The following is a 111,630-nucleotide window of genomic DNA, read 5'->3' as shown; positions in this document are numbered from 1 at the left end:
CGCAATGGCGGAGGATGGTGGGTCACCTGCCGATGATCACCCCGATCACGTTCGGCGCCGCCAGATATTTTTCCTCGATCGCCGCGCGCGCGGCAGCGCGGTTTTCCTGAGTCAGCAGGCCGCGCTTCTCTGCCAAAATCATCCAGCAGAACCCCCACCAGTCGGTGAGCATGCCCGTCTCATCGACGAGATCGTAGCCCTGCTCTGCCGCAAAGATGCGCGCTTGCGCTTCGTCCAGCGTGTCGAGGAACAGATGGTCTTCGGCCGCGAACAGATCGTCGCTGATGTCGTCGATGGTGTAGCCCCAGATCGACTGGCACACCGCGTTGAACTCGCGGTCGAACTGGTCGTCATCGACGGCATGGCGCCGCGCCGCCTGATGCAGCCGCGACAACGACCGCGCGAAATCGGCGATCCTGGTAAGGGCAAACTGATCGAAGGCAATGGTGGACATGTAGTCCTCGCGAAGTCTGACAGACCCTAGATATTGTGTCGGCAACGCGCCGAATCACAATGATATATCAAAGACTTGCTAAAGTGTTCTTAATTTGTTCCGATGAACTGGTGACTCTCGCCTCTCAGTAGAGGCAAGGGACAGGAGATCGAGGAATGAGACTGCAAGATGCGATCCGGAAGGCGATCGAGCTTGGTCATCGGACAGGAGCCGTAACCTTTGATCAGCTCAACGAATTGTTGCCGTCAGCGACGACTGAGCCTGAGGACATCGAAGTCGTAATGCAGGCATTGAGCGATGAAGGCATAAACCTCATTGAGGACGATCAATCGTAGCAAGGCAACTGCGCGGATCCGACAGCCCGTCGTCGCGTCGCCAATTTGGCGCGACCTTTCCCTCAATTCACTGCCGACATCAGCCTATCTCCGCACGCGCTCGCATAAAACTTCCCACCGCACTGGCGCTTGATGGCGGCGCAGCGCGCGGCGGGAGATGCATTTTGCGGGACGGCAAAGCCGCAGCTCAGGCCGTCGGCGCTGCGGCCCTGCTTGCCGGCGGCTAAGGCAGCGCTGGGGGCGGCGATGCAGACGACGAGCAGGGCCGCGGCGGCGATTTCGATCGGCAGTCGCATCAGAAGTCTCATGGGGCGTCTCCTCCACACTGATGGCTGAATTTGCCGCTAATCTAGCAGCAAATCCTCGTTTCTCCGTGCTCCTCCGGGTTCCCAAATCGGCCCGTTCCTTGCATAATTTTACGCCAGCGCAGTGCACGGCCGCATCAGCGATGGTTCCGGGGCACGGCCAAGATGCGTAAGGTGAGTAGTAGTCTTCGACCAGGAAGTGACGGCTTTGCAAGATTCATCGTTCCAGCCCAATTTCCCCGCCCCCGGGCAGCCCATCGACGAACTCGCGTTGGCTGAGATCAAGGGCGCGATCCTGGCGAAGCTCCGCCTTGCCATCGGCAAGGACGCGGGCATGGCGACCAAGCACGACTGGTACCAGGCCGCAGCGCTGGCACTGCGCGACCGCATCGTGCATCGCTGGCTGTCCGCGGAGAAGCGCAGCTACGATGCCGGACGCAAGCGCGTCTACTACCTCTCGCTTGAATTCCTGATCGGCCGTCTCTTCACCGACGCGCTGAACAACATGGGGCTCCTGAAGATATTCGAGGTCGCGCTCGGCGATCTCGGCGTGTCGCTCCCTGAGCTGCGCAAATGCGAGCCGGATGCGGCGCTCGGCAATGGCGGCCTCGGGCGGCTTGCCGCCTGCTTCATGGAAAGCATGGCGACGCTGTCGATCCCCGCGATCGGCTACGGCATCCGCTACGATTTCGGCCTGTTTCGCCAGATCATCAATCAGGGCTGGCAGCAGGAATATCCGGACGAATGGCTCGGCTTCGGCAACCCCTGGGAATTGCAGCGGCCGGAAGTCATCTACGACATCAATTTCGGCGGCGGCGTCGAGCATGTCGACGACAAGGGCCGCGACCGCGCGATCTGGCATCCGGCCGAGACCGTGCAGGCGCTCGCCTATGACACGCCGATCGTCGGCTGGCGCGGCCAGCACGTCAACGCGCTCCGGCTTTGGTCGGCGCGCTCGCCCGATCCCTTGAAGCTCGACGCCTTCAACAAGGGCGACTATGTCAGCGCCAGCGCCGAGCAGTCGCGCGCCGAAGCGATCTGCAAATTCCTCTATCCGAACGATGAGAGCCCCGCTGGGCGCGAGCTGCGGCTGCGCCAGGAATATTTCTTCGTCTCCGCTTCGCTTCAGGATCTGATCAAGCGGCATTTGTCCTCCGACGGCCAGCTCCGCAGCCTGTCGTCGAAGGTCGCAGTGCAGCTCAACGACACGCATCCGAGTCTTGCCGTCACCGAGCTGATGCGGATTCTGATCGACCTGCACAATTTCCGCTGGGACGAGGCCTGGAAGATCACGGTCGCCACGCTGTCCTACACCAACCACACGCTGCTGCCCGAGGCGCTGGAGACCTGGCCGGTCGAGCTGTTCGAGCGGCTGCTGCCGCGGCATCTCGAGATCATCTACCGCATCAACGTGCAGCATCTGGCGCTGGCCGAAGCGCGCGCGCCCGGCGACATCGACTTCCGCGCCTCGGTCTCGCTGATCGACGAGAGAAGCGGACGCCGCGTACGCATGGGCCAGCTCGCCTTCGTCGGCTCGCACCGCATCAACGGCGTTTCCGCCATGCATTCCGACCTGATGCGCGAGACTGTGTTCCACGATCTCAACCATCTCTATCCCGGCCGCATCACCAACAAGACCAATGGCATCACCTTCCGCCGCTGGCTGATGCTGGCCAACCCGAAGCTGACCGATTTGTTGCGCGAGACCTGCGGCGACGCCGTGCTCGACGATCCGACCCAGCTCAGCCTGATCGAGGCGCGTGCCAGCGACGTCGAATTCCAGAAGAAGTTCCGCAGCGTCAAGCTTCACAACAAGACAGCACTCGCGCGCCTGATCGGCGAACGGCTCGGCATCAAGGTCGATCCGAGCGCGCTGTTCGACGTGCAGATCAAGCGCATCCACGAATACAAGCGGCAGCTCCTCAACGTCATCGAGACGGTCGCGCTGTACCAGGGGATCAAGGACGACCCCAACGGCAATTGGGTGCCGCGGGTGAAGATCTTCGCCGGCAAGGCGGCGGCGAGCTACCGCTACGCCAAGCTGATCATCAAGCTGATCAACGACGTCGCGGAAGTCGTCAACAACGATCCCGCGATCGGCGGCAAGCTCAAGGTCGTGTTCCTGCCCGACTACAATGTCAGCCTTGCCGAAATCATCATTCCCGCAGCCGATCTGTCCGAGCAGATCTCGACGGCCGGCATGGAAGCCTCCGGCACCGGCAACATGAAGCTGTCGCTGAACGGCGCCCTCACCATCGGCACGCTCGACGGCGCCAACATCGAGATCCGCGACCATGTCGGCGCAGAGAACATCGCGATCTTCGGCATGGAAGCCGGCGACGTGATGATCCGGCGCAAGCAGGGGCTGGATGCCTCCGACACGATCCGCAATTCGCCGAAGCTCCAGCGCGCCATCAATGCGATCGGCGCCGGCGAGTTCTCGCCCGGCGATCCCGGCCGCTTCGAATCCATCGCGCATGCGCTGCGCTATCTCGACCACTACATGGTCAGCGCCGATTTCGATTCCTATTACGACGCGCAGCGCAATGTCGATGCGCGCTGGCAGGTGCCGCCGGCCTGGACGCGCGCCTCCATCCTCAACGTCGCGCGCATGGCGTGGTTCTCCTCCGACCGCACAATTCGCGAATATGCCGAGGAGATCTGGAACGTGCCGGTCAATCCGACCACGCCGTTGCTGCCCGATCTGCGCGACATCGCGGGCTGAATTTCCGCGGCGTGAAACCGGTTACCCCAGAGGTAATTGCACAAGCCGGCGCCGGACGTGATATGACGTCCGTCATTGGAAGCCGGATGGAAAAATGCACGCCGAGCTCCCGCACCCTTTCGACGACGCCACCCGCGTCACCGCCGGTGACTCCAGCTGGCAGGGGCACACCAGCGACGACTACTGGGCCTTTGTCGGCCCGTTCGGCGGCGCCACCGCCGCGACCATTTTGCGCGCGCTGATCGACCATCCGCAAGCCGCCGGCGATCCGCTGGCCGTGACCGTCAACTACTGCGCGCCGATCGCCAAGGGCCCGTTCGATCTCGACGTGCGGCTGGTGAAGGCCAACCGCTCCAGCCAGCACTGGAGCGTCGAACTGTCGCAGGGCGGCGGCGAGGTCGCGACGCTCGCCACCGCGGTGTTCGCCGAGCGCCGGCCATCCTGGGAGCACAGGGTCGCGCGATATCCGGATACAAAGCCGTTCGAAGAGACGCTGCCGTTCCCCAAGATTTCTGCGTCCTGGGCCAACCAGTATGAATTCCGCTTCGTCGAGGGCGAGATGCGGATCGGTCCGCCGCAGGCCGAGCTCGCCAGCACCTATTCGAAAATCTGGATCAGCGACCGCACGCCGCGCAAGCTCGACATACTGTCGCTGATGTCGATGTCGGACGCCTTCTTCGGCCGCATCTTCCACGCCCGCCGCGAGCTGGTGCCGTTCGGCACGGTGTCACTGACGACGTATTTCCACACCGACGCCGAAGAGCTCGCCGCCGAGGACATCACGCGCGTGCTCGCGACCGCCGATTCGAAGATCATGCACAAGAGCTACGCCGACCAGAACGCAGAGCTGTGGTCGCCAAACGGAAGGCTGCTCGCGACGAGCACGCAGATCGCGTATTTCAAGGCCTGAGTGCTTCCACAAACTCGTCATTGCGAGCGCAGCGAAGCAATCCAGGCTGTCACTGCGAAGGGATTCTGGATTGCTTCGCTGCGCTCGCAATGACGGCGGAAAGATATCGCAAGAAACAAAAAGGGCAGCCTTTCGGCCGCCCTTTCGCATTTCAAGCAGCGCGACCTTACTCAGCGGCGAGCTTCACGTCCGGCGCGGCGGCGCGGACCTCGGCGTCGACCTGGGCTTCGAACTTGGCAAAGTTCTTCTGGAACATGCCGACCAGCGCGCGGGCGGTCTTGTCGAACTCGTCCTTGTCCTTCCAGGTGTTGACCGGGTTGAGGATCTCGGAGGGAACGCCCGGCAGGGCGGTCGGAACCGCGAAGCCGAAATATTTGTCGGTGCGGAATTCGACGTTGCGCAAGGAGCCATCGAGCGCGGCGGTGAGCAGAGCGCGCGTCACCTTGATCGGCATGCGCGAGCCGGTGCCATACTTGCCGCCGGTCCAACCGGTGTTGACCAACCAGCAGTCGACATTGTGCTGGGCGATCAGGTCGCGCAGCATGTTGCCGTAGACGGATGGATCGAGGGGGAGGAACGGCGAGCCGAAGCAGGTGGAAAATTCCGGCTGCGGCTCGTTGCCGAGGCCGCGCTCCGTGCCCGCGACCTTGGCGGTGTAACCGGAGAGGAAGTGGTACATCGCCTGCGCAGGCGACAGTTTGGCGATCGGCGGCAGCACGCCGAAGGCGTCCGCGGCGAGCATCACCACGTTCTTCGGCTGCGGCGCGCGGCCGGTGCGCGAAGCGTTCGGGATGAAGTCGAGCGGGTAGGCCGAGCGGGTGTTCTCGGTCTTGGAGCCGTCGTCGAAGTCCACCACGCGGGTGTCCTCGTCGAGTACGCAGTTCTCGAGCACCGCGCCGAAGCGGGTCGATGCCGCATAGATCTCGGGCTCGGCTTCCTGCGACAGCTTGATGCACTTGGCATAGCAGCCGCCTTCGAAGTTGAAGACGCCGTTCGGGCCCCAGCCGTGCTCGTCGTCACCGATCAGCGTGCGGTTCGGATCGGCCGACAGCGTGGTCTTGCCGGTGCCTGAAAGCCCGAAGAAGATCGCGGCATCGCCCTTGGCGCCGACATTGGCCGAGCAGTGCATCGGCATCACGCCGCGCTCGGGCAGATAGTAGTTCAGCGTGGTGAAGACCGACTTCTTCATCTCGCCGGCATAATAGGAGCCGCCGATCAACACGATCTTGCGGGCGAAGTCGATCGCAACGACGTTCTCCGACTTGCAGCCATGGCGCTTCGGATCGGCGCGGAAGCTCGGCATGTCGATGATGGTGAGCTCGGGCGTGAAGGTCGACAGCTCGATCGCCTCGGGGCGGATCAAAAGCGTGCGGATGAACAGCGAGTGCCAGGCGAGCTCGGTGAAGACGCGGGTCTTGATCCGGTAGGCCGGATCGGCGCCGCCATACAGGTCCTGCGCGAACAGCGACTTGCCTTCGGCGTGCTTGAGGAAGTCCTGGTACAGCGTCTCGAACTGCTCAGCGGTGATCGATTGGTTGCCGGCCCACCACATCTTCTTGTCGGTGGTGGCGTCGCGGACCGTGAACTTGTCCTTCGGGCTACGGCCGGTGAATTCACCGGTGTCCGCGCAGAGCGCGCCGTCGGCCGAGAGCACCGCCTCGCCCGCGGAGAGCGAATATTGGTAAAGCTGCGGTGCGCCGAGGTTCCAGTGAACCTGTTTGAGATTCTTTAAGCCGAATTTGTCGGCACCGAAGGCACCGTTGCGCACGCCCGTCTCTTGCACGAAAAATCCTCCTAGAACCCGCGACACTCAGCGCGATCATGCTTTGGCGCCGCCGCGGTCACCGTGAATAGTAGGCCGCCCGGCCTCGGTTGGACGACCTAATACTGATGAACGCTTGCGTTGCCAAGCTGATCCCGCAGGATTTGGTTTATTCAAGGACCGCGCCAAACGTCGCGCATGACAGCTCTGAGCAGGCGCATCAAAAAATTGCGAATGGTCGCGCAACCAAACGCTTGTTTCGGCGTTTCCGAGGGTTATTGCGACGCACAATCGGAGACTAATGCCGGGCCGTTCTATCGTACCTCGCCCTCGCCGATGAGCGCGAACGGCCCCCACATCGCGGGATAGGCGTTGCGCGGCGACGATGCGTCATCAACATACGTCAACATCGCGCGGCGCAAGGCTTCGGCACGGCCGACTTTTGGTTCGTTTTTGAGCAGCTCGAAAGTCGACGTGGTCAAGCGGGTGGCAGCTTCCGAATCCACTGCCCAATGCGAGACCAGGAGTGCGCGGGCGCCGGCATAGAAGAATGAGCGCGCCAGTCCCGACAGGGCCTCGGCGCCGGGCTTGTCGCCTGCGATGGTGTTGCAGGCCGACAGCACAACCCAATCCGCATTGAGCTTGAGCTGGGCGACTTCGCTCGCGGTCAGCAGACCGTCGTCGAGCTCCGTGGGTTGATCGGGAATGGAGAGCGCGAGCGAGGGCTCGCCCAATCCCTTGACATCGCCGGCAACGAGGCCGTGGGTGGCGAAGTAGATGATGCTGTATTGAGCAAGCGCTGCACGCTTGAGTGTCGTTTCGCTGGCGTCGCGGCCGAGATGGATGTCGGCCTCGGCCGCGCCGACGTCCCTCGCCACCGCGTTCAGCTCGTCGGCGGTGTCAGGCAGTTGCGGCAGCGCCTGGGCCAGCCGCGCGCGGTCGACGCCGGCACCGCGCCAGAAATCGGTATAGGCAATCGTCGCGACGCTGCGCGCAGCGACCTTGCCGCTCGCCGCACGACGGTCGGCGGGCGCTTCGAGCGCAGGGTTGAAGACCGGATCGCCAAAGCCGGTCATCGGCTTTATACTCTGGTCCTTGCGCGCAAACGCGCGCAGCGATTTCAGGCTGGCCACCGACGGCAGCACCGAGACGGCCTGACGCCGCAACAGCCAGGCGGCGCCGCGATAGCCTTCGAGCGTGTCCGGGATCGCAGCCTGCGGCGTCTCCGTGACCAGCAGATGAAACGGCAATGCGGTCAGCGCAGCCGAGGGCACCACCAGCAGGCTGCGCTTGTCCTTGATCAACGCCTCGACCGGACCGAGCAGCGCGACATAGAGCTCGTGGGCGAGCCCGAGATCGAACAATCCGGATTTGCCGGACGCATCACGCGCCTTGCCGACGTCGAGTCCCTTGCGGAATGAAGTCACCTTCTGCGTCAGAGCATCCGCGCCGAGTGGAATCGCCTTCCAGTCGACGCCCTCGCGCGTGATCGCCATGACATAGCTCTGCTTGTCCACGACGGCGTAGAGCACCATCGCCTCGTCGGCCGACAGCAGAGGCTGAACCTCCTTTACCGTGAGCGGCAGGGGATTGGACAGCGAGGCGTAATCGGGAAACTCAACCGCGAGCCTCTTCTGCAAGCCCGCGCGCTCGTTCGCGATCGCCGCAATGCGCGCGCGGTTGCGCTGCTCCGATGCGACGTCGCGTTGGGCCGATTGCTTCGAAACCGCGGTCATGATCGCCTTGTCGAGCGCCTCGGACTCGGCCGCGAGATCCTGGTCCCGGCGCACCAGCTCCGCGAGAAGGTCACTGCCGGCAGCGAGGCGCACCGCAAGCTTGTTGACGGCGGAAGCGGCGGAGGATTGCGTGCCGCGCTGGATCGCGGCGAGGGCCTCGTCAAGCGCCGTGTCGCCGGCCAGGAGCGATTGCTGCCGCGCTGCGAACAGGACCGGCAACACGACGCGCAACTGCGCGCGATCCCCCCGAAGCGTCTTTTCCGCTAGCGGCAGCGCGTCCGCGTTCCGCCCGGAGACGTGGAGAAAATAGGCCAGATTGCTGGTCGAGGTCGCGACGTCGGGATGATCGGGACCGAGTGCACGCTCGCGGATGACGAGCGCGCGGCGATAAAGCGGCTCGGCATCGGCGTAGCGCTGCTGATGCTCGTAAAGGCCGGCGAGATTGTTCAGCGAGCGCGCGACGTCGGGATGATCCGGTCCCAGCACCTTCTCGCGGATTGCGAGCGAGCGCCTGATCGGCGCCTCGGCGTCCGCATCGCGGTTGAGGTCGCGATAGACCTGGCCGACGTTGTTCAGGACGGTTGCCACCGCCGGATGCTCGGGGCCAGCGGCCTTTTGGTAGATCGCGAGCGCCCGCTGAAACAGCGGCTCGGCGTCCGCATAGTGCTGCTGTTTCACATAGAGCGTGGCGAGATTGTTGAGGGACTGGCCGACATCGGGATGTTCGCGCGACAGCCCCTTCTCGCGAACGGCGAGCGCGCGCTTGAACAGCGGCTCGGCTTCGGCATAACGACTCTGCCGCTGATCGAGCGCGGCGAGATTCGTCAGCAGGGGCGCGATCTCGACGCTATCGAGACCTGTCCCCTTCTCCATCAGCGCAATGGCGCGCTTGTAGAGCGGTTCGGCTTGGTCGTCGCGTCCCTGATCTGCGTGGATCTGCCCGAGATTGTTGAGCGCGGCCGCGAGATCGCGGATGTTGCTGGTCTTCTCCACGCTCGCGACCATGGCCTGCGCCAGCGGTAGCGCCTCCGAATATTTGCCGGCACTTCTCAGCGCGTTGATCCGCGCGCTCTGCGTGGACAGATCGCCCTTCTGGGCATAGCCTGGCGTGGCCAGCGATGCAGCGATCGCGAGCGCCAAACCCGCAATCAGCGTCAAACGACGGCGTGTCATGAACCCCCTCGCTGCCGACCTCGAACCATTACGGATTTGGGTCGCGGCGATGGGCGGGAGCGTTCAAATTATCGCTAGCCTGTCTTGGCGCGCGCCTCGCCGGCGAGGCGGACCAGCATTTTGCGCAGCGCCGTGCCATCAGTCACCCGCTCCGGGAAGTCCAGCCGCAATGCGGTCTGGCCGTCCTGCATGTCGAGGCCTTCGGGGTCACACCCGGTGCAGCGCCAGTCGCCTTCGGCCGCGCCGAGCAGTTTTGTGGCATAGAGGCCCATGGCGTCGCGGTGATCGGCATTCATGTGCGCGACCGCCCCCTCCTCTGCCGCCAGCAGGTCCTCGGCGCCGGTGAGGTCCGTGAGGAACTGCTCCGGCTTGAGATCGACGATGCGGCCGAAGCCGGCGACCAGATGGGTTCCCGTCGGCCGGATCCGGAAGAATGAGAAATCTTTAAAGGAAACAAAGGCTTCCGCCGACGGATGGGCACTGAGATACCGTCGCTGGAGCAGATCCTTGTCGGCATCGGCCTGCTCGGCGTGGCCGGACAGCATGATCCGGGCACCTTCAAGGGGATCGCCCGCCGCCCGTTCGTCCAGCATCAGGGAGACCCGGCTGTCGGCGAGGATGTTCCTGGTGTGCACGGCCAATCCCGAGATCAGCAGGATGGGCGAGCCGTCCGGATGGCTCGCCAGATTGACCAGGGAACAATAGGGATCACCACTGGCCACCATCAACGTTGCGAGAGCGCCCTGCCGCGACCGCCTGAGCAGCGATCTGGCGAGCTTTCCGGGGTCGAAATCGGGGGTTGGTTGCATCGGCTTTCTCGGGTCAGGTGGTTGCAAGGAGGGCCTTTTTTCGAGTAAACCGGGGCCCGGTTATGGGTCGAGATGCGGCGAATCTGCCGCCTTTCGTGGAACTTCGTCACACTTCAGCCCAGCTTGCATTGCTCGGTGACAAGGTTCGAAGGCCAATTCGGCACCCATGTATGCGGCGCATCAGTGGATTGCTCGCCGTTCAAGCCACGACCCAAACGGAAAGCAGAAAGCAGAGGCTCATGCCCACAATCGCTTTGGTCGACGACGACCGCAACATTCTCACATCCGTCTCGATCGCGCTGGAGGCCGAAGGCTATCGCATCATGACCTACACCGACGGCGCCTCCGCGCTTGACGGTTTCCGCACCACCCAACCCGATCTCGCCATCCTCGACATCAAGATGCCGCGCATGGACGGCATGGAGACGCTGCGCCGTCTGCGGCAGAAATCCGACCTGCCGGTGATCTTCCTGACCTCCAAGGACGAAGAGATCGACGAGCTGTTCGGCCTCAAGATGGGCGCCGACGACTTCATCCGCAAACCGTTCTCGCAGCGCCTGCTGGTCGAACGCGTCAAGGCGGTGCTGCGCCGCTCGGCGCCGAAGGACCCGACCGTCACGCCGAAGGAGAACGACGCCAAGGCGCTCGACCGCGGCCTGCTGCGCATGGATCCGGAACGGCATACCTGCACCTGGAAGAACGAGCCGGTGACGCTGACCGTCACCGAATTCCTGATCCTGCAGGCGCTCGCGACCCGGCCCGGCGTGGTGAAGAGCCGCAACGCGCTGATGGACGCCGCCTATGACGACCAGGTCTATGTCGACGACCGCACCATCGACAGCCACATCAAGCGGCTGCGCAAGAAGTTCAAGGTGGTCGACAACGAGTTCGAGATGATCGAGACGCTCTACGGCGTCGGCTACCGCTTCAAGGAAGCCTGAGGCGCGACGCGCCTTCACGAACGTCGAGAGCGTCTCCGGTTCTCGTTCCATCGGGACCGGGATAGCTCTAGGATGCGGGGACCTTCGCACGAGCTGTCCTAACGCGGGCATGAGCATTGCTTGACCGAACGCAGCCTGACGAGAACCAGAACGCCGGGGATGTCGCATCCGACGGCGTTTCGGAGCACGTCGCCGAAGACAAGCCGCAAGGCTGGCGCCCACTGAACTGGCTGAAGCGCGCCGGGCAATTCTTCTTCGCGCTGTCTTTCTCGAGCCTGACCCGCCGTATCGTCTCGCTCAACCTCGCCGGCCTCGTCGCGCTGGTCGCGAGCATCCTTTATCTGTCGCAGTTCCGCGCCGGCCTGATCGACGCGCGCGCGCAGAGCCTCTTGGTGCAGGCCGAGATCATCGCCGGCGCGATCGCGGCCTCCGCGACGGTGCAGACCAACGCCATCACGATCGATCCCGACCGGCTGCTCGACCTCAAGCCGGGCGAGACCTATGGCGGGTCGGACGACTATTCGCCGCTGGATTTTCCTATCAATCCGGAGCGCGTCGCGCCGGTCCTGCGCACGCTGATCTCGCCGACCAAGACGCGCGCCCGCATCTACGATCCGAACGGCAGCCTGCTGCTCGACAGCCGCAACCTCGAGAACGTGTTGCGGTTCCCGCTTCCACCCCTGTCCGCCGAGAAGCCCGGCGTGGTCGAGCGCGGCATGGTCGCGGTGCGCACCTGGCTGAACCGCGGCGACCTGCCGCTCTACCGCGAGCTCGGGCCCGAAAACGGCAATGGCTATGCTGAAGTGAGCGATGCGCTGCAGGGCCAGAAACGCTCGATGGTCCGCGTCAATGCGCGCGGCGAGGTGATCGTCTCGGTCGCGGTCCCCGTGCTGCGCTCGCGCGCCATCCACGGCGCGCTGATGCTGTCGACGCAGGGCGACGACATCGACCAGATGGTCACCGCCGAGCGCCTCGCCATCCTCAAAGTGGGCGGCGTCGCCGCCGCGGTCATGATCATGCTGTCGCTGTTGCTGGCCAGCACGATCGCGGGCCCCGTGCGCCGGCTGGCCGACAGCGCCGAGAGCGTCCGCCGCCGCATCAAGGCCCGCATAGAGATTCCCGACTTCACGCGCCGCCGCGACGAGATCGGGCATCTTTCCGGCGCGCTGCGCGACATGACCAGCGCGCTCTACAGCCGCATCGAGGCGATCGAGATGTTCGCCGCCGATGTGGCGCACGAATTGAAGAACCCGCTGACCTCGCTGCGCTCCGCGGTCGAGACGTTGCCGCTGGCGCGCAACGAGACCAGCCGCGCGCGCCTGCTCGAGGTGATCGAGCACGATGTCAAGCGGCTCGACCGGCTGATCTCGGACATCTCCGACGCCAGCCGTCTCGATGCCGAGTTGCAGCGTCAGGATGCGATCGCGGTCGACCTGCGCCGCCTGCTGACGACGCTCGTCTCCGTCGCCAATGAAACCAAGCTCGGCCATGACGTCGCGGTCGAGACGCGCTTCGAGGGCCGCAGCCCGACCGACGCCTTCGCCGTGACCGGCCACGATTCGCGGCTTGGGCAGGTGGTCTCGAACTTGCTCTCCAACGCACAGTCGTTCTCCGAGCCCGGCAGCAAGGTCCGCCTCACCTGCCGCCGCGTCCGCTCGGAGATCGAGATCGTCGTCGACGACGACGGACCCGGCATCCGCGACGACGCGCTGGAGCGCATCTTCGAGCGCTTCTACACCGACCGTCCACATCAGGGCTTTGGCCAGAATTCGGGCCTCGGGCTGTCGATCTCCAAGCAGATCGTCGACGCCCATGGCGGACGCATCTGGGCCGAGAACCGCGCCGGCCCGGCGGACGAGGACGGAGCGCCTACCGTCGTCGGCGCGCGCTTCGTGGTGAGGCTGCCGGCGCTATGAGCGACGGCGGCCCCAGCGTTCATGCCTCCGCGGTCAGGGTCGGGACTTTGGCGGTGCTGATCCGCGGGCCCTCCGGCTCCGGCAAGTCGCGCCTTGCCTTCGATTTGATCATGGCGGGACGCACCGGCGTGGTCGAAAGGGCCGTTCTGGTCGGTGATGACCGTGTCCATCTGGCGACAGTCGGCCGCGAAATTGAAGTCCGCCCCGCACCGATACTGGCCGGCCTGATCGAGATACGGGGACTGGGAATCCGCAGCTGCGACTTCGTGGAGCATGCGACCGTCGGCCTCGTGGTCGATCTGGACGCGGCGGACGCGGAGCGGCTGCCGCCGGCCGAATCCCTGAAAACAAGCATTTTAGGTGTCGAAATACCGCGAATCCCGGTCGGCCGCGACTATTCGCCCCTCCCACTGGTTGTTGCGGCCTTGACCACTACCAAGAGTTCATCTTCGGTTAACCCCTCAGGCGATTGTTTGAAGGGAAATGGTAACCATATGAACCCCACTATCGCGACCGAATAGACCGGCGCAGCTCCCCTCATCCATCCGTCTAGATTCAGGGAGATACGCAACATCCCCTCTTGCGCAGGGGCTCTGGATGGTCAAAGTGGCGCGTTCGTGCGGTGCACCAAAAGCGCCCGCGAGGAGTTTTCCGATGATAGGTCTAGTACTTGTGACCCACGGGCGCCTTGCCGACGAATTCAAGGCAGCGCTTGAGCATGTCATGGGCCCACAAAAGCAAATCGAAGCGATCACGATCGGCGCCGAAGATGATTCCGATCTGTGCCGAAGCGACATCATCGAGGCGGTCAACCGCGTCGATTCCGGCGACGGCGTCGCGATCCTCACCGACATGTTCGGCGGCACGCCATCCAACCTGGCAATATCCTGCATGAGCCGGCCGAAGGTCGAAGTCCTCGCGGGCATCAACCTTCCCATGCTCGTGAAGCTTGCCAAGGTGCGCGAGGAGCGTCCGCTGCCCGACGCGATCGCAATGGCGCAGGAAGCGGGCCGTAAATACGTCACCATCGCCAGCCGCGTGCTCGCCGGCAAATGAGCGAGGAGGCGCCGCAAGCCGGGACGGGCGTGCCCGCGGGCGCGATCTCCAAAGAGCTCCTGATCATCAACAAGCGCGGCCTTCATGCCCGCGCCTCGGCGAAGTTCGTTCAGATGGTCGAGCGCTTCAATGCGCAGATCTGGGTGACGCGCGGCGGCGAGACCGTCGGCGGCACCTCGATCATGGGCCTGATGATGCTCGCGGCCGGTCCCGGCACGACGATCACGGTCGCGGCTGCGGGCGATGATGCTGACGCTGCGCTCGCGGCGATCACCGAGCTCATTGAAAGCAAGTTCAACGAGGAAGGGATTTAGCGCTTCGCAGCGCTCGCTCACTTCCCCGGCGCAGCGATGTAGATGTTCCAGCTCATCGACGGGCCGGGCCTGCCGTGGGTGAAGCGGCGCGTCGTCATCACGACGCGCTCGGCGTTCGGTGCGACCTCGGCCACCCATTTCTCGAACGCAGGCAAACGGCCGTCGGTCGGATCGAACACGCCGATGAAGCCGTATCGCTTGACGTCCTCGCGCGAGGTCAGTCCGGAATCCCAGGCTTCGATCGGCACCAGCGCGGCCGGATGATCCGGGCTGTAGAACACCATCGGCTGGATCGATTCCATGGTGCCGGCGACGACCGCCCAGCGCGAGGCAAAACGCGCGTGCCAGACCTGCGTCAGTTCGCGCGCCAGCTCCGAGCGCGCGCCATAGGTCGCCGTGTTGCCGGCATTGGCCGCCATCTCGCGCGCGGCGATCCAGGGCGAGGCCATGAGCGTCGCGACGCTGAGCACGAGCCAGATCGCCGCGATGTTGAACAGGGCCGCACTCTGCACCCGCAACGCGGGGATCGCGACCAGCACCAAAGGCACTAGGAAGAACAGCGAGATGCCCCAATCCGTCTTCATGTAGATGCTGAAGATCAGCGCACCGAGCGGCGGTCCGACCGCGACGATGATCTGGATCATCCAGACGTTCAGCGCCTGCGAAACATTGACGCCCGGATTGGGACCACGCGCCCAGGCGCGCGTGACGAGGCGCAAGGGGGCGCGCGTGAGCAGCGGCAGCCAATGCGGCACCAGCGCCATTGCGAGCGCGGCCAGCGCCACCGGCAGCGCCAGCAGCGCAACATTATGCAGGACATAGCCGGCCACGAGTTCATGCACCTGGCCGCTGTCCTCGAGGCTGTAGGTATCGCCCGCATAGGTCAGCGGCATGAAATGCGCCTGCGCCAGCCAGACGACGTGCGGGATCATCGCAACGATCATCGTCGCGATCGCCGCCCACGGCGCCGGCGACAGCAGGAATCTCATCCGCTCCGGATGGATCAGCGCGGCGAGGCCGATGGCGCCGATCATGGTCAGCACCCAATATTTGGTCATCAGCGCCAGCGCGCCGGCAAGGCCAAGCAGGATTCCGGACTGCCAGCTCCGCTTCTCGAACGCGTTGAGATAAGCGAGCACGACGAGCGGCAGCGTGACCAGCTGGAGCAGGTCGGGGTTGTATTTGAAACCCTTGAAATTGAAGATCGGGTAGAGCGCGATCATCACCACGACCAGGAACGCGCGCCGTGCGTCCACCACGCGCAAGGCAACCAGCCAGCAGATCACCATGCCGACGCCGACGGTCGCCATCGCCAGCGCATAGGTCGCCCAGTCCGTCGCCGGGAATGCCATGAACCAGACCCCGGCCACCCAGCCCGACAGCGGCGGATGCTTGCCATAGCCGAGCAGGAATTTCTGGCCCCAGCCCCAGGCTTCTGCGACGTCCATGTGAACGTCCTGCGCCGCCTTCAGATTGATCAGGATGAAGGTCCAGAGCACCGCATGCAGGATGGCGAACTGGATCACCAGCCACAGGCGGGCCTCCGGGCGGGTCGCGCAGGCGACCAGCCAGGCCCGGAAGCGGCCAAAGCTCACCCGGGTTTTCGCGCGCGCCCTGGCGGACGGGATTGAGGTCGTGGACATCAGGCGTTGCGTAGCGCGTTTTGGACCCGCGTGGAATCAGCTTGGCGTGAAGAAAGCCCCTGAAAATACAGCAATATGGTTGCCGCACGGGGATGTGAGTGGTATCCCGCGCCCATGACGACCGTCCCCATTTCCAACATCCGCAATTTCTCCATCGTCGCCCATATCGACCATGGCAAATCGACGCTGGCCGACCGCCTGATCCAGATGACCGGCGGGCTCACCGACCGCGAAATGGCCGGCAAGGAGCAGGTGCTCGATTCCATGGACATCGAGCGCGAGCGCGGCATCACCATCAAGGCGCAGACGGTGCGGCTCGCCTACCACGCCAAGGACGGCAAGGACTACATCTTCAACCTGATGGACACGCCCGGCCATGTCGACTTCGCCTACGAAGTCTCGCGGTCGCTGGCGGCCTGCGAGGGTTCCCTGCTCGTGGTCGACGCCAGCCAGGGCGTCGAAGCGCAGACGCTCGCCAACGTCTACCACGCGCTCGACGCGGGTCATGAGATCGTTCCGGTCCTGAACAAGGTCGACCTTCCTGCGGCCGAACCCGAGAAGGTGAAGCAGCAGATCGAGGACGTCATCGGCATCGACGCGTCAGACGCCGTGATGATCTCGGCCAAGACCGGCCTCGGCGTTCCCGACGTGCTCGAGGCCATCGTCACCCGCCTGCCGCCGCCGAAGGGCGATCGCGACGCGACGCTGAAGGCGCTGCTGGTCGACAGCTGGTACGACGTCTATCTCGGCGTCGTCGTGCTGATCCGCGTCGTCGACGGCGTCATGAAGAAGGGCAGCCGGGTCCGCATGATGGGCACGGGCGCGGCCTATGACATCGAGCGCGTGGGTTTCTTCACGCCGAAGATGACCCAGGTCGACGAGCTCGGTCCCGGCGAGATCGGCTTCATTACCGCCGCAATCAAGGAAGTCGCCGACACCCGCGTCGGCGACACCATCACCGACGACAGGAAGCCTGTCACCGAGATGCTGCCGGGCTTCAAGCCGGCCATCCCCGTGGTGTTCTGCGGCCTGTTCCCTGCCGACGCCGATGACTTCGAGACCTTGCGCGCGGCGATGGGCAAGCTGCGCCTGAACGATGCCAGCTTCTCCTACGAGATGGAAACGTCGGCCGCACTCGGCTTCGGCTTCCGCTGCGGCTTCCTCGGGCTGCTGCATCTGGAGATCATCCAGGAACGTCTGTCGCGCGAGTTCGATCTCAACCTGATCGCGACCGCGCCCAGCGTGATCTACAAGATGAGCCTGACCGACGGTCAGGAAATTTCGATTCACAACCCCGTCGACATGCCCGACGTGGTCAAGATCGCGGAGATCCAGGAGCCCTGGATCGAGGCGACGATCCTCACCCCCGACGAATATCTCGGCAGCGTACTGAAGCTGTGCCAGGACCGCCGCGGCGTGCAGAAAGAGCTGACCTATGTCGGCTCCCGCGCCATGGTGAAATACGATCTGCCGCTCAACGAAGTGGTGTTCGACTTCTACGACCGCCTGAAATCGGTCTCCAAGGGCTACGCCTCGTTCGACTATCATCTGACCGACTACAAGCCGGCGGATCTAGTCAAGATGCAGATCCTGGTCAACAACGAGCCGGTCGACGCGCTCTCGATGCTGGTGCATCGGACCCGCGCCGAAGGCCGCGGCCGCGCCATGGTCGAGAAGATGAAGGACCTGATCCCGCCGCACATGTTCCAGATCCCGATCCAGGCGGCGATCGGCGGCAAGGTGATCGCACGCGAAACCGTCCGCGCGCTGCGCAAGGACGTCACCGCAAAGTGCTACGGCGGCGACATCACACGTAAGCGCAAACTTCTGGAGAAGCAGAAGGAAGGCAAGAAGAAAATGCGGCAGTTCGGCAAGGTCGACATCCCGCAGGAAGCCTTCATTGCCGCGCTGAAGGTGGATAGCTGAGGCATCACCGCGAGCCTCGCTCCGGCCGCGCAGGCCTCGGCTCGAACAAGAAATGCGAAAACAACCCCATGCACAGTAGCGAGGGGCTTGTCCGCATTACGTTTTTCGATTTTACGAAATCGCACTTGAAGCGTCGGGCAAAACACTGGCATAGTGGCATCATGGCAGCGGTCGGCAGGCGGCGATGAAAACCACCCCAGTCACGCTCGTGCTCATCCCCCGAATCCCCGCAGAGGGTGTCGCGGACTTTCGCGCCTACGAGGATGCGGTTCTGCCGCTCTTGCCCGAGTTCAACGGATATCTGGAGCGGCGGCTTCGAAATCTCGACGGCACCATCGAGATGCATATCGTCAGCTTCGCATCCGATGCGGACTTTCAAAGCTATCGGAATGATCCTCGGCGTGCGGCGCACGCCGGGCTGCTGGAAAAATCATCCGCGAAGCTGGAGCTGCTTCCGATGGCGGACGCTCCCAAGAGCGACTGAGATCTTGCAGTGCCGCAGCATGCCGCACGGGTTCTAAATGCCGCGACGCGCAACCCCGCCGCCGGCAGCCTTGCCCTCTGCCGGCAGATGGGTCACCATCCCCGCGCGCACCATCAACAATACAAAAAGCGCTGAGGAAACGCATGAGCAAGCCATCAGGCTTCGACTATGGCTGGGTCGTTGTCGCCGCGGGCGCGCTGATGACCTGTGTCGGCTTCGGCACCATGCTGTCGCTTGCGGTCTTCCTGCAGCCGATCTCGGAATCGATGGGCTGGTCGCGCGCCGGCGTGTCCGCGGCGGCGACGCTGGATTTCCTCTGCATGGGCATTGCCGCGTTCTTCTGGGGCACGCTGTCGGACCGGTACGGCACCCGCATCGTGGTCCTTGCTGGAAGTATTTTGCTGGGCCTTGGTATCGTGGCCGCGAGCCAGGCGGCAAGCTTGTGGCAGTTCCAGCTTTTCTTTGGCACGCTGATAGGGATTGCCGCCGGCAGCTTCTACGCGCCGATGATGGCGCTCGCGAGCGCGTGGATCGAGAAGAACCGCAGTCTCGCAGTGGCACTTGTCTCCGCCGGCATGGGCGTGTCGCCGGTGACGATCGCCCCAACCGCAAGCTGGCTGATCACGGCCTATGACTGGCGCACCGCGATGCTGGTGATCGGCGTCGCCGCATGGGCGCTGCTGATCCCGGCCTGCTTCCTGGTGCGTCCGGCGCCCGCCACGGCCGGCCCCGCAACTGCGGACACGGCACCGGACGTCGAGTTGACCGCGGCGCAGGCGCTGCGCACGCCGCAGTTCATCACGCTCGCGGCGGCGCATTTCGCCTGCTGCGCCGCGCATTCCGGCCCGATCTTCCACATGGTGTCCTATGCGATGGTGTGCGGCATCGCTCCGCTCACGGCGGTGACGGTCTACAGCGTCGCCGGCGTCGCCGGCCTCGGCGGGCGCCTGCTGCTGGGCGCTGCTGCCGACCGCATCGGCGCAAAACCGGTACTGGTCGGCGGCCTGTTCGTGCAGGCGATGTGCATCGCGACCTATCTCGCCGTGGCCCAGCTCGGGGAATTCTACGCGCTCTCGGTCGTCTTCGGCCTCGCCTATGGCGGGGTGATGCCGCTCTATGCGGTGCTGGTCCGCGAATTCTTCGGTGCACGCATCATGGGCACCGTGTTCGGCGCTGTGTCAGCCTTTGCCAGCCTCGGCATGGCGTTCGGGCCATGGGCCGGTGGACTCGTGTTCGACAATTTCCAGCGCTACACATGGCTGCACGCCGGCTCCTTCGCGATCGGACTTGCCGCCGTCGCTGTGGCGCTGAGCTTCCCGACCAAACGCGGGCAATCGCTCGACCTGGGCCGCGCCGCGGTCTGACGGGGCAAAACACCGGCATGATGTCATCATCGCGGGGCGTGACCGGTCGGTCGTTTCCGTATCTATCGAACCAACTGCAATCAGGCCTCTCCGGGCTGGCTCGGCATGAGTTGCTTTGGGCCGGTCAGGATAGGCAGATCGAGCAGGAAACGAGTCCCCTTTCGATCTCTTGAAAGCGTGAGGTGGCCCTGAAGCTGCTTCACCATGCCCGTGACCACCTTGAAACCCAGGCTTGCCCGCGGCTGATCGATATCGAACGCTTCCGGAAGGCCAACACCATGGTCGGAGACTTCGACGTGTAAATATCCATTTATGTCCCGGGCCGAGACTTCGATGTCGCCGCCTCCTTCCGGATAAGCGTATTTGACCGCGTTGGTGACCAGTTCGTTGATTAAAAGCCCCAGGGGAATTGCGTGATCGGCCGCGAGCAGCATTGGATCGGCGTGGCAGTGCAGCGTGTGCCTTTCGATGTTGCCCCGCAGCTTCTTGCAGAGTTCGGTCATGAAGTCCGCAAGTTCGACATAGCCGATGTGCGAACTGCGCCAAAGATGATCGTGCACCTCGGCTATGGTGGAGACCCGCAAGCTGGCATCTTCGAGCGCATTTTTGACGTCCTTGGATGGCGCGCTGCGCGCCTGGACTCGGAGCAGGCCCACGACTGACGTGAGGCTGTTCTTGACACGGTGGCTCATCTCCCGGGTCAGCAAAGCCTGGTGCTTGAGCGCCTCTTGAAGTCTGGCGTCGGCCTGCTGACGTTCGATTGCGATGCCGAGCAGGCCGGCAAAGCCGGCAAGAAAATTGGCGTCGTCCTGATCGAACTGGCCGGGATCCGCACTATCGACTTCGAGCACGCCGAAGAAGGCGTTACCTTCTCCGCCCTTTTCTATCAGTACGTTGATGGCGCGCCTGATGCCGTGGTCCGCCAACAGCCGGGGCGTGCGGAAGCGGGCATCTGATTCCAGTTGGTTCGAAATGACGGTCATTCCGGTCTGGTAGGCGTAGCCCGCCGGCGATCCAACGTCGGCGGCGAGTGAGACGGCACCGATGGTGCCCGGCGCCCAGCCGACCCCCGCGCGCACCATCAGACGCTTTTCATCCGGTTCATATTCCAGAACCTTGGCGAACGGAGACTGCAATCCGATTGCGCACAGTTCGGTGGCGCGTTGCAGGATTTCCCGGAAGTCGCGGGTCTGCATGGCGGTGCGACCGAATTCGCCGAGCAGCGACTGTTGCCGCAGCCGATAGCCAAGTTCGTCCCGGCTGAGCCGGGAAGGAGTTTCAATCGGCTCCGGGACCGATATGAAAACCTCATGCATAACGGATGCTCCGAACACGGTCGCGCCCGGCAATGAAGCCAGAAGCCCGCAATGCGCTCCGGTGGAACTGTGGCCGCTTTTCTTCGGAGAAGCTGAGCAAAATTGCTCACCTGCCGGGTTCCAATCGGTCCTTGCCCGTACGGCTTGGGCTCTGTGGTCTGGACCACCGACAACGGCAACATCGGCGTGCGACCACTCACCTCCGGTTTCGGAGGTCGATGCACACCATGCCTGATTCGGAAAACGATAGTAAATTGGAGCTTGAGTGCCTGCGCCTGGCTTCGGACCTCATGCAACTCGCCAAGGAAACACTCGACCCGGATTTGAAGGAACTTTGCCTGCGGATGGCGAAGCATTGGTCTGGCGAGGTGGATGAGCCAGCCACGGACGATACCGGGGTCGATGACGCTTCAGATCAATGACGAGCATCATCACGGCCTGTCGTCCTTGTCGTTGAGGATGAACCGGATGGTCGACCCATCTCAATCGAGCGCGGTGATCCAACACCGGCAAGTGAGCGCTTTTGCTCAGACTCACCCGCAGAATGAGTACAAAAGTGATGATCCCGATCCTACCCGCTCCCATCGACATGCCCGTTGTCCGGATTGCGCAGGAAGCGGAACCGGAACGACATGCTGTCATGGCGAAGGTGCAGACGGACCGTGATCTGCGGAGCAATCGGCTGCTGGGCGCGTTGGAGCCCGCCAGCCGCAGGCGGTTAGATCCTCATCTGGAACCCGTCGATTTCAAGCTTGGCGACATGGTCTGCGACGCGGGAGGCCTGCTCAAGCACGCCTATTTTCCCCGAGGCTCCGTGCTGTCGTTGTTGACCGTGCTGGAAAATGGCGCGGCGATCGAGACCGCGAATATCGGCCGCGAAGGCGCGTTCGGTCTGTTCGCCGCCATGTATAGTCGTGTCTCCTTCAACCGTTGCATCGTTCAACTCGAGGGGCATACGGTCCGCTGTCCCATCCAGCTGTTGCAGCATGAATTCAAGAGCAGCGAGCACGTGCGCGATCTGTTCGTGAGCTATTCGGAAACGCTGCTGTCGCAGGTCCAGCAGACCGTCGCATGCAACGCGATGCATTCGACGGAAGAGCGGATGTGCCGCTGGCTCCTGATGATGCACGACAGGGCCGAGGGAGAAGCTCTTCCCTACACCCACGAATTTCTATCTCAGATCCTCGGTGCCAACCGGAAATCCGTGACGCTTGCCGCGCAGTCGATGCAGGCCGCGGGTCTTATCAGCTATCGGCGGGGAACGATTCAGGTGCTGGATCGTCCAGGCCTGGAGAAGGCGTCGTGCGAATGCTACGCGATCGTGCAAGAACGCTTCGACGCGTTTCTCACGCCGCCGTCGACCGCGGTCCCGGGCCACAACAGAAGCCGAAGCGACCAGTACGAAAAGGACTGAGTATGCCTGCCCTGTTCGGCACGATGCATTCCGCATGGTCCCCATCAACAGCTATGCCCCCATTCGAAGTGTTTGCGAGCCCCGCGAGAATTTACTTCTCTCGAACGGCGATCGAGACCGGTCCGTGCCGACATGGTCGTGTCGTGAATGTCCAGAAAAAGCAAACCCGTCACACTGAAGAGCGAGCAAATTTGCGGTCATGAGGTCCAAGGCATTGTCAGATCATTTCCCGAGCTGTTCCAGCACGGCGGACCACAACGCAAGCGGCTCCCTGAGGGCTCCCGGTTCGGACGGCTTCTGGCGAACGGCGGTGTGCACCATGACGAGCTTCGAGGCCGGATCGACCAGGATGACCTGACCGCGGATGCCGAGCAGGGCAAATCTGCGCTGCTCGCCAGGGAGGAGCCACACCTGATAGCCGTAGCCGAAATAGGGTGTTGCCACTCGCGGAGCGAGATGACTATCGCCTGGTCTGACGGTCGTGGCATCCAACAGCCATTGCCGGGGGATCAACTGACGACCTTCCCAGGCGCCGTCATGTGCGAGCAGCCGTGCGAGGCGGGCATAGTCGCGCAAGACTGCGTTGAAGCAGCAAAAGGCAATCTCCTGCCCGCTGCCGTCGATCGCCCATGAGGCATCCGCTTCGGTGCCGATAGCATCCCAGATCCGGTCGTGGAGATAGTCGGCAACCGGCGTGCCCGTCGCGGAGCGCAGGACCAGGCCCAGGATCTCGGTTTCCACACTGGCATAGTGCCATCGGGTCCCCGACGGTGCGGTTCTTGTATTGAATTGTGCGACGACGACGGCGGGATCTTTCGGCTCTTCAACGAACAAGGCTCGCCCAAGCCGGGCTATGTCGTCGTGCCCGTCATAGACCTCGGAAAATTCGACGCCCGACGACATGTTCAGCAGGGCCCGGATGGAGGTGTTTCCATATTCCGTTCCCGCAAGGCCGGAAACGTAGGTCGAGACCGGGTCGTCGATCGACTTGATCCGTCGCTCCGAGACCGCGATCCCGACCAGCATGGCCACCAGCGTCTTGGCCATGGACTGCGAGAGAAAGCGGTCGTGGTCGGTCCGCGCGTATTGATAGTGCTCGTACAGGATCGTGTCGTCCCTGGCGATCAGGAGTCCCGTCACCGGGTTGCGTTTGAGGTAATCCGCGATGCTCAACCGTTCCGTACCGAAACTGTAGGCGATCGCCGGCTCCGGCGCGCGCTTGAAGTGCCAGGACGTCGTCGCCCGACCGATCGGGCGCGAGGGAAAGATCTCGCCGAAATGGCTGTAGACCCCGACGAGCTTGTCGAGCTGGGTGGTGGTCCCCCGCGTGCCGACCGGATAGCCGGACGCCGCGCCGTAGAGCTCGGCATTGGGGCCGCTCTCCGAAAAGACCGGTCCTGCCTCGCTGGGCGAGCTTCGGACGTCCTGTGCGCAGGCCAGGGACGTCCAGAGTGCGGAGACAAGAAGGACAGGCAAGAAAAGTCCCCGGCAACCGCGGGGCTTGCTGAGAGCTCCCCAATTCATTGCACCTGCCTCCTCTCACGCTCTGGCGGGTGCTTTTATGAGAACAATCCCGCAAGGCGCTAATGAGAGGAATGCTATCATTACGGGTAGAGGGTGTCAGCATGTGGCCGATCGCCGACGTCGGCCGAATTCCGCGCTTCAGATGACGGACCTCTCGCGCCACCGAGACATCCATCATCCGATCGCGAAATCAGCCGCCGTCTCGGCGTGGATCGCAGTCGTGTCGAACGTCTCGACTGTCGTGTCGCCCTGCCCGACCAGCATCGTGATCTCGGTGCAGCCGAGGATGATGCACTCGGCGCCGGCGACGACGAGGGCAGCCATCACGTCCCGATAGCGGCCACGGGAGGAAGCGGAGACGATTCCGAGGCACAGCTCGTCGTAGATGATGCGATTCACGTCGGTCCGCGGCTCGGCGGGAGGAACCAGGACGTCGAGATCATGCGCGCGCAGCCGGTCGATGTAGAAGTCTTCCTCCATCGTGAACCTGGTCCCAAGGAGCCCGACCCGCCGATAGCCTTTCGACCGAATGCGCTCTGCCGTTGCGTCGCCGATGTGAATGAAGGGAACGGTGACGTTCGCCATGATGGCGGGTGCCAGTTTGTGCATCGTGTTCGTGCACAGCACGATCGCACGCGCGCCGGCGCCTTCAAGACGCCGCGCGATCTCCGACAGGCTGGCCGCCGCCTCGTCCCAGCGGCCGCCATATTGCATCTCCTTGATCTCCTGAAAGTCGTAGGAATACATCAACAACGGAGCCGAATGCAGCTTGCCCATGCGGTCGCGGACGCGCTCGTTGATGAGCTTGTAGTAGAGCGCGGTGCTCTCCCAGCTCATGCCCCCAATCAGGCCAATCGTCTGCATCGCGTCGCTCCACGGATAGCTCGACCGGATCGTAGACGAAGACATCGAGGCTTGCCATCACGATGCGGAACGAATGGCTTGAGAAGCATCGTTGCTGCGATTGAACCAACGGCAAACCCGGCTACACCAAACCAGGTCGCGCCAATGCAATGGCCGTCGTATCGCGCCGACAGATACGCGCTACGACGAAACGGATGCCTACATGCGGTTTTTCCTTTGCGAGGTCGTCGCCCGAATCGTCGCGATCTATCTGTGCGTCGACTGCGGCCGCATGCTGTGGGATGGCTACAACGAGAGGAAAATCAGGGCCTTCAGCCCTGACATCGTGGTCTGGCTGCTGGACTGGTCGAGGCAGGTTTTTCAGCGGGACACTGCGCCGGTCCGGTACTGGATGGAAATGGGCCATCAGGCCATCTGCCTGGTGGCGTGCCTCGCCGTTGCGATATTCGGATGGTGGCTGCCGAACGGCTGAGCATTCGGCGATGGCGCTCCGGACCTTGCCATGGACCTGCAAGCGAGCTATCGCGCCAGCTGCAAGAGATCCCAGCGATTTCCATAGAGATCGTCAAAGACCGCAACGGTTCCGTACGGCTCAACGCGCGGCTCCTCCCGAAACACCACGCCTCTTGAGCGGTAGGCTTCGTAGTCGCGCCAGAAATCGTCTGTGTGCAGGAAGAGGAACACCCGCCCGCCGGTTTGATCGCCGATGCGTTGCGTTTGCTCCACCGTGACCGCTTTCGCCAGGAGGATACGGGTCTCCAGGGAGCCCGATGGAGCAACCAGGACCCACCTTTTGCCGTTGCCGAGTTCTGTGTCCTCAACCAACTCAAAGCCCAGCCGCCCGATGAAATAGGCGATGGCTTCATCGTAGTCGCGGACCAGAAGAGAAAGGTATCCAATGTGCTGCGGCATGGCGGGGTCAGTCTACGCCGCCGGTTTTGGTCTGCAACGGGTTGCGGCGCGAGATTCCGCGTTTCGACACTGACGCCTCGCCCCGCAATGACGACCGCCCCACCTTGATCCTGTCCACCAAATAGATCACCATTGCTTCTCTTACCGCTCACACCAAGAATGAGCGAGGAAACGCGCATGAACGCAACTCCAGCAGTTGGCCTGGTCGAACGTGCCGGCGCACTGGCACCGCTGATTGCGGGCGAGGCGGATGAGATCGAGCGAAGCCGGCGGCTGACGCCGGCCGTCGTCTCTGCGCTGATCGACAACGGGCTCTACCGGGCGCTGCTGCCGCAGAGCCTGGGCGGCGCCGAGGCCCCCATCGAAATCTTCATGCAGATGCAAGAGGAGATCGCGAAGGCCGATGCGTCGACCGCCTGGTGTCTCGGCCAAAACAGCGTCTGCGCCATGATCGCGGCTTCACTCGACCACGACACTGCGAATGAAATCTTCAACGCAGCCCCCGGCATCCTCTCCTGGGGCGCGGTGGCGCACGAGGCGCGTGCGGTCGAGGGCGGCTATCGCGTCACGGCGCGCTGGGATTTCGCCTCGGGCTCGCGGCAGGCGAGCTGGCTCGGGGCGCATGTCCGCATCGTCGGTTCCGACGGAGCGCCGCGCAAGAATGCGGACGGATCGCCGGAGCTGCGCACCATCCTGTTTCCGGTCGCGAGCGCGACCCTGCATGACGTCTGGCAGGCGATCGGGCTCGCCGGGACCGGCACCGATTCCTACGAGGTGAGCGACCTCTTCGTCCCCGAACGCTTCACAACATTTCGTGACGTGCCGTCCGCGCTGCGCGAGAAGGGGCCGCTCTACAAAATCGGCACCGGCTCGACCTTCAGCCTCGGCTTTGCCGCGGTATCGCTCGGCGTCGCGCGCGCCACGCTGGACGCCGCGATTGCACTGGCGCGTGGAAAGCATCAGTCGCTGGCGGCAGGCGCCATGCGCGACAACCAGGCGGTTCAGGGCATGATCGGCCGCACCGAAGGCGATCTGCGCGCTGCGCGCGCGTATCTCTATGCGACCGCAAGCGCGATGTGGCGAGACCTGTCTGCGACCGGCGCGTTCAGCGCGGTGCATCGCAGCGCTGTCAGGCTCGCCGCGACCTGGACCATCCACCAATCAGCGCGCGTGGTCGACACCGCCTATCGCATGGCCGGCGCGACCGCGGTATTCCGCAGCAATCCGTTCGAGCGGCGCTTTCGCGACATGCACGCCATCGCCCAGCAGATCCAGGCGCGCGACACGCATTACGAGGACGTCGGCAGGATGATCCTTTCAGGGGACCGCTGACGTCGACCCGTTGCGAAAGTGCATCCACGCTGACCTATGTCGAGTTCGCCATCCGGCGCCTCCGTCGATGAACCATCTTGGCTTTTCCCGGACCAATTTCTATAGTCACCGGAACGACAGCTTTTCCGCTGTCAACCGAGCCGACCATAGTGAATTGATCGTTCAAAATTGTTTTTAGCGCGCTGCATGCGCGCAAGAGAGGTCCGTTATGGGCCGAACGGCTGGCGAGAAAGTCAGTTGCGATGCCGTGCGGCGTCATTCGCCGGGATGGCACCATGGTGGCACTCTCATTATTGTGATGCTCTGCACCGCATGCACGCTCCTGTTCGCGAGCGAAGCCCTGGCTCAATGCTCGGCGCGAGATGTCCTGCGGAATCACCTGACGCTCAAGCAAGCTCCCTCTGACAGGCCGCAAATCCCAATCAGATTCGCCGTCGATGTCCCCGCGTGGAAGACGGTCAAAATCGGGACGTTCGCAAATTTCTTCGCTCTCAGTAACGCATTGGATGCGGCAGGTTGCAGCATCGGAAACTCGGCTGGGGAAATTCTCGCGCGACCGACCTTTACCCTTAGCGCCACGAAAACAAGCGTCGAGCTCTTTGCGGTGTCGGCGGCCGAACTTGGCTTTCAGACCGATACAGCGTTGCTGGCGGACATTTATGCGCGCGCCAAGCAGCTGGGTTTCGGCCTGGCGGCGGCTGAAGTCGGACCACAACTGAGGCTTCAATATTTTGACCAGCCGGTCGGCGAATTTCTCATCATCGGAATGGAGCCGATCAGGACCTGGCAGGGCGCCCCCGTCATCCTGAACGTGGCCAATGGCGGAGCGGGACTCATTCTCATCGGCCAGGATGGCAGCGCCGACGCACAGATCCCCGTGGCATCCCGGTTTGTATTCGTGCGGTCCAATGAAACCGCTGCTGCCGAGGGGCATAAGGCCGTATCGCTTGTCCGTCACTGAACTTTCGACCGTGCGCAACTCAAGACGCAAGCCGACATCCGCGCGCCCTAGGCCACCAGCGCGTCATCCTCGTCGTCCCCGTCGATGCCACGCTGCGCCGCCAGCAGGCTGATGATCTCGGCATTGGGCCGGGCCTTGCTGAACAGGAAGCCCTGGCCCTCGTCGCAGCCTTCGGCGCGCAGGCAGCTCAGCTCAGACTCGGTCTCGACGCCCTCGGCGGTGATGGTGACGCCTAGCCCTTTGCCGAGGCTGACGATGGAGCGGATGATCGCCTGGGCCTCGCGGTTGGCGCCGAGATCGCGCACGAAGGACTGGTCGATCTTGATCTTGTCGAACGGGAAGCTGCGCAGATAGGAGAGGCTGGAATATCCGGTGCCGAAATCGTCCATGGAGACGCGCACGCCGAGCGCGCGCAGCGCATGCAGCGTCGCCAGCACCTGCGCGCTCTTCTCCAGGAGCAGCGTCTCGGTGATCTCGAGCTCGAGCCGCCGGGCCGGCAGGCCGGCATGCTTCAGCGCGTCCGTCACCACCGAAAGCAGATTGCCGCTGCGGAACTGAAGCGGCGACAGATTGACGGCGACGCGGACGTCGTCCGGCCAGGTCGCGGCGTCGAGGCAGGCCCGGCGCAGCATCAGGCCGCCGAGCGGGTTGATCAGCCCGGTGTCTTCGGCGACCGGGATGAACTCGGCCGGCGAGACCATGCCGCGCTCGGCATGCGGCCAGCGCACCAGCGCCTCGAAGCCGGTGATGCGGCCGCTGGAAAGATCGACCAGCGGCTGGTAGTAGGGCCGCAGCACGTCGTTCTGGATCGCGTCGCGCAGCTCGACCTCGATCTTGCGGCGGCTCTGCGCCTTGGCATCGAGCGCGGCCTCGAAGAACGCAAACGTGCCGCGCGCATCCAGCTTGGCGCGCGACAGCGCCATGTCGGCGCTCTTGAGCAGCTTTTCGGAATCATCGCCGTCGCCGGGCGCCATCGCGATGCCGATGGAGGCGCCGATCACCACGGAATGGCCGTCGAGCAGATAGGGATCGGCAATCGCCTCCAGCAGGCGCTTTGCCAGCAACACCGCGTCCTCGGGACGCGTCAGACCGCTCTGCACGATGGCGAATTCATCGGAATTGAGCCGCGCCAGCGCGTCGTCCTCGCGCAGGGTCGAACGCAGCCGCTTGGCGACGCCGCGCAGCAGCTTGTCGCCGACCGCATGTCCGAGCGTGTCGTTGACCGCCTTGAAATTGTCGAGCCCGAGCATCAGCAGCGCAACCCTGTCGGAGCTGCGCCTCGTGTGCAGCAGCATCTCGTCGACCTGCTGGCGCAGGAGGTTGCGGTTGGGCAGGCCGGTGAGCCCGTCGTGCTGGGCCATGAAGGCGAGCCGCGCCTCGGCGCGCTTGCGCTCGGTGATGTCCATCAGCGCCAGCAGCACCGCGGGCCGCTCGGCATAGGTCAGCTCGCGCGAATAGATCGCAAGGTCGATCAGCGCGCCGTCGGCCTTGACGTGCTTCCAGGTACGCCCGGCCTGCTCCTCGCCGGTCGGATCGGTCGTCCAGGGCGGCTCGCTGTCGAAGGCCTGCAGCGAGCGGATCTTCAGCTTCTCGAACTCGGCGCGGCTGTAGCCGTAATGCGCGATCGCGGCGTCGTTGACGCCGAGGATGCGCTCGTCGTCGAGGGCGCAGACGATCATGGGGACGGGATTGCCGTCGAACAGCAGGCGGAACGAGGCCTCGCGCTGCTTCAATTCGGTGATGTCGACGCGCAGGCCGACCACGCCGCCGTCGTCGGTGAGCCGCTCGTCGATCAGGATGACGCGGCCGTCCGCCAGCTTCTGCTCGTGGCGCGCGCCGGGCTGATAGAGCTTTTGCAGCCGCTCGGCGATCCATTCTTCCTCGTGGCCGGCAGCCTCCGGATAGTCGCCGCGGGCGACACCGATGCGCAGCGTGTCTTCGAGACGCGCGCCTTCTTCGAACAGATCGGCGGTCTTGCTGTAGATCTCGGAATATTGCTTGTTCCAGAGGACGTAGCGGCCCTCGGCATCGAGAAACACGATGCCTTGCGGCAGGATCTCGATGGCCTGGCGCAGGCGCTCATGGGCCTTGCGCGCTTCCGCGATCGCGGCTTCCGCCTCGGCGCGGCTGCGCAGAACTTCGTCGCGTTCGGACAGAAGATGAGGCGCGCGCGCGAAGCGCGGCTTGCGTGGCCGTTGGCCGGCCCTGGCAAACACGCTGTGCTTTCGCTTTTTTGGTTTTCGAGACCCCAAACTCAACTTCACTCGTCCCAGTCGCGCCCGGCGGCCGCAAGTTTTGGAGCAAGTGTCTGAAAAAAAAGTAATCCTGGTGCCGCCGCGGCCGGGCGCAACGTCCTCAACACGGGCCTTTTTGCCTTTTTACGAGGCGCGGCCGGCATCCGCGGGCGCGCCGAGACCATCCCGTCGTCGCAATCGAAGAGGAATGTGGCGCGAAATTGCGCGTGCTTTTGAATCGTTTCCGAATTCACCAGGGATTGCATGCCGGCCGTCCGCATTACTCACTGCGCGCACGAATTTTGGTCAACGCGGAACAGGGTTATCGCGCACTTAAAGACCGGCCGGCAGGGATGCGACTTTGGGATGACGAGATGGACATCGACATGGAAATGGGGATGGTCGCATGGGGACTCGCATAGCCTTGGCATTGCCGAGGGCCGGATCCTTAACCCTGACGCGGGGTTGGGCTATAAGGATGTCAGCATGAGTCCCCGCCGCCTTGTCTCTCTGCTGCTCGTCATGACGCTCCTGGCCGCCGGCGACGCGCTGGCCCAGGACAAGGGCAGCATGAATCCGAAGCCGCTGCCGCCGCTTGCCAATCCCAACGATCCCACCATCGGCGCCAAGGAGCTGTTCGCGCGAAAGCTGCTGCCCTCGAAGGGACCGGCGCATGTCATCGGCTCCTACACCAGGGGCTGCATCGGCGGCGCCGATCAGATGCCGGTCAACGGCGACAATTGGCAGGTGATGCGGCTGTCGCGCAATCGCAGCTACGGCCACCCCCAGATGATCGCGCTGATCAAGCGGCTCGCGGCCAGGGCGCACAAGGACGCGGGATGGCCGGGCATCCTGGTCGGCGACATCGCCCAGCCGCGCGGCGGCCCGGCGCTGTCCGGCCATGCCAGCCACCAGATCGGCCTCGATGCCGACATCTGGCTGACGCCGATGCCGGACCATCGGCTCTCGCGCGAGGAACGCGAGGAGATGTCGGCGGTTATGATGGTGCGGCAGGACCGGCTCGACATCGATCCGAAAGTTTTCACGCCGGGCCATGTGCTGGTGCTGCGCGACGCGGCGCAGGAGCCCGCGGTGCAGCGCATCTTCGTCAATGCCGCGATCAAGAAGGCACTGTGCCGCGAGGCCAGGGGCGACCGCTCCTGGCTGTCGAAGATCCGGCCTTGGTGGGGCCACGACTATCACTTCCACATCCGCATGCGCTGCCCGGCGGGCGCCGGCGAATGCGAGGGCCAGCCGTCGCAATCCGCGGACGAAGGCTGCAAGCCTGCCGATCTTGCCTATTGGTTCTCCGACGCGGTGCTGCATCCCAAGCCGCCGCCGGAGCCGCCAAAACCCAAGCCGCCGATGACGCTGGCGCAGATGCCCGCGGCCTGCAAGGTGGTGCTGCGCGCGGGCGATGCGAAGCCGTAAACATTGTCGTCCCGGCAGAGGCCTTCTCTTGAGTGTTGCACTCGTTTGTGAACTCAGGGGACCTATTGCTCCAGGGAGCAGTTGTTGGGCGAAGTGGTAGCTCCGCGTCTTCGCCAAACACAACCCTGTGGTTATGGGTCCTGGATCAGCGCTTCGCGTGTCCAGGACGACGCTTGTGCGTAAGGCGACGGCTGGTTCGCACCCCCAAATGCGCTAGGATTGCCTGCCGCCGCCGGGCCGTAAGCCGCGCGGCATCCCGGGATCTCGATCGCGATCCTGCCCAGCGAGTAGACCGGGCGGGACCAAAGGTCAGCTTTGACCTCAAAGGTCAGCTTTGACCTGTTCCGCCAGCCTGTTATGGTCTCCCCGGCGATATCCCGACGGACCGTAAGTCGGTCGGGCTTGTCGGAACAGCGCTTCCGCCGGTCGCAATCCTTACTCAACCAACGCCGTCTTGCGTGCGCCATTGGCGCGCGTATGCGCGCATGGAGCGCTCCCGATGTCCCGCCTTTCCGTGCTTTTTTCCGCCGTCATCGTCTTGCTCGCGGCCCTTTCGCCTGCCGCAGCCGAGGACAAGACCATCACCGTGTTCGCGGCCGCCTCGATGAAGAACGCGCTCGACGAGGTCGACGCCGCCTACACCGCCAAGACCGGCGTCAAGTTCAGCGTCAGCTATGCCGCAAGCTCCGTGCTCGCCAAGCAGATCGAGCAGGGCGCGCCGGCCGACGTGTTCGTCTCCGCCGACACCGACTGGATGGACTATGCGACCTCCAAGAAGACCATCGACGAGCCGAGCCGCGTCAACCTGCTCGGCAACAGCATCGTGCTGATCGCGCCGAAGGATTCAGGGATCGACAACGTCGCCATCGCGCAAGGTTTCGACCTCGCAAAACTCGCCGGCGACGGCAGGATCGCGACCGGCGACGTCAAGTCCGTTCCCGTTGGGAAATACGCCAAGGCCGCGCTGGAGAAGCTCGGTGCCTGGCAGGCCGCCGAGCCGAAATTCGCCATGGCCGAGAGCGTGCGCGCCGCGCTGACACTGGTGGCCCGCGGCGAGGCGGCGCTCGGCATCGTCTATTCCACCGACGCCAAGGTCGAGCCCGGCGTTAAGATCGTCGGCACCTTCCCGGCGGATTCCCACCCCGCGATCATCTATCCGGTCGCCGCGACCACCACCGCGAAGGGCGAGACCAGCGACTATCTCGCCTTCCTGCGCTCGACCGCGGCCAAGACCATTCTGGAAAAATATGGTTTCAAATTCCTCGTCAGTCCGACAATCTGATTTTTGCGACCTGATGTTCACGACTTGATGCTCGACATCTCTCCCGCCGAATGGACGGCGATCCTGCTCTCGCTCAGGGTCGCCGTCATCGCGACGCTGGTGGCAACGCCGTTCGGCATTGCGCTGGCATGGCTGCTTGCGCGCCGCGATTTCTGGGGCAAGCCGGTGCTCGACGCACTGGTGCATCTGCCGCTGGTGCTGCCGCCGGTCGTGACCGGTTATCTGCTGCTGTTGACGTTTGGCCGCCGCGGCCTCGTCGGCGCTTTCCTCGCCGATCATCTCGGCATCGTCTTCGCATTCCGCTGGACCGGCGCGGCGCTGGCCTGCGGCGTGATGTCGTTTCCGCTGCTGGTCCGCCCGATGCGGCTGTCGATCGAGGCGGTCGACCGCCGGCTCGAGCAGGCTGCCGAGACGCTTGGCGCGGCTCCTTTCAAGGTGTTCTTCACGGTAACACTGCCGCTGGCGCTGCCCGGCGTGCTCGCCGGCATGGTGCTCGGCTTTGCGAAAGCGATCGGCGAGTTCGGCGCGACCATCACCTTCGTCTCCAACATTCCCGGCGAGACCCAGACGATCTCCTCGGCAATCTATTCGCTGATCCAGACCCCGGATGGCGACGCCGCCGCGGGCCGGCTCGTGATCGTCTCGGTGATCCTGGCGCTGGGCGCGCTGATTGCCGCCGAATGGTTCGCCCGCCGCGCGACGCAGCGCCTGCACGGGAACTGACCATGCTGCGCGTCGACATCGAAAAGCAGCTCGGCGAATTCTCGCTGTCCGCGTCCTTCGCCAGCGAAGGCCGTGTCATCGGCCTGTTCGGCGCTTCGGGCGCCGGCAAGAGCTCGCTGGTCAACATGATCGCCGGCCTGCTGCGGCCCGACCGCGGCACCATCGTGATCGACGGCGAGACCGTGGACGATACGGCGGCCGGCATCCACGTCCCGACCTGGCGCCGCCGCATCGGCTACGTGTTCCAGGATGCGCGGCTGTTTCCGCACCTCAACGTCGCGCAGAATCTCGACTATGGAAGGCGGATGAACCGCCTGGCGCCCGATCCAGCGCAGCACAAGCGCGTCATCGACCTGCTCGACATCGGTGCGCTGCAGGGCCGCCGCCCCGGAAAACTTTCCGGCGGCGAACGCCAGCGCGTCGCGCTCGGCCGCGCGCTGCTGTCGAAACCGCGCCTCTTGCTCCTCGACGAGCCGCTCGGCGCGCTCGACGAAGGCCGCAAGCTCGAGATCCTGCCCTATCTGGTGCGGCTGCGGGACGAGGCCAACGTCCCCATGGTCTATGTCAGCCACGACGTCGCCGAGCTGCGCCAGCTCGCAACGCAGATCGTGATGCTGAAGCAGGGCCGCGTGACGTCGTTCGGCGGGGTCAAGGTGCTGACGTGAGAAGGTCCGTAGCCCATCCTCGCCATTGGAAGCGCAGTGAAGCAATCCAGAGTCTTTCCGCGGCGGCAGACTGGATTGCTTCGCTGCGATCGCAATGACGTGTGGAGAGTTCAGCGCTTCCGCCGCTTCGGCTTAACTGCACTGAATACGCTTTCCAAATCCTCGCTCGCCGGCGCCGCATCGTCGTCGAGATGCAGCCGGCTCTCCACATGCAAAAAATGCTCGCGCGACACCGCGATGGCGCGGGCCACATCGCGGGCGCGCAGCGCTTCGACGATGGCGCCGTGCTCGTCCACCGCGCAGATCGAATCGGTGGCGGGCTCATAGACCGAGACCATCACCGAGGAGCGGCTGAGCAGGTCGGCGAGGAAGCGCGTGAGCTCGGCATTGCCGAGCGCCTCGACCAGATGGACGTGGAATGCGCCCGACAGCCGCACCGAGGCAGCGCGGTCGCCGCGCGTGGCGGCGGCGCGTTCCTCGGCAAGATGTGCGGTCAGCCTGTCGATCAAGGCGTCGTCGATATGGCGCACGAGCTGCGTCAGCACGCCGGCTTCGAGCACGCGGTGCGCCTCGTAGACGCTGCGGACGTCGTCGAGCGTCGGGCGTGGCACGCGGGCGCCGCGATTGGGGATCATCTCCAGCCGCCGCTCCGCACCCAGCCGGTGCAGCACCTTGCGGATGCGCTCACGCGAGACGCCAAAAATGTCGGCAAGCGGCGGCTCGGCGAGCTTCACGCCCGCCTTCAGCTTGCCCTCCAGGAGCGCGTGCAGGATAGCCTGATAGACCGCCTCGTCCTCGGCCGGATTGGCCTTGCCGTTTGCCTTGCCGTCTCGCCTGCGCTGCGTCGCCATGGCGATAGCTAGGCCCAAAGGATGCGCAGCGTCACCTCCAAAAAATGTGCACATTTGTCGCGCCGCTGTGCAGGCGGCAATCCATGCCTGGATTCAGACCATTGATTTCATTATAGAACTCAAAAATGTGCACATTTGGCATGGTGCTTGCTGCTGTCTCGGAGCAAGCTTTACGCACAACAAACGGGACATGCCCATGCACACCCCCTCCCGACGCAGTGTTTTGAAGTCCGGCGCGGCCCTTGCCGCGATCATCGCAGCTCCAGCGCGGCTGCGCGCCGCGCCCAAGGAAATCGTCATCGGCGGCCCCGCAGGCGCCGCAAAGTATTTCAACGCCGATCTGTTTCCGGTGCTGGAGAAGAAGCTCGACTGCAAGGTGCTCTACGAGGGCACCAACTCGCTGACCAATCTCCAGAAGATGCAGGCCGACAAGGCCGCGCCGAAAATCTCCGTGGTCATCATGGACGATCCGGTGATGCTGCCGGCAGCCAGCGACGGCCTGATCACGAAGATGTCGGCCTCGTCCATCGCCAATCTCGGCAAGCTCGTGGACGGCTCGGTGCATCAGGACGGCATGTGGGCGAACTACCAGCGGCCCTGGGCCGGCATCGCCTACTCGACCAAGCGCATGAAGACGGCGCCCGCCAAATGGTCGGACCTGTGGGACGCGAAATATGCCTCGAGGGTGATCGTGCCGTCGCTGTCGAACACCGAAGGGTTCTGGACTCTGCTCGCGGCCGCGCGCCTTGAAACCGGCAAGCCCTACAAGGACGCGCAATACGAGATCGACGCCGCCTTCAAGAAGGTGAAGGAGCTGAAGGCGAACCTGCTCAACGTCTATACCAACGCGCCGCAGGCCATCAATCTGATGGAGCAGGGCGAGGCCTGGATGATCGGCGGACAGTTTTCCGCCTACACACTGATCCGTAAGGCGGAAGGCTCGCCGGTCGATCTCGCCGTGCCACAGGATGGCGGCTTTGCCATGCCCTCAGGCATTGCCAAGGTGGCTGGCGCACCGGCCGGCGATCTCGCCGATGCCGTGATCGACTTCTTCCTGAGCCCGGAGGCACAGACCATCCTCGCCGACAAGGCCTTCGTCGCGCCAACCAACAAGGGCACGCCGACGCCGGCCGGCTTCCCGGATCCCGCCTCGCTGTTCGCGCCTGACTGGGCGTTCGTCGCCAAGAACCGCGCCGCGTGGGTCGACCGCTGGAGCAAGGAGATGACATGAGCGAGAGCAGCCCGCATCTCGTCGTCCGCGGCGTCTCCAAGCGCTACGGGCCGACGACGGTTCTGGACCACATCGACCTCACCATCCGGCGCGGCGAGCTGGTGACGCTGCTCGGCCCCTCCGGCTGCGGCAAGACCACGCTGCTGCGCGCTATCGCCGGCCTCGTACAGCCCGACACCGGCAAGGTCGAGCTCGCCGGGCGAGACATCACCAACGTGCCGCCGCACAAGCGCAATGTCGGCGTGGTGTTCCAGAGTTACGCGCTGTTTCCGCATCTCACCGTCGCCGGCAATGTCGCGTTCGGATTGAAAGTGCGCGGCATGGCCAGGCGCGAGATCGACATCGCGGTCGAGCGCGCGCTGGCGCTGGTCAAGCTCGGCCATCTCGCCGGACGGCGCATCTCGGCGCTGTCGGGCGGGCAGCAGCAGCGCGTGGCGCTGGCGCGCGCCATCGCGGTCGAGCCTGATGTGCTGCTGTTCGACGAGGCACTCTCCGCGCTCGATCGCAAGCTGCGCGAGGAAATGCAGGTCGAGCTGCGCCGCCTGCTCCAGGACGTGAAGGCAACCGCGATCTTCGTGACCCACGACCAGGACGAGGCGCTGACCATGTCCGACCGCGTCGCCGTCATGAACAAGGGGCGGATCGAGCAGCTCGCCGAGCCGCGCGAACTGTATTTGCGGCCCGCGAGCCTGTTCGCGCTCAACTTCGTCGGGCTGTCGACGCGGATTGCGGGCACCGTCCTGGCGGCAGGCAACGGCAAAGTCGATGTCGAGACCAGGGTCGGCCGCCTGTCGGCGCTCGGCAATTTCCAGGCAGGCTCCCCCGTCATCGTCGCTGCGCGCCCCGAGCAGCTTCGCTTGGGCGAACAGGGCGAAGCCAACTCCGCGGCGGGGCGCGTTCGCTCCGTGGTGTTCCAGGGCTCGCGTACGCTGGTCGAGGTCGATGCCGGCGCCGGCGAAAGCCTGCTTGCCGAGCTCTCGGGGCGTGACGGCGCGATCCCGCGCCTGCATGACGAGATTCGCCTGAGCTGGCCTGTGGCCGAGACCTTCGCGTTTCCGATGGAGGCGCAGGCATGACCGAGGCGGCCCTTCCCGCGCCGGTGTCGGCGCCCGCGGTTGACCGCGAGCGGCTCGCCGCAGTTGGATTCGTGCTGCCGTCCTTCGTCATCATCGCCGGCGTGTTCGCGCTGCCGCTGGTGCTGCTGCTGGGCGTCAGCATCGTCGACGCCAACGGGCTGACATTTGCGCATTACAAGCGCCTGCTCGGCACGCCCTATTATCTCGGCGTGATCTGGAATTCGTTGCGGCTCGGCCTTTTGACCACGCTGATCGCCTTCCTGATCAGCTACCCCGCCGCCTTCGCGCTGGCGCGCGCCCGCGGGCCTTTGCGCTCGGTGCTGCTGGCGACGCTGTTCCTGCCGCTCGCGGCCAGCGTCATCGTCAAGGCCTTTGCCTGGACGATCCTGCTGCGCAGCGACGGCATCGTCAACGAGACGCTGATGGCGCTCGGCATCATCGAAGACCCGATCCGGATGATCTTCACCGAAACCGCGCTGATCGTCGGCGCCGTCAACATCTTCCTGCCCTTCATGATCCTGCCGATCTACGCGATCGTCGCACAGCTCGATCCGCGTTATGCGGAAGCAGCCTCCACGCTCGGCGCCTCGCCGGTCGTGACGTTCTTTCGCGTGATCCTGCCGCTGACCTTGCCCGGCATCATCGCGGGCGTGGCGCTGGTGTTCTCGCTCTCGGTCTCCGCCTATGTGGTGCCGACGCTGCTGATCGGCGAGAAATACCCGACGCTCGCGACCACGATCGCAAAAGCCTATCTGCTGGCGCGTGAACCCGGCTTCGGCGCTGCGGCGGGCGTCGTGCTGCTGGCGATCGCGATCGCAATCGTCGCGCTGAGCGCGCGCCTGTCGCGGGAGCCGAAATGATGACGCGAACCGCAATCATCGTCTGCTGGGTGATGGCGATCGGGCTGGCGCTGTTCCTGGTCGTCCCGCTGCTGGTCATCGCCGCCGCGAGCTTCTCGCCGACGCCGGTATTTGATTTGCCGCTGACGGGCGCATCGACGCGATGGTATGGTCGGATCGCGCGGCTCGACGGCTTCTGGCCGTCGCTGCTGCTGTCGCTGCAGATCGCGCTGTTCTCGACGGCGATCTCGCTGGTCTGCGGCACGCTCGCGGCGATCGCGATCGCACGGGGAAAGCTGCCGGGCGCCGGCATCTTCGCGACCGCGCTGGTGTCGCCGCTGATGATGCCGGGCCTCGTGCTCGGCATCGCGCTGCTGCAGGGCTTTCGCGCCGTCGGGTTCACCGCACCCTGGGCGACGCTGCTGGTGGCTCATCTCGTCATCACGCTGCCTTACGTCGCTCGCACCATGATCGCGGGGCTTGCGCGGTTCGACTTCACGCTGATCGAGGCGGCGCGCACGCTCGGCTGCACCTATCCCGGCAGCGTGCTGCGGGTGATGGTGCCGGCGCTGGCGCCGTCATTCCTGATCGCGGGAATCTTCTCTTTCCTGGCCTCGTTCGACAACTATCCGGTGTCGATCTTCCTCGCCGACGTCCGCACCAAGACGCTGCCGATCCGGATGCTGCAATATATCGAGGAGGCGCCCGACCCGACGCTGGCGGCGCTGTCCACCCTCATCCTCGCGGGCACGGTGATCCTGCTGGTCGTCAGCGACCGCGTCGTCGGCCTGCACCGCATGGCCGGAACCTCGGACTGATGCCATGAGCGAAGCAGAGCATCCTCTCTCACGACGCGACTTCGCCGGATACCGCGGCACGCCGCCGAATCCGCGCTGGCCGAACGGCGCGCGCGTCGCGGTGTCGCTGGTGGTGAATTTCGAGGAGGGATCGGAGTTCTCCGTCAACGACGGCGACGCCGGCAACGAGGCGATCTACGAGGTCGTGCATCGGCTCGACGGCCCGGATTCCTGCATCGACAGCCATTTCGAATACGGCACGCGTGCCGCGTGGTGGCGCATCATGGACCTGTTCGACGCGCACGGGGTCAAGGTCACCGTGAGCTCCTGCGGCCGTGCGGTCGAGCGCTTGCCGGAGCTGGCGCGCGACGCCGTCGCGCGCGGCCACGAAGTCTCCGCGCATGGCTGGCGCTGGCAGAGCCACGCCGGGATGGATGAAGCGGACGAACGCGAAGTCATTGCGAGGACGGTCGCGACGATCGAACGCGTCACCGGACAACGCCCGGTCGGCTGGCACACGCGCTCGGCGACCTCGCCGAACACGCGCCGCCTGCTGGTCGAGGATGGCGGCTTCCTCTACGACAGCGACGCCTATAATGACGACCTGCCCTATTACAAAGAGATCTCCGGCAAGCAGCACCTCGTGCTGCCCTACGCCTTCGACACCAACGACATGCAGTATTACAACGCCTCGCGCTTCAACGGCGCGGATTTCGCCGATTACGTCATCGACGCCTTCGAATGGCTTCGCCGCGAGGGCGAGACGGCGCCAAAGATGATGTCGATCGGCCTGCATCTGCGCATGATCGGCCGCCCCGGCCGTATCGGCGCGCTGGAGCGGATTCTCACGCATATCACCGGAAGCGGCGCAGCGTGGATCGCGCCGCGCGCGGCGATCGCGCGGCATTGGAAGGAAGTGGTGCCGGCTGGGGTGTGAGTCGTGCCGCATTGGCGGCTCTTACCCTCCCCGGAGGGGGAGGGTGAAGACGGCGCTAAACCCCCGCCACCGAGGTCCACAAATCCGCCAGCTTGCGCCGCAGGGCCTGCGTGCGAGTCAGCGGCGCCGGCGTCTCTTCTTCCTCCGGCAGGCGGAGGCCGACGACGCTGACGCGGCCGCCGGAGATGCTGCGCGCGACCAGCACGATCTCGTCCAGCGCAAGCTCAGCGCCCTCTTTCGGCGCGCGGTCGAGATGGACGTCGAAATAGTCGGCGAGCGTCAGCTTGCCGTCGTCCTCGCCGACTTTCACGCCGTAGATTTCGGCAAGCTCGGCGAGCGTGTGCTCGCCGGAGACCATGAAGTCGCCGAGCAGATGCGGATCGGGTGTCGAGCTCGGCTGCATATCGACGAAGAAGCGGTCGAGCGACTCGGCCTTTTCCGGCGGCGCCAGCAGATAGATGTAGTCTCCGGGCGCGATCGGATCGGCCTCCAGCGGCGTCAGGATGTTTTCGTTGCGGATTACCAGCGTCGGCTTGGACCAGGATGGGATCAGGCCGCGGCGGAAATACAGGCTCTTGGGCCGGACCGGATAGCCGACGAGCTGCTGCTCGAGCTGGCCGGGCAAGTCCAATTCGACACGCCGCGGGCCGCGCTCGGCGCGCGGCAAGGCGACGTGCAGCTTGCGCGCGGCGGGCGCCAGCGTCCAGCCCTGCAGCAACAGTGAGATGATGACGACGACGAAGGCCACGTCGAAATAGAGATAGGCTTTCGACAGGCCGACCAGCATCGGGATCGACGCCAGGAAGATCGCGACGGCGCCGCGCAGGCCGGTCCAGGCGATGAAGATCTTTTCACGCCAGTTGAAGCGGAACGGCGAAAGGCACACGAACACCGCGATCGGCCGCGCCACCAGCATCAGCACGAATGCGACACCGACCGCCGGCAGCACGCTGGTGCCGAGCCGGCTCGGCGACACCAGCAGGCCGAGCAGCACGAACATCACGATCTGCGCCAGCCAGGTCGCCGCATCCAGGAAAGCCACCACCGAATTATGCGCGCGCGTCGGCCGGTTGCCGATGATGATGCCGGCGAGATAGACCGCGAGGAATCCCGAGGCGTGCATGATCTGCGAGCCGCCGAAGATCACGAGCGCGGCCGTGGTCACGAACGGCGCATGCAGGCCTTGCGGCAGCGCGACCTTGTTGAGCGCGATGACGACGAGACGTCCGCCGAGAAAGCCGACGATGGCGCCCAGCACCGCCTCCTGGATGAACTCCATCGCCACATGCCCGGCCGAGCTCGACCCCAGCGAGATGTATTCGACCAGCATGAGCGTGAGGAAGATCGCGAAGGGGTCGTTGGTGCCGGATTCAGCCTCCAGCGTCGCGCCGACGCGCGGGCGCAGGCGCAGGCCCTGGGTGTGCACCAGCAGGAACACGGCGGCAGCATCGGTCGAGGCCACCACGGCACCGACCAGCAGCGACTCGGTCCAATTGAGGTCGAGCGCGTATTTCGCGAACGGGGCCGTGATCAGCGCGGTCAGGAGCACGCCGACCGTCGCCAGCACCACGGACGGCGCGAGCACGGTGCGGATGCTGGCAAAGCGTGTCCGCAGGCCGCCGTCGAACAGGATCAGGGCGAGCGCCACCGAGCCGACCAGATAGGTGGTGCGGACGTCGTCGAACTGGACCTGCCCGGGACCGGAATCACCGGCGAGCATGCCGATCGCAAGGAAGACGAGCAGCAAGGGCGCGCCGAAGCGCAGTGCAAGCAGGCTCGACAGGATGCCCGCCATGACGAGGACGGCGCCGAGCAATATGGCGATGCTGACGGAGTCGAGGGAAGCCATCCACCTTCCGGGTAAAAATCGCTGGAATTGCATCCTTATCGTCGCCACACCGGCGCGCCAACCCATTTTCTCCCGCGCGCGGCAATCTGCCCGTATTTTGCGGCCTTAACGCACTTCACTTAGCGGTGTATCGGTGGCCGGGCCGCCGCCTTTGTGGGATTCTGCGGCTCCCTCGAATCAATTCCTTCCGCCCGCTTCCCCGACGAGACCGATGGACATGGACCTCAAAGACTTCATGGAGTTCGTGCAGACCACCGCGCGCAGCGTCGGCGCCGAAATCTCCTCACCCTGGTTCTACCTGCAATTCGGCCTCATTCTGGCCGCGGTCGGCATCGCCTATGCCACGGAAGCCGCCGTTCGCAGCCGCCTCGACACGACGTCGCTGGCCATGCGCTGGCCGCTGCCGCTCCGGCACTTCGTCCGGGTGATGGTCTCCAGCGCCTCGACCGCGGTGTTCACCCTGCTCGTGATCGTCTCGCGCGTGGTGATGTACCACGCGACCTGGCCGAGCCGGAGCTATCTCCTGATGGTCGCCGCCAAGCTCGGCTTCGCCTGGCTCGCGATCCGGCTGCTGACCTCGGTGCTGCGCAACGCCTTCATCGTCAAGCTGGTGTCGATCACCGCGTGGTTCATCGCGGCGCTCTCCATCGTCGGCCAGCTCGATGCGACGGTCGACCTGCTCGATTCCGTCGCGATCGTGCTCGGCGGCCTGCGGCTGACGCCCCTGCTCGTGATCAAGGCCGGCGCGCTGCTGCTCATCGCACTCTGGCTCACCAACATCGCCAGCAATTTCGCCGAGAGCCGGATCAATTCGACCACCGATCTGACGCCGTCGGTGCAGGTGCTGCTGGTCAAGATCATCCGCATCGGACTTCTGGCCATCGCGATTGTCATTGCGCTCGGCGCGGTCGGCATCGACCTGTCGGCACTCGCGGTGTTCTCCGGCGCGGTCGGCGTCGGCATCGGCATCGGCCTGCAGAAGATCGTCGCCAATTTCATCTCGGGGATCATCCTGCTCGCCGACAAATCGGTGAAGCCGGGCGACCTCGTCACCATCGGCGACAATACCGGGCGGATCAGCGCGATGAAGACGCGTTATATTTCCGTCGCCGCCGGCGACGGCCGCGAATTCCTGGTGCCGAACGAGGATCTGGTGACGCAGAAGGTCGTCAACTGGACCTATACCGACAAGAACACGCTGGTGAAGATCGCCTTCGGCACCAATTACGATGCCGACCCCAGACTGGTCTGCAAGCTCGCCGCAGAGACCGCCGCCGCCCATCCGCGCGCGCAGAAGGGCAAGCCGCCGAATTCCATCCTGACCGAGTTCGCGGAAGCCGGGATGAAGTTCTCGCTGACCTTCTGGATCGCCGATCCCGACGGCATGGACGGCGTCAAGAGCGACGTCATGCTGGCGCTGTGGGACGCCTTCAAGCGCGAGGGCATCCGGGTTCCCTATCCCGTCCGCGAAATCCGCATCCGCGGCGGCGCACTGCCGGTGGAAACCACCGTAGAAGTCCCGAATTGAGCCCGCTTTCGGGCACAGGGCGGCGAACCTTGGCTTGCGCGAAAGCCCGCAATCATTAGATTGGGGCCTGAATTCAAGCCTTTCCGCCGACATCGAGACCAGCCCCGCATGAGCTACGTCGAAGCCTCCGATACCTCCCTGCGCAAGACCGGACAGATCAAGCTGCATGGGCCGAGCGCCTTTGCCGGCATGCGCAAGGCCGGCGCGCTAGTGGCGAAGTGCCTCGACGAGCTCACCGACATCGTCGGGCCCGGCGTGCCGACCGAGCGCATCGACCAGTTCGTCCGCGACTTCGCCTTCAGCCACAATGCCTATCCGGCGACGTTGATGTATCGCGGCTACCGCTACTCCACCTGCACCTCGCTCAACCACGTGGTCTGCCACGGCATGCCCGGCGACCGTCCACTGAAGGAGGGCGACATCGTCAATATCGACGTCACCTTCATCGTCGACGGCTGGTATGGCGATTCCAGCCGGATGTATGCGATCGGCCCGATCGCGCGCAAGGCCGAGCGGCTGATCGAAGTCACGTATGAAGCGATGATGCGCGGCATCGCCGCGGTGAAGCCCGGCGCCACCACCGGCGACATCGGCCACGCCATCCAGAGTTTTGTCGAGCCGCAGGGCATGAGCGTGGTGCGCGATTTTTGCGGCCACGGCCTCGGCCGCATGTTCCACGACGAGCCGAACATCATCCATATCGGCCGGCCCGGCGAAGGCGTGCAGCTCAAGCCCGGCATGTTCTTCACCATCGAGCCGATGATCAATCTCGGCAAGCCGCATGTGAAGATCCTGTCCGACGGCTGGACCGCGGTGACCCGCGACCGCTCGCTGTCGGCGCAGTTCGAGCATTCGGTGGGCGTGACCGCCACCGGCGTCGAGATCTTCACGCTGTCGGAACGGCACGGCGAGAAACAGATCGGGTGAGCCTGCAAAGGCTCGCCGGCGGGACGTGAACCAGACTTGCCCCCCGCAATTGACGGTTGCAAAAACGATAGTCCCCGGCAATGCTGGCGGCCGATGCCCGCCAAAACCGACCACGACAAGAGCAAGCCTGAGGACGCGCCGCACTATCTCGGCCATCGCGAGCGGCTGCGCGAGCGCTTCTACAGCGCCGGTGCGGACGCGCTCAGCGACTACGAATTGCTGGAGATGGCGTTGTTTCCGGCCCTGCCGCGGCGCGACACCAAGCCGCTGGCGAAGATGCTGATCAAGACCTTCGGCTCCTTCGCGGAAGTCGTTCATGCGCCGGTCGCGCGCTTGCGCGAGGTTGACGGCATCGGCGAATCCGCGATCCACCAGCTCAAGCTGATCGCCGCGGCGGCGCACCGCGTCGCCAAGGGCGAGGTCAACAGCCGCAACGCGCTGTCGTCCTGGAACGAGGTGATCGACTATTGCCGCTCCAGCATGGCGTTCGCCGACAAGGAGCAGTTTCGCCTGCTCTTCCTCGACAAGCGCAACCAGCTCATCGCCGACGAGGTGCAGCAGACCGGCACGGTCGACCACACCCCGGTCTATCCGCGCGAGGTGATCAAGCGCGCGCTCGAGCTTTCGGCAACCGCGCTGATCCTGGTGCACAACCACCCCTCAGGCGATCCTTCGCCCTCGCAGGCCGACATCCAGATGACCAAGGCCATCATCGACATCGCCAAGCCGCTGGGGATTGCCGTGCATGACCATATCATCGTCGGCAGAAGCGGCCACGCCAGCTTGCGCGGGATGCGGTTGATCTAGATCGTCGAATCACATGACAAGAACAGCATGAGCGACTGGCTGCACAATCTGCCGCTGCCGTTGATGGCGCTGGTCATCTTCGGCTTCACCTATCTTCTGGGCGCGGCCATCTTCGCAGCCGTCGCGCTGGCCGCGACGGGTGAGCGCGCGACATCGCTGAAAGCGATATCGCCGGGCATGCTGCCGGTGCTCGGTATCATCTTCGGCCTGTTCGTCGCCTTTACCGCCGCGCAGGTCTGGGGCGACGGTGACCGCGCCGGCGCCGCGGTCAGCCGCGAGGCCAGCGCCCTGCGAGGCACCGTGCTGCTGGCCGCCGGCCTGCCGGCGGAGCAGGAAACGAAGCTGCGCGGCCTGGTGCGCGCCTATGTCGAACAGGCCGTCGCGCTGGAATGGCCGATGATGGCGCATCAGGAGGTGTCGCTGAAGGTGACGCCGCCGCCGCTCGCCGAAGCCCTGCAGCTCGTCGTCACGATGACGCCGCAGGGTACGGGTCAGGCGAATGTGCAGCGCGAGCTCATCGCCACGCTGGAGCAGGCGCTGGATGCGCGGCGGCAGCGGATCATCGTCAGCCTCGCCGCCGTGAATCCGGTCAAATGGTGGTGCCTGTATCTCCAGGCGGCCTGCGCGCTGCTGGTGATCGGCCTCGTTCATTGCGACAACCGCCTGGGATCGGCGATTGCGATGGGCCTGTTCGCGACCGGCGTCGCCACCTCGGTCCTGCTGATCGCCGCGCATGACCGGCCGTTCGCCGGCCAGATTTCGATCCGGCCGGAGCCGCTGCTCCAGATCATGCCGGAGCCGGCGGCGAAAAGCTGAAGCGCGCGCGCCTCGTCCGGGCCTCAGTAGCAATACCGCGGATCGACCGGGACATAGCGGCCGTCGGGACGCTGCATGTAGCAGCCGCGCTGATAGGCGTAATAGCCGGAGCGGCGGCGCTCGCCCTCGGAGGCGATTGCCGCGCCCGTGCCGGCACCGACGACGGCACCGATTGCGGCGCCGCGGCCGCCGCCCAGCACGCCGCCGACGATCGCTCCGCCGACACCGCCGATGATGGCGCCGCCCACGGCATCCTGGGCGACCGCCTCATGCACCGGCATCGCCATCGCTACCGCCAGGCATGCCGCGATTCCAGATCCTCGAAGCATCCGCAACCCTCCTGTCCACCGCGGCCACCATAGCCGCGGCGGATCAGGCGAACCAGAACAATCGCCGATGGCCGGCGGAGCCGCCCCTGCCCGACGGAAGATGCCCGCTAGCCGCCTCGGGTCAGATGCTGCTGCAACGCCCTCATGTAGCGGATGGCGAGGCTGCGCGCGTGCGCGATCTCCACGACGAAGCCTCGATCCCGGCAGGCGGCCTTGTCGTTCATCAGATCGACAAGCTCGGGACAGCGAAAGACCGCTTCGGCGTACCAGGGGAAGAACTCGGAATTTGCAAGCTGATCGGCTTCGGCCAGGCCAAGCGTCCGGGCGTGATTTCGCGCCGTATTGGCGGCATAGGCAAAGCAGCATTCGGCGAAGTTGGCGTCATCCTGCGTGACGACGAAGGATCTGGTTTGCAGGCCGGGCAGCAGCCATTCCGTCATCGTCACGGAGCCGGCCTCGATCGCCGCGCATCGCTCGCGCAGGCCCTTGGGGCCGGTGACGAACTCGGCAAGCGTCGGTTGTGACGGTGCCATGCGGGCCAAACGTCCCGGCTCGCGCTCGCAGATGTATTTTCGCCACGCCCAGCGCTTGAGCGGCGGCGCGGCGAGATAGAGCTGCTCGGTGAAGACGCCGAGATGAACCACGACGACCGGCCGGTGCAGAACAGCGACCGGCGGCTTGTAGGGTCCTTCGACGATGCGCAGCTCGAAATCAATCCCTCGCGCGTTGCAGATGCCGGTCCATTGCTCACGCAGCCCGGCCAGGGGTTGGCCGGCAGCGTCATTCATCGCCGCGACGAAAACAAAAGCGTCGAAATCCACCATCAATCCGGGCGTCGATGGATATTGCCCGCTGGTGTTTCCGATGAAGGCGACGTCGACGCAGGCGGGGTGGATGGAATAGGCGCGAAACCAGTCCTTGAGATCGGCGATGATGCTCGCAAGATCGCTCCGCGCCGGCTCGGACATCACCATCTCCGCTGGTCGGCAACGCCGTCGTCATCGCCGGCGCGACGTCCCTCGCTGCCGATCGAGACCGCGATCAGATCCTCGATCTGATCGACGAGGGTGGTGTCGACATAGGCCGGCAATGCCCCGGGCGCGACCGCATCGAGCTCCTCGTTGACCTTTCGGACCAGGCTGGCGACCTTCGGATCGGAATACGTCACTCCGAGGTTGCCCATCATCTCCGCTTTACGCCGCGCGGCGCTTCCACCGGCCTGCTTGAGAATGACGACTGGGATCGACCGGTCCAATGCCATGTTGATCTCGGTCTCCGTCCCGGATGGTTTTCCCTCGCGCGACGGCCCGCCCATGACGACGAGCACGTCGAGCTCGCTGACGAATCGTTCCCGCATGCGACCGAACTCTCCGTCGGGACGACCGGCATCTCCGTCAGACACCACCACCGCCGGCGCGGTGCGACTGAACTGGCTGCTGCCGCGTTTGCGCAGGTAGAATCGCGCGGCGCTCGGGTTTTCCTCGAAGGCCGCCTCGACCACGGGAATGCCCACGCCGGGGCCATGGCCGGACGTCACCCGGAAGTCGCGCCGCACCAGGGCGCGTCCCATCCGTTCACAGAGCGTCCCGATGTCGGACGTCGTGATGGTCCCGCCATCGAGGACACCATCCGGCACCAGCACACCGTCCTCCTGCTTGGCGGTGCCGCCGAATCCGGCGATCGGCCTGTTCGCGATCACGGCGATCTGCCGCACCCAGCGTTCGATGTCGGAATACTCCTTGAAAAGGTGCGTCTCGATTCGCATGCGTCTCAAATTCTCGACATACATGGCCTCGACGATCCGGTCGGCAGGATGCTCGGCCGCCTTCACCAGAAGGTGGTGCCAGAAACGGGTACGGGGCACCGCCTTGGCGGCGCTGGACAAAAGCCGGCGCAGGGCCGGGTCGGTGAAGGAGGTGCCGACGAACACCATGCAGCTGCTGCGGTAATCGTCCTCGAACAGGCGCCATATCTCCCGGCGGTGGCGTTCGGCCAGATCGAACTGCTCCTCCAGGAAAACGAGATCCCAGTCGAGATTGTTGGCGTACCGGGAGTGCTCGAAGTCTCCGTTCATCTTGACGATCAGATGGCTGTTGGCAAAATTCTCCAGCAGCGTGCCGTCGTCCGTCACGACGGAGTGCGGGAAATTGCCGCTCGCCAATGCGGCTTCGAACAACTGATCATAATTGGTGGTCCAGATCCGCGACGCACCAGACCGCATCATCGCGTAATGATAGGCGTTCGGCCGCTTTTGCTTGCGGTTCGCAAAGCTCTGCTTGAAGCGCTCGTAAACGTCTTGCGAGCGCGCCGATTCGGCGGCGACCAGTTGCAGCAATTGCGGCAGGCTGTACGTCGTTTGCCCCGCCCACAGGCTCATTTTCAACTGTTGCAGGATCGGAAAGTAGTGGTCATTCCAGCCGCCGATGCCGGATTGGACGGAAACTCCGGCGCCGGCATAGAACACCAGGCGATCGACCCGGATGGCGCCCTTCAGGGTCGAGGGCATGTTCCGGTGCGACCCGAGCTGTGGGGCGGGCGTGTCGCGCAGAACAGCTTCGAGATCAGCGACGTTGCGTAGCAAGGCACGACAGCCGGTGTAGGCGCGACTGCTCGGCTCGCCGGTCCAGGCGGCATGGTAGTAAGCGACGCCGGTGCCTTGGGTGACGTCGTAGTCGCGATCGGAATCGCCGATGTAGACCAGTTCATTCGGCGCGATGTTCATTTTTCCGGCCAGGGCCCGAACCACCACGGGGTTTGGCTTGGCGCCCGACGGCGCATCTTTTCCCCAGATCTCGTCGATGACGCCGTGGAGACCGAAATGGGTCACCAGATCGACCAGCTCGGCCGTCTCGCGCGACGAGAGTATCGCGCACTTGATGTCACGCCCCTTGAGATCCTGAAGAAGCGTCTGAACCCCGCTGACGATCTTGCCCTGACGTTCGCAGGCTTTGACCGTTTTGCGATAGAAGTCGCAGATTTCCGTAAGTTTCGCGGCAGCTGCGGGAATATCTGCGTAGGCAAGCGCGATCAATGCATTGGGACCGTAAAGCGGCAACGTATTGACCGCGATGTCGGGCCGTCCGACCGTCGGCTCATACAGATCGAAAGTTGTTGTCAGCGCCTTCTGGCTGGCGGCGCGGCCGTCGAAGACCGGTCCGTCGAAATCAAGGATGACGCCCCGCAGCGATGCTGGCATGAGACACCCGACCTTCGCGGAATGACCGTACGCAAAATGCGATGGCTCGTCACGCCAAGGTCATGCCTGGATGACACTGGCCAGAAGTTGCCCGACGACCGCATTTGTGACGTTGTTGTGAGCGTCAGTTTGGTTGGTCTTGAGGATATATGCGTCGGCCAGGAACGTGTTGACCTTGCCTCGCTTGGGCGCGAACACTTGGGTGATGTTGTCGGGCTCGCTTGCGCCCGGCTCGAGTTTCTGGGGCCCGTTTGCACCCATCGCGCCGAACTCGTCGCTCGCATCTCCGACGCCTTGGGTGGTGTCACGCGAAAAACGCGATGCGATCGCATAAGCGAGCGTACACGCAAGGTCGTTGTGGGTGTGCGTGATCGCGATTGGCCCGGTCGGCTTGCCGACCACGTTCGGAAACGCTCCCGCGACCTGATGAGACATGGCATTGTGGGAATAGGCGCCCTGCAGGATCGTGAGCGAAAACAGCTCCAGATTCGGCACCGCAGCCCAGCGATTGGCGGCCGCCGTGACCAATCGCCCACCAAAGCTGTGGCCGACCAGATGCACCCTGATCGGATGCGAAGGCGTGAGCTTTCCAAGAACCTTGTCGATCAGGCTGACACCGATGACGCCGGCACGCTTTTTCATCTCGTAGTAGGTGAGCTGGTTGAGGAAGCGGCCGACAGCAGCGCGCGCGCCGGTGAAAAAGCCATGCACGGCACTGCTGAGACCCATGGCACCGCCGACCTTCGGCGCGAGCTTCAGCACGGGTGGCGTGGTAAGGCTGCCGAGCAGAAACTGTGCCTCGGTACGATCGGCGGCGGCGCGCGCTATACGGGTGGCATCGCCCCGAAGTTCCTTGTCGGGCGAGTGTGCATCTACCCCGGCCGCTGCTGCGGCTTGCTTGGCAAGATCGTGCGAGGCGTCGGGGTTCAAGTGCTGGGCAGCGGTGCGCGCGGCGGCGATGGTCTGCGCCGCGGACGGCCCCATGAAACGGGCGAAGTCCGCCAATAACGCGTCGAACTCCTGCTGAGGCAGGTCTGAAGCCGAAGTGCCTCCGGAAGCGGAAAGCGTGCCTGGCGTGCCGACATCCGTGATCGCAGCGGCATCGAAGTCGGTCTGAAACGCCTTGGCGGGCCACAGCACGCCGGCGACGACGATCTTGTCCGCGCGGCCAGCCGGCAGATTGCCGGCGGCGTTCGCCCAGAGGGTCCCGTACAGCTTCGTCGCATCGTTCTTGTCGTTCTTCCAGCCGTGGGACATCACCACCAGGTCCTCGATTCCCGGCTTGCCGAGCAATGCCGTGAGCTGCGCTGCGATGCCCGCGTCGATTGCACCATTCTCGTCAAACTCCAGCCAAATCGACGGAACATTGCTCATGGGCGTCCTCCCTAGACGGATTGCAAAGCGCGCAGCAGATCGAGCAGGCCGGCCCCCTGGAATTCGGGCCGGCGCTTTATATTGGTCGCAGCCGCGACGAAGATGTCCTTCACCTGTTCGGGCTGCCCGAGGAACTCGTTGCGGACCGACAGAAAGGCCGCGATCGCGCCCGAAACGTGGGGGGCGGCCATGCTGGTCCCGGAATCCTCTCGAAACAATGCCTCGTTCGCGGCAGCGCCTTTCATCAAAGCGCAGGAGACGATGCGCTCGCCCGGCGCGACCAGATCGGGCTTCATCCGGCCGTCCGAGGTCGGGCCCTTGGCCGAGAAGAACGAAACACCGAACGTGTGGGGCATGTCGCGATGGGTCGATCCCACCGTGATCGCAAGGCTCGCATTGCCGGGATCCGCGATCGTCCCCATGTGCGCCGCGCGCTCGGCCGCCCCGTAATAGCCGCTGACGACACCGTATCCACCATTGCCGGCCGCGACGACCACGCAGACCCCCGAGTGCACAAGGCGGTCGACCTCGACGCAAAGAGGGCTCTGCCCGGCCGCAAACCATTCGGGATCGAACGGATAGCCGAGGCTGAGATTCACGCCGTGAATCTTCAGGCTCCGTCCGTTGTCGTTGCAGCGCTGAATATAGCCGAGCGCGGCCAGCAGGTTGCTGAGATCGCCCGACTCACCATCGGCAAGCACTTTCAGACTGACGAGCTTGCAGTCGCGCGCCAATCCCGCGATCGGCTTCTTATGCTCGACATTGACCTTGCTGACATTCCCCTTGCTGTCCCGGACCTCCGTCCTGATGCTTATTGTCGCGATTGCCGTCTCGATCCCGGGCAGGTTGTCCTGCTTGCGGCATGTCAGCCCGGCGATGATGCCGGCGACATGTGTGCCATGCCCGTCCTGATCGGTCAGAGCTGCGGCCTGGGACGCATCGGGATCATTCGGATGCGGCTCCGTAAAATCCTTGTGCAGGAGCCCATCCGGAAGCTTGGTGGTTTCGAGCGACTGGAAGTGCGGATGAGTTGCGTCGATGCCGGTATCGGCGACCGCCCAGACAATCCCCTTTCCGCCTGCTTGAAAGGTATTGAACGCCGCGTCGCACTTGATCGTTCGCACCGACTCATAGACGCAACGCTTGATCTCGTGATCTCGCCAGATCTTGTAGATCAGCGCGATCGGCTTCTCAGCCGCTGCCGACGATTGGGAACTGCTCACATCCGCCGGCTTGCAATCCGAGAGAGTGCCGATCGTCTTGCTGGTCAGCCTTGCGAAAACGTAATTATCCGTCCACATCGACTTCTCGATGTCGATATCGTCGGACGGATCGAACATGGCCATCAGCGACGGATCGAAGCGGGATGCGGCGGGCCCGAACGCGGGAAGAAGCTTCATCTGGACCGCCGGGTCCGCCAGCCCGCGCGCCTTGCTGTAGGCCCACAGCAAGACAAGCCGTGCGCCGCCGATTCCCCCCGGAAAACTCCGGTTGAATTCGATGATCACCTTGAACGTAGGCTCCGCGGCAGCGGCTCTTGCTGCGGTCTTCCTCTTCGGGCCGCCATCCATGACGGCGAGCAGATCGGGCGCGATCGAGGTCTTGGTCAGGACTCGCCTGACATCGCCCGCATTAGCCTTTGTCTCGCCAGCCCTTGTGTCGCTAGCACTCGTGTCGCTAGCCTTTTCGCTCGCCGGCTTCTTGCGCACCATACGGAAACTACTCCCGCATCCAGACACGTGCTCGCATCACATGCGGAGCGCGCGCTTTTTGAAATTCATCAGGCTTCCGGCGCTTCGGCGACCGAAAGCAAAAACCGCTTATGTCAATTCGGATGTCGCGACGCTCAATATCCCGTCGTGATACACGCTACAATTGCACGGACGCCAAGTCGTTTCAATCCTGTTTTCGGGAACCAACGCTGTCGCTGCAAGGATGTGAATGCCGTGCTCCATCACGTGTAGATCCAGCGCTGCACGGCTTCGGCGGTGTCGGCGGGCGTGGTGTTGAAGCAGATCGCCGCATTCGGCGCCAGGCGATGGACGAGGTTGAGCACCTTCTCGAATAGCAGCAGGCGCTCCCTCGGCTCACGCAGACCCGCGCCGATCAGGATGCAGCCGAAGCTCTCGTCGCGCAGCGCCGCCGTGACTCCGGCTTCCGCCGTGGCGTCGAGATCGATCAGGCAACTCGTGACCTCGTAGCCGAGATCGCGCAGGCGCAGCAATTGCGCATCGATGTAGGTGCGCACTAGCTCGGGCGTGACTTGCGGGAACGCGCTGTAGTCCGCATTGCCCGGTTCGATGCCGATCGCGAGGACGCGCCTGCTCATGCAAAACTCCTTGCCGGACTTCCCGCATCGCTAACGGAAGGAGCCTTCCTCCCGGTTCCCTCGCGCGCGGTCGCCCTGCGGTCCCGATCCTGCCCTGATTTTCCTGCCGACGCTGTAACCCACTTCACATGTGCCGAGCCGACGACGTAACCTGCGGCCATCCTTCGAGACGCCCGCCTCCGGCGGGGCCCTCAGGATGAGGTCGCGTTTCGCGGCGAGATATCAGACCCTCATGGTGAGGAGCCCGCCAAAGCGCGCGTCTCCGGACGATGCTCTGCATTGCCGGGCGAACCGTAGCAGGCCGAGCACGCTCGCGGCGCCTACTGACGCAGCATGATCAGGGGATCGGCGGTGTCGGGGACGCGCCGCCACTGCGCGTTGTCGTCGGCCTCGAACTGCCAGACATCGCCGGACTTCGACAGCAGGATGATCTGGCCGCGTTCGAGCCGCCATTGCGTCGGATTGAACTGTGCGATGGCCGCATCGCATTTCGGCTTGAGGAAGACCTGGAAATTGTCCTGGCCGGCTTCCGTGTTGGTCAGCGTCAGCCCGCACACCGGCTGGCCGTTGCCGCGCACCATCGCCCAGTCCCCGATCATCTGGTCCATCGACTTGGCCATCGACCGTGCGGCGGCAAGATCCTGCAGGATGTAGACGCCCTCGCCCTGGCGCAGGCCTTCGAAGATGCCGGCCTCGACCTCGGTGAAGTCGATCACGGCTTCACCGGTTGCATCCTGCAAACGGACGATGTCGAGACCCCTGACGCTCCAGGCGACGATGTCCTTGGTGAAAGGCAGCGTGGCCTTGCAGGCTGGCTCCAGTTCGAGCTTGAAGCCTTGTGCGGCGGCGTCAGCCTTGAGCGTGACGACACAGGTCTTGCTGCGCTCGGTGGTCGAGAGCTCCCACTGCCCGGGCATCTCCTTCTTCAGGGTCGTCGTATCCTGCGCCAATGCAGGGCTCGTCCGAGCAAGGCTGATCGCGGCAATACATGCCGCGATGGCCAGTGCGACGACCCGAAGAACTCTCATCAGCGTCCCTTGAACGGCGTTTCCGCCACCGGCGTCAACGGCGCCTTGCCGCCGAACCAGGCCTTGAGGTTGTCGACCACGAGCTGGTCCATCGCGTTGCGCGTCACCACCGAGGCCGAGCCGATATGCGGCAGCAGCACGACGTTCTGCATGGACTTGAGCTCGTCCGGCACGGTCGGCTCGGCCGCGAACACGTCGAGACCGGCGGCGAGAATGGTGCCGGACTTCAGTGCCTGGACCAGCGCCGCCTCGTCGACCACAGAGCCGCGCGCCACGTTGACCAGCACGCCGCGCGGGCCGAGCGCCTTGAGCACCTCGGCGTTGATCATCTTTTCGGTCGCGGCGCCGCCGGGCACGATCACCATCAGCGTGTCCACCGCCTTCGCCATCTCGATCAAATCGGGGTAGTGCTTGTAGGAGACGTCCTTCGACGGATTGCGGGAGTGATAGACCACCGGCACCAGCGAGGCATCGAGCCGGCGCGCGATGGCCTGGCCGATCCGGCCCATGCCGACGATGCCGACCTTGCGGTCGCGCAGCGAGCCGACGCTGAGCGGATAGTTCTGGGTCTGCCAGAGGCCTGAACGCACGTAACGGTCGGCCTTGATGAACTCACGCACGGTGGAGATCAGAAGGCCCATCGCAACGTCGGCGACCTCCTCGGTCAGCACGTCGGGCGTGTTGGTGACGATGATGCTGTGCTCGGCCGCGTATTTGGCGTCGATGTGGTCGTAGCCGACACCGAAGCTCGCCACCATCTCGATCTTCGGCAATTGCGACAGCGAATCCTTGTCGGCGCGCACCGTGTGATAGGTCACTGCCACGCCGCGGATCTTTTCGCGGATCGCCGGCGTCAGCCGCTCGAGGTCACCGCGCGTCTCGGCCTTGTGCACGACGAAATGATCGGAAAACCCGTTCTCGAGGATCGGCCGCACCGGCCCATAGATCAAAAGGTCGATCTTTTCGGACGAAATCGAACCGGTGGTCATCAGTTTTCCTTTCCAAGCGCGCTCTCATGCCAGCACCGTAAAACGAGGTGGGAAACTAGCGCCAGCACCCCATAGATGACAATCCCGGCCAGCGATAACAGCAGCAGCGCCGCGAACATGCGGGGTATGTTCAATCGATAGCCGGATTCGGCGATCCTGTAGGCGAGCCCGGAGCCCGCGCCGGCCGTTCCCGCCGCGATCTCGGCCACGACCGCGCCGATCAGCGACAGGCCGCCGGCAATGCGCAGGCCGCCGAGAATGTAGGGCAGCGCCGCCGGCAGCTTGAGAAAGCGCAGGGTCTGCTGTGGCGAGGCGCCATAGAGCTGGAACAGGCCGGCGAGATTGCGGTCGACCGAATTGAGCCCGAGCGTGGTGTTGGACAGCACCGGGAAGAAGGCGACGATGAAGGCGCAGACGACGACCGCGGTCTGCTGCTCCAGATAAATCAGGAGCAGCGGCGCGATCGCGATCACCGGTGTCACCTGGAGAACAACGGCATAGGGGAATAGCGAATATTCCACCCATTTCGACTGGTTGAACAGCAGCGCCAGCGCGACGCCGCCGATGCTGGCAGCGACGAAACCCTCAAGCGTGGTCAGGAGCGTGGCGCCGAGCGATTGTGACAACACCGCCCAGTCCTTGATCAGCGTCAGGAAGATGATCGAGGGCGCCGGCAGCACGTAAGGCGGGATCTCCTTGATGCGGACCACGAGTTCCCAGGCAAGAAGCCCCGCCGCGAACACCATGACGGGGAGCACGAAGCGGATCGCGCGTCGTGCGCCGGGCGGTTTCGGGGTGACGGTCGCTTGCGCGTTCATAGCACCAGTTGCCCCGAATAGGACGGCGCCAGCGCGGCCGACACCCGCCGGCAATAGTCGGAATAGGCGGCCGAGGTGCGAAATTCCTCGCCGCGCGGCTCGACCGTCTCGATGCGGATGTCGGCCTGGATGCGGCCGGGCCGCGCCGTCATGACCACCACGCGCTGCGACAGGTAGACGGATTCGAACACCGAATGGGTCACGAAGATGACGGTCTTGCCAAGGCTGCGCCACAGCGCGAGCAAATCGTTGTTGAGGCGGAAGCGCGTGATCTCGTCGAGCGCGGCGAACGGCTCATCCATCAGCAGGATGTCGGGATCGGTGACGAGCGCGCGCGCCAGCGACACCCGCATCTTCATCCCGCCGGAGAGTTCGCGCGGAAACGCGTCGGCGAAATCGGCAAGCCCGACGCTGGCGAGCGCCACATCGGCACGCGCGCGCGCGTCCGCCTTCGCCACGCCTGCGAGCCTCAGCGGCAATCGCACGTTCTCGCGTACGCTGGTCCAGGGCATCAGGGTCGGTTCCTGAAACACGAAGCCGATGCCGTGGCCCGGCTGCGGTACGCCCTCGTGACGCCCCAGCCTCACGATTCCCGACGACGGCGCGCTGAGCTCCGCGATCAGCCGCAGCGCGGTCGACTTGCCGCAACCGGACGGACCCAGCAGCGAGATGAACTCGCCCTTGCGCACGGCAAGATCGAGCGGGCCGAGCGCCATGATGCCGTTGTCATAGGTCTTGGTCACGCCGCGCAGGCTGACGGCCAGGGCCGTCAGGCCGGTCTCGACCCCCGTCGAAGTCTTGGCTGACGACATCGACCTTGCGCTACGGCTTGCCGGGGCGCAGTTCGGCGCCGACGCCTTTGTTGACGAAGCGCAGCGTATAGGATTTGCGGAAATCGAGGTCCGCCTTCACCACGCCCGCCTTCACCATCTTGTTGAAGAAGGAGGTGTAGCGCTCGTCGCTCATGGCGCCGATGCCGTCCTTCAAGCTGTCGCCGGAATCGACGATGCCGTATTGCTTCATCTTGGCGACGGAATAGGCGAGCAGTTCGTCGGTCATCTCCGGATTGAGCTTCTTGATCATGGCGTTGCCGGCGGAATTGTCGCGGTAGATGTAATTGTACCAGCCGACCATGGAGGCATCGACGAAGCGCTGCACCAGGTCCGGCTTCTTCTCGACCACGTCGCGGCGGGTCTCGATCAGGGTCGAATAGGTGTTGAAGCCGTAATCGGCGAGCAGCAGAACGTTGGGCTTGAAGCCGGCAGCCTTCTCGACCGCGAAGGGCTCGGAGGTGACGTAGCCCTGCATCGCGCTCTTCGGATTGGCAATGAAAGGCTGCGGATTGAAATTATACGGACGGACGTTCTTCTCGCTGAAGCCGTATTCGGACTTCAGCCACTGGAAATAGCTGGTCATGCCTTCCTTGGAGACGAACAGCGTCAGCGGCTTGAGATCCTCGATCTTGGCGACCTTGGCGTCGGGCTGCGTCAGCATCACCTGCGGATCCTTCTGGAAGACCGCGGCGATGGTGACGACCGGGACGTTGTTGGCAACCGCGTCGAACGACATCAGCGTGTTCGCGGCCATGAAGAAATCGATCTTCCCGGCGATCAGCAGCATCCGGTTGTTCTCGTTCGGCCCGCCGGGAACGATGGTGACGTCGAGGCCGTATTTCTTGTAGGTGCCGTCGGCGACCGCCTGGAAGAAGCCGCCATGCTCGGCCTCGGCGACCCAGTTGGTGCCGAAGCTGACCTTGTCCAGGGTCTCGGCGCGCGCCGCGACGATCGAAACCAAAGCGGCCATCAAGCCCGCTGTTAACGCTCGCCGCAGATGAGAGGGGCTCATGATGGGACTCCGTCGATCGTGGCTGGTCGATGTCGAACCAACGCGATAAAACCGCAAGAAGACGCGAGCCGGCCGGGCCCGCGTCCCCTGATACCCCAAATTACGTGACAAATTCGGGCAAAGAAACCTCCAAGAAAAATTCCAAGGAAAACTTGATGATGCCGTCCCGCGACTGGACCGAGATCCACTGGGCCGATACCGGCCCAGCGGACGCGTCACGCTGGATCGCGGTGCTGCCGCTGGCGGCGACCGAGCAGCACGGCCCGCATCTGCCGCTCGCAACCGACGTGCTGATCGCGGACGCCTATCTGGCGCGCGTGCGCGAGCTTTTGCCCGCGGACATTCCGGCGACGTTCCTCCCCGTTGAAACGGTCGGGATTTCCACCGAGCATCTCGATTATCCGGGCACGCAGACGCTGCCGACTGACATTGCGCTGAAGAGATGGACGGGGATCGGCGAGGACGTCGCCGGGCGCGGCGTGAAGAAGCTCGTCATCATCACCAGCCATGGCGGCAACAGCGCGGCCATGATGCTGGTCGCGCAGGATCTGCGCGCGCATCACAAACTCTTTGTGGTGACGACGTCGTGGTCGCGGCTGTCGGGAGCTGACACATTGTTCCCGGCTGATGAAGTGCGCCACGGCATCCACGGCGGCGCGGTCGAGACCTCGATCATGCTGGCACGCTATCCCGATCAGGTGCGCATGGATGCGATCGCGGATTTTCCCGCGAGCAGCATCGCGATGGAGCAGCAATATCGCTGGCTGTCGACGCAGCGGCCGGCGCCGTTCGCCTGGCAGGCGCAGGACCTCAACCCAAGCGGCGCGGTCGGCAATGCGACGCTGGCCGTGGCCGCGAAGGGCGAGCAGCTGATCGACCAGGGCGCCCGCGCCTTTTGCGAGCTGCTGGCCGAGGTCGATAACTTCGACGTGAACAGGCTCGCCAAGGGACCCCTCGGCTAGCTCCCATCCTCCTGGAATCGTTCGGGAAAGAGCCGGATTCCACCCCCGCTTTTGCCGGCTTCGAACCGGACGCGGGGAGCCTCCGTCCAACTGGGCACGCGGGCCACAACGGACCGCCTCAACCCGGATGGAGTTTCCAATGTCGATCAAGACCAAGATTTTCGCTGTTGCCCTCGCCGCGCTCACCCTGACCGGCAGCGTCGTGGCCACCACCTCGCAGGCGCAAGCCAAGCCGCTCGGCTGGGGTGTCGGTGTCGGCCTGGGCATTGCTACCGCCGCCGTCGTCGGCTCCGCGATCGCCGCCAGCAACGACCCCTATTACTACGGCTATCACCGCTGCGGCTGGGTCGCCCAGTACAACGCCTTCGGCCAGTACATCGGCCGCGTTCGCAGCTGCTACTGATTTGAGTACCTGAGGCCGATCTCAAGTGGATCCGCGTCCGACACGGGCGCCTCATCCACCCCGTGTCGTGCCCCCGACCCCGCCCGGATGTCCCCCCGGGCGGGGTCATCCGTTTTGGGGCCCGGGAAATTGTTGCAGTCCCGTCACACCGAGGTGCGAACCATCACCTGCGGCAATCCGCACTAGTTGCTATTGCGAATTAATCGCAATAAGGTTCGCAACAAGCTCAGGGGCTTGGAAGAAGTCGGGTCGGATCGAGGTCATCTCGCTCGATCCCGGCAGCAACCGAGGCCTGATGACAGGGCCGCCGCGAATCGGCAGGGATACATCGCGGCGGGTGGGACACATTCGCTTTTGGGGGCGTGCGTTTTGACGTTGAGAAATCACCGACACCGGTACTTGCGGACGGCCGCGGCAATTGCCTCGGGCGTGCTGGCTCTTCCCGCCACCGGCCGTGCGGCCGACCTGCCGCTGAAGGCACCGGCCTTGAAGGCGGTCTACGATTGGACCGGCCTCTATATCGGCGCGCATTTCGGTGCCACCCGCGGCACGTCCTCGGCGACACTGACCGATCCCACGCTCGCGACCGACAATCACGTGTTCACCGGCGCGACCGGCGGCGTGCAGGCGGGCTATAACTGGCGCCTCAACTCAGGGCTCCTGCTCGGCGTCGAAGGCGACATCTCGTTTCCGAACTATCTGCCGTCCAACCACGTCGTGTCATCGGCGGCGACCGTGCTGTCGAGCACGGAGGAGCGCTGGGACTATGTCGCAAGCCTGCGCGCCCGGCTCGGCTACACCAGCGGCAACTGGCTGTTTTACGCAACCGGCGGCGCGGCCTTCACCGGCGAGCGTTTTCTTTCGACACCGACCGGCGGCAATGAAGAGAAGGTACTGCACACGCGGTTCGGCTGGACTGCCGGCGGCGGAGTCGAATATGCCTTCGCGCCGCACTGGAGCGCGCGGCTCGAATATCTCTACAGCAAGTTCGACAACGCCAACATCACCTTCCCCTCCGGCGCGCAGTATTCGTCGTCGATGGATTTCCAGAGCCTGCGCATCGGCCTCAATCGCAAGATCGATTGGCCGGGCGTGCCGACCTACAACCCGAAGTCGGATGTGACGGACACCGAGTCTAGCCGCTGGGAGATTCACGGCCAGTCGACCGTGCTGGGGCAGGGCTACCCCGCGTTCCACGCGCCCTATACCGGACCGAACAGCCTGCTCCCCTCCCCGGATTTCCAGCAGACATGGAGCAATTCGCTGTATCTGAATGCGCGGCTGTGGGACGGCGGCGAGGTCTATTTCAATCCCGAGCTGCTGCAGGGTTTCGGCTTCAACAACACGACGGGCGCCGCCGGCTTTCCCAACGGCGAAGCGCAAAAATCCGGCTTTCCCTATCCGCACTTCAACGCCTCTCGCCTGTTCGTGCGCCAGACCTTCGGCTTCGGCGGCGAGCAGGAAGAGCTTGCCAGCGGCCAGCTTCAGCTCGCGAGCAAGGTTGACGTGTCGCGCCTGACCTTGCAGGTCGGCAAATTCTCCGTGGTCGACGTATTCGACGGCAATTCCTACGCGCACGACCCGCGCAAGGATTTCATGAACTGGTCGATCTGGGCGTCCGGCGCCTTCGACTATGCCGCCGACAAGCTCGGCCTCGGCTATGGCGCCACGGCCGAATTGAACCAGAAGCAATGGGCGCTGCGCGCCGGCTACTTCCTGATGGACGCCCAGTCCAACTCGAGCAATTTCGACATGAACATCGGCCGCCGCGGCGAATATGTGATGGAGCTGGAGACGCGCTATTCGCTGTTCGGCCTGCCCGGCAAGCTGCGCACGCTCGGCTTCGTCAACAGCGCCTATTCCGGCAGCTATCGCGAGACGCTGGACAATCCCCTGCTCAACCTCGACATCAGCCAGACCCGCCGCGGCCGCCTCAAATACGGCTACGCGCTCAACCTCGAACAGGCGATGACCGACGACATCGGCGTGTTCGGCCGCTGGAGCTGGAACGACGGCCGCAACGAGATCATGGCGTTCACGGACATCGACCGCAGCCTGTCCGGCGGCGTCTCGGTGAAGGGAGCGAAATGGGGCCGGCCCGACGACGTCGTCGCCATTGCCGGCGCCATCAACGGCCTCTCGCAGGACCATCGCGACTTCATCGCCGCCGGCGGTCTCGGTCCGCTGATCGGCGACGGCCAGCTCAACTACCGCCGCGAACGCGTGCTGGAGACCTATTACGCCTACGCACTGAACAAGGCGCTGACCTTCACCGCCGACTACCAGCTCATCGTCAATCCCGCCTACAACGCGGATCGTGGCCCGGTGTCGGTGTTCTCAGGCCGCCTCCACGGCGAGTTCTGATCGCGCCCCTTACGCGGCCCGGATCGCGTCGAGAAACTTCCCGACCTCGACCTTGAGGCGGCTGCTCTCGCCAGACAGCGACTTGGCTGACGCAAGCACGTTCGAGGATGCCGATCCGGTCTGGCTCGCGCCGCGCTGCACGTCGACGATGCTGGCGGAGACCTGCTGGGTGCCGCGCGCCGCCTGCTGCACGTTGCGGGAAATCTCCCGCGTCGCCGCGCCCTGCTCCTCGACCGCCGAGGCGATCGCAGACGCGATCTCGGACATGCGGGTGATGGTGTCGCCGATCGCCTTGATCGCGCCGACCGAATCCTCGGTCGCCGTCTGGATTCCCGCGATCTGCTGGCTGATCTCGCCGGTGGCCTTGGCGGTCTGCTCGGCCAGCGCCTTGACCTCGGAGGCGACGACGGCGAAGCCGCGCCCGGCCTCGCCGGCGCGCGCCGCCTCGATGGTGGCGTTCAGCGCCAGAAGATTGGTCTGGCCCGCAATCTGGCTGATGAGCTCGACGACGTCCCCGATCCGGCCGGCGGCCTTGGCGAGCTCGCTGACATGCTCGTTCGTTCGCCCCGCCTGCTGCACCGCTTCGCCGGCGACGCGCGCGGAGTCCTGGACCTGCCGGCTGATCTCGTCGACCGAGGACGCCATTTCCTCCGCGGCAGCGGCAACGGTCTGCACGTTGGTGGAGGCCTGCTCGGACGCGGCGGCGACGGTCGCGGTGACCTTTTCCGATCGATCGGCCGTGCTCGTCAGCGTTCCCGCTGAGGCCTCCAGCTCCGAAGATGCCGACGCGACGGTGTTGATGACGTCCCCGATCATGGCTTCGAAGTCGCGCGCGATCTGGTCCATGCGCTGGCTGCGACGGAGCTTCGCCTCGGCTTCGGCCGCAGCCGCCTCGTCGGCGGCCTTCTTGGCGGAGAGCGAATCCTTGAAGTGCCGGAGCGAGCCCGCCACCTGGCCGATCTCGTCATTGCGGCCCGTCGCGGGGATCTCGACCTCGTGCCGTCCGGCGGCGAGCGTTCCGATCACGTCAGCGAGCCGGCTCAGCGGCGTCACCACGCGGCTGCGCAGCATCATGGTCACCCCACCGAGCGTCCCGAGCAGCGCCAGCACCGCCACGCCCGCAAGCGCGAGCATGGCCAGCGCACCATCGCGCGCGGCCGCGGCGCGCTCGGCAGCTTCGGCCAGCGCGGCGTCGCGCACGGCGTAGAACATCTGGATGGCCGGCACGATGACCTTCGCCAGCTCCTCGGCGTTGATGCCGTACTTGCCGTCGCCACGGGCCGCGGGCATCTCCTTGTCCACGGCAGCAGCCGCTTTGCCGAAATAGGAGTCCGTCGCCGCCTTCAGCGCGGTGGCGATGCGAGGCGGGCTTCCGAGTTGGTCGATGCCGGCCTCGATGCGCTCGCGGTCGGCCTCGACACGCCCCTGCATACGATCCATCAGCGAGAATTCGGCCGCCGTGATCGGGCGGCGTGCGCTCAGCGCCGGCGACAGCGTCGCGGCGCGGCTGCCGGCCGAGACGCGCAGATCCTGCGCCGTTCGCGCCAGGCTCAACAGCGCCGCAAGCGAGGAATCGGCATTGATGACCTTCGCTTCGAGCCTGTTCATGATCGGCTCGATATCGCCGATGACCTCGGCAACGCCCGGAAGGAAGCCCTTGATCACAGCCCCGTCGCGCGACGCCAGCGGAACGCTCATCGCGCGATCTGCCGCGGTGTAGATATCCTTGAGCCGCCGCGCGGCACGGTCCAGGTTCTCGATCATCGCTCCGGCGTCGTCCAGCACCATGATGGCGCGCCGTGCCCCCTCGAATGCGGCATCGGCCGCCTTCGAGGCCTTCGCGGCGGCTTCGATCTGGGCCTGTGTCGCAGGGTTCTCCTGGAAGATCGGGGAGATGTAGGGGGCACGAAGGCCGGCGACCTGCTGGCTGACCATCAGGGTCGCACCAAAAGCATCGACCGTCTTGATCGCGTCGGAGCGGTTCGTGAAGATGCGCGCTTGGGGTATCAGCACCTCGGCGCCGAGGATGACTGCAAATACCGTCACCGTCAGCATCGACAGCGCAAAGAGCTTCCCGATCCGCATCCTGATCCCCGAATACATTCCTGCAAATGTCGAGAACCTAGCGGGTGGCCACTAAGAGCCCGTTAAGCACGGCATGCTCGTAGTTCCGCGGGGGTCGGCGTCGAGTGCCTTCCGGAACAGTTGGGGCCCGAGGTTCCCTCGGAGCAAAGGATGCGACAGGATCACCGGCATTTCGTCCCCGGAATAACTATATCAAGGCCTGCGCCGCCATCTGCGCCACACTCCCTTACCTCGGAACGTCAATGCTCTCGGTCGAACTCGTCATCGTCGTCGTCCTGATCGTCATCAACGGCCTTTTGTCCATGTCCGAGCTGGCCGTGGTCTCGTCGCGCCCGGCCCGGCTGTCGCTGCTCGCGGCCAAGGGCGTGCGCGGCGCCGAGCGCGCGCTGACGCTGGCGGCCGATCCCGGAAAATTCCTCTCGACGGTGCAGATCGGGATCACGCTGGTCGGCGTGCTCTCGGGCGCGTTCTCCGGCGCGACGCTCGGACAACGGCTGACTCAATCCCTGGTCGAGCTTGGCCTGTCCGCAGGGATCGCCGACATCGTCGGCGTCGGCATCGTCGTCACGCTCATCACCTACGCGACGTTGATCGTCGGCGAGCTGGTGCCGAAGCAGGTGGCGCTGCGCGACCCCGAGAGCGTCGCGGTCATGGTCGCCCCCGCGATGCACGTTCTGGCGCGGATCTCGCTGCCACTGGTTTTCCTGCTCGATCTCTCCGGCAAGCTGATCCTCTCGCTGCTCGGCCGCGGTGGCAAGGCCGAGGAGAAGGTGTCCGAGGACGAGATCCATCATCTCGTCAACGAGGCCGAAAACGCAGGCGTGCTCGAATCAGGCGAAAAGGAGATGATCGCCGGCGTGATGCGGCTCGGCGACCGTCCGGTCGGCGCGATCATGACGCCGCGCACGGAGGTCAACGAGATCGACTTGAACGATACGCCGGAGGCCATTCACGAGATCATCGTGAAGAGCCCGCATTCGCGCTTTCCGGTCTCCGACGGCGATCGCGACAAGCCGATCGGCGTGCTCCAGGCCAAGGACCTGCTGATCGCTTATATGAACGAACGCACGCCCGACCTGCGCGCGCTCGTGCGCGAGGCGCCCGGCATTCCGGCGTCGGCGGATGCCCGCGACGTGCTGGCCATCCTGAAAGCCGCGCCGGTTCACGTCGGTCTCGTCTACGACGAATACGGCGGCTTCGAAGGCATGGTGACCACTGCCGACATCCTCGAGTCGATCGTCGGCGCGTTCCATTCCGAAGAGGGACCGCCGGAGCCGGCCTATGTCAGGCGTGCCGATGATTCACTTCTGATCTCCGGCTGGATGCCGGTCGACGAATTCGGCGAGCTGCTCGGCGTCGAGCTGCCGCCGCACCGCTACAACACGGTGGCGGGGCTGGTGCTGCAGCAGTTCAACGTGCTGCCCAATGTCGGCGATGCGTTCGACTTCGCCGGCTGGCACATCGAGGTCATCGATCTCGACGGGCGAAGGATCGACAAGATTTTGGCGAGCAGGCGGGGCGAGCAGGCGGCGGCGTGAGCTGGTCTCGTCGACCCGGCGAAGGCCGGACCCATAACCATACAATTGAGTTTGGCGAAGACTGAGAGTTACGCGGTGCTGCTGCCTGCGCATTGGCGATAAGTCACGCGGTATGCGCCCCGGCCTTCGCCGGGACGACCGCGGGAGCAAGGGTCACGAGCTCGCGTCGGACGCAGAGCCCCTATCCAAACCTCACCCCGATCCGCTTTTCCTTGCGCCAGACCACGGTGCAGGACAGATGGGTTCCGCCGGCCTGGACGACCAGGGTGAAATGGTCGGGGATGCCAACGGGGCTGGTGACGTCGAGCGCGGCGCCTGTATCGGAGAGGTTGCGGATGGTGCAGTCGATCGCGCCGCCGCCGAACTCGATCGTTCCGGCCTTCAGCACGCGATGCCTTGCCTTGTCGCGCCGCTCGTCCATGGGGGACAATCTACACCCAAAGTTGAACCAAGCGTTAAACGCAGCCCTGGTCGCGACGCATTCTCGCGTCAGGTGCTGCGGCCTTGCAAGGTGGACCGGCGCCTACAGCGCCGGCTGGAACGTCTCCGCCCGCGCCATCCGCCAGGCGTCGCGGAAGCGCGGGTCCTCGGTACCTTCGAGCAGTTCGCCCGGACGCAGCGCCGGGTAGAGCTGCGCGAAGGACTTCACGTCGGTCGTCGAGGTGCGCTGGCTGAAATGGATCGGGCGCAGCTGCTGGGGGTGCTCGAGGCCGGCCGCGGCGATCAGTTCGGTCAGCGAGTGCAGCGTCGCATGGTGATAATTGTGCACGCGGTCGATCTTGAGCGGCACATAGAGCGCGCGCGCGCGGGTCGGATCCTGGGTCGCGACCCCGGTCGGGCAGCGGTCGGTGTGGCAGCTCAGCGACTGGATGCAGCCGAGCGAGAACATGAAGCCGCGCGCCGAATTGCACCAGTCGGCGCCGATCGCCATCGCCCGCGCCATGTCGAAGGCGGTGGCGATCTTGCCGGACGCGCCGATCTTGATGCGGTCGCGGGCGTTGATGCCGATCAGCGCGTTGTGGACGAAATTGACGCCCTCGCGCATCGGCATGCCCAGATGATCCATGAACTCCAGCGGCGCCGCGCCGGTGCCGCCCTCGTTGCCGTCGACGACGATGAAGTCGGGATAGATGCCGGTCTCGATCATCGCCTTGCAGATCGCCAGGAATTCCCAGGGATGGCCGATGCACAGCTTGAAGCCTGCCGGCTTGCCGCCGGAGAGGCGGCGCATCTCGGCGATGAACTGCATCATGCCAACAGGTGTCGAGAAGGCACGGTGCGAGGCCGGCGAGATGCAGTCCTCGCCCATCGAGACTCCGCGGATCTTGGAAATCTCCTCCGAAACCTTCGCCGCCGGCAGCACGCCGCCATGGCCGGGTTTGGCGCCCTGGCTGATCTTCAGCTCGACCATCTTGATCTGGTCGTGGTTTGCGACGCGCGCGAACGCCTCCGGATCGAAGCTGCCGTCGAGATGGCGGCAGCCGAAATAACCCGAGCCGATCTCCCAGATGATGTCGCCGCCCATCTCTGCGTGATAGGGGCTGAAGCCGCCCTCGCCGGTATCGTGTGCGAAGCCGCCCTTCCTGGCGCCGGCATTCAGCGCGCGCACCGCGTTCGGGCTGAGCGCGCCGAAGCTCATCGCGGAGATATTGAAAACCGAGGCCGAATACGGCTTCGTGCACTCCGATCCGCCGATGGTGACGCGGAATTTCTCCTCGGCATGCATCTTCGGCGAGACCGAATGATGCATCCATTCATAGCCGTCGCGGTAGACGTCCTCCTGGGTACCGAACGGGCGCTTGTCGAGTTGCATCTTGGCGCGCTGATAGACCAGCGCGCGGATGTCGCGCGAGAACGGCATGCCGTCCTTCTCGCTCTCGAAGAAATACTGCCGCATCTCCGGACGAATCTCTTCGAGCAGGAAGCGGATATGTGCCGAGATCGGATAGTTGCGCAGAACGGCATGGCCCTTCTGCATGAGATCGCGGACGCCGAGCAGCGTCAGCGCGCCGAAGATCAGGGTAGGGATCAGCAGGATGTCGAAGATCTTGCGGTCGGCGATGCCGATGCCGATCAGCAGCGCGGTGACGACCGCGCAGATGGTCAGCACGATGAAACGCGGGGAGAATGGCAGCAGCAGGGTTTCCATGATCCCCTCTTCCGCCAGCGGCAGCCGTTTGGGCGCTGCGGCTATCGGAGATTCCTGCGTCTTGTTGTCGTCGGCCACGATTCCCATCCTCTCGCCAGCATGAGGCGGCACGATACGCCCGCGCCTGTCATACGGATATGACGCGGCCCTTGTTTCAGGCTAGCGAATTCGGCCAAGACAAATCAATCAGCCCGATGGGCGGGCTGCTGCGGTGCAATATGAAATGGTTGAGGATGACGTGGCATTAACCGGTCAGGGCGCTTTACCCACAGCCGTCGTCCTGGCGAAAACCGGGACGACACCGAGAGGGCCTACCGCTCGACGAACGCCTTCTCGATCACGAAATGGCCGGGCTTGTTGCCGCTTCCCTCGACGAAGTCGCGGCCCTCGAACATCACCTTCAGCTCTTCCAGCATCGCCGGGCTGCCGCACATCATGATGCGGTCGGTTGCGATGTCGAGCGGGCCCTGTCCGATGTCGTTGAATATCTGCTCGGAGTTGATCAGGTCGGTGATGCGGCCGCGATTCCTGAACGGCTCGCGGGTCACGGTCGGGTAATAGACGAGCTTGTCCGCAAGCAGCTCCCCGAACAGCTCGTCCTCGCGCAAGGAAGCGACGAGCTTCTCGCCATAGGCGAGCTCGGAGACCTGGCGGCAGCCGTGCACCAGCACGATGGACTCGAACTGGTCGTAGACTTCGGGGTCCTTGATCAGGCTGGCGAACGGCGCGAGGCCCGTGCCGGTCGAGAGCAGCATCAGCCGCTTGCCGGGAATGAGGTTGTCGGTGATCAGCGTGCCGGTCGCCTTGCGGCCGACCAGGATGGTGTCGCCTTCCTTGATCCTCTGCAGACGCGAGGTCAGCGGACCGTCCTGAACCTTGATCGAGAAGAACTCGAGCTCTTCCTCGTGATTGGCGCTCGCCATGCTGTAAGCGCGCAGCAGCGGACGGCCGTCGATCTCGAGGCCGATCATCGCGAACTGGCCGTTCTGGAAGCGGAAGCCGGTATCGCGCGTGGCGCGGAAGCTGAACAGCGTGTCGGTCCAGTGCTGGACGGAAAGAACCTTCTCTCGGTAAAACGCGCTCATGATTTTCGATATTCCGAATAATTGCGGTTTTAGGGCAAAAGCGTTGCCCGGCCCCTGAAACGGGGCGGACACCATTGCCATGGCGGAGGATTTCGCCTGTGTGATCTACGCCATTGAGACCAATAATCAACCTCGTTCCGGATGCAATTGATGCCGGTCAAACCGGCATTTGCGGCGGAAATGGTCACATCATTAATGGATCTGCTGTCTGGCGCATGCGGAGGGCAATTTCTTTTCCCGCCGGGGCTCGAATACAGCACTTAATTTCCGTGGCGCTCGCGAGAATTTCATCAAGAATAGCTCTGATTTCCACCCCGGTTTGGCGCCGTTTCCCGCATTTTTGCGGCTTTTAGCGCCAGAGCATCTGGAACTGGCGACAAAGACACATGGCGAGCGGAGATCGGATCTTCGTCCAGGCGATCAGGCGCTATTGCGCGAACCACGGCATCAGGCTCGATGTCCGCGCCGATGGCTGGCTGCTCGCGATGCGCCGGGGCGAAACGCGCCATTTCGCCTTCGGCTATGACATCGGCCTCAACAGCGCCATCGCGCACCGCCTCGCCAACGACAAATCGGCCACCGCCGAGGTGCTGGCGCTCGAGGGCGTGCCCTGCATTCCGCATCTCCTCTTCCTGAATCCGAAGCTGGGCCGGAATGTTGTTGGTGCCGCCTGGCGAGAGGCAATGCTGGTGCTGCTTCACGACAATCCGAAAGGCGTGGTCGTCAAGCCGAACGAGGGGACGTCGGGACGATCCGTCTTCAAGTTGACGACGGAGGTGGAGCTCGACCACGCGGTCGGCGAGGTCTTTTCGATGAACGCAGGGCTCGTGATCTCGCCCTATGTCGCGATCGAGAGCGAGGTCCGTGTGGTGCTGCTCGATGATGAGCCCCTCGTCGTCTACAGCAAGCAGCGTGGCTCGGATTGGCGGCACAATCTCGATGCCGGCGCAAAGCCGGTACTCATGGAGGACGGCGAGGTTCACACGGCCTGCGTCAAGCTCGCGGTCGATGCCGCGCGCGCCATCGGCATTGCCTTCGCGTCGATCGACGTGGTGCGCGTGGATGGCGCCTGGCAGGTGCTGGAAATCAACTCCGGCGTGATGATGGAAGCGCTGGCGAAGCTGCATCCGGAGCTGGTTCAGAAGACGTACGATGCGGCGCTGGATCGGGTGTTTGGCGAAGCACGTTGATTGAATTCTTGCCGCGAAATACGCGCCACCTTCTCCCACAAGGGGCCTGTTGCGCTATTGGCTTTTGGAGCTGAAGACGGCAGGGGAGAAGGAAGAAAGCACTAATTATTCGCGCTCGCCGAATCGTCCATCGCCTTGAAGGCTTCCTCGAGCTGCAGCGAGATCGGCACGTTCATCCGTTCGCCGGTGGGAAGCCTTGCGGTGAACCATTTGTTGTAGAGCGGGACGAGGTCGTGGTTGGAGCCTAGCCTGCGGAAGGTTCGCTCGACCACGGCCGACAGTTGCGGCTCGCCCTTGCGGAACATGATGCCGTAGGGATCGTAGGACAGGTAATCGCCGGTGACGCGGAACTTGTCCTGGGCCTTGTGGCGCACGATCAGACCGAAGAGCAGGATGTCGTCGGTCGCGAACGCATCGGCCTTGCCGTCGGCGAGCATCTGGAACGACTGCTCGTGGTCGGCGCCAACAGCGATGTTCAGCCCCAGCGAAAACTTCTTGTCGGCCGCCTGGATCGCCTGCTCGTTTGTGGTGCCCTTCGTCACCACGATGGTCTTGCCCTTCAGATCGGTCAGCGACTGGACGCTCGACGCCTTCGGCACCATCAGCTTGGTGCCGGCGACAAACATCAGCGGCGAAAATGCCACCCGCCTGGCGCGCTCGGCATTGGCCGTGGTCGAGCCGCATTCCAGGTCGATCTTGTTCTGGAGCACGGCGTCGATGCGGTCGTCCGAGGTGACCTTGACGTAGTCGATCTTCAAGTTGGGATCGTCGACCTCGACACCGATCTCCTCGACGATGGCCTCGCAGAGCTCGAGGCTGTAGCCGATCGCGCGATTGGCCTGGTCGAGGAACGAGAACGGCGGCGAGCTCTCGCGATAGCCGAGCCGCACGGTATGCGCGTTCTTGATGGCCAGCAGCGTCGGGCTAAGCCCTTCGCTGCCGCCGGTCTGGCCGGAGGCACCTGTTGCCAGCAGGCACGCTGCCAGCAACAGGCCGCCCGAAATCGCCGTTGAAAGGCGCATGTCGATTTCCCTTCAATGGCCGGCCATCGCGGGTACTTCGCCAGGAACCATGTCTTCGGGCACGGCGTCGCCGGGGCCCATCGCATGCTCCGGCCCGAGCTCGCCTTCCCATTTCGCAACGACCGAGGTCGCGAGCGTGTTGCCGATCACGTTGGTGGCGCTGCGGCCCATGTCGAGGAAGGTGTCGATGCCCATGATCATGAGCAGGCCCGCCTCGGGGATGCCGAACTGCGACAGCGTCGAGGCGATCACCACGAGGGAGGCGCGCGGCACGCCGGCGACGCCCTTCGAGGTGATCATCAGCGTTGCCAGCATCGCGAGCTGCGTGCCGAGCGGCATGTCGATGTGATAGCTCTGCGCGATGAAGACGCTCGCGAAGGTGCAGTACATCATCGTGCCGTCGAGGTTGAAGGAATAGCCGAGCGGCAGCACGAAGCTCGAGATCCGCGACGAGGCGCCGAAGCGGTTGAGGCCCTCCAGCGTCTTTGGATAGGCCGCTTCCGAGCTCGCGGTCGAGAACGCGATCATCAGCGGCTCGCGGATCAGCTTCAACAGATGACTGTAGCGCGGCCCGATCACGATGAAGCCCACGACAACCAGAATGCCCCACAGGATCATCAGCGAGAGATAGAAGCCGCCCATGAAGACGATGAGCTTCCAGAGCACCAGCAGGCCGTTCTTGGCGACGGTCGCGGTGATGGCGGCCCAGACCGCGAACGGCGCGAACAGCATCACATAGCCGGTCACCTTGAGCATGATGTGGCCGATATCGTCGATCAGCGCCAGGATCGGCTTGGAGCGCTCGGGCATCGAGCCCATCGCCACCGAGAAGAACACGGCGAAGATCACGATCTGCAGGATCTCGTTCTGCGCCATCGCGTCCGCGATCGAGGTCGGGATCAGATGGGTGAGGAATTTCTCGATCGAGAAGGCGGACACCGGCAGGCCGGTCGACTGCGCCTTGTCAGGCAGCGTGCCGGGGAAGTTCGCGCCGGGCTGGAGCAGATTGACCATCACGAGGCCGAGCATCAGCGAGACGAAGGAAGCACTGACGAACCAGCCCATGGTCTTGGCGAAGATGCGTCCGAGCTTGGAGCCCGAGCCCATATGAGCGATGCCGCCGACCAGGGTCGCAAACACCAAAGGCGCGATGATCATCTTGATCAGGCGCAGGAAAATCACCGCAATCAGATTGATGGACGAGGCCCAGTCGCCCCGCGTGTCGGGCAGGAAATTGTAGATCGCCGCGCCCATGATGATGCCCAGCACCATCGCCACCAAGATGTATTGCGTAAACCTGTTCGACATAGACGACCCCCGCTACACCGGCCGCTTCATGATGTCGCAGATATGACGATGACGCAACACGCTTGGCGTGCAGGCGCCAGGGCGGATGTTCCCGTTGCGAAGCTGGCGGCCGCGATCTAGCCTTCATGCAGCGCACAACGAATGCGGCCTGCACGTTTTCTTTGCGGCTGCTGCATCAATAATCGTCAACCAAGCGAAGAGGAAACGCCATGAGCGGCAGCGTCAATCGCCAGATTCTTCTGGTGGAAAAGCCCAGCGGCAAGCTCGGCCCCGAGCACTTCAAGATGGTCGAAGGCGCGCTGCCGGAGCCGAAGGACGGCGAGGCCTTGCTGCACGTGCGTTACATCTCGCTCGACGCGGCCAACCGCGCCTGGATGCACGGCGCGACCTATCGCTCGGCGGTCGAAGCCAACAGCGTGATGGCCGGCGGCGCCATCGCCGAAGTGGTCAGCTCGAAGGCGCCGGGCCTTTCAGCAGGCGACATCGTGTTCGGCGACACCGGCTGGCAGGAATATGCCGCAGTGCCGGCCAAGCATCTCACCAAGATGCCGAAGCTCGAGCCGATGACGCATCTGCTCAGCGTGTTCGGCATCGCCGGCCTCACCGCCTATTTCGGCCTGCTGGAAATCGGCAAGCCGCGCGACGGCGAGACGGTCGTGGTCTCGGCAGCCGCGGGCTCGGTCGGCTCGATCGTCGGGCAGATCGCCAGGATCCAGGGATGCCGCGTGATCGGCATCGCCGGCGGCGCCGACAAGTGCAACTGGCTGACCTCCGAACTCGGCTTCGATGCCGCCGTCGATTACAAAGATGGTGCTGTCTTCAAGGCGCTGCGCGCGGCTGCGCCAAAGGGCATCGACGTCTATTTCGACAATGTCGGCGGCGACATTCTGGAAGCCTGCCTGCCGCAGATGAACAATTACGGCCGCATCGCCTGCTGCGGCGCGATCTCGCAATATGACAGCGCACCGTCCGCGCACGGTCCGCGCGGCGTGCCGGGCCTGATCGTGGTGAAGCGGCTGGTCATGCAGGGCTTCATCGTGATGGACTACATGAAGGAGAGCCAGCGCGCGCTCGCCGATCTCCAGGGCTGGGTGAAATCCGGCAAGCTGAAGGTGCAGGAGGACATCATCGACGGCCTCGAGAACACGCCGAAGGCGCTAATCGGATTGCTCGCCGGCGAGAACCGCGGCAAGCGCATGGTCAAGCTCTGACGACGTAGTTACGTCGCATTTGCGCAGGCATAATCTACTTGCGGTAGAGGCCAAAGCGGCCAAAGATACCGCTCGCGAGGCATCACTCGCGACGATTGCGCTTGCATCACATTTGAAAAACGTCGTCGTTACCGGCAGGGCAGGAATTCACTCAGATGTTCAACACGTTGAAACACGCATCAACGCGCACGGCGTTGCTCGCGGCAGCGCTCTTCGCAACTGCAACAGGCGCGTTCGCGCAAGCGCCGACCGACGCGCAGAAGAGCGCGATCCGGTCCGCATGTCGCTCGGACTTCATGGCGCACTGCTCGAGCGTTACCCCCGGTGGCGTGGAAGCGTATCAATGTCTGGCGAAGAACATGTCCAGCCTGTCACCCGGATGCCAGACCGCGGTTCGCGCGGTCGAACCCGCTGCAGCTCCGAAGACCGAAGCCGCTCCCGCCAAATCCGAACCGGCAAAGACCGAAGCGGCGCCAGCCGCACCGAAGACGGAAGCTGCACCCAAGGCTGAGTCGGCGCCTGCCGCGCCGAAGGCTGAATCGACCCCCCCGACCAAGCCGGCCGCCGCAGCGGCCGCCAAGCAGCCGAGCAGCGCGCAGGTTGCAGCGGTCAAGAGCGCATGCCGCTCCGACTATCCCAAGGTCTGCGCCAGCGTGCCGCCGGGCGGCGCGCCCGCGCTCGAATGCCTGGAGAAGAACAAGGCAAAGGTTTCTCCCGCCTGTGGGAAGGCCCTGAGCGCCGCGGCCGGCGGCGGCGCGGCAGCAACGGCAGCAACGGCAGCGCCCGCGGGCGCAGCTCCTGCAGCGGCGGCAACACCGGCGGCCGCGCCAGCCGTGATCGTTCTGCGCCCGCTGCGTCCGCGCGAAGAGCTGTTCATCGTCCGCTCGGCCTGCGGCGCCGACATCCGCACGCTGTGCGCCGGCGTCGCGCCCGGCGGCGGCCGCATCGTGCAATGCATCGCCGGCAATGCCGCGTCGCTGTCGCCCGCCTGCAAGGACGTGCTGGCGCCGTTCGCGGCGCGATAGGATCGACACGCGACTGCGCGCACGGAAGCGCGGATAGCGCTTGGTGGCGTGCGTGAAGGAGCTTCGCACGCCTACGACGACAATCGCGGAATTTGCCGACAATCGATTTCGATCACGACAAGATCAGGAGAACAACATGCGTTCATTGCTGCTTATCGCTTCCGCACTCCTCGCCTTCGCGGCAACCATGACGATCGAGGCCACCGATGCCAACGCGGTGGTGTGCGCCCGCGGCGTCTATCGCGCCGGCTGCGCCGGGCCGAACGCGGCCGTGGTGGTCCGCAAGCCGGTTCCGGTGGTCCGCTGCACCAGGGTGCTGGTGAACGGGGTCTACGTGAAGCGCTGCGTCTGATGCGCGGATAGCCAAGCCGTTGCGGTTTGGCTATGCTCCGAACGTAATGGTTTCGGACACGCGCCAAACGTGTGTTTGGAGCGAGTTTCGGCGCGCCTTGCCTTGCTGATAATTCCGCTGGCGCGGGAAGCCGGAGCCCATTAGTCTACCCCTAGATAGTAAGTATACTGTCAAATAGGGAGGCAGACGTTGCGGATCGCCGTGATTGGCGGGGGGCCCGGTGGGCTCTACTTCGCCTATCTGTGGAAGAAGCGTCACCCCGAGGATCAAGTCGACCTGTTCGAACAGAACCCGGCCGACGCGACCTGGGGGTTTGGCGTCGTGTTCTCCGACCAGGCGCTGGAATTTTTGCGCGCCGACGACCCCGAGACGGTCGACGCAATCGCGCCGCATATGGAGAGCTGGGAGAACATCACTCTGAACCTGAGCGGCGACAGCGTCGCCATCGACGGGGTCGGCTTCTCCTCGATCGGGCGGCTCGAGCTGCTCAGGTTCCTGCAGCAGCGCGCGCTCGATGCAGGCGTCACCCCGCGCTTCGACACCCAGATCCACACGATCGACCAGCTCAACGGGCATGATCTGATCGTCGCCGCGGACGGATTGAACTCGCTGGTGCGCCGCGCCTTCGAGGGCGATTTCGGCACCTCGCTGTCCTACTCCTCCAACAAGTTCGTCTGGTACGGGACCTCGAAGCGCTTTGACACGCTGTCGCAGACATTCGTCAAGACCGACCGCGGCGCTTTCAACGCCCATCACTACCGCTACTCGCCGACCATGAGCACCTTCCTGGTCGAATGCGACCACGCGACATGGCAGGCCTATGGTTTTGCCTACAAGGACGTCGAGCAGTCCAAGGGCGTCTGCGAGGAGGTGTTCGCGGACACGCTCGGCGGCCATTGTCTCGTCTCCAACAAATCGCTCTGGCGCAACTTTCCGTGGGTCTGGAACGAGCATTGGTCGTTCAAGAACATGGTGCTGCTCGGCGACGCCCTGCACTCGGCGCATTTCTCGATCGGCTCGGGCACGCGGCTCGCGATCGAGGACGCCATTGCGCTGGTCAAGGCGCTCGAATCGGACGCGCATCTTTCGACCGCGCTGCATCGCTACCAGGCGGCGCGCAAGCCGGTGGTGCAGAAGCTCGTCAATGCCGCGCGCACCAGCGCGTTCTGGTACGAGCACTTTGCCCAGCATATGCAGCAGGGCCTGATGGACTTCGCCTACAGCTACATCACCCGCTCCGGCCGCATCGACGACTCCCGCCTGCGCGCGATGTCGCCGGCCTTCATGGCGCGCTACGAAGCCGCAAAGAACGGCGGAGACGAGGCATGAGCAACCAGATTTGCGATCAGGTGCCCGCCGACAGTCCGGGCGCGCGCGAGATCGGCTTTTCCGTTCCACAGGTCTACAACGCCAGCCGCGCGCTGTTCGACAATCTCGGCAAGGGCCGCGGCGACAAGCCCGCGCTGATCGGTCCCGCGGGCAGGCGGACCTATGCCGAGCTGTGTGCAGAGGCTTGCCGCTGGGGCAACGGCTTTGCATCGCTCGGCCTGAAGCGCGGCGATCGCGTGCTGCTGTTCCTCGACGATACGCCGGCCTACCCGGCAGCGTTCTTCGGCGCCGTGCGGGCCGGCTTCGTGCCGCTGCTGATCAACACGCTGACGCCGCCGGATCTGCTGCAATTCTATCTCGCCGATTCCGGCGCCGCCATTGCGGTGGCGGACGCCGAGTTCTGTGCGCGGTTCAATGCGGAAGCCTGCAAGGACACGAATCTGCGTACCCTGATCGTCGTCAACGGCGCGGCGGGCGATCACGCCGCGCCGAGCGCCGTTGCTGCCGCCGGCTGGCTCGCGCAATTTCCGGCCGAGCTGACGGAAGCCGACACGCATCGCGACGAGATGGCGTTCTGGATGTACTCCTCCGGCTCGACCGGTCGGCCCAAGGGCATCGTGCATCTCCAGCACGACATGGCCTACAGCGAGGCGGCCTTTGCGCAGAACGTGTTGAAGCTGGCGCCCGGCGACATCTGCTTCTCGGTGCCGAAGATCTTCTTCGCCTACGGCTTCGGCAACTCCGTCACCTTCCCGTTCTCGGCCGGCGCGGCGACATTGCTGCTGCCGGGCCAGCCGAAGCCCGCATCGATCTTCTCGGCGATCGAGCAGTACAAGCCGACGGTCTTCTTCGGCCTGCCGACGCTCTACACGTCGCTGACCAAGGCCGAGGGCGCGCACGAGACCGACTTCGCCTCGCTGCGCATCGCGCTCTCTGCCGCCGAGGTGCTCTCGGCCGACGTCTTCAATGGCTGGAAGACGCTCACGGGCCTGGAGATCGTCGAAGGACTCGGCTCGACCGAGGTGCTGCACATCTACCTCTCCAACCGCCCCGAGCGGAAGAAGCTCGGCGCCGCTGGTCTGCGCGTGCCCGGCTACGAGGTCGCGCTGCGCGACAAGGACGGCCGCGACGTCGCCGACGACGAGGAAGGCATCTTGTGGGTCCGCGGCGATTCCAACACGCCGCTGTACTGGAACCGGCCGGACAAATCCGCCGAGACCATCCGTGACGGCGGCTGGATCTACACCGGCGACCGTTTCGTCCGCGATGCCGACGGATTCCACTTCTTCCGCGGCCGTGCCGACGATCTCATCAAGATCTCCGGCCAATGGGTCTACCCGCTCGAGGTCGAGCTCTGCCTCGCCGATCACCCCGACATCCGCGAATGCGCGGTGTTCGCGGCCGAGCTGCCCGACCGTCGCATGACGCTGAAGGCGGTGGTTGTGATGAACAGCCGCGCCGCCGACCAGCGCGAAGCGACGCGGCGGTTGCAGGACTATGTGAAGGGCAAGCTGCTGCCTTACAAATATCCGCGCGAGGTGATCTTCATCGACGAGTTGCCGAAGACGGGGACGGGAAAGATCGACCGGCAGGCGCTGCTGCGGATGTGAGGCGACTGCGCAGCCTCACTCACACCGCCCTCACCCCGCCTTTCCCAGATGCTCCAGCGCATCCTCCGCGCGTAGCGGCACGCGTGACGCCTCGTTGTTGAGATCGACGAGCTGGACCAGCAGCCCCATCAGCGCCTTGCGCTCAGCGGGCTTCAGCGGCTCCAGCATCCGCGCCTGCGCGCGTTCGACCGCGGGAATGATCTCGCGCAGGATCGTCGCGCCGGACTTGGTCAGATAGAGCAGCTTGATCCGCTTGTCCTCGGGTGCCGGTTTGCGCTCGACAAAATCCTTGGCCTGAAGCCGCTCGATCACGCTGCCGAGCGTCGAGCGGTCGAAGGCGATCACCGCGGATAGCCGCGTCGCGTCGATGCCGGGATGGGTATGGATCGCGATCAGCGCCGCGTATTGCACCGGCGTGAGATCGAACGCCTTGCACTCCTCCATGAAGATCGAGACCGCGATCTGCTGCATGCGCCGGAACAAATAGCCCGGCGCAGCATAGACCGCGTCTATCGTGATGGGCGGTGCAGGCTTACTCGGCATCGGCCTGCTTTTCCGGCGCGGCGTTGGCGAACGCCGCAAGCGCCTTGGCTGCGGCTTCCGCCCTGAGCAGCCGTGGATAGGCCGAGACGTCGACGCCGAAGCGGCGGGCGTTCGCGAGCTGCGGCACCAGGCAGAGATCGGCGAGCGTCGGGGCTTCACCGAAGCAGAACGGTCCCGGCTCGTCCCTGATCAGCGTCTCGCAGGCCGAGAGCCCCTCGCGGTTGACCCACGCCGCCCACTCCTGGACCTTCTCCTCGGCAAGGCCGAGCTCGCGCAGGCGCGCCAGCACCTTCAAATTCTGCACCGGATGGGTGTCGCAGGCGATCGCCAGCGCGAACGCCCTGACCTTCGCGCGTTGCAGCGCATCCTTCGGCAGCAACGGCGGATTGGGATGGGTCTCGTCGAGCCATTCGATGATCGCGACCGATTGGGTCAGCACAGTACCCGTATCATCCTCCAGCGTCGGCACCAGGCCTTGCGGATTGATGGCCAGATAGGCGGGCGCGCACTGCTCGCCCTTGCGAAGGTGATGCGGCAGATGCTCGGCACCGAGGCCCTTCAGGTTCAGCGCGATCCGTACCCGATAGGCGGCGCTGGAGCGGAAATAGCCGTGCAGCTTCATGGGAGGCCTCCCTGTCATTCTTGTTCGTCAAGTTGACGCTACCTAGATCGTCAGTATACTGTCAATCAACAAAACGAACGGGAGCCGCACCATGGAAGCCGTGACCAAGACGCCCGAACGCGAGGCCTTCTACAAGAAGATCGACGGCGAAAATCTCACCGCGCTGTGGACGGTGATGGGCGATCTGATCACGCCGGAGCCGAAAAGCGCCTGCCGGCCGCATCTGTGGAAATTCGACGTCATCCGGGACTACATGACGGAGGCCGGCAAGCTGATCACGGCCAAGGAGGCCGAGCGGCGCGTGCTGGTGCTCGAGAATCCCGGCCTGCGCGGCCAATCGAAGATCACGACCTCGCTCTATGCCGGCGTGCAGATGGTTGTCCCCGGCGACGTCGCGCCCGCGCACCGCCATAGCCAGTCGGCACTGCGCTTCGTGCTCGAAGGCAAGGGCGCCCACACCGCGGTGGACGGCGAGCGCACCGCGATGGAGCCCGGCGACTTCATCATCACGCCGTCGATGACCTGGCATGATCATTCCAACGAGACCAGCGAGCCGATGTTCTGGCTCGACGGCCTCGATATTCCGCTGGTGCAGTTCTTCGACTGCTCCTTCGCGGAAGGATCGAAGGAAGACCAGCAAAGGATCACCAAGCCCGCCGGCAACAGCTTTGCGCGCTACGGCCACAATCTGCTGCCGGTCGACGTGAAGCGAAGCTCGAAGACCTCGCCGATCTTCAGCTATCCCTATGCCTATACCCGCGAGGCGCTGGAGAAAGCCCGCGCGAGCCAGGAATGGGACGCCTGTCACGGACTGAAGCTGAAGTTCAGCAATCCCGAGACCGGCGATTTCGCGATGCCCACCATCGGCACCTTCATCCAACTGCTGCCAAAGGGCTTCAAGACCGCGCGCTATCGCGCGACCGATGCGACCGTGTTCTGTCCGATCGAGGGACGCGGCCGCAGCCGCATCGGGGACGCTGTTTTCGAATGGGGCCCGCGCGATCTGTTCGTGGTGCCGAGCTGGCAGTGGGTGACGCACGAGGCGGACGATGATGCCGTGCTGTTCAGCTTCTCGGATCGGCCCGTGCAGCAGAAGCTGGATCTGTTTCGCGAGGATCGCGGGAATGCGTGAGGCACCGCTCTCGTAGGGTGGGCAAAGGCCCTCTTGCGCCGTGCCCACCACGCCTTCGCGAGTGATGAGAGGATGGTGGGCACGCTTCGCTTTGCCTACCCTACGGCAGCGGTGATTTTGGCTACCGCCAGTGCAGCAACCTGGTCTCCAGCCAACCGATCACCTTCCCCACCGCCAATCCAAACACCGACAGGATCACCACGCCCGCGAGCAGTTGATCCGTCTGCATCAGATTGCCGGCCTGGAGCACGAATGCGCCGATGCCGTATTGCGCGCCGATCATCTCGGCGCTGACGACGAGCAGCAGCGCCACCGAAGCGGTGATGCGGAAGCCGGCGAGGATCGCGGGCAGCGCGCCGGGCCAGATCACCTTGCGCACGATGGTGGCGAAGGGGACATTGAAGCTCTGCGCCATGCGGATGAGGTTGCGCGGCACGGCATCGACGCCGCTATAGACCGAGATCGCGGTCGAGAAAAAGACCCCGAGCGCAATGGTCGCGATCTTCGGCTCTTCGCCGATGCCGAGCCAGAGGATCAGCAGCGGCAGCAACGCGATCTTCGGGATCGGAAACAGCGCCGAGATGAAGGTGATGCCGACGCTGCGCGCAAGCCGCGACAGGCCGATGGCAAAGCCGACGACCACGCCGGCCGCGGTTCCCAGCAGCCAGCCCACGCCGATCCTCAGCAGTGACGCCGAGAGATGCTGCCAAAGCGCGCCGGAAACGGCGAGCTGGTAGATGGCCCGCGCGATCGCGGATGGCGCCGGCAAGAATAACGGATTGACGAGACCGGTGCTGCCGGCCGCCTGCCAGATCGCGATGACAAGCGCGAGCGCGATCCAGCCGCCAAAACGGCTGCTGGCGGGCACGAAGCCCGCGCCGCGGAACCGGACGCGCCGGGCTGCTTCATCTTTCACAGATGTTCCCGCCGGAGCGCGATCAAGCATGCTGCACCTCGCGCTCGGCATCGATCGCCTCGTTGCGGATCAGCGACCAGATCTGGTTCTGAAGCGCGAGCAGCTTTTCGCGGGCTGCGATTTCACCGCGTTCGGCGCGCGTCATCGGCACGCTCACGACCTCGCGGATGCGGCCGGGACGCCGCGACAGCACCACGATGCGGTCGGCAAGCCGCGCCGCCTCTTCGAGATTATGCGTGACGTAGACCGCGCCCATGCCGCCATCGGCGAGCAGGCGGACGAAATCCTCCATCAGGAGCTCGCGGGTCTGCGAATCCAGCGCCGAGAGCGGCTCGTCCATCAGGAGAATGGCCGGCCTGACCGCGAGCGCGCGCGAAATGCCGACGCGCTGGCGCATGCCGCCGGAGAGCTGCTTTGGATAGGTTTTGCGGAAATCGGTCAGGCCGGTGCGGCGCAGCGCATCCTCGACCAGCGCGCGGCGCTGGGTGGCCGAGAGTGGGGTGTGCAGCAACGAAAATTCGACGTTCTCCTCCACCGTCGCCCAGGGCAGCAGCGCAAAATCCTGAAACACGAAGGTCAGCGGATTGAGACTGTCCGCCGGCGGCGATCCGCGCAGCTCCGGCGCACCGGACGTCGGCTGCAGCAAGCCGCCAAGGATCGACAGCAGCGTGCTCTTGCCGCAGCCCGACGGCCCGACGATCGCCACCACCTCGCCGGCGCTGACCGTGAACGAGACGTCGTCGAGCACGGCGAGATCGCCGAAGCGATGGCTGATGTGGTTGGAGATCAGGTCCATAAGGTACGTTCTACTCTCAATCCGCCTTCACATATTCCTTGGCGATGATCGCATCCGCGTCAAAACCCTTGTCGGCAAAGCCCTGCTCCTGGAGCCATTTGATCTGGTTGTCGACGTTCTTCACGTCGAGCTTGCCGTCGGGATCGATATAGGCGCAATTGCCGACCACCTGCTCGACCGGCAGATTGGTGTACTTTGCGATGATCTCCAGCAGCGGCTTTGTCTTGTCGTTGATCGGCGCCACGCCGTTCTTCATCGCGGCGAGGATGACGTCGTGATATTCGCGATCGGCTTTCGCCAATGCGCCGAGCAGCTTCGTCACCAGAACCTTGTTGGTCAGCGTCTTCGGCGAGGCGAACACCGCGCCCAATTGCCAGGGCGTCTCGTCGCCGACCCAGCCCAGGAATTTCGCGCCGCCGTCGTCGATCAGCTTTCGCGCGGTGGAAATCGGCAGCAGCGCCGCATCGACGGTCTCGCCCTTCAGCGCGGCCGCCGCGTTCGACAGCGATTGCAGCGGCACGATCTTCACGTCGGCGAGCTTGAAGCCGTATTTGTCGGCGAGCAGGCCAAGCGAATAGTGAAAGCTCGATCCGACCTGCGTCATCGCCACGCGCTTGCCCGCGAGATCCTTCGGTGTCTTCAGTCCGGCCGCATAAGCATTGTTGCTGGCGAAATAGCCGATCAGGGGATAGCCGGCCTTCTCGCGGCTCATGCCGCCGATCACCTTCAACGTGCCCTTGCCGGCGAGATTATAGAGACCGGCCGTGAAGGCGGTGACGCCGAAATCGATGTCGCCCGACGTCGTCGCGACCGCGATCGGCTGGGCAGCGTCAAAAAACTTCAGCTCGACGTCGAGGCCGGCCTCGCGGAAATAGCCCTTGTCCTGCGCGATGAACACCGGCGCGGAGGACGACAGGCGGAGCACGCCGATCCTGGCCTTCAGCGCGTCCTCGGCCCGGACCGTGCTCGTCGCCATGATTGCCAAAAGGCCCGCAAGCGCAAGCCGCATCATCCCGATCATCCCGTTTCCTCCAATGGTTCTTTTGGTCGTTCTTGCAGTCCGTTACAGGCCCCCGGGGACGGGCTGGTCCCGTCCGATAAAGGCGCCCTGTTGTTTCAATGTTTCCTGCAATTTTTCAATGGGGATGTCACGGGGTATCCGGTTTCCGGAGAGCGCCAGCGCTGCCGCGGAACCGGCGGCCTCCCCCATCGCGAAACAGGCACCGGAGACCCGGGCCGCCGACTGGCCCTCATGGGTCATCGAGGCGCAGCGGCCGGCGACCAGGAGGTTGTCGACGCCCTCGGGCACCAGCATCCGATAGGGCAGCTCGTTATAGCCGCGCGATTCCGGGATCGGCGGGAAGGTGAAGACGACATCGCCGGGAACATGAGCCTCGATCGGCCAGCCATTGACGCCGATGGAATCCTCGAACGAGGCGCATCCGAGCACGTCCTCGCCGCTGAGCTGGTAGCCGCCCTTGATGCGGCGGGTCTCGCGGATGCCGAGCTGCGGCGGCAAATCGACGATGTAGGACTTTTCAAACCCCGGCACAGTGCTACGCAGGAATTCGAAGGCGGCGAGTGCCTGCTTGCGGCCCTCGATCTCGCCGCGGGTGAGGTCGTCGGGCTCGATACCGTTGATGGCATGGCCATCCTCGCGCGCGACCTGCGTGAAATTCACCCGCCATTCGATGCCGGATTTCTGCGGTCGCACGATCGCGCTCTTGCGCGGGAATTTGTGCGTGCCCGCGGCAAGCGCCTTCTCCATCAATTGCGGAATGGTCCGCCACGCATCGCCAGCCCTCTCGGGATCGATGCCGTTCAGGCGCAGCATCATCGAGGGGTACATCGGATGGCCGTGCTCGTCGCCGAGTTCGAACGGCGCGCCGGCCCAGACGGCGAGATCACCGTCACCCGAGCAGTCGATGAAGATCTCCGAGCGAACCGCCTGCCGGCCGGCCTTGGTCTCGACCATCAGCGCATCGATGCGGCGGTCGTCGCCCATCACCACGCCGGCACCAAGGGCATGGAAGAGGATGTGCACCTTGTGGCTGGCGAGCAGTTCGTCGGCCGCGATCTTGTAGGCCGCGGTGTCATAGGCCTGGGCGAAAACCTTGCCGAGGATCAGATGTGGCGCGTTCAGCCCGTTCAGGCGATCGATCCGCGCCAGCAACTCGGACGCCATGCCCTGAACCAGCCGATGCGCCTCGCCGTAGACATTGCCGTGCAGGCCGCAAAAATTGGTAACGCCGGCGGCAGTGCCCATGCCGCCGAGGAAGCCGTAACGCTCGATCAGCAGCGTCTTCCGCCCTGCCCGCGCGGCTGACGCCGCTGCCACGATGCCGGCCGGCCCGCCGCCGAGCACGACGACTTCATATTCGCCGTAAAGCGGCACCTGGCGCGCTGGTTCTTCGATCGTCATGGCCCGCATGGCGCGTCCTATCCCTGAAAATCCTTGCTTGGGCCCGACTATGAATTAACGCGGCCCGAGCTACAATCCACCAAAATAGGCGATCAGCTTTCGCGAATCGAGAAAAGTCGACATGGACATCCTCGTGAACCTCCAGGCCTTCCTCGCCACCGCGGATGCGGCCGGCTTCTCCGCCGCCGCGCGAAAGCTCAATGTCTCGACCTCGGTCGTGGCCAAGCGCGTCACGCAGCTGGAGGCACGGATCGGCACGCCGCTGTTTCACCGTTCGACCCGGCAATTGCGGCTGACCGAAGCCGGACAGCGCTACGTCCATCGCGCCCGCGGCGTCGTAACCGACGCCACCGATCTGCTGTCGCGCATGGGCGAGAAGGGCCACGATCTCGTCGATCACCTCCGAATCAAGGCGCCGACCTCGCTGACGGTGGCGCGCCTCGCCGACGCCTTCAGCGCGTTCCAAACCCAGAATCCGCGACTGAAGCTCGAGATCGTGCTGATCGATCGGCCGGTCGATCCCGTCGCCGAGGGTTTCGACATCGCCATCGGCGCCTTCCCGCATTCCTTTGGCGGCGTCATCGACGAGCCGCTCTGCGCGCTGAAGCGGCTGCTCTGCGCTTCGCCGGCCTATCTGAAGAAGCACGGCACACCAAAACATCCGCGCGACCTCGTCGAGCACCGCTGCCTGAGTTTTCTGCCGACCGGCCCGGAATGGATCTTCGACGGACCGCGCGGCCGCATCAGCATCCAGGTCAGCCCGCTGCTCTCCTCCAACGAGGGACACGTGCTGGCGCGCAGCGCCATTGCCGGCAACGGCATCGCGTTGATGTCGCATTACCTCGTCGCCGATGCCTTGCGCGACGGCACGCTCAAGCCCGTGCTGCGCGACTTTCCGATTCCGGAATTGTGGGTCAAGGCAGCAATCCCCGAGCGGCGGCGCAACGCCGCTGCGGTTCAGGCGCTGCTCACCCTGCTGAAAACGTCCCTCGCATCGTCGCTGTAGGCCGTGTCGCGGCGGTTGCTCCCGCAGCGCGAACCTGAGAGAAGGGCCGCCATGGATTCGATAGCCGTGAAATTCGCCCTGCCCGTCTTGACCGTCCTCGCGCTGTCGGCGACTCCCGCCGCAGCCGTCGAGCAGAACTGCCGCTTCATCCAGGCCAAGGCCGATCGCGAGGCCTGCTACAAGCGGCAGGAGGAAGAACTCGCGGCGAAGCGCAAGCCCGCGGCGCCGGCCGGCGAGAGCAAGACGCTCCAGTCGCTGCAGCAGATGCGGCAGGACGACGACGCCGTTTACCGCAGCATCAACAACATCTGCCGCGGCTGCTGACCCTCAGCCTTTTCCGTCGCCCCAATTCGCCGCCCGCTTCTCGGCGAACGACGCCAGTCCCTCGGCCGCCTCCGCGCTCTGGCGCTTGACCGAATGCAGGTGCACGAGCCGCGTATAGGCGGCGTCATCCACCGCCATCCCGCCGAACGAGCTCTCGAGCGCGAGGCGCTTGGTCTCGGCCATCGCCTCCGGTCCGTTGGCGAGCAATTGCTCGACCACCTTGGCCCCGGCGGCCTCGAGATCGGCGAGCGGCACCACCTCATGCACGAGACCGATGCGGCGGGCGTCCTCCGCACCGAAGCGTTCGCCGGTCAGCGCGTAGCGGCGGACTTGCCGCACACCGATGGCATCACAGAGCTGCGGTATGATGATCGCGGCGGTCAGGCCCCAGCGCACCTCGGTGATGGAGAACAGGGCGTTGTCCGCCGCGATCACGACGTCGCAGGCCGCGATCACGCCGGTGCCGCCGCCAAAGCAGCCGCCCTGCACCAGTGCGACCGTCGGGATCGGCAGCGTGTTGAGCCGCTGCACCGCCTCGAAGGTCGCACGCGACGCCGCCTCGTTGGCATCAGCCGATTGCGGCCGCACGCCGTTGATCCATTTGAGGTCGGCACCGGCCTGGAAATGCTTGCCGTTGCCCCGGAGCACGACGACGCGCAAATTGGGCTTCTTGCCGAGATCGTCCATGGCCGCGAGCACGCCCGCGATCAAAGCGCCGTCATAGGCATTGTTGACCTCCGGCCGGTTCAACGTGACGGTCGCGACCCCACGCTCATCCAGGGTCCACAGGACGGGACTGTCGGTCATCGGTGCTCCTCCGCTCATTTGTTTGGCGCGCACTATGGCCGAGGCTCTACGCGTTGATCCATATCTTTCCGGCGTAGGGCGGCCGCGTCCATCGCATGGCGGCTTGTGTCATGCTGGCGCCGGGCGGTACCGAGAAATCAGGGACGGGACATATATATGCGCATCTGCATTTTCGGCGCGGGCGCCGTCGGCAGCCATATCGCGGTTCGGCTGGCCCGCGCCGGCCACGAGGTCAGTTGCGTGATGCGCGGCGCGCATCTGGAAGCCGTCCGGGCCAATGGCCTGAAGCTCCGCGTCGGCGATTCCGAGGTCAGCGCCAAGGTGAACGCTTCCGGCGATCCGGCCCAACTCGGCCCCCAGGACGTCGTGATCTCGACGCTGAAGGCGACCGCGCTGACCGGGCTGGTCTCCAGCATCAAGCCGCTGCTGCAAGACGACACCGCGATCGTGTTCGCGCAAAACGGCATTCCCTGGTGGTATGGCATCGGCCTGCCGCCGCGGCATCCGACCCCGCCGGACATTTCGTTCCTCGACCCGGGCGGGCGCTTGCGCGCCTGCATCCCGAAGGAGCGGATCATCGGCGGTGTGGTGTTCTCCTCCAACGAGGTGACCGCACCCGGCGTGGTGCATAACCTCACGCCGGACCGCAATCGCCTGCTGATCGGCGAATGCGACGACCGCAATTGCGAGCGTATCACGAAACTCCGCGGCGTCCTGAACGACTCCCGGCTGGACTCGCCGCCGGTCGCCGAGATCCGCGAGGCGATCTGGTCAAAGCTGCTGACCAACATGTCGCTGTCGGTGCTGTGCCTGCTCACCGGCCAGACCGCGCGCGGCGTGCGCGACGATCCCGCCTTCACGGACGTCATTCCGCGCATGCTGAACGAGGCCAACGACATCGCGCAGCATTTCATCCCCGAGGTCAAGCGCGTGACCCGCAGCGGCCCTGCTCCCAACCACAAGCCGTCGCTGCTGCAGGACTACGAGCTCGGCCGCGCCATGGAGATCGACGTGCTCGTCAAGGCGCCTGCCGCCTTCGCGCGCGCCGCCGGCCTGTCGACGCCGACGCTCGACCTGATCGCCGCGCTGGCGATCCAGAAGGCGCGGGACAAGGGGCTCTATTCGGCTTAACTCTGGGCGTGATCTTTTCGGAGAACCGCTGCTCACTTTTCCGGATCATGCTCTAGCTTCAGCCGAGGCCGTCGATCCAGACCGCAAGCGTGTCGAGCACCTCGGTAAGCACCTGCTCGTTGCTGCGGCCCGACTTTTTCAACACCACGAAGGAGTGATCGCCGCCCTCGACCTCATGCAGCGTCGCCTTCGCCCCGAGTGCCGCGATGACGGGCTTGAGGATGCCGAGATCGGCGAGCCCATCGCGCGTGCCTTGCAGGAACAGCATGGGGATTGCGATGCTGGCGAGGTGCTCGGCGCGCTCGGCCGACGGCTTCTTGTCGGCGTGCAGGGGAAAGCCGAGGAACGCGAGCCCTCTTACGCCCGGCAACGCCGCCTTGGACTGCGCCTGCGACGTCATGCGCCCGCCAAAGGACTTTCCGCCGGCGACGAGCTTCAATCCGGGGCACAGCCGCGCCGCCTCCGCGACCGCCGTGCGGATCGCAGCGTGCGCGACCGCCGGCTGGTCGGGGCGTCCCTGCTTCTTCTCCATGTAGGGAAAATTGAAGCGGAACGTCGCAATGCCGCGGTCTGCGAGACCCGCGGCGACCTTCTCCATGAACGCATGCCGCATGTCGGCACCGGCACCATGCGCCAGCACGTAGCAGGCACGCGCATTGTCCGGCTGCGTCACGATCGCCGAGACCACGCCGATGCGCTCGATGTCGAGCTTGAGCTCTTTGGTTTTGACAGCCACAATCAGCAATCCTGACAGACGCGTCTCCGGCCGCCTTGGTAGCGTCACCGGCGCAGCCTGAAAACACAATAATTGCCGCCAAAAGCTGGCCTACCAAGCCGGAAAGCCGCATCGACCGAGGTGACCATGTCCTACCGCTCCTCCTGGATGACCGAAGATCTCGAAATCTTCCGCGACCAGTTCCGGAAATATCTTGCCAAGGACCTGGCACCGCATGCCGAAAAATGGCGCGAGCAGAAGATGGTCGATCGCTTTGCCTGGCGCGGGCTCGGCGAGATGGGCGCGCTGCTCGCAAGCGTGCCGGAGGAATATGGCGGCCTGGGTGCGACCTTCGCCTATGACGCCGCGGTGCTCGACGACCTCGAAAGCACGGTGCCGGAGCTGACGACCGGCGTATCCGTGCACAGCGCCATCGTCGCGCACTACATCCTCAACTACGGCTCGGAGGAGCAGAGGAAGCGCTGGCTGCCGAAGATGGCCTCCGGCGAGATGGTCGGGGCCATCGCCATGACCGAGCCCGGCACCGGCTCGGACCTGCAGGCCGTCAAGACCACCGCCAGGAAACAGGGCAATGCCTACGTCATCAACGGCCAGAAGACGTTCATCACCAACGGCCAGGCCGCCGACCTCGTCATCGTGGTCGCGCGCACCGGTGATGTCGGCGCCAAGGGCATTTCGCTGATCGTGGTCGAGACCGCAGGCGCGGACGGCTACAAGCGCGGGCGCAACCTCGACAAGATCGGTCTGCACGCCTCCGACACGTCCGAACTGTTCTTCGACAACGTCGCGGTGCCGCCGGAAAACCTGCTCGGCAATGAGGAAGGGCAAGGCTTCGTGCAGCTGATGCAGCAATTGCCGCAGGAGCGCCTCGCGCTTGCGGTCGGCGCCGTCGCCTCGATGGAGCGAGCGGTCAAGCTCACCACCGAATACACCAAGGAACGCAAGGCGTTCGGCAAGCCGCTGATGGACTTCCAGAACACCGCGTTCACGCTCGCCGAGCGCAAGACCGAGGCGATGATCGCGCGCGTTTTCGTCGACTGGTGCATCGAGCGCCTGGTCGCAAAAGACCTCGACACCGTCACGGCCTCGATGGCGAAATACTGGTGCTCGGACAAGCAGGTCCAGACCGCCGACGAATGCCTGCAGCTGTTCGGCGGCTACGGCTACATGCAGGAATACCCGATCTCGCGCATCTTCATCGATTCCCGCATCCAGAAGATCTATGGCGGCACCAATGAGATCATGAAGCTGCTGATCGCCAGATCTTTATGAATCGTGTCGTTGTAGCTCAGTTCATCGCGCGCGCCAGTCGCGCGGCCGGCAGCCGAAACGCTGCTTGAAGCGCCGCGTGAAGTGGGACAGGTCCGAGAAGCCCCAGTCGAACGCAATGGTGCCGATCGCACGGCCGCCCAGAGCCGGATCCTTCAGGTCGGCCGCCGCGCCTACGAGGCGGCGGTCCATCACATAGTCCGAAAACGTCGTGCCCGAGCGCTCGAACAGCTTGTGGACGTAGCGCTCGCTGATGCCGACGGCGCCGGCGACCATTGCGACCGTCAGTCCCGGCTCGCACAGCCGCTCGTGAATGGCGCGGCGCAGCGCCAGCGCGGTGGCGTCGGCAAAACTTGCGGCTTCCGCCGTCTGCGCCCGCGAGCGGCGCGACAGGCTGAGCGCAACGAGATCGAGCAGCACGTCGAACAGCCGAACGCCGTCCTCCTGCGCCATCCGCAATGCGCCGGCATTCAGGGAGCGCGCGGTCTCGACGATGAGATGACCGACATGAGGATCGTCGGACACGCGCTCGGCCCTGAAATCGAACGACGGCGGCAGCCGGTCGCGCAGGGCGCGCGACGGCACCCAGAACGAAGCGACCTCCAGGGTCGGACCGCGATCGTGCAGCAGCGTCACCTCGCGGTCGCTGTCGACGATGCCGACCTGACCGCGCGACAGGCTGACCTCGCGGCCGTCCTGGAGCATGCGGCATCGCCCGGCGAGCTTGAAGTTGAGATAGAAGCAGCTCTCGCGCGATGCCGCGATATCGGCACGCGAACGATTGACGGTGTGCTCGGGAAACAGCACCCGGTTGATTGCGCCGGTGCCGAGCCCGATCGTCTCCACCTTGGCCGGGAAGCGCGACGTCGTCGCCGATTCCGGCGTCAGGTTCATGAATGCCTGGCAGATCGCCTCGCGGTAATAGGAAAACTGCTCGTCCGGCCACGTCTCCGCGGTGTTCCAGATGACGTGCCGCGGCCGGCTTGTGGAATTGACCTGCTCCATCAGTTCGCTCCGAGACCAATCCGGTTCAGCGCCAGACAAGCGCGCGGCATCGCGACCGGTTCAATATGGCGGCACCAACGACAAAGACCGACGCTCAGTCGGCAAGGCCATCGCCCCGCCGATCTAACCAGCCTTCCGAGGGAGCCACAACATGTCGACCTACGTTCTCGTTCACGGCGCCTGGCACACCGGTGCCGAGCTCGAACCGGTCGCAGCGCCGATCCGGGCCGCCGGCCATCAGGTCTACCTCCCGACGATCAAGGGCAACCGCCCGGGCGATGCCAAGACGACGGGACTGAAGGAGGCGATCCAGTCCATCGCCGACTATCTCGCCGAGAACAATCTGACGGAAGTGATCCTGCTCGGTCACTCCTATGGCGGCATGGTCATCACCGGCGTAGCCGACCTCGTGCCCGAGCGTATCCGCCGGCTGGTCTACTGGAACGCCTTCGTGCCCAACGATGGCGAATCGCTCAACGACATGGTGCCGCCGCACTATGTCGGACTGTTCGACATGATCGCGGCCGAGCGCGGCGACGGCTCGGTGGTGCTGCCCTTCCCGATCTGGCGCGAGGCCTTCATCAACGACGCCGATCTCGAGCTGGCGCAGCGCGCCTATGACATCCTCAATCCGCATCCGCTGAAGACCTTCAGTGACAAGATCGCGCTGAAGACCAATCCGGCGGGAATGCAGCCGGCAAAATCCTACATCAACTGCACGGAAGACACCGCGCTGCCGCACGGCTACCCGTGGCACCCACGCCTGTCGGAGAAGCTCGGCCTGTTCCGCCTGGTGCAGGTGCCGGGCAGCCACGAACTGTGCTTCTCGGATCCGGCGCGCCTCGCCAAGGCGATCATGGAAGCAGGCCGCGACTGAGCCGTTCCAGGCGATTGATCGCGCGGCCGCCGTCGCCACTCACCTCATCCGCCTGTCGGCGGCGACGAAGTCGATGAAAGTCCGCACCTTCGCGGAGAGATATTTGCGGCTGGGATAGACCGCGAAAAGCTTTCCTTCGAAAAGGACCTGCCCGGGCATGACATGCTCGAGGCGGCCAGCGGCAATGTCTTCGGCGACCAGCCATTTCGGCAGGAAGGCGAGGCCCATGCCTTCCAGCGCAGCCATGTGCAGCAGCGTTTCGTTGCCACTGCGCAGCACCGGATTGAGCTTGACGGTCTCGGTGCCGTGCTCGCCTGCAAAGGAAAAGCTTTCGCCCGGGTAAAGTGCATAGTGCAGCAGGGATCGGCCGGCGAGATCGGCCGGCTTGGTCGGGCGCCCCGCGCGATCGAGATAGGCCGGCGCACCGACCATATGGAAGGCCACCTTGGTGATGGGACGCGCGATCAGCGCCTCGTCGGGTGCGCCGGTCGCGCGCAGGGCGAGATCGAATCCCTCCTCGACCAGATTGACCATCCGCCCGCCGAGATCGACGTCGAGCCGCACGTCCGGATAGCGGGCCTGGTAGTTCGCCAGCACGCCCGCGAACATCGCATTCGCCATCCACACCGGCGCGGTCAGCCGCAGCGTACCGTGCGGAACGACGGTCGCATTGCTGACGGCAGCCTCGACCTCGTCGAGCGAGTCGAGCATCTGCCGCGCCTGCTCGAAATAGAGCACCCCGCTCTCGCTCAGGCTGACGCGCCGGCTGGTGCGGTTGAGCAGCCGCGTCCCCAGCCGCTTCTCGAGCTGCATCACATGCTTGCTCGCCATGGCAGGCGAGATGCGCAGGCGCTGTGCCGCGGTCGCGAAGCTCTTCAGCTCGGCGACCAGGCAAAACACCCTCATACTGACGAGAGAATCCATGAGATCATCAACACCACGGAAATGAACCAATCCCGGAGCGCATAATGATCAAATGCGAGGAAACTATCAAATAGTGGCAACCCTCAAATTTTGGAGAACCAACGTGTCCACCACCGCCTTCGAGACTGCCTCACCCGACCGCGCCCTTCGCATCGGCCTCTGGACCGCACAGGGCCTGATCTTCCTGGTCTTCACCTCGGCCGGGCTGGTGAAGCTGCTGACGTCCATTCCCGAGCTTGCCGCGATGATGCCCTGGGCCGGGCAGTATTCCGAAACGTTCGTCCGATGCATCGGGCTGATCGACCTTGCCGGCGGGATCGGCATCCTGCTTCCGGCGCTGACGCGGATCCTGCCGCGGCTGACGGTGCTGGCCGCGCTGGGCTGCACGGTGTTGCAGGTGCTTGCGCTCGCCTTCCACATCTCGCGCGGCGAGGCGCCGGTCACGCCGCTCAACGTCATCCTGCTCGCGCTCAGCCTGTTCGTGCTGTGGGGACGCGGCCGCAAGGCGCCGATCGCGGCTCGACAATTTTGAGCGGCAGGACAGCCCGGCCATGACCTCCGCCAACGGATGGTCCCGCAGAGGCCTGCTCGCCGGCGCGTCGACCCTCACGGCCGGCGGCATCGCCGCGGCCAAGGAGGATCGCCTCATTGAGGGCGTCGTGATCCTGATCGACAGCAACGAGCCCTATGTCATGGGGCATGCGATCAGCTACTCGGCCAACCTCGCAAGGCATTTTGCCGACAGGGGTGCGAGACTGCTGATCGAGGTCGTCGCCAACGGAAAGGGCATCGACGTCTTCCGGGCGGACAAGACCCCGCTGGTCGAGCCGCTCGCGACGCTGCGGCAGTCGCTGCCCAACCTCAACTACAGCATGTGCGCGTCGTCAAAGGCGATCGCGGAAGCCAAGGAGCGGGTCTCGATTCCGCTGATATCTGGTGCCAGCCTCGTCCCCTTCGGTATCGGCCGCGTGGTCGATCTGCAACTCGAGGGCTGGGCCTATATCCATGCGTGAGAGGCCTCGTGCACCCGGCATGACACTGTCCAGGCGAACGCTGCTGATGGCGGCGCCGGCGATCCTCGCCCCTCCATGTCCAAGCCGCGCGCAGGGCGACGATCCCGCCTGGCCGCCGGTGTTCGAGGCCGGCCGCAGCCAGTTTACCGTCGTGCGGCCTCGCGCAACGATGCCGCAGCTCGGGCTACAGGACCTGCATGGAAAAGACGTCGTGCTGACGGCGCGGCAGGGGCGGATCACGCTCGTCAATTTCTGGGCCACGTGGTGCGCGGCCTGCCGGCTCGATCTGCCTGTGCTAGCAAGCCTGGCGGGATCGCGGCCGGACCGGCTCGACGTCGTCGCGATCTGCACCGACACGAAGGACCTGCACAAGATCCGCGCGTTCCTCGGCGGTCTCGCCGTGCAAACCCTGACCTGCTACGTCGATGCGTATGGCACGACGGCGGAAGCCTCAGCCTCGGTCTTCACGCTCGTCGGCATGCCCGTGACCTATCTGGTCGGCGCAAGCAATCACGTCGAGGGTTACATCACCGGCGCCCCCGACTGGCTCTCGCCAGCGGGCGCGCGGCTGCTGCAATTCTATCTCGAGCAAGCCTGATCCGCTCAATTCGGGTGCCACCAGCGGCCGCCGATGACGACGCCCTCGGAGACGATCTTGCGGTCACCGATCAGGTGCTCGCCGACGACGTCCTCATAGTCGAACTGGCCTCGGCTGACCGAGATCAACGTGGCGTCGCCGACGCTGCCCGGCTTGAGGCTGCCGAGCTCGGGACGCCGCAGCGCCATTGCCGCGTTCACCGTCGAGGCGGCGACCACGTCGGACAGCTCCATGCCCATGCACAGGAATTTCGACATGGTCGTCACCTGGTCGAAGGCCGGACCGTCGATGCAGAGCTGATGGATGTCGGACGAGATGGTGTCCGGATAAAAGCCGTTGGCGAGCATGGCGCGCGCGGTCTTGAAGGCGAACGAACCCTTGCCGTGGCCGATGTCGAACAGCACGCCGCGCTCGCGCGCGTCCAGCACCGCACGCTTCACCGTGCCCTGCGCGGTCGCGGGCGTGTTGGGGAAGGGGCGGAACGCATGGGTGAGCACGTCGCCGGGACGCAGGCGCGCCAGCACCTCCTCATAGCTCGGCGGCGGATGGTCGATATGCGCCATCAGCGGCATGCCGACCTCGTTCGCGACTTCCAGTGCGATGTCGAGCGGCACGGCCCCCGACGTGCCCGAGGAATGCAAGCCCACGCGGACCTTGATGCCGACGATGAGGTCGCGATTGGCATCCGCGACCTTGGCCGCCTCGATCGGATTCATCAGCCGCAGCTCCTCGCTCTCGCCAACCATGATCCGGTGCGAGAAGCCGAAGATGCCGGCATGCGAGACGTGCAGGTAAGCGAGGATGCGGACCTGGCTCGGCTCGATCACATGCTTGCGGAAACCGGCGAAATTGCCGGGCCCGGCGCTGCCGGTGTCCACGGCCGTGGTGACGCCGGAGAGACGGCAGAACTCCTCGGCGTCGATTCCGAGCGAGGTGCCACCCCAATAGACATGGGTGTGAAGATCGATCAGTCCCGGCGTCACGATGAGCTGCGAGACATCGCGCACGTCGGTGCCCGGATCAGCCTTGAGCCCGGCGCCCACGGCAGCCACCTTGCCGCCCGAAAATGCGACATCCGTCACGGCGTCGAGCTTCTGGGACGGGTCGACCACACGGCCGCCGCGCAGGATCAGGTCGAAAGGCATCATGGTCTCCGGATGGGGCAGTGAGGCACGGCCGACAGGTCGGCGAGGCCAGGAAGGAAGTCTGTTGCTTCTAGCAATTCCTGCGCCGGAGGGCCTGCCAAATGGCGGCCATTACCCATGACAAAATGGCGATCCCGGCATGACTCGAACATGCGACCTACGGTTTAGGAAACCGCCGCTCTATCCGGCTGAGCTACGGGACCGCGGAACCCGCCGGCTGGCAGGTTACCTGGAGCTGTACATACCAAAGCGGTAGCGGGACCGGAAGCCCTTCGCTCGGCCGAATGCGGATATCTGCCGGCGGCCTCTACGCCTTGATATTGTTGTCCTTCACCACCTTGCCCCAAGTGGCGACCTGCTTGTCGAAGAACGTCTTGAAGGCGGGGCCGTCCTCGAGCAGCAACGTCATCTGCTGCGTCTCCTTGAGCTGGGCGGCGGTCGCGGGCTCGCTCAGGATCTCCCTGGACGCCGTCGCCATGGCGGAGACGATGTCGGGCGGTGTGCCTGCGGGGGCGAAGATGCCCCACCAGGCCAGTGTCTCGAAGTCCGGAAAGCCCGCCTCGATCGCGGTCTGCGTATCCGGCAGGCCCGGCAGCCGCTCGCGACCGAGCTGCAGGATCGGACGCAGCATGTTGGTGCCGAGCTGGGCTGCGACCAGCGCCGCCGATCCCGCGATCAGGTCGACATGGCCGCCGAGCACGTCGTTCATGGCCGGGCCGCCGCCGCGATAAGGCACGTGCATGATCTCGACGCCGGCCCTGTTGCCGAGCACGGTCATGGCGAGATGGCCGAGCGTGCCGATACCGACGGAGGCGTATTTCACCGCACCCGGGATTGCCTTGCAGGCTGCCACCACGTCGGCAAAGCTCTTGTAGGGACGGCCCGCACCCGCCGCGATCACGTAAGGCGCGGTACCGATCAGCAAGACCGGCATCAGCTCGCGCTCGACATCGACGGGCGGCTTGTCGAGGATGGACGGGATCACCGCGTGGGAATCGAAGGTCACCAGGAACGTCGAGCCGTCCGGCGGGCTCTTGGCGACTTGCGCCGCGCCGAGCGCGCCGGCGGCGCCCGACTTGTTCTCGACAATGACGATGCGGTTGAGCTTCGTTTGCAGATGGCTCTGGAGCAACCGCGCCATCGCATCGGTCGATCCCCCTGGTGGAAACGGCACCACCAGCGTGATCTTGCCGGCTTGCGCCGCCGCCGGTGCGATTGCGAGGATGGCCGGCGCGGCCAGCAGCGTGCGTCGTGTGATCGTCATGGTCCCCTCCCTTGGGTGTGCTGCGCCCGGCTTTTGCTCTTTGGCGCTTAGGTCGTCCCGAAACCCGACCCCGCTTTTTTGTATTCTGGCCGCGGCGGACTGAAGATGTCCAGCACGCGGGCGCCGTCGGGCCCGGCGCGCATGGTGTGCGGCACGTTGCCGGGCGTGCGCCAGAAATCGCCCTTCTTCACGGCAATCTCCTCCTCGCCCTGGACGCGGATGGCGGAGCCGTCGAGCAGCACGCCCCATTGCTCCTCGGGATGATGATGCAGGGTGCCCTGCGCATGCGGCGCCAGCGTCACCACCGACAGCATCGCCTGCTCGCCGGAGAAGATGCGCGTGGTCACCCCCGCGGCGAGTTCGCGAAACAGCCCGTCGCCGGGATTATCGATATTGTGGAATTCGTCCTTCTGGCTCACGCTACTCTCCCCTTCGTTTCGGTCTTGTCAGGATTTTCCATACGAGCCCTGGTAGCGGCCCTCGCGGATCGCCTTCAGCGTCTCTTCCTCACGCGCGACCTGGGCGCGGACCGCTTCCAGCAGCGCCGCCGCGCCGGCCGCGGGAAACGACACCACGCCATCCTCGTCGCCGACCACGATGTCGCCGGGCGAGATCACGCTACCACCGACAGAGACCGGCACGTTGATCTCGCCGGGGCCGTTCTTGTACGGCCCGCGGTGGATCACCGCGCGGGCGTAGCAGGGAAAATCGTCGCCGGCGAAGGCCGCGACGTCGCGGATCGCGCCATCAATCACATAGCCTTCCGCTTTGCGCCATTGCGCGATGTTCTTCATGATCTCGCCGACCAGCGCCCGCGTCTCGTCGCCGCCGCCATCGACCACGATGACGTCACCCGGACCGACCAGCTCGAGCGCACGGTGGATGGCGAGATTGTCGCCGGGACGGGTGCGCACGGTGAAGGCCGTGCCCACCAGCTTGCCGCCGCGATGATAGGGCTTCAGCCCCACCGCGCCCGGCAGCCGGGCGAGATTGTCTGAAATGACCGAGGTTGGCGCACCGCGAAAGCCCTCGATGATCTCGGCGGGCGGCTTCGGCACGCTGTTCGTTGCGATCGTGATCGTCATATCCAGGAATCCTTATTATTCGGCGTGCGCCCTCGCTTTCGCCGGCATGATCCGGAAGGCGCGCCCTTCCTTCATCCACGCTGCGCGCTCGTCGCGCAACAGCGTGCGGCGGACTTTTCCGGAATCATCGCGCGGCGGGGCGCCGACGATCTCGAAACTCTCCGGGTGCTTGTAGCGGCTGAGCCTGTCCTTCAAAAAGTCCGCCATGCCGTCGGCGATGGCCTGACCGTCCGCGCCGGGCTCCGGCTCGATGATGGCATGCACGCGCTGGCCCAATTCCGGATCGGGCAGTCCCACCACCACGCAGGAGCGCACGCCGGGACACTCGGAGACCGCGGCCTCGACCTCGGCCGGATAGATGTTGGCGCCGCCGCGCAGCATCATGTCGGCGAGCCGGTCGCCGAGATAGAGGTAGCCTTCCGCATCCAGCCTGCCGATATCGCCGAGCGATTCCCAGCCGTTGGCCAGGCGCTTCGGCTCGGCGCCGAGATAGTGATAGGTGGCGTCCTTGCCGTCATTGTTGAGGAAATATGTCTCGAAGAACGCATTGCCGTTGGGCAAACCAATCGCGACGAAGTCGCCGGGCTTGACGCCCTTGGCGGCAAACGCCCGCGCGCGCCGGTTGGCGCCGCGCTCGAGCTCGTCCCATGTCAGCGTGTCCTGCCCGTGACGGACGGCGATCGTGCCTTGCGGCTTGCGCTCGGCGTACCAGCGCGGCACATCGGACAGGGGCAGCAGCATCAGGCGTTTCCACTTCGTCTTCTTGGCGTCGCCCCAGGGCGAGGCGATCACGGGATGAAGTGTAACAGCCGGGGCCAACCCTTCAAGACGCAAGCCTTCAAGACGCAAGCCTTCGAGAACCAAGCCTTCGAGACGGAGACCTTCAAGACATCCGCATCAATGCTCTGCACCGCAACCCGGACTATCGAACAGCGCCGCAAGGCCGCATTTGGACGTCAGCATCTTGTCGCCGTCATGCCCGACGCCGGCCACGTCCCATACCTTGTGATTGGGCGTGCCGTGGTCGCGCTTGGCCATCGCATCGACATAGGCATGGCCGCGGGCGTAGCGATACGGCCCCTGCGCTTCGGCCATGCAGCTCTTGTCCAGCGCGGAATGTTTCGGATTGGTGTCGAGGGTGCCAAGCAGGTAGATCACCTCGCGATCGACATATCGCTGCTCGAGCGCGGCCGGTGTCGCGTCCGCGAGATAGGGCGGGCGCGCGTCCATGCCGTATTTCCAATTGTTGAAGCCCGCGCAGGATGCGGCGATGGCCGGTACGGGCCGCGCATTGCTGAAATAGGCGTAGGACGAAGGATTGGCGACGACGTAGCGCACTTCGATGTGCTGGCGCGACAGCGCCGCCTCGCCCTTGCCGGCGATGGCGTAGCGCTGCGCGACCTGGCCGCCGCCGGAATGGCCGGCGACCACGACCTGTTTCAGGTTCGGGAAAATGCGCCGGTCCGAGAGTTTTGCCAGGATCGCATCGAGCGCCTCGAAGGACGACACCGGGTTCGGCGCCAGCGCGGCATCGCCACCCTCCCATCCCTCCAGCGACCAGCGCAGCGTGTCCGCAGGCAGCTTGTGCGCGTCGACATCGATCTCTGCCAGGAACTGCGGCACGATCATGAGCGCGCTCTTGCCGTCGTCGCCCGCTGCGATCTGCGCGGAATGGGCCGAGATATAATATTCATCGGCATTGCGCAGGCGCCCGTGCAGCACGATGATCGCGCGCGAGATCGCCGGCAGCGGCAGCGACCAGTCGCTGGAGAGATAGAGCGGCAGCATGCCCTGGCCGCCGACCGGGAGCCGCGCGTCGGCGATCGCTCTCACGGGCTTGCGGTTGGGCGCATCCTCGTCGGCTGCGAACGCATGGCTGGACACGAGCGTCAGCGCGATTGCAGCGAGACAGGCCAGCGCTCTCATGACGAACATTCCCCTTCGAATTCAAATCGATAAAAGTCTAAGCGCATCCCATGCCGCTCGGCTGTGACTCCCGGGCCACGTCAAGCAAAAAATGTCAGCATTGCAGCCATGAAATTCCCGGGTTCCATGGGTGACAAGCCGGCGATAAAGGGGCAAAAATCCGGCTCGACTCAGTTCGGGTTGAGTTTTGCAAGGAATGCTCTCGTAGAATGTCGAACGCAGTTGCATCGCGTCGTGCGGCGCTTGTCGTTGCCGCAGCAGGATTTTCCCTGCTGACGACGTCGCATGCCCATGCGCAATGGTGGAAGCGCGCGCCGGTCGACTTCGAGGAATGCGCCGACGCCGCCGAGAAGGCCGCGACCAAGGCCGAAAAGACATCCGCGCTCGCCGACTGCAACGCGAAGTTCGCCGGCCGGCGCAAGACAGGCGGCGGCTATTCCTATTACGACTTCCTCCAGGACCGCACCTTCGACATCGCCGGCCCCAATCCGACGCCGGAGGAGCAGAAGAAGATCGACGAATCCTATACCGCCTATCTCGCCAATCAGCGCCGCAGCAATGAGGCGGCCCGGGCCACCGCGCGCCAGCAGCGCGAGCAGCAGGAACAACAGGCGCAGCAGCTCCAGCAGATCGCGCTGCGCACCGAGGTCGCGCGCGTGCCGGTCCCGGTCGAGCGGCCGAAGGTGCTGCAGGCTGCGGTCGGCGAGACGCGGCCGCGGCCGAAAGGCGCGCCCTGCATCAAGGGCTCGTTCTCCTGCGAATGGCCGCGGCTTTCGGATGGATTGAACGAGTTGAAGAAGCTGTTCAACCCGACGCCGAGCAAGCCCGCGAAGAAGGGCTGAGCCAGCCACAACCGTCATTGCGAGCGCAGCGACGCAATCCAGATTTTTTCCGCGGAGGGATTCTGGATTGCGTCGCTGCGCTCGCAATGACGGGTTGGATGTAGATTCGCACCTACATTCTCAGTTCGGATGCTTCTTCTTGCTGCGCTTGGGAGTCACGACCGGCGCATTCGTTGGCGCCGTCGCCGGTGAACTGCCCAACTGCGACCTGCTCTCCTGCAATCGCCTGTCATAGCCGGGAGAATTCATGACCGTCGGCGGCCTCGCAAAGGCGAGCGTCGATCCGCAGCAGAGCCCGGCCAGCGCGAGCCCGATCATCAAACAACGCCTCATCGCGTTCCTCCCTCGCACTCATGCGCTACCCGCGTATCTGTTGCGGTGTCAGCCCGGGCGGACCCTTGCCCGCGACTTCAGCTTCCTTGATCAGCGCAACAATGCGGCGCATCAGCGGCACGTCGATGTTGTTCTGCTCCGCGAGCGCGATGACTGCGCCCTGGAGATAGTCGATTTCGGTCCTGCGGCCCTGCTTCAGATCCTGCCACATCGAGGAGCGCGCCTCCGGATCGATCTTCATCGTGCGTCCCAGGATCGCGTTGAAGATCATGTCGGGCAGCCGCAGCAAGGTCGGCGTCCACCTCATCGGGATCGGCGTCGCCGAAACCGGATTGATGCCGGCGGCCTTCATCGCAGCCAGCCCCTCCGCCATCTGGTCGGCGAACAGCTTTCGCCAGTCGCGGTTCGCCAGTTGCGCGGCGAGCGGCATGTCGGACAAGGCGCTGAGCGCGTTGTTCAGGTTGATGATCAGCTTGCCCCATTGCACGCCGGCGATGTCGCGGCTCGCGCGCAGGGTGAGCCCCGGCACCGACAGCGCGGCAGCCGTATTGTCCGCGTCCTCGCCAATATGGATGTCGCCGGAGGTCGAACGGTGGAAACGGCCCTCGCCCATCGCGATGACGTTGAAAGGCACCATGCCGGCGAGCACGCGCCGGTCGCCAAGGCGTTCGCGCAGCACCGCGACATTGCCGACACCGTTTTGCAGGGAGACGATGACGGCGTCCTGCGGCGCATGCTGCGCGATCTGATCCGCCACTTCGGCGGTGTCGGCGCTCTTCACCGTGACCAGCACGATGCCGGCGCTGTGGAAGATCGCGGGATCTTCCGACAGCGCGAACTGGCCCTCCTCCAGCTTCTTCCCGGAGCCGTCGAAATCGGTCAGAAGCAGGCCGAACCGCTCGATCTCGGTCTTGACCCGCGGCCGCACCAGCAGCGCGACGCGGCGGCCGCCGGCCGCCAGCATGCCGCCGGCGAAACAGCCGATGGCGCCCGCGCCGGCCACCACGATCGATCGATCCGTAACCACCAGACCTTGCTCCCTGAACGACCCGCCTTCGATAGCAGAGGCGAGGCCGCCTGCCCATGGAACGGTTGCGGTGCAATCGCCTTGTAACCGTCATGAGAGCCTCATATGTTTTTGAACGGGGCTTGTTATCGGCAGGAGAACGCCATGGGTTTGCTCGACGTCCTCAACGGAATGCAGAACGGCCCGCGCGGCCCGAGCACGCCAAGTTCTGAGAAATCCTCCGGCGGCATGTCGCCGATGACCATGGCGCTCCTCGGCCTGCTCGCCTGGAAGGCTTTCAAGCATCTGACAGCCAACCAGTCCGGCAGCGCGCCACAGCCGTCCCCGACGCCGACGCAGCTCCCCCCGCCGGTGAATGCAGGCCCAGGTGGTGGCCTCGGAGGAGCACTTGGCGGAAGCGGCGGCCTCGGTGACCTCTTGAAGGGCGGCCTTGGCGGCCTGCTCGCGGGCGGCGCGGCCGGCAGCGTGCTCAGCGGCGGGCTCGGTGATCTCCTCAACCAGCTCCAGCAGGGCGGCCATGGCGAGACCGCAAGCACCTGGGTCGGCAAGGGTGAGAACAAGGCGATCGCGCCCGGCGATCTCGCCAAGGCGCTCGGCGCCGACCAGATCGAGAGCCTGTCCGCCCAGAGCGGCCTGTCGCGCGAGGAACTGCTCTCCGGCCTCAGCCAGTACCTGCCGCAGGTGGTCGACCATCTGACGCCGGACGGGCGGCTGCCGACCGAGAACGAGATCTCGGGCAGAATCTAGTCAAATTGTGATCTACGCGTTCTCGGGAAGGGAAGCACTGTCATGAGTTTCGGCGGCCTGTTGTGGATCATCGTCGTCGGCTTCATCGCCGGCCTCATCGCGCGCTGGCTCGCGCCGGGACCGAACAACCCGAGCGGCTTCATCCTCACCACCATCCTCGGCATCGGCGGGGCGTTTCTCGCAACTTTCATCGGCCAGGCGATCGGGCATTACGGCCCGGACCAGGGCGCCGGTTTCATCATGGCCACGATCGGCGCGGTGGTGGTGCTGTTCATCTGGCACCGCCTGGTGGCCAGCGGCGTGATCAAGGGGTGACGGCGCTAACCGTCGCGTGAGGAGGCTCATCTGCCTCCTCAACATCATTGCGAGGAGCTCTTGCGACGAAGCGATCCAGAATGTTGCCTTGAATGTTGCCTCGGAGGCCGCCTGGATTGCTTCGCTTTGCTCGCAATGACAAGTTCACGTAACCAAATGCATCCCCGCGTCCATGCGCACGACCTCGCCGGTCATGTTGCTGGAGGCCGGCATCGCCAGGAAGCAGACCAGCTGGGCGATGTCTCCAGCGGATGACGCAACCTTCAGCGGCACCTTCGCCACCACGCTGTCGCGGACCTGCTTGGCCTGTGCCTCGCCGCGGCCCTTGGTGAACCAGGGCGTATCGATATAGCCGGGACACACGGTGTTGACGCGGATCAGCGGCGCCAGCGCGCGCGACAGCGACAGCGTCATGGTGTTGAGCGCGCCCTTGCTAGCGGCATAGGCGATCGACGAGCCGACGCCGCTGATGCCGGCAACCGAGGATATGTTGACCACGGCGGACGGCCGCTCCGAAGCCTTCGCACCCGCCTCGAGCAGGCTGCGGGCGGCGCGCACCATCTGAAACGGGCCGATGGTATTGACGCCGTAGAGACGCTGGAAATCGTCCGCCGACAATCCGTCGAGATCGGCATGAGCGACATGCTTGGTCGTACCGGCATTGTTGACGAGCACGTCGAGCCTGCCCCAGCCGCTTGCGGCCGCAACGATCCTGCGGCAATCGTCATCCTTCGAGACGTCGCCCTGGGCGACCAGCACCTCGGCCGCGCCCGCCTTGCGGCAGAGCTCTGCCGTCACCTCGGCCTCCTTCTGGCTGGACGAATAGTTGATCACGAGCCGCGCCCCGCTTCGTGCGAGAATTTCCGCGGTCGCAGCGCCCAGGCCGGAGGCGGACCCCGTCACGATTGCGCACAGACTGTCTTTTGCCATCCGGATTTCCTTCCCCGTTATTAAGTTGCTGGCCCTGTTTAGCGAGTTTGCCGCGCCCTGCAAATCGAGCAAACTCCGCTAAGCGGAATTAGTCCAGATCGGTTGTTGCGCCCATGCCCGCGCCGCAGGTTGACCTGCGATCAACGCTTGTCAGGGCCATGGCTTTTTCGGATCATCGGGCGCAAGAAGAACCTGCGCGCCTCGCCCGCCGGGCCGGACGCGCCAATGGCAAAACACGGGGAACGCTGTGGCGGAGAGTGACAATATCGTCGTCGAGACCGCGGAGAAAATCTTCGCCGATCTCGCCGATCCGCAAACCATCAACAACGACAGGAAGGATTCGTGGCAGGCGCCGTTGTGGCAGGCGCTGAGCGAAGCCGGCCTGCCATTGTCCTGGGTGCCCGACGATCTCGGCGGCTCCGGCGCGAGCCTTGCCGACGGCTTTGCGCTTCTCAACGCCGCCGGCCGCTTCGCGGTCGCGGTTCCCCTGGCCGAGACCATGCTAGCGGGCTGGCTGCTGGCGCAGGCGAAAATTGCTTCTCCCGAGGGCGAGATGACGGTGCTGCCGGCATCCCCGAAGGATCGCATCACGCTCGCCGCCGACGGCTCGCTCTCCGGCCGCGCCCGCGGCGTGCCGTTTGCGAAAGCGGCCAAGCACTTTGCTGTGCTGGCGCACGGCAGGGACGGCGCCTCGATCGCGCTGGTCGATGCGAGCAAGGGCCGGATCGAATCCGGACTCAATGTCGGCTACGACCACAGCGACACCGTCACGCTCGACAAGGTCCAGCCCGTCACCCTCAGGCCCGCGCCGAAGGGTTTTGACCAGACCACAATGATGCTGATGGGCGGCGTCGCGCGCAGCCTTCAGATCGCGGGCGCGCTGGAGGCGATGCTCGACATCTCCGTGCGCTACTCCAACGAGCGCGTCGCGTTCGAGAAGAAGATCTCGAAGTTCCAGGCGGTGCAGCACAATCTCGCCCGTCTTGCCGGTGAGTCCGCCGCCGCGCTTGCCGCCGCGACCTCCGCCGCCGACGCCATTGCCAACGCAAGGACGTTCGACGACGAGGTCTATCTCGAAGCCGCTTCGGCCAAGATCCGCTGCGCGGAAGCGGCCGAAAAAGGCGGCGCCATCGCGCATCAGGTGCATGGCGCGATCGGCTTCACCTTGGAGCACATCCTGCACCGCTATTCGTTGCGGGCGCTGGCCTGGCGCGACGATTTCGGTTCGGAGAGCCACTGGGCCGTCGAGCTCGGCAAGCTCATTGCCAATCGCGGCGCCGACGAATTGTGGCCGCTCGTGGCTTCGCGCTGATCAGGGGACGAGACAACAATGACCGCTGCCCTTCGTTTCGATCCGATCCGCCTGCCCGAGAAGTGCGAGCAATTGCGCAAGGAGGTGCGCGCGTTCCTTGCCGAGGAAATCGCCGCCGGCACCTTCGATCCGCACAAGCCCAACCGCGAGGACACCGACGCGCCGGAATTTTCCCGCCGGGTCGGCGCCAAGGGCTGGCTCGGCATGACCTGGCCGAAGAAGTATGGCGGCCAGGAGCGCTCGTTCCTCGAGCGTTACGTCGTGACCGAGGAGATGCGCGTCGCCAACGCACCGACGCGACGGTTCTTCGTCGCCGACCGCCAGAGCGGACCGGTGCTGATCAAATACGCGCCTGAGCACATCAAGATGGACATCCTGCCGCGCATCTGCCGCGGCGAGATCTGCTTTGCGATCGGCATGAGCGAGCCGAACTCCGGCTCGGACCTGTTCGCGGCAAAAACGCGCGCGACCAAGACCGACGGCGGCTATCTCATCAACGGCACCAAGATCTGGACGTCGTCGGCGCACATCGCCGACTACATGATCGCGATCTTCCGCACCTCGCCGCCGACCAAGGAGAACCGCCGTCACGGCCTGACGCAGTTCCTGGTCAAGATGAAGCAGCCGGGCATCCAGGTGAACCCGATCGGCCAGATCACCGGCCAGTACGAGTTCAACGAAGTCGTCTTCACCGACTTCTTCGTGCCCGACGATCACGTGCTCGGCGAGGTCGACGGCGCCTGGAAGCAGGCGACATCAGAGCTTGCCTATGAGCGTTCGGGCCCCGAGCGTTTTCTGGAGACTTACTACGTGCTGACCGAGCTGGTCCGCGCGGTCGGTCCGAATCCAGACACGCGCAGCGCCGAAGGCATCGGCCGCCTGGTCGCGCAGCTCCACACCATGCGCCGCATGTCGGTCTCGGTCGCCGGCATGCTGCAGGCCGGCAAGGAGCCCGTGGTGGAAGCTTCAATCGTCAAGGACATCGGCACGGTCTGGGAGCAGCAGCTTCCGCACCGCGTCCGCGATCTGGCGGCGTTCGTCGAGGAGACCGCGACCAACCGCGAGACGCTGGAGCGACAGCTCGATTTCGCCATCAAGACCGCGCCGAAACTCACGATCCAGGGCGGCACCACCGAAGTGCTGCGCGGCATCATCGCCCGCGGGCTTGGTTTGCGCTAATTCAATCGAGGACATCATGAGCACCTATCAAGATATCGGCGTCGAGAAAGTCGGCCACGTCGGCACCATCGAGATCCGTCGCCCGCCGCTCAACTTCTTCGACATCTCGCTGATCAACCAGATCGCGGACGCGCTCGACGAATTCGACCGCGACATCGAGATCCGCAGCTCAGTGCTGTCGGCACAAGGCAAGGCGTTCTGCGCCGGCGCCAATTTCGGTGATCCGGCGCGGCAGGCGCAGGAGGCGCGCGAAGCCGAGAAGAAGGGCGATCCAGCCGACAATCTCGGCCCGATCAACCATCTCTACATCCAGGCCGTGCGTATCTTCCGCGCCAAGAAGCCGATCGTCGCCGCCGTGCAGGGCGCGGCCATCGGCGGTGGCCTCGGGCTTGCGGTCTCCGCGGACTTCCGCGTCACCTGCCCAGAAGCGCGCTTCTCCGCGAATTTCACCAAGCTCGGCTTTCATCCCGGCTTCGGCCTGACGACGACGCTGCCGGAACTGATCGGCAAGAACAACGCCGAGCTGATGTTCTACACCAGCCGCCGCGTCACCGGCGAAGAAGCCGTCAAATGGGGCCTCGCCAACGAGCTGGTGCCGCAGGACCAGGTGAAATCAGCCGCGATGAAGCTCGCGGGCGAGATCGCCGAATGCTCCCCGCTCGGCCTCCTCTCCACCCGTGCCACGATGCGCGCCGGCCTCGCCGACCGCGTCATGGCAGCAACCAACCACGAGCTCGCCGAACAGACCCGCCTGCGCGCGACCGAAGATTTCAAGGAAGGCGTGAAGGCCACGGAAGAGCGGCGCGCAGCGAATTTCAAGGGACGGTGATTAAGTTTGCGCTTCGCCGCGTGGCTCCGCCATCGCCGCATACTCTGGGGTCGTCCCGGCCTTCGCCGGGTTGACAGTTTTGCTTGTTGCTCGCTATTTCCACCCCACCACCAGCGCATCCACGATCGTCACACCCTGCCCCTCCGGATGCACCAGCACTGGATTGAGCTCGATCTCCGCGATCTCGGCCGCATGGCGGGCTGCCAGCACCGAGACGTCGGCGATCAGTTGCGCCAGTGCCGCGACATCCGCCTTGGCCACCCCGCGAAAGCCGCTCAGCAGCGGCGCGGCCTTCAAGGCGTTTAGCATCGCGTCCGCCTCCACCGCGCTTACCGGCGCCGGGCGGTAGACGACATCGCGGAACAGTTCCGTGGTGATGCCGCCGAGGCCGACCATCACCACCGGCCCGAACGTCTCGTCCGTCATCGTCCCGACGATGATCTCGACGCCCCGCCTCGCCATCGGACCGACCAGCACGCCCTGGATCGCCGCCTCCGGCCGATGCTTGCGCGCATTGTCGAGCAGGGCCTCAAAGACCAGGAACACCTCGCCCTTCGTCGTGATGTTGACGCGCACGCCGCCGACCTCGCTCTTGTGCGCGATATCCGGCGACTGGATCTTCATCACCAGCGGAAAGCCGACGCGGGCGACGGCTTCGTCGAGCCCGCCCTTGTCCTCCACCAGCACCTCATCCGGCAGCGTGATGCCGGCGGTGCGGAGCAACGCCTTGCTGTCGGCCTCGGACAGCGCGGGCGACTTGAAATATGCCGAAAGATCGTGCGCCGGCGGCCGCGCCTCGTCCGCGGGCCTCGGCAGCTTGAAGCTGGCATAGTCGACGAGTTGCCGCATCGCGACTCCGACATGAGTCAGGCCCGTGAGCACCACCACGCCGGATCTGGCGAGCTCGCGCCGCGCGAAATCGGACGGCACGGTGTAGGAATAGAACACCACCGGCTTGTGCTGCGCTGCCAGCGCCGGCGTCAGCTCTTCCTCTTTGAACGGCTTGCGCACCTCGCTCGAGAGCGACAGCACGACCAGGATCGCATCGACTTCGTCGCAGGCGGTGAGCAGATCGACGCTCTTCTGCAGGCCACCCGAGGTCACGCCCTGTGCGGTCACGTCGATCGGATTGCGCGCGGTGCCGTAGGACGGCATCAGCTGCTTGATCCCCGCCTGGATCGGCTCTGAGAGCTCCGGCACCCGCAAGCCTTGAAGGGCCACAGCATCCGCGCCCCAGATGCCCGCACCGCCGGAGACCGTGACGACGGCAACGCGATCGCCCTTCGGCAGGGGATTGCTGGCGAGCACCGCGGCGATCGTCAGCGCTTCGTCGAGATCGTTGGAAACAATCAGGCCATATTTGGCAAACACCGCATCATAGGCCGCCGACCAGCCGGCCATGCTAGCGGTGTGCGACGCCGCCGCGCGCTGACCTGCGCCGGAGCGCCCGACCTTGGTGACGATGACAGGCTTCTTCAGCTCAGCTGCCCGCCGTGCAGCGGCAAGGAATTTGTCGACGTCGCGGATGCCTTCGATGAAGAGCAGGATCACATCCGTCGAAGCGTCCTGCACCAGATAATCCAGAAATTCGCCGGCGCCGAGATCGGATTCATTGCCGGTGCTGACGACATAGCTCACGGCGACGCCGATCGCCCTCGCACGGTGATAATAAGCAAAGCCGATGCCGCCGCTCTGCGCGACGATGCCGATCCGCTTCGCCGTCGCGACGAGCGGCACCACGCCCGGCTTGACGTCCACGGCAGGACTGAACGTTGCCGCCACGCGCTGCATCTGGCTGAAAAAGCCCTCGGCGTTCGGACCGGAAATTCGCATGCCCGTGCGTTTGGCCAGCGTTGCGATCGAATCCTGCATCGCTGCGCTGTCGCCGCCCTCCTCGGCAAAGCCGGAGGAGATGATCACGGCGTTCTTCACGCGGGCGGCGGCGCATTGCTCGAGCGCGGGAAGGACCGCGCGGGCGGGGATGACGATGACGGCGAGATCGATCGGCACGCCGATCTCGGCGACCGACTTGAAGCAGGTGAGCCCGTCGATCTCCGCGTAGTTGGGGTTTACCGGGTAGATTCTGCCGGGATATTCGTTCTTTCGCAGCATCGCGAGCAGCCGGCCCGGAATCTTCTCGTGATCGCGCGAGGCGCCGATCAACGCGATGCTGGCGGGTGCGAAGAAGCTGTCGAGCGGATGCGGCATGTTGAATCCCTGCTCTTATGTTTATCCGCCATCCCTGCGCAGCGACGAAGTCAAGAGCTCAAGCCGCGATCCGGAACGTCACACCGCCGAGCAGGAACTCGCTCCCCGCAACCGCGAGCCCCTTCGCCCTCGCCGCATGCAGCACGCGCGCGACATCGGCCACCCGAAACTCAAGCGCGCTCATGATCTCGCTGGCGCCCTTGACGAAACGGAAGGTCGCGTTGGGCAGCTTCAATTCGGCATCGTGGCTCGGCGCAACGCCGATGATCCTGCCCCAATGCTCAGCCAGCCCTTGCGGATCCGGACTCTGCATCTCAACGCAGATCAGCGCCTGCGTCACGTCCTTGCGAATGAACTTCTGCCAATCGGGTCCCGCAGGAGGATAAGCACCCAGAATGTCGTCACTGCCTTCGGTGTGGTTGAACTCGATGAAGGCGGCGCGGCAGTCACGGGGGTGGAGCTGCACGCCGTGATAGGGCGCGTGGTCGATGACGTTCGCGGTGCGCACGCCCATCGCATTGGCGTTGCGGCCGCGTTCGTCAGGATCATTGCAGCAGAAGATCGCCATGTAACCGCCGCGGCCGCCGGACTTCTCGATGAAGCGGCCGGCCGTGGTGCCGTCCTTGAACGGTGCCACCACCTCCAGCAGGATCGTGTCGACCGGGAGCAGCGCGTTCTCCAGGCCGTATTTCGCAACGTTGCCGTCGCGGTAACAGACGGCGAGGCCCATGATTTCCGCGATATCGGAGATCACGGGTGCGAGCTGCGGCGCGACCAGACAGATCTGCCGCAGCCGGATATAGGGCGCCATCGTCATGCGCCCTTGAAGGCCGGCTTGCGTTTCTCGACGAAGGCTTTTGCAGCCTCCTTGTGGTCCTCGGTGTCGCTGCAGCGGGTGTGGTGGATCGCCTCGCCGTCGAAGCAATCCTCCAGCGCCAGATGCTCGGCATTGTTGATGTTGCGCTTGATGAAGCCGAGCGCGATCGAGGGCCCCTGCGCCAGCGACAGCGCGAGCTCGTGCGCGGCGGCGTCGATCTCGGCGTCGGGTACGACCTTCGTCACCATGCCGATCGCATGGGCCTCCTTCGCCGTGAGCACCGGCGACATCAGATAGAGCTCGCGTGCCCGCGCGCTGCCGAGCAGCTGGGTGAGGAAATAGGTGCCGCCGTAATCGCCTGAGAAGCCGACTTTGGCGAAGGCGGTCGTGATCTTGCAGGATTCGGAGGCGATGCGCAGGTCACAGGACAGCGCCATAGAGAGGCCGGCGCCGGCCGCCGCGCCGTCGAGCTGCGCCACCACGGGTTTCGGCATCTGGTGCAGGATGCGCGAGACCTCCATGCCGCGGCGCAAATTCGCAAGCTTCTGCTCGAACGGCAGCGGCGCGCGCCCTGCCGCCATCGACTTGACGTCGCCGCCGACGCAGAAGGAGCCGCCGGCGCCCTTGAACAGCACCGCGCGCACCTCCGGATCGTCTGCGGCGCGCCGCGCCGCCTCGACCAATCCGGCGACCATCTCGGGGTTGAGCGCGTTCTTCCGCTCCGGGCGATTCATGGTGATGGTAAGCAGCCCGCCTTCGAGCTTTTGCAGGACCATGTCGTTACTCATGGAGGCGTCTCCCTTCGTTGTTTTGTTCGGTCTATCGCCACACTGGTCATTGCGAGCGACTTGTCCGCCGAAGCTCGAAGAGCGGAGGCGGAAGCGAACAATCCAGAGATGTTTCCGCGGAGACAGTCCGGATTGCTTCGTCGCTTCGCTGCTCGCAATGACGGTCTTTATTTCTTCACCAGCGGACAGCGCGACTGCTCCAGCGACTGGAACGCTTCGCTGCCGGGCACAGTGGCGAGAAGCTTGTAATCGTCCCAGCGGCCCTTGGATTCCGACGGCTTCTTCACCTCGAACAGGTACATGTCGTGGACCATGCGGCCGTCCTCGCGGATCTTGCCGTTCTTGGCGAAGAAGTCGTTGATCGGCGTCTCCTTCATCACTTTCATGACGGCTGCGGAGTCCGTCGTGCCGGCCGCCTTCACCGCCTTCAGGTAATGAGTCACGGAGGAGTAGACGCCGGCCTGCGCGGAGGTCGGCGGCCGCTTCATGCGCTCCTGAAAGCGCTTCGAGAATGCGCGGGTGTCGTCATTGAGATCCCAGTAGAAGGCTTCCGCCAGCAACAGGCCCTGCGCCGTCTCCAGCCCGATCGAGTCGATGTCGGTGACGAAGGCGAGCAGCGGCGAGACCTTCTGGCCGCCCTTGGTGATGCCGAACTCGGCCGCCTGCTTGATGGCGTTGACGGTGTCGCCGCCGGCGTTGGCCAGCCCGATCACCTTGGCCTTGGAGGCCTGGGCCTGAAGCAGGAACGACGAGAAGTCCGACGTGTTGAGCGGATGGCGCACGCTGCCGAGCACCTTGCCGCCGGTCTTGGTGACGACGGCGCTGGTGTCCTTCTCCAGATCCTGGCCGAAGGCGTAGTCGGCGGTGAGGAAGAACCAGGTGTCGAGGCCCGACTTCACGGCGGCAAGGCCGGTCACGTTGGCCTGGCCGTAGGTGTCGAACACGTAGTGGACGGTGTAAGGACCGCAGGCCTCGTTGGTGAGACGGATCGAGCCCGGGCCGTTGAACATGATGATCTTGTTGCGCGCCTTCGCGATCTCGCCGGCGGCCAG

The 111,630-nt window shown here is 64.7% G+C and carries 108 protein-coding genes and 1 tRNA gene (1 of these 109 cut by a window edge); 54 read left to right on the top strand and 55 right to left on the bottom strand.

Annotated features, from left to right (window positions below; genetic code table 11):
* Positions 1–22: 22 nt before the first annotated feature.
* Positions 23–454 (bottom strand): hypothetical protein, encoded by a 432-nt coding sequence (locus JQ572_RS29205; RefSeq protein WP_211386282.1) that lies wholly within the window; start codon positions 452–454, stop codon positions 23–25.
* Positions 455–609: 155 nt separating this feature from the next.
* Between JQ572_RS29205 and JQ572_RS29200 the strand changes: the two genes are divergently transcribed.
* Positions 610–789 carry an RNA polymerase sigma factor region1.1 domain-containing protein gene (locus JQ572_RS29200; RefSeq protein WP_211386281.1) on the top strand — a complete coding sequence of 60 codons (180 nt, stop codon included), beginning with the start codon at positions 610–612 and terminating at the stop codon, positions 787–789.
* A 62-nt stretch (positions 790–851) separates the two neighbouring features.
* Here JQ572_RS29200 and JQ572_RS29195 read toward each other — a convergent pair whose 3' ends face one another.
* Positions 852–1,097, bottom strand: coding sequence for a hypothetical protein (locus tag JQ572_RS29195; protein ID WP_211386280.1), 246 nt, complete (start codon positions 1,095–1,097; stop codon positions 852–854).
* Positions 1,098–1,302: 205 nt separating this feature from the next.
* On the opposite strand from JQ572_RS29195, the gene JQ572_RS29190 reads away from it, so the two are divergent.
* Together JQ572_RS29190 and JQ572_RS29185 are read left to right on the top strand one after the other, a co-directional pair.
* Positions 1,303–3,819 (top strand): glycogen/starch/alpha-glucan phosphorylase, encoded by a 2,517-nt coding sequence (locus JQ572_RS29190; RefSeq protein WP_211386279.1) that lies wholly within the window; start codon positions 1,303–1,305, stop codon positions 3,817–3,819.
* A 94-nt stretch (positions 3,820–3,913) separates the two neighbouring features.
* Positions 3,914–4,729 carry an acyl-CoA thioesterase gene (locus tag JQ572_RS29185; protein ID WP_211386278.1) on the top strand — a complete coding sequence of 272 codons (816 nt, stop codon included), beginning with the start codon at positions 3,914–3,916 and terminating at the stop codon, positions 4,727–4,729.
* A gap of 166 nt (positions 4,730–4,895) precedes the next feature.
* Here the strand turns inward: JQ572_RS29185 and JQ572_RS29180 are convergent, their stop codons facing one another.
* The 3 genes from JQ572_RS29180 to JQ572_RS29170 all read right to left on the bottom strand — a co-directional run bounded on the left by JQ572_RS29180 (position 4,896) and on the right by JQ572_RS29170 (position 10,209).
* On the bottom strand, positions 4,896–6,512 hold the full coding sequence (locus tag JQ572_RS29180) for a phosphoenolpyruvate carboxykinase (protein WP_211386277.1): 1,617 nt from the start codon (positions 6,510–6,512) through the stop codon (positions 4,896–4,898).
* A gap of 293 nt (positions 6,513–6,805) precedes the next feature.
* A complete protein-coding gene (locus tag JQ572_RS29175; RefSeq protein ID WP_211386276.1) occupies positions 6,806–9,400 on the bottom strand; it encodes a CHAT domain-containing tetratricopeptide repeat protein in 2,595 nt (864 codons plus the stop codon).
* A 74-nt stretch (positions 9,401–9,474) separates the two neighbouring features.
* Positions 9,475–10,209 (bottom strand): HugZ family pyridoxamine 5'-phosphate oxidase, encoded by a 735-nt coding sequence (locus tag JQ572_RS29170; RefSeq protein WP_211386275.1) that lies wholly within the window; start codon positions 10,207–10,209, stop codon positions 9,475–9,477.
* Positions 10,210–10,448: 239 nt separating this feature from the next.
* On the opposite strand from JQ572_RS29170, the gene JQ572_RS29165 reads away from it, so the two are divergent.
* The 5 genes from JQ572_RS29165 (at position 10,449) to JQ572_RS29145 (ending at position 14,436) form a co-directional block, all read left to right on the top strand.
* The gene (locus JQ572_RS29165; protein WP_007597749.1) at positions 10,449–11,150 is read left to right on the top strand and encodes a response regulator transcription factor; all 702 of its coding nucleotides are present in this window, start codon (positions 10,449–10,451) and stop codon (positions 11,148–11,150) included.
* 116 nt (positions 11,151–11,266) lie between these two features.
* Positions 11,267–13,066: a sensor histidine kinase gene (locus tag JQ572_RS29160; protein ID WP_211386274.1), complete on the top strand. Its 1,800-nt coding sequence runs from the start codon at positions 11,267–11,269 to the stop codon at positions 13,064–13,066.
* Positions 13,063–13,587 carry an HPr kinase/phosphorylase gene (locus JQ572_RS29155; protein WP_211386273.1) on the top strand — a complete coding sequence of 175 codons (525 nt, stop codon included), beginning with the start codon at positions 13,063–13,065 and terminating at the stop codon, positions 13,585–13,587. Before JQ572_RS29160 ends, JQ572_RS29155 begins: the two co-directional genes overlap by 4 nt.
* Positions 13,588–13,720: 133 nt before the next feature.
* On the top strand, positions 13,721–14,122 hold the full coding sequence (locus JQ572_RS29150; protein WP_007597752.1) for a PTS sugar transporter subunit IIA: 402 nt from the start codon (positions 13,721–13,723) through the stop codon (positions 14,120–14,122).
* Positions 14,119–14,436 carry an HPr family phosphocarrier protein gene (locus JQ572_RS29145; RefSeq protein ID WP_211386272.1) on the top strand — a complete coding sequence of 106 codons (318 nt, stop codon included), beginning with the start codon at positions 14,119–14,121 and terminating at the stop codon, positions 14,434–14,436. Before JQ572_RS29150 ends, JQ572_RS29145 begins: the two co-directional genes overlap by 4 nt.
* 17 nt (positions 14,437–14,453) lie before the next feature.
* Here the strand turns inward: JQ572_RS29145 and JQ572_RS29140 are convergent, their stop codons facing one another.
* A complete protein-coding gene (locus JQ572_RS29140; protein WP_211386271.1) occupies positions 14,454–16,079 on the bottom strand; it encodes a glycosyltransferase family 39 protein in 1,626 nt (541 codons plus the stop codon).
* A gap of 114 nt (positions 16,080–16,193) precedes the next feature.
* Here JQ572_RS29140 and lepA point away from each other — a divergent pair, with 114 nt between their 5' ends.
* The 3 genes from lepA to JQ572_RS29125 all read left to right on the top strand — a co-directional run bounded on the left by lepA (position 16,194) and on the right by JQ572_RS29125 (position 19,853).
* On the top strand, positions 16,194–18,005 hold the full coding sequence (gene lepA / locus JQ572_RS29135) for a translation elongation factor 4 (protein ID WP_211386270.1): 1,812 nt from the start codon (positions 16,194–16,196) through the stop codon (positions 18,003–18,005).
* Positions 18,006–18,189: 184 nt separating this feature from the next.
* Positions 18,190–18,489: an antibiotic biosynthesis monooxygenase family protein gene (locus tag JQ572_RS29130; protein ID WP_211386269.1), complete on the top strand. Its 300-nt coding sequence runs from the start codon at positions 18,190–18,192 to the stop codon at positions 18,487–18,489.
* A 143-nt stretch (positions 18,490–18,632) separates the two neighbouring features.
* Entirely contained in the window at positions 18,633–19,853 is a 1,221-nt protein-coding gene (locus JQ572_RS29125; RefSeq protein ID WP_211386268.1) for an MFS transporter, read from the top strand.
* Positions 19,854–19,933: 80 nt separating this feature from the next.
* On the opposite strand, the gene JQ572_RS29120 is transcribed toward JQ572_RS29125, so the two are convergent.
* Positions 19,934–21,169 (bottom strand): sensor histidine kinase, encoded by a 1,236-nt coding sequence (locus JQ572_RS29120; RefSeq protein ID WP_211386267.1) that lies wholly within the window; start codon positions 21,167–21,169, stop codon positions 19,934–19,936.
* A 227-nt stretch (positions 21,170–21,396) separates the two neighbouring features.
* Between JQ572_RS29120 and JQ572_RS29115 the strand changes: the two genes are divergently transcribed.
* The gene (locus JQ572_RS29115) at positions 21,397–21,591 is read left to right on the top strand and encodes a hypothetical protein (RefSeq protein ID WP_211386266.1); all 195 of its coding nucleotides are present in this window, start codon (positions 21,397–21,399) and stop codon (positions 21,589–21,591) included.
* A 218-nt stretch (positions 21,592–21,809) separates the two neighbouring features.
* Entirely contained in the window at positions 21,810–22,583 is a 774-nt protein-coding gene (locus tag JQ572_RS29110; RefSeq protein WP_211386298.1) for a Crp/Fnr family transcriptional regulator, read from the top strand.
* Between the two features lie 222 nt (positions 22,584–22,805).
* Here JQ572_RS29110 and JQ572_RS29105 read toward each other — a convergent pair whose 3' ends face one another.
* Together JQ572_RS29105 and JQ572_RS29100 are read right to left on the bottom strand one after the other, a co-directional pair.
* Complete coding sequence (locus tag JQ572_RS29105) at positions 22,806–24,059, bottom strand: serine hydrolase domain-containing protein (RefSeq protein ID WP_249129467.1); 1,254 nt, start codon at positions 24,057–24,059, stop codon at positions 22,806–22,808.
* Between the two features lie 222 nt (positions 24,060–24,281).
* Complete coding sequence (locus JQ572_RS29100) at positions 24,282–24,971, bottom strand: aspartate/glutamate racemase family protein (RefSeq protein ID WP_211386264.1); 690 nt, start codon at positions 24,969–24,971, stop codon at positions 24,282–24,284.
* A gap of 202 nt (positions 24,972–25,173) precedes the next feature.
* On the opposite strand from JQ572_RS29100, the gene JQ572_RS29095 reads away from it, so the two are divergent.
* Positions 25,174–25,443 (top strand): hypothetical protein, encoded by a 270-nt coding sequence (locus JQ572_RS29095; RefSeq protein ID WP_211386263.1) that lies wholly within the window; start codon positions 25,174–25,176, stop codon positions 25,441–25,443.
* A 47-nt stretch (positions 25,444–25,490) separates the two neighbouring features.
* On the opposite strand, the gene JQ572_RS29090 is transcribed toward JQ572_RS29095, so the two are convergent.
* Entirely contained in the window at positions 25,491–25,883 is a 393-nt protein-coding gene (locus JQ572_RS29090; RefSeq protein WP_211386262.1) for a VOC family protein, read from the bottom strand.
* Positions 25,884–26,060: 177 nt separating this feature from the next.
* On the opposite strand from JQ572_RS29090, the gene JQ572_RS29085 reads away from it, so the two are divergent.
* Both JQ572_RS29085 and JQ572_RS29080 read left to right on the top strand, forming a co-directional pair.
* Positions 26,061–27,215: an acyl-CoA dehydrogenase family protein gene (locus JQ572_RS29085; protein ID WP_211386261.1), complete on the top strand. Its 1,155-nt coding sequence runs from the start codon at positions 26,061–26,063 to the stop codon at positions 27,213–27,215.
* Positions 27,216–27,423: 208 nt separating this feature from the next.
* A complete protein-coding gene (locus tag JQ572_RS29080) occupies positions 27,424–28,176 on the top strand; it encodes a hypothetical protein (RefSeq protein WP_211386260.1) in 753 nt (250 codons plus the stop codon).
* Positions 28,177–28,223: 47 nt separating this feature from the next.
* Here JQ572_RS29080 and JQ572_RS29075 read toward each other — a convergent pair whose 3' ends face one another.
* Together JQ572_RS29075 and JQ572_RS29070 are read right to left on the bottom strand one after the other, a co-directional pair.
* Positions 28,224–30,392 (bottom strand): putative bifunctional diguanylate cyclase/phosphodiesterase, encoded by a 2,169-nt coding sequence (locus JQ572_RS29075; RefSeq protein ID WP_211386259.1) that lies wholly within the window; start codon positions 30,390–30,392, stop codon positions 28,224–28,226.
* 44 nt (positions 30,393–30,436) lie between these two features.
* A complete protein-coding gene (locus tag JQ572_RS29070; RefSeq protein ID WP_211386258.1) occupies positions 30,437–30,676 on the bottom strand; it encodes a hypothetical protein in 240 nt (79 codons plus the stop codon).
* Between the two features lie 220 nt (positions 30,677–30,896).
* On the opposite strand from JQ572_RS29070, the gene mepA reads away from it, so the two are divergent.
* The 4 genes from mepA to modC all read left to right on the top strand — a co-directional run bounded on the left by mepA (position 30,897) and on the right by modC (position 34,511).
* A complete protein-coding gene (mepA, locus tag JQ572_RS29065) occupies positions 30,897–31,841 on the top strand; it encodes a penicillin-insensitive murein endopeptidase (protein WP_211386257.1) in 945 nt (314 codons plus the stop codon).
* 499 nt (positions 31,842–32,340) lie between these two features.
* Positions 32,341–33,123: a molybdate ABC transporter substrate-binding protein gene (gene modA / locus JQ572_RS29060; RefSeq protein WP_211386256.1), complete on the top strand. Its 783-nt coding sequence runs from the start codon at positions 32,341–32,343 to the stop codon at positions 33,121–33,123.
* A gap of 27 nt (positions 33,124–33,150) precedes the next feature.
* On the top strand, positions 33,151–33,846 hold the full coding sequence (gene modB, locus JQ572_RS29055) for a molybdate ABC transporter permease subunit (RefSeq protein WP_211386255.1): 696 nt from the start codon (positions 33,151–33,153) through the stop codon (positions 33,844–33,846).
* A 2-nt stretch (positions 33,847–33,848) separates the two neighbouring features.
* The gene (gene modC, locus JQ572_RS29050) at positions 33,849–34,511 is read left to right on the top strand and encodes a molybdenum ABC transporter ATP-binding protein (protein WP_211386254.1); all 663 of its coding nucleotides are present in this window, start codon (positions 33,849–33,851) and stop codon (positions 34,509–34,511) included.
* A 110-nt stretch (positions 34,512–34,621) separates the two neighbouring features.
* Here modC and JQ572_RS29045 read toward each other — a convergent pair whose 3' ends face one another.
* On the bottom strand, positions 34,622–35,368 hold the full coding sequence (locus JQ572_RS29045; RefSeq protein WP_410050529.1) for a GntR family transcriptional regulator: 747 nt from the start codon (positions 35,366–35,368) through the stop codon (positions 34,622–34,624).
* A gap of 190 nt (positions 35,369–35,558) precedes the next feature.
* On the opposite strand from JQ572_RS29045, the gene JQ572_RS29040 reads away from it, so the two are divergent.
* The 5 genes from JQ572_RS29040 to JQ572_RS29020 are packed head-to-tail and all read left to right on the top strand — an operon-like array spanning position 35,559 to position 40,242.
* The gene (locus JQ572_RS29040; protein ID WP_211386252.1) at positions 35,559–36,593 is read left to right on the top strand and encodes an extracellular solute-binding protein; all 1,035 of its coding nucleotides are present in this window, start codon (positions 35,559–35,561) and stop codon (positions 36,591–36,593) included.
* Positions 36,590–37,669: an ABC transporter ATP-binding protein gene (locus JQ572_RS29035; protein WP_211386251.1), complete on the top strand. Its 1,080-nt coding sequence runs from the start codon at positions 36,590–36,592 to the stop codon at positions 37,667–37,669. The genes JQ572_RS29040 and JQ572_RS29035 overlap by 4 nt, the downstream gene beginning before the upstream one ends.
* Positions 37,666–38,529 carry an ABC transporter permease gene (locus tag JQ572_RS29030; protein WP_211386250.1) on the top strand — a complete coding sequence of 288 codons (864 nt, stop codon included), beginning with the start codon at positions 37,666–37,668 and terminating at the stop codon, positions 38,527–38,529. The genes JQ572_RS29035 and JQ572_RS29030 overlap by 4 nt, the downstream gene beginning before the upstream one ends.
* A complete protein-coding gene (locus JQ572_RS29025; protein ID WP_211386249.1) occupies positions 38,529–39,326 on the top strand; it encodes an ABC transporter permease in 798 nt (265 codons plus the stop codon). Before JQ572_RS29030 ends, JQ572_RS29025 begins: the two co-directional genes overlap by 1 nt.
* Before the next feature lie 4 nt (positions 39,327–39,330).
* Positions 39,331–40,242, top strand: coding sequence for a polysaccharide deacetylase family protein (locus JQ572_RS29020; protein WP_211386248.1), 912 nt, complete (start codon positions 39,331–39,333; stop codon positions 40,240–40,242).
* Positions 40,243–40,297: 55 nt separating this feature from the next.
* Here the strand turns inward: JQ572_RS29020 and JQ572_RS29015 are convergent, their stop codons facing one another.
* A complete protein-coding gene (locus JQ572_RS29015; protein ID WP_211386247.1) occupies positions 40,298–42,091 on the bottom strand; it encodes a potassium/proton antiporter in 1,794 nt (597 codons plus the stop codon).
* Between the two features lie 211 nt (positions 42,092–42,302).
* Between JQ572_RS29015 and JQ572_RS29010 the strand changes: the two genes are divergently transcribed.
* The 4 genes from JQ572_RS29010 (at position 42,303) to JQ572_RS28995 (ending at position 46,169) form a co-directional block, all read left to right on the top strand.
* Positions 42,303–43,619, top strand: coding sequence for a mechanosensitive ion channel family protein (locus JQ572_RS29010; protein WP_211386246.1), 1,317 nt, complete (start codon positions 42,303–42,305; stop codon positions 43,617–43,619).
* 108 nt (positions 43,620–43,727) lie between these two features.
* Positions 43,728–44,546: a type I methionyl aminopeptidase gene (gene map / locus JQ572_RS29005; RefSeq protein WP_211386245.1), complete on the top strand. Its 819-nt coding sequence runs from the start codon at positions 43,728–43,730 to the stop codon at positions 44,544–44,546.
* A 93-nt stretch (positions 44,547–44,639) separates the two neighbouring features.
* A complete protein-coding gene (gene radC, locus JQ572_RS29000; protein ID WP_211386244.1) occupies positions 44,640–45,353 on the top strand; it encodes a RadC family protein in 714 nt (237 codons plus the stop codon).
* A gap of 27 nt (positions 45,354–45,380) precedes the next feature.
* Positions 45,381–46,169 carry a bestrophin-like domain gene (locus JQ572_RS28995; RefSeq protein WP_211386243.1) on the top strand — a complete coding sequence of 263 codons (789 nt, stop codon included), beginning with the start codon at positions 45,381–45,383 and terminating at the stop codon, positions 46,167–46,169.
* A gap of 23 nt (positions 46,170–46,192) precedes the next feature.
* Here JQ572_RS28995 and JQ572_RS28990 read toward each other — a convergent pair whose 3' ends face one another.
* The 11 genes from JQ572_RS28990 to JQ572_RS28940 all read right to left on the bottom strand — a co-directional run bounded on the left by JQ572_RS28990 (position 46,193) and on the right by JQ572_RS28940 (position 58,077).
* Positions 46,193–46,498 carry a YMGG-like glycine zipper-containing protein gene (locus JQ572_RS28990; protein WP_211386242.1) on the bottom strand — a complete coding sequence of 102 codons (306 nt, stop codon included), beginning with the start codon at positions 46,496–46,498 and terminating at the stop codon, positions 46,193–46,195.
* A gap of 107 nt (positions 46,499–46,605) precedes the next feature.
* Positions 46,606–47,466 carry a hypothetical protein gene (locus JQ572_RS28985; protein WP_211386241.1) on the bottom strand — a complete coding sequence of 287 codons (861 nt, stop codon included), beginning with the start codon at positions 47,464–47,466 and terminating at the stop codon, positions 46,606–46,608.
* Entirely contained in the window at positions 47,466–49,694 is a 2,229-nt protein-coding gene (locus tag JQ572_RS28980; RefSeq protein ID WP_211386240.1) for an HAD hydrolase-like protein, read from the bottom strand. Before JQ572_RS28980 ends, JQ572_RS28985 begins: the two co-directional genes overlap by 1 nt.
* Before the next feature lie 60 nt (positions 49,695–49,754).
* On the bottom strand, positions 49,755–51,068 hold the full coding sequence (locus tag JQ572_RS28975) for a hypothetical protein (protein WP_211386239.1): 1,314 nt from the start codon (positions 51,066–51,068) through the stop codon (positions 49,755–49,757).
* Between the two features lie 11 nt (positions 51,069–51,079).
* Positions 51,080–52,780, bottom strand: coding sequence for a S8 family peptidase (locus tag JQ572_RS28970; RefSeq protein WP_211386238.1), 1,701 nt, complete (start codon positions 52,778–52,780; stop codon positions 51,080–51,082).
* A gap of 242 nt (positions 52,781–53,022) precedes the next feature.
* Complete coding sequence (locus tag JQ572_RS28965; protein ID WP_211386237.1) at positions 53,023–53,397, bottom strand: hypothetical protein; 375 nt, start codon at positions 53,395–53,397, stop codon at positions 53,023–53,025.
* 320 nt (positions 53,398–53,717) lie between these two features.
* Positions 53,718–54,425, bottom strand: coding sequence for an AprI/Inh family metalloprotease inhibitor (locus JQ572_RS28960; protein ID WP_211386236.1), 708 nt, complete (start codon positions 54,423–54,425; stop codon positions 53,718–53,720).
* Positions 54,425–55,414: a 2-hydroxyacid dehydrogenase gene (locus JQ572_RS28955; protein ID WP_211386235.1), complete on the bottom strand. Its 990-nt coding sequence runs from the start codon at positions 55,412–55,414 to the stop codon at positions 54,425–54,427. Before JQ572_RS28955 ends, JQ572_RS28960 begins: the two co-directional genes overlap by 1 nt.
* Positions 55,414–56,232 carry an ABC transporter permease gene (locus JQ572_RS28950; RefSeq protein ID WP_211386234.1) on the bottom strand — a complete coding sequence of 273 codons (819 nt, stop codon included), beginning with the start codon at positions 56,230–56,232 and terminating at the stop codon, positions 55,414–55,416. Before JQ572_RS28950 ends, JQ572_RS28955 begins: the two co-directional genes overlap by 1 nt.
* Positions 56,229–57,044: an ABC transporter ATP-binding protein gene (locus JQ572_RS28945; protein ID WP_211386233.1), complete on the bottom strand. Its 816-nt coding sequence runs from the start codon at positions 57,042–57,044 to the stop codon at positions 56,229–56,231. The genes JQ572_RS28950 and JQ572_RS28945 overlap by 4 nt, the downstream gene beginning before the upstream one ends.
* A 10-nt stretch (positions 57,045–57,054) precedes the next feature.
* Positions 57,055–58,077, bottom strand: a complete 1,023-nt coding sequence (locus tag JQ572_RS28940) for an ABC transporter substrate-binding protein (RefSeq protein ID WP_211386232.1) — start codon at positions 58,075–58,077, stop codon at positions 57,055–57,057.
* A gap of 155 nt (positions 58,078–58,232) precedes the next feature.
* Here JQ572_RS28940 and JQ572_RS28935 point away from each other — a divergent pair, with 155 nt between their 5' ends.
* The 3 genes from JQ572_RS28935 (at position 58,233) to JQ572_RS28925 (ending at position 61,806) form a co-directional block, all read left to right on the top strand.
* Entirely contained in the window at positions 58,233–59,039 is an 807-nt protein-coding gene (locus JQ572_RS28935; RefSeq protein WP_211386231.1) for a creatininase family protein, read from the top strand.
* Between the two features lie 139 nt (positions 59,040–59,178).
* On the top strand, positions 59,179–59,442 hold the full coding sequence (locus tag JQ572_RS28930) for a hypothetical protein (RefSeq protein ID WP_211386230.1): 264 nt from the start codon (positions 59,179–59,181) through the stop codon (positions 59,440–59,442).
* 399 nt (positions 59,443–59,841) lie between these two features.
* A complete protein-coding gene (locus JQ572_RS28925; RefSeq protein WP_211386229.1) occupies positions 59,842–61,806 on the top strand; it encodes a carbohydrate porin in 1,965 nt (654 codons plus the stop codon).
* Between the two features lie 9 nt (positions 61,807–61,815).
* Here JQ572_RS28925 and JQ572_RS28920 read toward each other — a convergent pair whose 3' ends face one another.
* Positions 61,816–63,891 carry a methyl-accepting chemotaxis protein gene (locus tag JQ572_RS28920; RefSeq protein WP_211386228.1) on the bottom strand — a complete coding sequence of 692 codons (2,076 nt, stop codon included), beginning with the start codon at positions 63,889–63,891 and terminating at the stop codon, positions 61,816–61,818.
* Between the two features lie 242 nt (positions 63,892–64,133).
* On the opposite strand from JQ572_RS28920, the gene JQ572_RS28915 reads away from it, so the two are divergent.
* Positions 64,134–65,429, top strand: a complete 1,296-nt coding sequence (locus JQ572_RS28915) for a hemolysin family protein (protein ID WP_211386227.1) — start codon at positions 64,134–64,136, stop codon at positions 65,427–65,429.
* 181 nt (positions 65,430–65,610) lie between these two features.
* Here the strand turns inward: JQ572_RS28915 and JQ572_RS28910 are convergent, their stop codons facing one another.
* The 3 genes from JQ572_RS28910 to JQ572_RS28900 all read right to left on the bottom strand — a co-directional run bounded on the left by JQ572_RS28910 (position 65,611) and on the right by JQ572_RS28900 (position 68,663).
* Complete coding sequence (locus JQ572_RS28910; protein WP_211386226.1) at positions 65,611–65,850, bottom strand: PilZ domain-containing protein; 240 nt, start codon at positions 65,848–65,850, stop codon at positions 65,611–65,613.
* Between the two features lie 102 nt (positions 65,851–65,952).
* A complete protein-coding gene (locus JQ572_RS28905) occupies positions 65,953–67,665 on the bottom strand; it encodes an FMN-binding glutamate synthase family protein (RefSeq protein ID WP_211386225.1) in 1,713 nt (570 codons plus the stop codon).
* Positions 67,666–67,889: 224 nt separating this feature from the next.
* Positions 67,890–68,663 (bottom strand): ferredoxin--NADP reductase, encoded by a 774-nt coding sequence (locus JQ572_RS28900; RefSeq protein ID WP_211386224.1) that lies wholly within the window; start codon positions 68,661–68,663, stop codon positions 67,890–67,892.
* A gap of 386 nt (positions 68,664–69,049) precedes the next feature.
* Between JQ572_RS28900 and JQ572_RS28895 the strand changes: the two genes are divergently transcribed.
* A complete protein-coding gene (locus JQ572_RS28895) occupies positions 69,050–69,853 on the top strand; it encodes an ATP-grasp domain-containing protein (RefSeq protein WP_211386223.1) in 804 nt (267 codons plus the stop codon).
* 101 nt (positions 69,854–69,954) lie between these two features.
* Here JQ572_RS28895 and JQ572_RS28890 read toward each other — a convergent pair whose 3' ends face one another.
* Positions 69,955–70,875, bottom strand: coding sequence for an amino acid ABC transporter substrate-binding protein (locus JQ572_RS28890; RefSeq protein WP_211386222.1), 921 nt, complete (start codon positions 70,873–70,875; stop codon positions 69,955–69,957).
* Between the two features lie 12 nt (positions 70,876–70,887).
* Positions 70,888–72,183, bottom strand: a complete 1,296-nt coding sequence (locus JQ572_RS28885) for a dicarboxylate/amino acid:cation symporter (RefSeq protein ID WP_211386221.1) — start codon at positions 72,181–72,183, stop codon at positions 70,888–70,890.
* A 209-nt stretch (positions 72,184–72,392) separates the two neighbouring features.
* Here JQ572_RS28885 and JQ572_RS28880 point away from each other — a divergent pair, with 209 nt between their 5' ends.
* From JQ572_RS28880 to JQ572_RS28860, 5 genes are all read left to right on the top strand, one after another.
* Positions 72,393–73,394, top strand: a complete 1,002-nt coding sequence (locus JQ572_RS28880; RefSeq protein ID WP_211386220.1) for an NADP-dependent oxidoreductase — start codon at positions 72,393–72,395, stop codon at positions 73,392–73,394.
* A gap of 155 nt (positions 73,395–73,549) precedes the next feature.
* Positions 73,550–74,419 (top strand): cysteine rich repeat-containing protein, encoded by an 870-nt coding sequence (locus JQ572_RS28875; RefSeq protein WP_211386219.1) that lies wholly within the window; start codon positions 73,550–73,552, stop codon positions 74,417–74,419.
* A gap of 136 nt (positions 74,420–74,555) precedes the next feature.
* Positions 74,556–74,771: a hypothetical protein gene (locus JQ572_RS28870; RefSeq protein ID WP_211386218.1), complete on the top strand. Its 216-nt coding sequence runs from the start codon at positions 74,556–74,558 to the stop codon at positions 74,769–74,771.
* Positions 74,772–74,960: 189 nt separating this feature from the next.
* The gene (locus JQ572_RS28865; RefSeq protein ID WP_211386217.1) at positions 74,961–76,100 is read left to right on the top strand and encodes an FAD-dependent monooxygenase; all 1,140 of its coding nucleotides are present in this window, start codon (positions 74,961–74,963) and stop codon (positions 76,098–76,100) included.
* Positions 76,097–77,710, top strand: coding sequence for a benzoate-CoA ligase family protein (locus tag JQ572_RS28860; protein WP_211386216.1), 1,614 nt, complete (start codon positions 76,097–76,099; stop codon positions 77,708–77,710). Before JQ572_RS28865 ends, JQ572_RS28860 begins: the two co-directional genes overlap by 4 nt.
* A gap of 30 nt (positions 77,711–77,740) precedes the next feature.
* Here JQ572_RS28860 and JQ572_RS28855 read toward each other — a convergent pair whose 3' ends face one another.
* Together JQ572_RS28855 and maiA are read right to left on the bottom strand one after the other, a co-directional pair.
* Positions 77,741–78,253, bottom strand: coding sequence for a MarR family winged helix-turn-helix transcriptional regulator (locus JQ572_RS28855; RefSeq protein WP_211386215.1), 513 nt, complete (start codon positions 78,251–78,253; stop codon positions 77,741–77,743).
* Positions 78,243–78,875, bottom strand: coding sequence for a maleylacetoacetate isomerase (gene maiA, locus JQ572_RS28850; protein ID WP_211386214.1), 633 nt, complete (start codon positions 78,873–78,875; stop codon positions 78,243–78,245). The genes JQ572_RS28855 and maiA overlap by 11 nt, the downstream gene beginning before the upstream one ends.
* A 91-nt stretch (positions 78,876–78,966) precedes the next feature.
* On the opposite strand from maiA, the gene gtdA reads away from it, so the two are divergent.
* A complete protein-coding gene (gtdA, locus tag JQ572_RS28845) occupies positions 78,967–80,007 on the top strand; it encodes a gentisate 1,2-dioxygenase (RefSeq protein WP_211386213.1) in 1,041 nt (346 codons plus the stop codon).
* Positions 80,008–80,128: 121 nt separating this feature from the next.
* Here gtdA and JQ572_RS28840 read toward each other — a convergent pair whose 3' ends face one another.
* Genes JQ572_RS28840 through JQ572_RS28825 form a run of 4 tightly spaced genes read right to left on the bottom strand, consistent with a single transcriptional unit; the run spans position 80,129 to position 84,150 of the window.
* Positions 80,129–80,953: an ABC transporter permease gene (locus JQ572_RS28840; protein WP_211386212.1), complete on the bottom strand. Its 825-nt coding sequence runs from the start codon at positions 80,951–80,953 to the stop codon at positions 80,129–80,131.
* Positions 80,946–81,719: an ABC transporter ATP-binding protein gene (locus tag JQ572_RS28835; protein WP_211386211.1), complete on the bottom strand. Its 774-nt coding sequence runs from the start codon at positions 81,717–81,719 to the stop codon at positions 80,946–80,948. Before JQ572_RS28835 ends, JQ572_RS28840 begins: the two co-directional genes overlap by 8 nt.
* Positions 81,720–81,735: 16 nt before the next feature.
* On the bottom strand, positions 81,736–82,740 hold the full coding sequence (locus JQ572_RS28830; RefSeq protein ID WP_211386210.1) for an ABC transporter substrate-binding protein: 1,005 nt from the start codon (positions 82,738–82,740) through the stop codon (positions 81,736–81,738).
* Positions 82,741–82,782: 42 nt separating this feature from the next.
* A complete protein-coding gene (locus JQ572_RS28825; RefSeq protein WP_211386209.1) occupies positions 82,783–84,150 on the bottom strand; it encodes an FAD-dependent oxidoreductase in 1,368 nt (455 codons plus the stop codon).
* Between the two features lie 112 nt (positions 84,151–84,262).
* On the opposite strand from JQ572_RS28825, the gene JQ572_RS28820 reads away from it, so the two are divergent.
* Entirely contained in the window at positions 84,263–85,147 is an 885-nt protein-coding gene (locus JQ572_RS28820; protein WP_211386208.1) for a LysR family transcriptional regulator, read from the top strand.
* Positions 85,148–85,198: 51 nt separating this feature from the next.
* Positions 85,199–85,471 (top strand): hypothetical protein, encoded by a 273-nt coding sequence (locus tag JQ572_RS28815; protein ID WP_211386207.1) that lies wholly within the window; start codon positions 85,199–85,201, stop codon positions 85,469–85,471.
* A 3-nt stretch (positions 85,472–85,474) separates the two neighbouring features.
* Here JQ572_RS28815 and JQ572_RS28810 read toward each other — a convergent pair whose 3' ends face one another.
* On the bottom strand, positions 85,475–86,278 hold the full coding sequence (locus tag JQ572_RS28810; RefSeq protein WP_211386206.1) for an enoyl-CoA hydratase-related protein: 804 nt from the start codon (positions 86,276–86,278) through the stop codon (positions 85,475–85,477).
* Between the two features lie 156 nt (positions 86,279–86,434).
* Here JQ572_RS28810 and JQ572_RS28805 point away from each other — a divergent pair, with 156 nt between their 5' ends.
* Positions 86,435–87,409, top strand: a complete 975-nt coding sequence (locus JQ572_RS28805) for a ketopantoate reductase family protein (protein ID WP_211386205.1) — start codon at positions 86,435–86,437, stop codon at positions 87,407–87,409.
* A 58-nt stretch (positions 87,410–87,467) separates the two neighbouring features.
* On the opposite strand, the gene JQ572_RS28800 is transcribed toward JQ572_RS28805, so the two are convergent.
* Positions 87,468–88,145, bottom strand: coding sequence for an alpha/beta hydrolase family protein (locus tag JQ572_RS28800; protein WP_211386204.1), 678 nt, complete (start codon positions 88,143–88,145; stop codon positions 87,468–87,470).
* A 126-nt stretch (positions 88,146–88,271) separates the two neighbouring features.
* Here JQ572_RS28800 and JQ572_RS28795 point away from each other — a divergent pair, with 126 nt between their 5' ends.
* Complete coding sequence (locus tag JQ572_RS28795; protein ID WP_211386203.1) at positions 88,272–89,417, top strand: acyl-CoA dehydrogenase family protein; 1,146 nt, start codon at positions 88,272–88,274, stop codon at positions 89,415–89,417.
* Positions 89,418–89,438: 21 nt separating this feature from the next.
* On the opposite strand, the gene JQ572_RS28790 is transcribed toward JQ572_RS28795, so the two are convergent.
* A complete protein-coding gene (locus tag JQ572_RS28790) occupies positions 89,439–90,419 on the bottom strand; it encodes a helix-turn-helix domain-containing protein (RefSeq protein ID WP_211386202.1) in 981 nt (326 codons plus the stop codon).
* A 151-nt stretch (positions 90,420–90,570) separates the two neighbouring features.
* Here JQ572_RS28790 and JQ572_RS28785 point away from each other — a divergent pair, with 151 nt between their 5' ends.
* A complete protein-coding gene (locus tag JQ572_RS28785; protein WP_211386201.1) occupies positions 90,571–91,296 on the top strand; it encodes an alpha/beta hydrolase in 726 nt (241 codons plus the stop codon).
* A 39-nt stretch (positions 91,297–91,335) separates the two neighbouring features.
* On the opposite strand, the gene JQ572_RS28780 is transcribed toward JQ572_RS28785, so the two are convergent.
* On the bottom strand, positions 91,336–92,220 hold the full coding sequence (locus tag JQ572_RS28780; RefSeq protein ID WP_211386200.1) for a LysR family transcriptional regulator: 885 nt from the start codon (positions 92,218–92,220) through the stop codon (positions 91,336–91,338).
* A gap of 103 nt (positions 92,221–92,323) precedes the next feature.
* Here JQ572_RS28780 and JQ572_RS28775 point away from each other — a divergent pair, with 103 nt between their 5' ends.
* From JQ572_RS28775 to JQ572_RS28765, 3 genes are read left to right on the top strand one after another with little or no spacing between them, the layout of a single operon-like run.
* The gene (locus JQ572_RS28775) at positions 92,324–92,752 is read left to right on the top strand and encodes a DoxX family protein (RefSeq protein WP_349643115.1); all 429 of its coding nucleotides are present in this window, start codon (positions 92,324–92,326) and stop codon (positions 92,750–92,752) included.
* Between the two features lie 19 nt (positions 92,753–92,771).
* Positions 92,772–93,233, top strand: coding sequence for a DsrE family protein (locus JQ572_RS28770; RefSeq protein WP_211386198.1), 462 nt, complete (start codon positions 92,772–92,774; stop codon positions 93,231–93,233).
* 19 nt (positions 93,234–93,252) lie between these two features.
* Complete coding sequence (locus tag JQ572_RS28765) at positions 93,253–93,831, top strand: TlpA disulfide reductase family protein (RefSeq protein ID WP_249129464.1); 579 nt, start codon at positions 93,253–93,255, stop codon at positions 93,829–93,831.
* Between the two features lie 5 nt (positions 93,832–93,836).
* On the opposite strand, the gene JQ572_RS28760 is transcribed toward JQ572_RS28765, so the two are convergent.
* The 7 genes from JQ572_RS28760 to JQ572_RS28730 form a co-directional block, all read right to left on the bottom strand.
* Complete coding sequence (locus JQ572_RS28760; protein WP_211386196.1) at positions 93,837–94,976, bottom strand: amidohydrolase/deacetylase family metallohydrolase; 1,140 nt, start codon at positions 94,974–94,976, stop codon at positions 93,837–93,839.
* A gap of 126 nt (positions 94,977–95,102) precedes the next feature.
* Positions 95,103–95,179 (bottom strand) — tRNA-Arg (locus tag JQ572_RS28755).
* Between the two features lie 104 nt (positions 95,180–95,283).
* The gene (locus JQ572_RS28750; RefSeq protein WP_211386195.1) at positions 95,284–96,240 is read right to left on the bottom strand and encodes a tripartite tricarboxylate transporter substrate-binding protein; all 957 of its coding nucleotides are present in this window, start codon (positions 96,238–96,240) and stop codon (positions 95,284–95,286) included.
* 47 nt (positions 96,241–96,287) lie between these two features.
* Entirely contained in the window at positions 96,288–96,659 is a 372-nt protein-coding gene (locus JQ572_RS28745; RefSeq protein WP_211386194.1) for a dimethylsulfonioproprionate lyase family protein, read from the bottom strand.
* Between the two features lie 27 nt (positions 96,660–96,686).
* A complete protein-coding gene (locus tag JQ572_RS28740; protein WP_211386193.1) occupies positions 96,687–97,325 on the bottom strand; it encodes an RraA family protein in 639 nt (212 codons plus the stop codon).
* Positions 97,326–97,340: 15 nt separating this feature from the next.
* Positions 97,341–98,066, bottom strand: coding sequence for an AMP-binding enzyme (locus tag JQ572_RS28735; protein WP_211386192.1), 726 nt, complete (start codon positions 98,064–98,066; stop codon positions 97,341–97,343).
* A 156-nt stretch (positions 98,067–98,222) separates the two neighbouring features.
* Positions 98,223–99,251, bottom strand: a complete 1,029-nt coding sequence (locus JQ572_RS28730) for an alpha/beta hydrolase (protein WP_211386297.1) — start codon at positions 99,249–99,251, stop codon at positions 98,223–98,225.
* Between the two features lie 209 nt (positions 99,252–99,460).
* Between JQ572_RS28730 and JQ572_RS28725 the strand changes: the two genes are divergently transcribed.
* Positions 99,461–100,093 (top strand): hypothetical protein, encoded by a 633-nt coding sequence (locus JQ572_RS28725; protein ID WP_211386191.1) that lies wholly within the window; start codon positions 99,461–99,463, stop codon positions 100,091–100,093.
* 120 nt (positions 100,094–100,213) lie between these two features.
* On the opposite strand, the gene JQ572_RS28720 is transcribed toward JQ572_RS28725, so the two are convergent.
* On the bottom strand, positions 100,214–100,426 hold the full coding sequence (locus tag JQ572_RS28720; RefSeq protein WP_211386190.1) for a hypothetical protein: 213 nt from the start codon (positions 100,424–100,426) through the stop codon (positions 100,214–100,216).
* Between the two features lie 25 nt (positions 100,427–100,451).
* On the bottom strand, positions 100,452–101,453 hold the full coding sequence (locus tag JQ572_RS28715) for a 2-dehydropantoate 2-reductase (protein ID WP_211386189.1): 1,002 nt from the start codon (positions 101,451–101,453) through the stop codon (positions 100,452–100,454).
* A gap of 144 nt (positions 101,454–101,597) precedes the next feature.
* Between JQ572_RS28715 and JQ572_RS28710 the strand changes: the two genes are divergently transcribed.
* On the top strand, positions 101,598–102,200 hold the full coding sequence (locus tag JQ572_RS28710; protein ID WP_211386188.1) for a YidB family protein: 603 nt from the start codon (positions 101,598–101,600) through the stop codon (positions 102,198–102,200).
* A 42-nt stretch (positions 102,201–102,242) separates the two neighbouring features.
* Entirely contained in the window at positions 102,243–102,515 is a 273-nt protein-coding gene (locus JQ572_RS28705; RefSeq protein WP_211386187.1) for a GlsB/YeaQ/YmgE family stress response membrane protein, read from the top strand.
* A gap of 144 nt (positions 102,516–102,659) precedes the next feature.
* Here the strand turns inward: JQ572_RS28705 and JQ572_RS28700 are convergent, their stop codons facing one another.
* Complete coding sequence (locus JQ572_RS28700) at positions 102,660–103,445, bottom strand: SDR family NAD(P)-dependent oxidoreductase (RefSeq protein ID WP_211386186.1); 786 nt, start codon at positions 103,443–103,445, stop codon at positions 102,660–102,662.
* 247 nt (positions 103,446–103,692) lie between these two features.
* Between JQ572_RS28700 and JQ572_RS28695 the strand changes: the two genes are divergently transcribed.
* Genes JQ572_RS28695 through JQ572_RS28685 form a run of 3 tightly spaced genes read left to right on the top strand, consistent with a single transcriptional unit; the run spans position 103,693 to position 106,765 of the window.
* The gene (locus JQ572_RS28695; protein WP_211386185.1) at positions 103,693–104,757 is read left to right on the top strand and encodes an acyl-CoA dehydrogenase family protein; all 1,065 of its coding nucleotides are present in this window, start codon (positions 103,693–103,695) and stop codon (positions 104,755–104,757) included.
* A gap of 18 nt (positions 104,758–104,775) precedes the next feature.
* On the top strand, positions 104,776–105,936 hold the full coding sequence (locus JQ572_RS28690) for an acyl-CoA dehydrogenase family protein (RefSeq protein ID WP_211386184.1): 1,161 nt from the start codon (positions 104,776–104,778) through the stop codon (positions 105,934–105,936).
* A 16-nt stretch (positions 105,937–105,952) separates the two neighbouring features.
* Positions 105,953–106,765, top strand: coding sequence for an enoyl-CoA hydratase/isomerase family protein (locus JQ572_RS28685; protein WP_211386183.1), 813 nt, complete (start codon positions 105,953–105,955; stop codon positions 106,763–106,765).
* 93 nt (positions 106,766–106,858) lie between these two features.
* Here JQ572_RS28685 and JQ572_RS28680 read toward each other — a convergent pair whose 3' ends face one another.
* From JQ572_RS28680 to JQ572_RS28665, 4 genes are all read right to left on the bottom strand, one after another.
* Positions 106,859–108,973 carry an acetate--CoA ligase family protein gene (locus JQ572_RS28680; protein ID WP_211386182.1) on the bottom strand — a complete coding sequence of 705 codons (2,115 nt, stop codon included), beginning with the start codon at positions 108,971–108,973 and terminating at the stop codon, positions 106,859–106,861.
* Positions 108,974–109,031: 58 nt separating this feature from the next.
* Positions 109,032–109,784 (bottom strand): VOC family protein, encoded by a 753-nt coding sequence (locus JQ572_RS28675; RefSeq protein ID WP_211386181.1) that lies wholly within the window; start codon positions 109,782–109,784, stop codon positions 109,032–109,034.
* Positions 109,785–109,786: 2 nt separating this feature from the next.
* Positions 109,787–110,578, bottom strand: a complete 792-nt coding sequence (locus JQ572_RS28670; RefSeq protein WP_211386180.1) for an enoyl-CoA hydratase — start codon at positions 110,576–110,578, stop codon at positions 109,787–109,789.
* 167 nt (positions 110,579–110,745) lie between these two features.
* On the bottom strand, positions 110,746–111,630 hold the 3' portion of the coding sequence (locus JQ572_RS28665) for an ABC transporter substrate-binding protein (RefSeq protein WP_211386179.1). The gene runs 321 nt beyond the window's last position; 885 of the gene's 1,206 nt are visible here — the last part of the coding sequence; its start codon lies beyond the right edge, outside the window — the gene reads right to left on this strand; its stop codon occupies positions 110,746–110,748.

It is taken from the genome of Bradyrhizobium sp. SZCCT0153 (genome assembly GCF_018129995.1).
GTDB lineage: Bacteria > Pseudomonadota > Alphaproteobacteria > Rhizobiales > Xanthobacteraceae > Bradyrhizobium > Bradyrhizobium japonicum_G.
Note: the sequence above shows the minus strand (reverse complement) of the source record. Positions and strands in the feature narration are given on the sequence as shown.

Excerpts from the sequence above, each read along its gene's own strand:
- JQ572_RS29020 (WP_211386248.1), top strand. The coding sequence starts at position 39,331 with ATGAGCGAAGCAGAGCATCCTCTCTCACGACGCGACTTCGCCGGATAC.
- modC (WP_211386254.1), top strand. The coding sequence starts at position 33,849 with ATGCTGCGCGTCGACATCGAAAAGCAGCTCGGCGAATTCTCGCTGTCC.
- JQ572_RS28795 (WP_211386203.1), top strand. The coding sequence starts at position 88,272 with ATGTCCTACCGCTCCTCCTGGATGACCGAAGATCTCGAAATCTTCCGC.
- JQ572_RS29080 (WP_211386260.1), top strand. The coding sequence starts at position 27,424 with ATGGGCCGAACGGCTGGCGAGAAAGTCAGTTGCGATGCCGTGCGGCGT.
- JQ572_RS29150 (WP_007597752.1), top strand. The coding sequence starts at position 13,721 with ATGATAGGTCTAGTACTTGTGACCCACGGGCGCCTTGCCGACGAATTC.
- JQ572_RS28970 (WP_211386238.1), bottom strand. The coding sequence starts at position 52,780 with ATGGTGCGCAAGAAGCCGGCGAGCGAAAAGGCTAGCGACACGAGTGCT.
- JQ572_RS29090 (WP_211386262.1), bottom strand. The coding sequence starts at position 25,883 with ATGCCGCAGCACATTGGATACCTTTCTCTTCTGGTCCGCGACTACGAT.
- JQ572_RS28825 (WP_211386209.1), bottom strand. The coding sequence starts at position 84,150 with ATGCGGGCCATGACGATCGAAGAACCAGCGCGCCAGGTGCCGCTTTAC.
- map (WP_211386245.1), top strand. The coding sequence starts at position 43,728 with ATGAGCTACGTCGAAGCCTCCGATACCTCCCTGCGCAAGACCGGACAG.
- JQ572_RS28955 (WP_211386235.1), bottom strand. The coding sequence starts at position 55,414 with ATGACCACCGGTTCGATTTCGTCCGAAAAGATCGACCTTTTGATCTAT.
- JQ572_RS28770 (WP_211386198.1), top strand. The coding sequence starts at position 92,772 with ATGACCTCCGCCAACGGATGGTCCCGCAGAGGCCTGCTCGCCGGCGCG.
- JQ572_RS28980 (WP_211386240.1), bottom strand. The coding sequence starts at position 49,694 with ATGCCAGCATCGCTGCGGGGCGTCATCCTTGATTTCGACGGACCGGTC.
- JQ572_RS28835 (WP_211386211.1), bottom strand. The coding sequence starts at position 81,719 with ATGGACCTGATCTCCAACCACATCAGCCATCGCTTCGGCGATCTCGCC.
- JQ572_RS29030 (WP_211386250.1), top strand. The coding sequence starts at position 37,666 with ATGACCGAGGCGGCCCTTCCCGCGCCGGTGTCGGCGCCCGCGGTTGAC.
- JQ572_RS28805 (WP_211386205.1), top strand. The coding sequence starts at position 86,435 with ATGCGCATCTGCATTTTCGGCGCGGGCGCCGTCGGCAGCCATATCGCG.
- JQ572_RS29140 (WP_211386271.1), bottom strand. The coding sequence starts at position 16,079 with ATGTCCACGACCTCAATCCCGTCCGCCAGGGCGCGCGCGAAAACCCGG.
- JQ572_RS28895 (WP_211386223.1), top strand. The coding sequence starts at position 69,050 with ATGGCGAGCGGAGATCGGATCTTCGTCCAGGCGATCAGGCGCTATTGC.
- JQ572_RS28730 (WP_211386297.1), bottom strand. The coding sequence starts at position 99,251 with ATGAGAGCGCTGGCCTGTCTCGCTGCAATCGCGCTGACGCTCGTGTCC.
- JQ572_RS28815 (WP_211386207.1), top strand. The coding sequence starts at position 85,199 with ATGGATTCGATAGCCGTGAAATTCGCCCTGCCCGTCTTGACCGTCCTC.
- JQ572_RS28750 (WP_211386195.1), bottom strand. The coding sequence starts at position 96,240 with ATGACGATCACACGACGCACGCTGCTGGCCGCGCCGGCCATCCTCGCA.
- JQ572_RS28950 (WP_211386234.1), bottom strand. The coding sequence starts at position 56,232 with ATGAACGCGCAAGCGACCGTCACCCCGAAACCGCCCGGCGCACGACGC.
- JQ572_RS29170 (WP_211386275.1), bottom strand. The coding sequence starts at position 10,209 with ATGCAACCAACCCCCGATTTCGACCCCGGAAAGCTCGCCAGATCGCTG.
- JQ572_RS28765 (WP_249129464.1), top strand. The coding sequence starts at position 93,253 with ATGACACTGTCCAGGCGAACGCTGCTGATGGCGGCGCCGGCGATCCTC.
- modB (WP_211386255.1), top strand. The coding sequence starts at position 33,151 with ATGCTCGACATCTCTCCCGCCGAATGGACGGCGATCCTGCTCTCGCTC.
- JQ572_RS28975 (WP_211386239.1), bottom strand. The coding sequence starts at position 51,068 with ATGAGCAATGTTCCGTCGATTTGGCTGGAGTTTGACGAGAATGGTGCA.
- JQ572_RS28670 (WP_211386180.1), bottom strand. The coding sequence starts at position 110,578 with ATGAGTAACGACATGGTCCTGCAAAAGCTCGAAGGCGGGCTGCTTACC.
- JQ572_RS28885 (WP_211386221.1), bottom strand. The coding sequence starts at position 72,183 with ATGTCGAACAGGTTTACGCAATACATCTTGGTGGCGATGGTGCTGGGC.
- JQ572_RS28840 (WP_211386212.1), bottom strand. The coding sequence starts at position 80,953 with ATGCTTGATCGCGCTCCGGCGGGAACATCTGTGAAAGATGAAGCAGCC.
- JQ572_RS28855 (WP_211386215.1), bottom strand. The coding sequence starts at position 78,253 with ATGCCGAGTAAGCCTGCACCGCCCATCACGATAGACGCGGTCTATGCT.
- JQ572_RS29205 (WP_211386282.1), bottom strand. The coding sequence starts at position 454 with ATGTCCACCATTGCCTTCGATCAGTTTGCCCTTACCAGGATCGCCGAT.
- JQ572_RS28940 (WP_211386232.1), bottom strand. The coding sequence starts at position 58,077 with ATGAGCCCCTCTCATCTGCGGCGAGCGTTAACAGCGGGCTTGATGGCC.
- mepA (WP_211386257.1), top strand. The coding sequence starts at position 30,897 with ATGAGTCCCCGCCGCCTTGTCTCTCTGCTGCTCGTCATGACGCTCCTG.
- JQ572_RS28785 (WP_211386201.1), top strand. The coding sequence starts at position 90,571 with ATGTCGACCTACGTTCTCGTTCACGGCGCCTGGCACACCGGTGCCGAG.
- JQ572_RS29110 (WP_211386298.1), top strand. The coding sequence starts at position 21,810 with ATGGCGAAGGTGCAGACGGACCGTGATCTGCGGAGCAATCGGCTGCTG.
- JQ572_RS28870 (WP_211386218.1), top strand. The coding sequence starts at position 74,556 with ATGCGTTCATTGCTGCTTATCGCTTCCGCACTCCTCGCCTTCGCGGCA.
- JQ572_RS28810 (WP_211386206.1), bottom strand. The coding sequence starts at position 86,278 with ATGACCGACAGTCCCGTCCTGTGGACCCTGGATGAGCGTGGGGTCGCG.
- JQ572_RS29130 (WP_211386269.1), top strand. The coding sequence starts at position 18,190 with ATGAAAACCACCCCAGTCACGCTCGTGCTCATCCCCCGAATCCCCGCA.
- JQ572_RS28790 (WP_211386202.1), bottom strand. The coding sequence starts at position 90,419 with ATGGAGCAGGTCAATTCCACAAGCCGGCCGCGGCACGTCATCTGGAAC.
- JQ572_RS29025 (WP_211386249.1), top strand. The coding sequence starts at position 38,529 with ATGACGCGAACCGCAATCATCGTCTGCTGGGTGATGGCGATCGGGCTG.
- JQ572_RS29185 (WP_211386278.1), top strand. The coding sequence starts at position 3,914 with ATGCACGCCGAGCTCCCGCACCCTTTCGACGACGCCACCCGCGTCACC.
- JQ572_RS29035 (WP_211386251.1), top strand. The coding sequence starts at position 36,590 with ATGAGCGAGAGCAGCCCGCATCTCGTCGTCCGCGGCGTCTCCAAGCGC.
- JQ572_RS28905 (WP_211386225.1), bottom strand. The coding sequence starts at position 67,665 with ATGGGAATCGTGGCCGACGACAACAAGACGCAGGAATCTCCGATAGCC.
- JQ572_RS28830 (WP_211386210.1), bottom strand. The coding sequence starts at position 82,740 with ATGATCGGGATGATGCGGCTTGCGCTTGCGGGCCTTTTGGCAATCATG.
- gtdA (WP_211386213.1), top strand. The coding sequence starts at position 78,967 with ATGGAAGCCGTGACCAAGACGCCCGAACGCGAGGCCTTCTACAAGAAG.
- JQ572_RS28890 (WP_211386222.1), bottom strand. The coding sequence starts at position 70,875 with ATGCGCCTTTCAACGGCGATTTCGGGCGGCCTGTTGCTGGCAGCGTGC.
- JQ572_RS28935 (WP_211386231.1), top strand. The coding sequence starts at position 58,233 with ATGATGCCGTCCCGCGACTGGACCGAGATCCACTGGGCCGATACCGGC.
- JQ572_RS29120 (WP_211386267.1), bottom strand. The coding sequence starts at position 21,169 with ATGCATGAGGTTTTCATATCGGTCCCGGAGCCGATTGAAACTCCTTCC.
- JQ572_RS29145 (WP_211386272.1), top strand. The coding sequence starts at position 14,119 with ATGAGCGAGGAGGCGCCGCAAGCCGGGACGGGCGTGCCCGCGGGCGCG.
- JQ572_RS28820 (WP_211386208.1), top strand. The coding sequence starts at position 84,263 with ATGGACATCCTCGTGAACCTCCAGGCCTTCCTCGCCACCGCGGATGCG.
- JQ572_RS28735 (WP_211386192.1), bottom strand. The coding sequence starts at position 98,066 with ATGCTGCTGCCCCTGTCCGATGTGCCGCGCTGGTACGCCGAGCGCAAG.
- JQ572_RS28860 (WP_211386216.1), top strand. The coding sequence starts at position 76,097 with ATGAGCAACCAGATTTGCGATCAGGTGCCCGCCGACAGTCCGGGCGCG.
- JQ572_RS28875 (WP_211386219.1), top strand. The coding sequence starts at position 73,550 with ATGTTCAACACGTTGAAACACGCATCAACGCGCACGGCGTTGCTCGCG.
- JQ572_RS28675 (WP_211386181.1), bottom strand. The coding sequence starts at position 109,784 with ATGGCGCCCTATATCCGGCTGCGGCAGATCTGTCTGGTCGCGCCGCAG.
- JQ572_RS28680 (WP_211386182.1), bottom strand. The coding sequence starts at position 108,973 with ATGCCGCATCCGCTCGACAGCTTCTTCGCACCCGCCAGCATCGCGTTG.
- JQ572_RS29125 (WP_211386268.1), top strand. The coding sequence starts at position 18,633 with ATGAGCAAGCCATCAGGCTTCGACTATGGCTGGGTCGTTGTCGCCGCG.
- JQ572_RS28720 (WP_211386190.1), bottom strand. The coding sequence starts at position 100,426 with ATGAGGCGTTGTTTGATGATCGGGCTCGCGCTGGCCGGGCTCTGCTGC.
- JQ572_RS28930 (WP_211386230.1), top strand. The coding sequence starts at position 59,179 with ATGTCGATCAAGACCAAGATTTTCGCTGTTGCCCTCGCCGCGCTCACC.
- JQ572_RS29195 (WP_211386280.1), bottom strand. The coding sequence starts at position 1,097 with ATGAGACTTCTGATGCGACTGCCGATCGAAATCGCCGCCGCGGCCCTG.
- JQ572_RS28760 (WP_211386196.1), bottom strand. The coding sequence starts at position 94,976 with ATGCCTTTCGACCTGATCCTGCGCGGCGGCCGTGTGGTCGACCCGTCC.
- JQ572_RS28920 (WP_211386228.1), bottom strand. The coding sequence starts at position 63,891 with ATGCGGATCGGGAAGCTCTTTGCGCTGTCGATGCTGACGGTGACGGTA.
- maiA (WP_211386214.1), bottom strand. The coding sequence starts at position 78,875 with ATGAAGCTGCACGGCTATTTCCGCTCCAGCGCCGCCTATCGGGTACGG.
- JQ572_RS29165 (WP_007597749.1), top strand. The coding sequence starts at position 10,449 with ATGCCCACAATCGCTTTGGTCGACGACGACCGCAACATTCTCACATCC.
- JQ572_RS29015 (WP_211386247.1), bottom strand. The coding sequence starts at position 42,091 with ATGGCTTCCCTCGACTCCGTCAGCATCGCCATATTGCTCGGCGCCGTC.
- JQ572_RS28900 (WP_211386224.1), bottom strand. The coding sequence starts at position 68,663 with ATGAGCGCGTTTTACCGAGAGAAGGTTCTTTCCGTCCAGCACTGGACC.
- JQ572_RS28685 (WP_211386183.1), top strand. The coding sequence starts at position 105,953 with ATGAGCACCTATCAAGATATCGGCGTCGAGAAAGTCGGCCACGTCGGC.
- JQ572_RS29100 (WP_211386264.1), bottom strand. The coding sequence starts at position 24,971 with ATGCAGACGATTGGCCTGATTGGGGGCATGAGCTGGGAGAGCACCGCG.
- modA (WP_211386256.1), top strand. The coding sequence starts at position 32,341 with ATGTCCCGCCTTTCCGTGCTTTTTTCCGCCGTCATCGTCTTGCTCGCG.
- JQ572_RS29115 (WP_211386266.1), top strand. The coding sequence starts at position 21,397 with ATGCCTGATTCGGAAAACGATAGTAAATTGGAGCTTGAGTGCCTGCGC.
- JQ572_RS28725 (WP_211386191.1), top strand. The coding sequence starts at position 99,461 with ATGTCGAACGCAGTTGCATCGCGTCGTGCGGCGCTTGTCGTTGCCGCA.
- JQ572_RS28960 (WP_211386236.1), bottom strand. The coding sequence starts at position 54,425 with ATGAGAGTTCTTCGGGTCGTCGCACTGGCCATCGCGGCATGTATTGCC.
- JQ572_RS28705 (WP_211386187.1), top strand. The coding sequence starts at position 102,243 with ATGAGTTTCGGCGGCCTGTTGTGGATCATCGTCGTCGGCTTCATCGCC.
- JQ572_RS28880 (WP_211386220.1), top strand. The coding sequence starts at position 72,393 with ATGAGCGGCAGCGTCAATCGCCAGATTCTTCTGGTGGAAAAGCCCAGC.
- JQ572_RS29200 (WP_211386281.1), top strand. The coding sequence starts at position 610 with ATGAGACTGCAAGATGCGATCCGGAAGGCGATCGAGCTTGGTCATCGG.
- JQ572_RS29095 (WP_211386263.1), top strand. The coding sequence starts at position 25,174 with ATGCGGTTTTTCCTTTGCGAGGTCGTCGCCCGAATCGTCGCGATCTAT.
- JQ572_RS29040 (WP_211386252.1), top strand. The coding sequence starts at position 35,559 with ATGCACACCCCCTCCCGACGCAGTGTTTTGAAGTCCGGCGCGGCCCTT.
- JQ572_RS28700 (WP_211386186.1), bottom strand. The coding sequence starts at position 103,445 with ATGGCAAAAGACAGTCTGTGCGCAATCGTGACGGGGTCCGCCTCCGGC.
- radC (WP_211386244.1), top strand. The coding sequence starts at position 44,640 with ATGCCCGCCAAAACCGACCACGACAAGAGCAAGCCTGAGGACGCGCCG.
- JQ572_RS28945 (WP_211386233.1), bottom strand. The coding sequence starts at position 57,044 with ATGTCGTCAGCCAAGACTTCGACGGGGGTCGAGACCGGCCTGACGGCC.
- JQ572_RS28915 (WP_211386227.1), top strand. The coding sequence starts at position 64,134 with ATGCTCTCGGTCGAACTCGTCATCGTCGTCGTCCTGATCGTCATCAAC.
- JQ572_RS28990 (WP_211386242.1), bottom strand. The coding sequence starts at position 46,498 with ATGCTTCGAGGATCTGGAATCGCGGCATGCCTGGCGGTAGCGATGGCG.
- JQ572_RS28780 (WP_211386200.1), bottom strand. The coding sequence starts at position 92,220 with ATGGATTCTCTCGTCAGTATGAGGGTGTTTTGCCTGGTCGCCGAGCTG.
- JQ572_RS29155 (WP_211386273.1), top strand. The coding sequence starts at position 13,063 with ATGAGCGACGGCGGCCCCAGCGTTCATGCCTCCGCGGTCAGGGTCGGG.
- JQ572_RS28690 (WP_211386184.1), top strand. The coding sequence starts at position 104,776 with ATGACCGCTGCCCTTCGTTTCGATCCGATCCGCCTGCCCGAGAAGTGC.
- JQ572_RS29085 (WP_211386261.1), top strand. The coding sequence starts at position 26,061 with ATGAACGCAACTCCAGCAGTTGGCCTGGTCGAACGTGCCGGCGCACTG.
- JQ572_RS29010 (WP_211386246.1), top strand. The coding sequence starts at position 42,303 with ATGGACATGGACCTCAAAGACTTCATGGAGTTCGTGCAGACCACCGCG.
- JQ572_RS28710 (WP_211386188.1), top strand. The coding sequence starts at position 101,598 with ATGGGTTTGCTCGACGTCCTCAACGGAATGCAGAACGGCCCGCGCGGC.
- JQ572_RS29070 (WP_211386258.1), bottom strand. The coding sequence starts at position 30,676 with ATGCAATCCCTGGTGAATTCGGAAACGATTCAAAAGCACGCGCAATTT.
- lepA (WP_211386270.1), top strand. The coding sequence starts at position 16,194 with ATGACGACCGTCCCCATTTCCAACATCCGCAATTTCTCCATCGTCGCC.
- JQ572_RS28910 (WP_211386226.1), bottom strand. The coding sequence starts at position 65,850 with ATGGACGAGCGGCGCGACAAGGCAAGGCATCGCGTGCTGAAGGCCGGA.
- JQ572_RS29175 (WP_211386276.1), bottom strand. The coding sequence starts at position 9,400 with ATGACACGCCGTCGTTTGACGCTGATTGCGGGTTTGGCGCTCGCGATC.
- JQ572_RS28985 (WP_211386241.1), bottom strand. The coding sequence starts at position 47,466 with ATGTCCGAGCCGGCGCGGAGCGATCTTGCGAGCATCATCGCCGATCTC.
- JQ572_RS28965 (WP_211386237.1), bottom strand. The coding sequence starts at position 53,397 with ATGAGCAGGCGCGTCCTCGCGATCGGCATCGAACCGGGCAATGCGGAC.
- JQ572_RS28740 (WP_211386193.1), bottom strand. The coding sequence starts at position 97,325 with ATGACGATCACGATCGCAACGAACAGCGTGCCGAAGCCGCCCGCCGAG.
- JQ572_RS28995 (WP_211386243.1), top strand. The coding sequence starts at position 45,381 with ATGAGCGACTGGCTGCACAATCTGCCGCTGCCGTTGATGGCGCTGGTC.